Origin of the sequence: Sphingomonas cavernae (assembly GCF_003590775.1) — a bacterium.
GTDB lineage: Bacteria > Pseudomonadota > Alphaproteobacteria > Sphingomonadales > Sphingomonadaceae > Sphingobium_A > Sphingobium_A cavernae.
The window spans coordinates 1,082,140-1,193,491 of the sequence record NZ_QYUM01000002.1 but is presented as its reverse complement, the minus strand read 5'-3'; the positions used below and the strand labels follow the sequence as shown (position 1 = coordinate 1,193,491).

Sequence of the window (111,352 nt, the reverse complement as noted above, 5' to 3'; positions counted from 1 at the left end):
GAAGACCGTCGGCGTGCGCCCCTATGGCTGGCTGAGCCGCTATTTCCATACGGACAATACGCGGCGCCTGCTGATCGAGGAGGGTTTCGCCTATCATATGGACGATTATTCGGGCGACGTGCCTTTCTGGGATAAGCAGACGGTGCCCGGAAAGCCGATCGCGATCGTGCCCTATCAGCTCGATTCCAACGACATGAAGATGTGGACCGACCCTGCGATGACGCCGACGCAGTGGCTGGAATATGCGAAGAACTGCTTCGACCAGCTTTATCGCGAGGGCGAGGCGGGCAATCCGAAGATGATGTCGCTGGGCCTTCACCTCCGCATCATTGGCCGCCCGGGCCGTATCTGGGCGCTCGAGGAATTCTTCCGCCATGTGACCGCGAAGAAGGATGTGTGGATCACTACGCGCCACCAGATCGCGCAGCACCTCGCCAAGGTCGATCCGGCATGAGCGTCCGCCTCGAAAAACAGGGTGCGATCGCGCATTTGCTGATCGATCGCGCGGCCAAGCGCAACGCCTTTACGCAGGCGATGTGGGAGGCGCTGCCCGAGCTGCTCGCCGATGCGATGGCGGATGATGCGATCAAGGTCGTGATCCTGCGCTCGGCCGAGGCAGGCACCTTCTGCGCTGGCGCGGACATTGCCGAGTTCGGCGAAGGCGCGCTCGACCCCGAATGGCGCGCGAAGAATCAGGATGCGATCCGCCGCGCGCAGCACGAGCTGGCGCGCGCCGAAAAGCCGGTGATCGCGGCGATCGACGGCGATTGCGTTGGCGGCGGCTGCGGGCTTTCGATTGCATGCGACCTGCGCGTCGCGTCCCCGCGCGCGCGCTTCGGCATCACGCCGGCGAAGCTCGGCCTCGTCTATTCGCTGCACGACACCAAGCTGCTCGTCGATCTTGTGGGCCCGGCACAGGCCAAGCGCATTTTGTTCACCGCGCAACTCCTGCCCGCCGAGGAGGCGCAGCGCATCGGGCTGATCGAGATACTCGACGAGGATCCAGTTACCGCCGCCACAGCATTGGCGGGCACGATCGCGACCGCCTCGTCGCACAGTGTGCGCAACACCAAAAAGATCGTCCGCCGCATCCTCGACGGTCAGGCTGATGACAATGCCGAGACGCACGCGCTGTTCGCGTCGGCTTTCACCGGCGAGGATTTCAAGGAGGGCGTCTCGGCGTTCCTCGAAAAGCGCAAGGCTGAGTTTCGTTAGGGCAGCATCCTCCGCTCATCCTGAGGAGCCGTTGAGCGAAGTCGAAACGGCATCTCGAAGGACGCACGGTGCTTGATCCTTCGAGAGGAGGCTTCGTCAAGCTCAGCCTCTCCTCAGGATGAGCGGGTGGTTTGATGGTGTTGGAGGCACAAATGACTGACTATCTGACGCATGGCCGGATCGCGGGCGGGGTGATCTCGACCCCCGATCTCGACGCGGCGTTGGCCGATTATCACGGCTGTCTCAGCCTGAAGCTGGTCGAACAGGGGACGCTCGACGCCGATCTGGCCGCAAGCTGGGGGTGCCCCAAAAGTGCCGGCGCGCGCTTCGCGACGCTGGAGCCTGAAAGCGGTGCGCATTGCTTCATCCGGCTGGTCGAGGCACCGCTGCCCGACGACTTCAAGCCGACGCGCACCTATGGCTGGGCGGCCTATGAGCTGACCGTCAAGGACGTATTCGGCTGGCCCGACCGACTTCAGGGCAGCGGCTTCGACATTGTCGGCCCGCCCAAGGCGTTGGAAGGACTCCCCTACTTCATCCCAATGCAGGTGACGGGGCGCGGGCGCGAAATGATCTATCTGAATGAGGTGGCGGAGAACACGCCGACCTCGGACCTGCCCAAGGCGGGATCGCTCACCGATCACATCTTCATCGTGATCCTGGCCACCCCCGATCGCGAGGCGAGCCTGAAATGGTTCGAACAGGCGCTCAAGCTCGACATCTCGTCGAGCTACACGCTCGCCTATTCGATGATCAACAACGCCTTCGGGCTGGGCAGCGACTATCGCACGACGCTCACGATGGTGCAGAAAGGGCGTCTCCCGATCATCGAGGTCGACGATTATCCCGACGAGGCGACCGTACGCCAAGGCGACCCCGAGATGCTGCCGCCGGGCAACGCGATGATCACGCTCGCGGTCGACAATCTCGATGCGCTCGACGTGAGTTTCATCACGCCGCCCGTGCGCCGCGAGGGACCGGTCTATGGCGGGCGCCGTACGGCCACCGTGCGCGGGCTTGCGGACGAACTGATCGAGTTGATCGAGATCGGAGGCTGAATCCCGGCACGCCCCAGCCGTTTCGCCGATAGTTCAGGATGGCCGGGTCGTGTCGTCCGTCCTGGCCTCCAGCAGCGTGCTGTGCGTGACCTGCCCGCCCTGTGTGCGGACGATTGCCATTCGCTTGTACGGCTTCAGGCGGAAGGGCGGCTCGTCGCTGAGCGGCGGGGGATCGGCAATCAGGATAAGCGCGTCGAAGGCGCCGCGCGCATCGCGCAACTGCTGGAGGATCGCCAGCAGTTCGCGCGGGGTGGTGCGTGTGCCGCCCTCGCTTTGGGGATCCTGCGTCTCGATGATCCGGTGCAGCGCGTCCACGATGTCCAGCGTGGGATTGCCCGCTTCGGGTGACGTCGCGAGTGGCGTAGCGCGCGCCCCAGCCAGCGCAAGGAAGGGGTCGATCGCGCCGGGACCGAAGATGCGTTCGATGTTGGCGAGCGTCACCCCGTCGAGATTGGTCGTACGGTTGCGCGCATTCCTGATCGTTCCCGCGGAACAGCCGATCCGATCAGCAAATGCGCCATCGCTCAGGCCATGTTGTTGCTGGATGCGCCGGACGACGGTCGCCACCGCCTCGCGATATTCCTCGTTGGTAAGCCGTGATGCGGCGGGCGTGGGCATAAGGCACTCCGAAGGACCGGCGACTTAAGGACAATGCCCGTCACGCGCATGGCGCGCAACACTATGTGCTTTTGCGGCACGCCGCGGCCAAGACCTTACGCAATCGGCTTCCTAGATGGAAAGCCGGACAAGAGCCGGGCCGGGATGAACCTGATTTCTTGTCGCGCGGCGATGCGCCGTGCGGCCGCGATATCCGGATTGGCCGCTGACGGATGAGTTGGCCCGCTCATCGGCGCAACACGGATACGCAATGCCTATGGACTATGATCGCCGCAGTTTTCTGCTCTCGTCAATCGCGGCTGCGGGCTCAGCCCTGCTCGTTTCCTCATCGGCCTCGGCGACGGCGGAGACTTTGCTGCAGGAACCGGTGACCCCGCCATTGCCGCCCGTACCGCCGGTGAACGGCGCGTTGGCGCCCAGGGGCGTGCATCCGAACCTTTTCGCCGCCGCCAAGGGCGCGCTCGACCGGCATGTCGGCCGCGTCCAGCGCGATCGCATCGGCATCGTCGATTTCGCATCGCCGTCGTCACAGCCGCGCTTTCATCTCGTCGATCTGGGGAGCGGTGCGACAACCACGTTGCTCGTCTCGCATGGCAGCGGATCCGATCCCGGCCACAGCGGCTGGCTGGAGCGTTTTTCCAACGTGCCCGGTTCCAACGCGTCGAGCGAAGGCGCGTATCTCACCGGCGACTATTATGTTGGTAAACATGGCCGGTCGCAGCGGCTGATCGGGCTCGATCGGAGCAACGACAACGCGCTGGCGCGCGCCATCGTGGTGCACGGCGCCTGGTATGCTGAGCCGACAATGATTGGCAGGACGGGCAAGCTCGGCCGGAGCCAGGGCTGCTTCGCGGTCGGCGACAACCAGTTGCGGCAGGTTTTCGACCATCTGGGACAGGGGCGGCTGATCTATGCCGCCAAAATGACCGACCGGGTATAGGCGAATGGTGCCGGCTTCAGGCCGGCACCGTCGCGCCTCAGGGCAGCAGGACCGTCGAGCCCGTGGTCTTGCGGCCCTCGAGATCGATATGCGCCTGCGCCACATCCTCAAGCGCATAGCGCTGGCCGATGGTGACCTTCACCTTGCCCGTGCGCAGCATCTCCCACAGCCGCGCGACGCCCGCCGCGCGTTCGGCTGGCTCGGCGTAATAGTGGTAGAGCATGGGGCGCGAATTGTAGAGCGAGCCCTTCATAGCGAGCACGCCCAGATTGACGCCGCCCACGGGCGCGTCGGCATTGCCATAGTTCACGATCAGGCCGCGAATCCCGCAACTGTCGAGCGAGGATTCCCAGGTCGACATGCCGACGCCGTCGAACACGACGCGCACGCCCTTGTCGCCGGTCAGTTCGCGGACGCGCCTGGCGGTGTCCTCGCTCTGATAGAAGACGATATGATCGGCGCCCGCAGCGCGCGCCTCGGCGGCTTTCTCTTCGGTGCTGACGGTGCCGATCACCGTCGCGCCGATGGCCTTCAGCCACTGGACGAGGATCAGGCCGACGCCGCCCGCCGCGGCATGGACGAGCACGGGCCAGCCCGGCTGCACCTTCGCGCAGCGTTCGACAAGGAATTCGACAGTGCAACCCTTCAACAGCGCGGCGGCGGCGGTTTCATCGTCGATATCGTCGGGAATGTGGAAGAGCGAGGCTGCGGCGATGTTGCGTTCGCTCGCATAGGCGCCGCGCTCGGGCCCGAAATAACCGACGCGCTGGCCGGGGGCGAAATCGGTGACGCCTTCGCCCACCGCCTCGACCACGCCGACACCCTCGACGCCCAGCTCGGCGGGCAGTTCGACGGGGTAGATGCCACGGCGGTGATAGGTGTCGATGAAGTTCAGCCCCAGCACGGTGTGCCGGATGCGCACCTCGCCCGCGCGCGGGGCGGGGAGGTCGACGTCATGAAAGGCGATGACCTCGGGGCCGCCCGTGGTCTCGATTCTCGCAATGCGTGCCATTGTCAGCCCTCCTTACCAGGTCTTGCCACCGACCCAGTCGCCGGCTGCCGCGTTGAACGCGCGGACTTCGATATCCGACCAGATGTCGGCCTTGAAATAGGGATCGGCTTCCAGCAGCGCGCGTGCCTCCGCTTCGCTCTCCGCCTTCACCACGAGCAGCGAACCCGTGAAATTGCCATCCGCGTCGCGCAACGGACCGGCGACCGCAAGACGGTCGAGACCCGCCTCGATATGCGCGAGATGCTCCTTCAGTTTTTCGATGCGTGTGGCCGTGGCGCCGGGCTTGTCGCGGGTAATGATGGCATAGAGTTTGGACATGTGGGGTTCCTCGATCGTGGATGAAAAAGGGGTCAGGCGGTGATGGCGGGCGCTTCGATCAGGACGACCTGACATTCGCAGATGCCCTCACGCAGCGTGCGTGCCTCGCTATATTCGGGAGAGTTCCAGAAGGCGAGCGCGGCCTCCTTGCTGGGCCATTCCGAGATGACCACCGAACCGCCGTCACCGAAATTGCCCTCGAGAAGCTGCGCTCCCGGCGCGCGCATCCGGTACTTTCCGCCAAATTGCTCGAGCAGCGCGGCCGCCTTTGGCGCGTAGCCCGCAAGGAAGGTTTCGCGATCGGAAATGGTGGCGGTGACGATCAGATAGGCGGGCATTGAGGCTCCGGAGTTATGCGGTGTGGAGACGAAAAGAGGAACGGGCCGCGCGGTTGATGGCGCATCCCGTTCCCTCCCAATTCACGTCAGCGGCCCTCAGAAGGACTTGCTGACGGTGATCCCGAACTCCGCCTTGCGCGCGGGGGTGATGCCAAAGGCACGGGCATAGTCTCCCGTCGGCGTACGTGGCGCGGGGAAGTCGAGATAGCGCAGGATGCCGATCGGGGTCTCGTCGCCCAGCACATTCTTGCCATAGACGGTAACGCGCATCCCCTGATCGTCATGCACGCCGAACTGCAGGTTGAGCTTGGTCGAGTTGCCGCTTTCGGCAAGGTTGAGCACCTGCGCATAATAGCTGCTGCGATAGATCACGTCCGAGCCCGCGAAGAACGTCCAGTCGTTGCCGACATCGTGCTGGAAGCGCACGCCGAGCGTACCCGTGTGCTTGGAGACCAGCGGCGGACGATTGCCCGCGATCGACGCGGCCTCGCGGCAGCCGGGCAGGTCGAGATTGACCGCAGTGCCCGTCTTGCACGAGCGCCCCATCAGTTGGAGCGCCTTTTCGGCCTCCACGCCCTCGCGGATCTCGGCATCGAGGAAGCTGTAGTTGAACTGGAGCTTCAATATGTCGCCGACGAGCGGAAGCTGGCCGTCGATCTCGATGCCGCGGATGCGCGTCCGGCCGATATTCACGCTGTACGAGTCGACGATATTGCCCGCGATATAGGTGTTGGTGAGCACCTGGTTCTTATAGTCCTGCCAGAAGGCGGCGAAGTTCAGGTAATCGAAGCCGAACTTCGACGTCTTCATGCCAATCTCGTAGTTGATCAGCTCTTCCTCGTCATAGGTCGGGTCAGGCGCGCTCGCCTTGTTGAAGCCGCCCGGCGAGTTGCCCTGCGAATATTGCGCATAGAAGGACAGGTCGTTCTGCGGCTTCCAGTTGACGGTGATACGCGGCAGCGTCGCCTTGAAGGTCGCCTTGCGCGTGCCTTCGACGCCAACGATCTGGTTCGGATTGGGCCTCGTCACCGTCGCCAGATAGGCGGCGTCGAACACATCGCCGACGCGGTAGGACGGCGTGTCACTGTATACCTTGTCGATCTGGTGGCGAAGCTCGGCGCCGATCGTCACCGTGCTGCTGACGTCGAAATCGATGCCCCCGAAGAAGGCGGTGTTCTTCACGCGCTTGGTATCGTCGAGCAGCTCGGGGCCGACCTCGTTCAGCTCGAGATATTCAGTCATGCCGCGCTGTTTGTCTTCGCTGTAGAAAGCGCCAAGGCGCCAACGGAAGCGGTCGTCGCCGGGTGAAGTCAGACGGCCTTCATAGGTCTGCGTCTTGCGCCGAATGCCCGTCGTCGCCTCGAAGCTGGACTTGCGGCAATCCTGGTTGGGCAGCGCGAAGAAGGGCGGCCTGCCGCACGATGCCTGCGGCAGGAAATAGAATCCGCGATCGTCATAGGTCTGGTCGACGCCGTTGACCTCGGTCAGGTCGCTATACCCCGCCTGGAGCGACGCTTCGTAGCCCGAACCCGCGATATCCCACGAGATGTCGCCGATAAAGCGGTCGGCGTTGCGATAAAGGCCCGGCCGGACAAGGCGATCGGTATTGATGCCGAAGCTGTCCATGGGCTGGACGACGCCGCAATAATAGGGGCGGGTGGTGAGGAAGCAGTTGTTCGCGCTCGACCGCTGAAGGCCGATCGCGAAATGGCTGTCATCATCCTCCTGATGCAGCCAGCGCACCGAGGCGCTGATGTCCGCAGTCGGATCGAAGAACAGGCCGGCGGTGTATTGTCTGGTGTTCTGATCGCCAAGGCGTTCGCCCGGCACCGCCGTGTTGCGCCACTGGCCGTCGATATCGAAGAATTTGACGCCGGCCTGAAAGCCGATGCCGTCGATGATCGGACCCGAGAGTGCGGCGCTCAGTTCGCGGCGATCGAAATTGCCGATCGTGCCCGAAACGCGGCCCTCGAACTCGTCGGTCGGGCGTTTGAGCACAACGTTGATCGCGCCGCTCAGCGTGCCGCGGCCGAACACCGCCGACTGCGGCCCCTTGATGACCTCGACGCGCTCGATATTCGCGAGGTCGAGCGATGAGAAATCGCCGAGATAGGGCGCGCCATCGAGGAAAATCCCGACCTTGCCTTCGCTGAACAGGATATTGGACGCGCCGCGCATCACGGGGCGGTCACCGTCGCGACCAAAGGCTTCCTGGATCTGGAAGCCGGGGGTGAAATCGGCGAGGTCGGTGATGTCCTGCGCCATCTTGTCCTGGATCGAGGCGCCGTTGAATGCGCTGACCGCGATCGGCACGTCGAGCAGCGTTTCGGCGCGCTTGCGCGCCGTCACGACGATGGCGTCGCCGCTATCGACCTCTTCAGTGACATCGTCGGGTGCCGACTGCGCCAGGGCGGGCGCGCCCGCAAGTGTCAGTGCCGCTCCGGAAAGCAGCCAGGCGAAGCTATATGTCGAGAACCGTGAACGTCGCATTTCGGATTGTCCCTCCCCTCAGGCGCGGCCGCAGCCGCAAGGTGGCGGCGACTTTGGAAGGTTAAAAATATTTGTCCAGACAAATATTGATAATATGTCCGGACAAATATAGCAATTTCATTCGAAATCATGGGAACGTGTTGTATAAATCACGCACAATCATCTGCAAAGAATTGGCGCCAAAATATATGGCGCGTAACCCGCGCGATCCGATGTTGGCGTTTGCAGCGCATGCGCCGCCTCAATGCCCGCGCCTGGGCGCCTCGGGCGGAGCGGTCTTGCGGCGTTCGTCCGCCCATTTCATGAACACCGTCCAGGTCGTCTCGTTGGGGCGGGCATCGCCCGCGGGCGGCGCCTGGGTGTATGCGGGATAGTTCACCGCGATCTCGTCGGGCATTGGCTTTACCTATTTGGCCTCTTTACCCTGCATATGGGCGATGATGGCCTTGCGCTTCGCGGCGTCGGACTCTCCGGCAAAACCCATGCGGTTGCCCGGGACGATCTTGTTGGGGGTGGCGATGAAGGCATCGAGCGTATCGGGAGTCCAGGTGATGCCGCTGCCCTTCATCGCACTGGAATAGGAGAAGCCCGCCTGGCGGCCCGCGGTCTTGCCGATGACGTCGTGCAGATTGGGACCTGCTCGCTTCGCGCCACCCTTGTCGAAGGTATGGCAGGCGGCGCAGCGCGCGACGGCGTCTACGGGACCGGTGGCCTTTTCGCCACCGCAACCGGCGAGCGTGAGCGCTGCGAGCGCGACCGTGGAGACGGGGATGATTTTCATGGGAACGGTCCTTGGGAAAAATCTCAGGCGAAGCCGAGCACACCGGGGTTCATCAACCCCCTGGGATCGAGCGCCTGCTTGATAGTGGCGAGCAACGCCTCGGGCGCGGGCGAGAGCGCCGCGCGGAAAGGATAGGTGCGGCCGATCTGGTTGGATGCTGCGCCCAGGCTGCGGAACAACGCCACCGTCTCGTCGCGCAGGCGATCGACGAGCGCGCGCGCCGGCAGGTTGGGCGCCGGCTCTTCCAAGACCGCCAGATGCGCGGGCTCGGGCGCTGCACGATGGAGCGGATGCCAGCTATCCTGCCAGTGAAAAACAGGCTCGAAGCTGAAACAGTGATTGGCGAGCGCGGACACCAGCCGTGTGCAGGTCACGCCATGCGCGCCCATTTCTTCGGCATGTGGCGCGATCATGGCGTCGAAGGCGGCGATCAGCCTGCGCGCCTCCGAATGCGCGACCTTGCCGTTGAGCGCAGCCCAGCGTCCGCCCGTGGGGCCGAGAACGCCATTCAGATTGGCGAAAAGTTCGGCGCGCGCGACGCGCGGAATGGTGGGCGCAACAGCGCTGCCGCCCCAGCGCGCGGCGATGCGATGCACCTCATCCAGATCGGCCTCGACCGCGGCGGCGCAGCGGCCCGCAGCGGTCAGGTGCAACGAATAATAGCCTTCGGGTATGAAATCGGTGCCGCCCTTGGCGAGCGCGGCGAGGGCCTTCACCGCCTTCAATGCGCCGCCCGCCTCGCGCGCGACCGACACTGCGGTCTTCGCGATCGTCGTGGCATCGGCATGCACGGCGCCCGCGGCGCTGGGATCGAGGATATAGACTTCTTCTGCCAGATCAACGCGCGCGATCTCACACAGCGCGTCTGCGGCGGCTTCGAGCGTCGCGAAGGCGAAGCTCGCATAGCCCTGCTCGGCGGGCATGCGGATCAAGCGTAAGCTCGCTTCGGTCTTGATGCCGAACATGCCGCCGTCATGCGTAAAAAGGCCGGTGAGATCGGGGCCGAAGCCGCGGAGGATGGGCTTGCTGGGCACGGCAAGTGCGCCTTGGCCAGTGCGCAGCAAGCTGCCGTCGGCGAGCGCAACCTCGAGCCCCAGCACGATCTCGGCCGCCGAGCCGTAGCGCGCTGACCCGAAGAACAGCGCGCCCTGGCCGAGCCCGCCGCCGACGGTGGCTCCGGCGCCCGAGAAGGTGCCGATAAAGGGGAGGCGCAGCCCCTTGGGCTTCAACGCATCGTTGATCTGCTTCCAGGTGACGCCCGCCTGGACGGTGATCGTCATGTCCTCCTCGGCGATGTCGAGGATGCGGTCGAGCCCGCGCATATCAATTGCGATAGCGCGCGGCGTGGGCGACGCATAGCCGCCCGTGTAGCTCAGCCCGCCGCCGCGCGGGATGACGGCATAGCCAAGCGCAGTGGCGACCGAGACCGCCGAAGCCACGCCCGCCGCATCGCGCGGGCAGACAATGGCTGCGGGCCGTTCGCCGGTCACGTGGATGTCATGCGATGCCAGCGCCAGCGCGGCATCGTCGGTACGGACGGCATCCGCACCGAGCGCCGCGACAAGCGCCTCGATCACATCGCGGTGGCTCATGCAGGCTTCCAGATGCTGATCACCGTGATCGCCGCGATGAACACCCAGAGCAGCAACAGCACCGAGGTCGCGCGGACATAGGTGCGCTTGATGATCGCGTTTGTCTCGTCCGTCGGCCCTTCACGCGCCATTACCGCCCAGGTGCGGAAGTGCGCGATAAGCGCCAGCCTGATCCCCACCCCGCACATCATCACGCAGGCGAACAGCGCGAGCTTCCAGCGCAGCCATTCGGGCATCGGCCATGCGCCGCCGATCAAACCCATGGCGGTTCCCACCAGCGCAGCCATCAGCACATAGCGCGAGCCGCGATCGATCGCGCCAAGCGTCTTGCCGATGCCGCTGTGACGCAGCCGATGCACCAGCTCGACAAAGCCGAACCAAAGTGCGCCGAAAACGCCGAATCCGATCGCGGTAGACTCGCCGCCGGGGATATAGCCGTAGAGTGCAGCGATGGCGGGGCCGAGGCTTGCCTGCAGAACGAGCGCATAGCGGACATGCTGATCGACATGCATCACATGCTCCATCAGCCGCGACCGCTCTTCAAAGGGCATGTGGTCGCTGTAGGAGACATAGCGATAGGTGCTGTTGATCACGAATTCGGAGCCGAGCCAGTAGCCCAGCACCGCAATATGCGCGGCGAGCAGCCAGGGCGCGATCATGCGATGGCCCCCATCCGGTCATAGGCGGTCAGTTCATAGGCGGTCTGCATATAGCCGCCGACCGCCGCCTTCAGCAGCACATAGTCGCCGTCATCGGTGCACCACAGGTCATAGGGCGGATGTTCGAGCAGCAGCCCCGGAATATCGGTGAAGCGGAAATGAAGCGCGTCGAACTTGCCCGCCGCCACCTTCAGCGTCTCGCGCCCGACGAACTCGATGGCGAGGTCGATCGGGAAGAGCATCGGGCCAGTCGCCCCGCGATGGTCGGGCGAGGAGAGCAGGATATTGCAGAACACCTGCACGCCCGGCCCATGCGACAGGTCGTAGAGGCTCAACAGGAAGCCGTCATTGACCATCGCATGATTGCCGAAGGCGACAAGCGGCGCCTTGAGCTCCATGCGCTGCGAGACGCGCCCCTCGACCGTGGTCATCGCCTCACATTCGGCGATCGTGTCCGAAAAGCGGAACCAGCCCGAACCGCGGAACTCGCCGCCCACCGCGATCCGCACGAAGCTTTCCTGTGGACGGCCATCGGCACCGAGGCGCAGGTTGACATCGCGCACCACCGCGGGAGCATCGTCGATCTCGCCATGCGCCGCGATTGTCCGGCAGCCATCGGTATGGAAGTCCATGCGGAAATGCTCGCGGCCGCGCCCCTGGCCCATGCGTTCGGGCATGGTGCTGGTATAGAGGATCGTGCCGGTTACGCTGCGGGTTACGCCACTCATTTCCAGACACCCTTGTCACGCAGATAGCGCCCGGCGTCCTTGAGGTCGCCTGGCAGATAATTGTCGAAAAGATTGGGCGGGAAGCGCGGATTATAGCCGTTCAGCACGTCCATATAGAGTTGCGGATGGATCGTCGGCTGGCGGTGCCGCGCACGGAAGACACCGATCGGGATGCGCGCCATCACCAGCGTCTCGTTGGGCGATTTGGCGATCGCCATCGCCTCGCCATCGGGACCATAGATCGCGGAGCCACCGGCATTGGTGTCCTCGAAAAAGGGCGAGCCCGGCGAGATCGCGTTGTTGGCGACCGCGGTGTAGACGCCATTGTAGAGCGAGGTCGCGGCGATGTCGGTGGGGACGAAGCCCCCCGTCGCGGTGCGCAGGATCACCTCTGCACCCTTGATCGCCAGCGCGCGGAACAGTTCGGGTTCGCGCTGGACCGAACTGGTCGCGACGTTGCCGATCGGGGTCCGGATCACGGGCAGGATCGCGTCGCGCCCGTACATTTCGACGAAACGGTCGAGCACGTCGTAGATCGTCGTCGTGAACAGCTCGATCTCGCCGCCGAACACGCCCTTAATGTTGCGTGCCTTCCAGTCGCGCGCGAGGATGCTGCCGTCTGGGCCGATCACCGTGGTGATCGACAGAGCATGGCCCGGCCAGTCGGGATCGCGCGCATAGGATCCGAACACGACATAGATGCCGTATTGCTTGGCCTTTTTCGCGATCTCCTCGGTCTCGACGCCCGGGATCTCGATCGCGACCTTGAGCACGTCCTTGCGCGTCCAGCCCGCGCCGAAGCCGGTGATCGGGAATTCGTGGAAGAATATGAGGTCGGGACCTGCGCCGAACGCGAAGGCGGCGTCGATCAGGCCAATCATGTGATTGAGATTCTCGCGCCGGCTCGCTTCGACGCGCGCGAGGTCGACGGGCATCGAGCGTGCCTGCGCCACGCCCAGCGTCCAGCTTTCCTTCACCAGCGGCACGACGGGGTAGCGGCCATCGGGGTTGATGCGGACGTCGGCCTTGGAGTGCTCAGACGCTGCAGCGGTCTCGCCCGAAACGCCGAGCGCGGCGGTAAGGCCAATGCCTCCCGCCGCACCCAATAGCGACCTGCGTGAAAGCGCCGCCTCGGTCATAGCGCCGCCCTGGGGCGGTAGCTGTAATAGCTGGGATCATCGTACGCCTGCCAGTCGCGCGAGATCCGGTTCTCGTTGATCACGGTACGCTGGAAGAGGCGGCCCTTACGATACCAGTGCCAAGTGCGGTTCTTGGCCTCGCCATCCTCGGTGACGGTGATCATCTCGTAATAGCGGAAGTCGGGTTCGTGCGTCCGCGTCCAGCCGACCATGATCGTCCGGTTGGTCTCGTCATAGTTGAGCGCGCCGACGAAACCGTCGATCAGTTCGTTCCTGATCCACACGCGATCGCCCTGAAAAATGCCGTCGAAATAGCGGATTTCCTGGGTGCCGTCGGCCCAGGTGTAGATATTGGTCTGGCTCAGCTTCGCAACACCATCGGGCCCGTCGGTCAAACGGCAGACGAGCCGCGATTTGTGGCGGTCGATGATGTTGTGATCGGCGTCGAGATGGACATATTCGCCCTCCCATACACCCGCCTGGTCTGCGACGATCGGCTGTTTTTCGGTAATGATCTGCATGTGCCCTCGCTCTTGCTGCACCGATCATTGCGCAGCGGCGGGCTTATGGACCAACAACTAATTGTCTTTTTGAACAACTGATGATTGTGTATTCGGAAGTCTATGGAATCACGTCAGGTTCGCCATTTTCTGGCCGCGTACGACACCGGCACATTCGCCGCCGCCGCCGAAAGGCTGGGGCTCAGCCAGCAGGCAGTGAGCAAGAGCATCCTCCGTCTCGAGTCGCAACTGGGCGTACGCCTGTTCGAACGCGACGGGCGCCGCGTCCGCCCAACCGCCTATGCCGAACTGTTCCTGCCGCACGCGCGCACGATCGCGGCGGAGACCGATCGCTTCCGCGCCGATCTGGGCGATATGCTCGGCGGAAGACAGGGGCGCTTGCGGATTGGCGTCGGGCCGAGTGCTGCCGCCGATGTGGTGGCAAGCGCGGTGAAGGCGCTTGTCGCCGAACGCCCCAATGTGCGGTTGAGTGCGCTCGCCGGCATTTATGAGATGATGGTGAACGACCTCCTGCTCGGCAAGCTCGACGTTGTCGTGGCGGTGCGTCAGGTCGACCGGAACGATCCGCTGATCCGTGAAGAAACGCTCGGCGACATCCGCTATGTCGTGCTGGCTGGCGCGAACCACCCGCTTGCGGGGCGTGGCCGCCTGACGCTTGGCGATCTGAAGAGCGCGCGCTGGCTGGTTGGCGCCAATATCGGTGCGGTCGAACAGGCAATCGAGGCGAGCTTTCGCGCTGCACGCGTGCCGCGCCCCCGACCCGAGATTGAGACGACTTCGGTGATCTTCACGCTGGCGATGCTCGATGCGGGCATGCACCTTGCGATCCTGCCCGAGATGCTGGTCGCACGCGATTTGGAGATGGGGCGGCTCGTGCGGATCGACGTCGATGCAGGACCCTGGACGCGCCCGTTGATCGTCGCGACGCGCGTACGTGCGCCCAATCCGCCGATCGTCGACGCCTTCATGGCGAGCCTTATCGCAGCGATGCCTTAAAGTATTCAGAACCAGGCGCGCACGCCCATGACGAAGCTGGTCGCCTCCACATCGTCGCCTGCGGCCCGCGCGAAGCGTGCGGTGTCGCCGATCCTTCGGTCCCAGGAAACACCGATATAGGGCGCAAATTCGCGGGCGATCTCATAGCGCAGGCGCAGTCCCAGTTCGACGTCGCTCAGCCCTGAGCCGATGCCCGTTTCGGGCACATCCTGTGCGGCAAAATTGAGTTCGGCGCGCGGCTGAAGAATCCAGCGCTGCGTGATGCGCTGGTCATAATAGCCTTCCAGCCGGCCAAGCACGTCGCCCTTGTCCGATAGAAACAACGCGCCCTCGACCTCGAACCAATAGGGTGCAAGCCCCTCGAAGCCGATGGTCGCATAGGTGCGCGAGGGGTCGGGGCTGATGTCGTAGCGAACACCCGCCTGCAGATTGAAATAGGGGCCGATCGCACGCGCATAGAGTGCCTGGATTTCGGCATCCTCGACGCCGTCGCCAAAAGCGCCCGAGCCTTCGGTCTTCACCACCAGCCGGTTGATATCGCCGCCGAACCAGCCCTCTGCATCCCATAGAAATCCGTCACGACCCTTGTGAACCCGATACTCGGCAAGATTGAGCATCACCTGCGCGAAGGTTCCGCCGCCATGTTCCTTGCGGAGTTGCCGACGCGAGCCGGACATAGCCTCCTCACCCCAGACCGTATCGGCGTAATCGGGCTCGGGGGCCGTGGGTGCGGGGGCATCGCCGGCAGGAAGCGCGGTGCCGCCCGCGTCGTGCCCCGGCATTTTCTCGCCAGTCCGTTCCATGTCGGACATGTCATGTCCGGCATGGGAGTTGCTCGCCTGAGGCACTTGCTCGCCGGTATTGGGCATTGCGTGTCCGGCATGGGGATCGGCGGCCGGGCTGCCCTTGGTCTGTGAGGGAGGAGTCTTTTGCGCGGGAGCAGGTTTGCAATGCCCCATGGCGGCGTGCTCAGGCGGACAGTCCGTTTGCGCCTGCTGGCTGGCCTGGGCCGCGGCGGGTGCGGCGAGGGCGAGGAGCGATCCTCCGGCGAGCAGGAGGAGGGGCTTCATGCGCCGTCCCCCGTGCGCGGCCGAACCGTCACGACCTGCATCATCCCGGCATGCATGTGGTAGAGCAGATGGCAATGGAAAGCCCAGTCGCCGATCGCGTCGGTCGTGACGTCGAAGGTGACCTTGCCGCCCGGCTGCACCTGGACCGTGTGCTTTCTCGGCGCAAACTCGCCATGTCCGGTGACGAGTTCGAAGAAATGGCCGTGCAGGTGGATCGGGTGCCCCATCATCGTGTCGTTGACGAGCGTGACGCGAACGCGCTCATCCTTGATGAAGGGGATCGGCTCCTTGACCTCGCTCAGTTTTTCGCCGTCGAACGCCCACATATAGCGTTCCATATTGCCGGTGAGATGGACCTCCATCGCGCGGTCGGGCGCGCGGACGTCGGGATTGCGCGTCAGCGCCATGAGGTCGCGATAAACGAGCACCTTATGGCCAACATCGTCGAGGCCCTGCCCGGGTTCCCCCGTCCGGTCGACTGGCATTGGCGAAATCGTCTGGACGGTGGCCGTATCCTTCACGGTCGGCGCAAGCGACATGTCGCGCATCGAATGATTCATGCCACCCGAACCGTGACCCATTGCTACATGATCAACCGGCGCGGGCGTGCAATGACCCATCGCGGCATGCTCCGGCGGACAATCGGTAGCGACGGGGGTCGAACCCTTGCCATGATCCATGCCGCCCATCCCCATGTCCTTCATCGTCGCGAGCGGGCGCGGACGAAGTGGTGGAACTTCGGCGACCAGGCCTTCGCGCGGCGCAAGCGTCGCGCGCGCCATGCCTGAGCGATCGACGCTTTCGCCGACCAGCGTATAGGCGCGGTCCTCGGGTTCGACGATGACGTCATAGGTCTCCGCGACCGCCATCTGGAACTCATCGACGGCAACCGGGCGGACATTGAGCCCGTCCGCCTGGACGATCGTGAGCCTGAGACCGGGGATGCGAACGTTGAAGGTCGTCATTGCGGACGCATTGACGAAGCGCAGCCGGACGCGCTCTCCGGCGCGGAACAGCGCGGTCCAGTTATCCTTCGGCCCATGGCCATTGACGAGGAAGGTGTAGGTCGATCCCGTGACGTCGCTGACATCGGTCGGGTCCATCCGCATGCCGCCCCACATCAACCGATCCTTGAGCGGCTGATCCTTGCCTTCAACCAGTCCTCCGAGCGTCTGCTTCCGATAATTGAAATAGCCGCCCTGCAGCTTCAATTTGCGGAAGATCGCATGCGGGTGGAGCTGGCTGTGATCCGACAGGACGATCACATGTTCGCGGTCCGACGCGATGGGATCGGGACCCGCCGGATCGATGACGATCGGGCCGTAATGACCCATTTGTTCCTGAAGTCCCGAATGGCTGTGATACCAATAGGTGCCCGTCTGCTGAACCGGGAATTCGTAGACGAAGGTCGAACGCGGCTTGATGCCGGGAAAGCTGACGCCGGGCACGCCGTCCATGTGGAACGGCAGGAGCAGGCCGTGCCAATGGATCGAACTGTCCTCGTCGAGGTCGTTGGTGACCGACAGGCGAACCGTCGTGCCTTCCTTCAGGCGGATCAGCGGCGCCGGTACCGTCCCGTTGATCCCGATCGCATGGCTTTCGCGTCCGTCGATCGTCATCATCTGATGCGCGATGCGAAGCGCAATATCGGTTCCCGAGACGGTTGGCAGCGGCCTGGCAATGCCGGCGGAGACCGGTTGAGCCCAGGCGGGGAGCCAGGCCGAAAAGGCAGCGGTACCGCCAGCGAGCGCCGCGCCGCGAAAAAACGTCCGGCGATCGAGCTTGGAAATGGTCATCTTACTTTTCGAGCGCCCCTGCGACTTGCGTGTTTCCCATGAGGGTCAATACGCAAGCGGGGGCTCAATCCCTCAACAATTCTTCGAGTTTCTTGCGCGCGCGATAAAGACGGGTCTCGACGGCTTTCTCGCTGACGCCCAGCACCTGAGCGGTTTCCGCCTGCGACATCCCCTCGATCGTGCGCAGTATCAGCGGCTCCTTGAGCGATGGGGGCAGATTGGCGATCGCGCGGGTGGCACGGGCGAGTTCCATCTTGTCGGCGAGCGCGACGTCGATGGGGGCGGCAGTATCGGCAATTTGCTCCGCAGCGCTGATCGGCTGCGCAAAGGTCAGGAACCGGCGGACCAGCCGCCGCCTGGCCCAGTCATGGCATTTGTTGAGCGCGATCCGCATGATCCACGATCGGAAGGGGCGTGATCCGTCATAACGGTCGAGCGCCGCAAACGCGGCAATGAAGCTGTTCTGCGTGACGTCCAGCGCCTCATCCGCATCGCCGACGCTGCCGAGCGCCATCCGGTAAACCGAATCCCGATGGCGTCGCATCAGCTCGCCATAGGCCGCCTGCCGCCCCGCCAGCGCGAGCCTTGCCAACGCGCCGTCCGAACAATCGGCGAGGTCGGGCGTCACTGGTCCTTGGCCGTCAGCGCTTTCACCACGGCCTCGTCGAACCTGACCGCCTGGTCGGGCCTGAGCACGCCGCGCATCGCGAAGATATGCTCGAGCGTCTCCTTCTGGAGCTGCCCCATCGCCGTGTGCGAAAGATCGACAGCGGCGGCTACCCTTGGCCCATATCCATGTTCGGCTTCGATAGCTTCGGCGAGGCGCGCATTATCGGCCCGGAGCTCGCGTTCGAGCGCACGCCGTCGCAGGGCGAACTGTTTTTCGATCACGTCGATCTTTGCCTGCTGGGCGTCGTCCAGCTTCAACTGCGCGTGCAGCAGTTCGTGAAGCTCATTTTCGACGGGCCGGTCGGGAATCACGAACTCGCGGCCGACAACGACCCCAGCGAGCGCTGCGGCAAACGCGATGATCGCTATGAAAACAATATATTTGTGATTCCGGGTCATTCGGCGCCAAGCAATGTCGAGGGCGCAAGCGTTGGTGGTGCGCCAAGGGGCGAGATCGATGCTGCCCTGACCTGTGTGCCGGGCAACGCCGAACCGGCTATGCCGATGAAGAGCGCCACCACCGCCGCCATGCTGAGTCCGCGTGCGCCGGGTGTCGCCGGCACACCCGCGCGCGCCGCAAGTTCGTCAAAAACCGCGGTGTCGATCACGGCGAGCCCGGGGTGAACCGGGCTTTCGCGCAAACGCGCCAGCATGGCGTCAATGTCGGTCATGGGTCATTCTCCAGTGCATCATTTCCTATACGCAGCCGCAGGGATCCCCCCTCGCGCATATTTTGCGAATGGTTGAGAGATCAATTGCGGGGTGAGTGGGCATCCGAACCTAAGTACGCGTTCCGTAACGGAGAAACCATCGCTTGAGCGATGTAGCGCGCGTCACGACCCTGCACCCCGATCCATTCAACTATATTCTCTTGAACGGGTGCAACGCAATCATCGGAGAAGCATAGCAATAACGAAGAAAATATGACCTTGAGCGACGATTAATCATGACAACTGCAATCGACGCATATTTTCGCGCTATATATAGACAATTGCCTGAGTGCAGACGGCCCATAGGGGACTTCTGAACATACTATAATATCAATGACCGTGAACACATTCATTAAAATTTGAATGTGCATGAGCTGTGTCATTTTCAGCAAAAATATCATGCAAATAATGATCTGAGTCATCCGTGACTCAGGGCAATTTCGTTCGTCATTTATAGGGCAATTGCTCGAGAAATACATCTTCTTTTCTGTGTGAATTACGCAGGCCAATTGTAACAAATCTCGACCGGGGGGTGAATATCATGAAGCGAAGTATTTTCCTGTTTACTGTTGCGCCATTTGCGCTGCTTTCACCTGCGATGGCCCATGAGCCGTCGACCGACGCGGACACGCAGGTCGAGAGCGCGGCGACAGCCGATGCCGGCGCGGAAGCGCGCCCCGGGAACACGTCCCAGGCCGAGGTTTTCTCGACCGGCGTCGCCAAGGGTCGCGATCGTCTGGACAGCGCGACGTCGACCAGCTCACTGCGTGGCGCCGACATCCAGAAGATCGGCGCGCGCTCCGTCGCCGAGGTTCTGCGCAACATCCCCGGCATCCGGGTCGAGGCTTCGGGCGGCGACGTCAACAACAGCTTTACCATCCGCGGCCTGCCGCTCGCATCGTCCGGCTCCAAATATCTGCAGCTCCAGGAAGATGGTCTGCCGGTGCTTGAATATGGCGATCTGTTCGTCGGCGCCGATGTGTTCCTTCGTCCGGACTTCAACCTCAATGCGGTGGAGACGATTCGCGGGGGTTCCGCATCAACCTTCGCGTCCAACTCGCCGGGCGGCGTGATCAACTTCATGTCAAAGACCGGCGATGTCGAAGGCGGCGCGGTCCAGGTCAGCTCGGGTCTCGATTTTGACGAGAAGCGCCTCGACTTCGACTATGGCAGCAGAATCAGCGACACGCTGCGGTTCCACGTGGGCGGCTTCTACCGCACCGGCGAAGGCCCGCGTGAGACCGGCTATACCGCCTATAAGGGCGGTCAGTTGAAGCTGAACGTCACGAAGGAATTCGACGGCGGTTATATCCGGCTCTCGGGCAAATATCTCGACGACCGTACGCCCACCTACCTGTCGGTCCCGATGAGCGTCAGCGGCACGAACGCCGATCCGAACTACAAGGACATCGCGAATTTCGACGTGAACAGCGGCTCGCTGCTGTCGCCGCACGTTGCGAACATCGTGACGCTCGACGGCAACAACAATCTCGCGCGCAAGGATCTGCGCGATGGCATTCATGCGATCGCCAAGTCGGTCGGCCTCGAGGCCCAGTTCGATGTGGCCGGCTGGACCATCACGGAGAAGTTCCGCTACGCCGACCTCTCCGGGCAGATGACGCAGTTCCAGTACGGGCTGACCATGCCTGCCGCGGCGCTTGCCACCACATTCGGCGGCCCCGGCGCGACCCTCAGCTACGCGACCGGTCCCAATGCCGGCCAGGCGATCACCGATCTCGCTTCGCTCAACGGCAATGGTCTGCTCTCGCTGGCGGTGCTTCGCGACATGGAACTCAATTCGCTCGACGTGATGACCAATGACATTCGCGCCACGCGCCAGTGGAATATTGGCGACGGCGTGCTCACGACCACGGTCGGTTTCTACAAGTCGACCCAGGCCGTGGACGCCGACTGGCTCTTCATCTCGGGCATCTCGGACGTCCGCGGCGATGGTCAGGGCGCACTCGTCGACATCACCCGCGCCGGCGGCATTCCGATGACGCAGAATGGCATCGTCGCCTATAGCGGCACGCCCGGCAGCGCCGCCTTCCGCCGCAAATACGACGTCGAATTCGACGTCACGGCGCCCTATGGCTCGCTCAACTACATGATCGGCAAGTTTGCGATCGGCGGCAGCATCCGTTACGACATGGGCAAGGCCGAAGGCTCGCTCTTCGGCGCCGATCTCGGTGGCGGACGCGTGGGCCTGATGTCGTACGACATCAACGGCGACGGCGTGATCTCGTTGCCCGAGCGCAGCACCGCGTTCATCCCGCTTGATCGCCCGGCTCCGGTCAATTTCGATTATGAGTATCTGAGCTACTCGGCCGGCATCAACTACCGCGTCGCCGAGCCGCTCGCCGTCTTCGCGCGCTACAGCCGTGGCGGCCGCGGTGCCGCCGACCGAGTCCTGTTCACGCCGATCGTCAGCGCGACTACCGGCAAGCTGGTCGACGATCGCGCCGGCCACGACACCGTCAAGCAGGCCGAGGCGGGGGTGAAGTATCGCAAGAACAACCTCACGCTAAACCTGACCGGCTTCTGGGCCAAGACGCAGGAGATCAACCAGCAGACGGTTGTCCGGCCCGACGGTTCGCTCGTTCCGCAGATTATTGTCCGCGGATACAAGGCGATGGGCGCCGAGTTCGAAGGCAGCATCCGCCGCGGCCCGTTCAGCCTTACGGCAGGCGCGACCTACACCGACGCGGAAATCGCAAGCGACGCGCTGAATCCGGGGATCGAGGGCAATGTCCCCCGGCACCAGCCCAAGCTGATCTTCCAGGCCACGCCGCAGTTCGAGAACGAGATGTTCACCGTGGGCGCCAACTTCGTCGGCACGACCAGCAGCTTTGCGCAGGACAGTAACCAGCTCAAGATGCCGGGCTTTACCGTGGTCAACGCCTTCCTGCAGTTCCGTCCGACCGAACGGATGCAGTTGTCGCTCAACGCGAACAACCTGTTCGACGTGACAGGCCTTACGGAGGTGGCGCAGTCGACGATCCCCGCCAACGGCATCGTCTCGGTCCGCGCCATCAACGGCCGCACCATCTCGACGTCGCTGCGCTTTAACTTCTGAGTTGAACCGGACAGCCGGGCGCTCGCGTACCGGCTGTCCGGATCGGCCCATCGGGATACCAACCTGGGATGGCGAAGACAGTGAAGATGCTCAACTCCATGAAGATCCCGAGGAAACTCGGCTGGTCTTTCCTCATGATCTGCGTTTCGGCCGCGATCATGATGATCGTGTTTTTCGTGAACATCACGATGATCAGGACCTCGACCGACCAGAACAATCTCAGCCAGTCGATCCATGCTAAGGCACTGGCGCTGGAAACGGGGCTTCTCCGACAGAACAGCCAGCTTCGCGGCTTCCTGGTGACCGGCGACGCCTCATACCTCAAATCCTATGATGAAGGCCGCGACGAATATGACCGCATCTCGGCCGAGCTCGAAGAACAACTGGAGGATCCTGCGCAGCGTGCCGCGGTACGCAAATCGCGCGAGGAAACCCTCGCATGGCGCAGCAAGTGGGGCGACCGCCTGATCGACCGCGTGCAGGCCGGCCAGCGCGACGAGGCACAGGCCGAAGTGCGCGCCGCGGGCAAAGCCGTGCTGGTCAGCGCCGCCGTGCTGCCGCTACGCGATGTGCGCGATGCGCAGGTCGCGCTGATCGAAAAGAATTCCAAGCGCCAGGAAACCGCTATCCGTTCGGCGACGACCGCCCTGATCCTCGGTGGAATCGCGCTGATCGGCATTGCGATCACGCTCGCGCTGATGTTGAGCCGGATGATCGCCGGGCCCATCACCCAACTCACCAGCGTGATGGCCGACCTTGCCGCGGGCAAGAACGACATCGCGGTACCCGACACCGCTCGCGGCGACGAATTGGGCGATATGACGCGCGCGGTCCTCATCTTCCGCGATGCCGCTGTCGCCAAGCAGGCCGCCGAAGAGGCGAACGCGAAGGCGGAGGCCGACCAGAAGATGGTGGTAGAGACAGTCTCGACGCATCTCACCGAGCTCGCTGGCGGCAATCTCACCGCCGAGATAACCCGCGACTTCCCGGGCGACTATGCCGCGGTGAGGACCAACTTCAACGCTGCCTTGAACGCCCTGCGCGGGCTCATCACGTCGGTCACGCAGGCGACCGCCTCGATCCGCACCGGCTCGAGCGAGATCGCCCGGGCCTCCGAGGATCTGGCGCGTCGCACCGAGAGCAATGCCGCCAGCCTTGAGGAGACCGCAGCAGCCATCACGCAGATGGATGGCCGGCTGAAGGCCGGCGCGACGGCTGCATCGCGCACCGTCGAGCGCGCCGACCAGGCGATTTCGACCGTTGGTGGCGGCCGTGCGGTCGCTGACGAGGCGGTCCAGGCGATGGGCCGCGTCTCCGAAAGTGCCAAGGGCATCGACAGCGTTATCGAGGGGCTCGACAAGATCGCCTTCCAGACCCGCGTGCTGGCCATGAACGCCGCCGTGGAGGCGGGGCGCGCCGGCGATGCCGGCCGCGGATTCGCGGTGGTCGCCGATCTTGTCTCGGCGCTCGCCATGCGCGCCGAGGAAGAGGCCAAGCGCGCCCGCGATCAGCTCTCGCTCACCCAGGCCGACATCGGCACCGCAGTGGACGCGGTGCAGAAGGTGGACGGCGCGCTGGCCGACATCTCGAACGATGTGGGCCAGGTCCACGAGCTGCTCGCGACTATGGCCGCCGACAACCAGGCGCAATCGGCCGCGATCACCGAGGTCTCGACTGCCATCGGCACTATGGACCAGGCGACGCAGCAGAACGCCGCAATGGTCGAGGAAACCTCGGCTGCCGCTCGCAACCTCGCCGAGGAAGTCTCGGTGCTTTCCGAGCAGGCGCGCGAGTTCAACGTCGGCGACGTTCCCAGCGCCACGGCTCGGGCGGCGCCGGCACGCTTTGCTGGCACTGCCAGACCGCTGCCAGCGGCCGCCATATCTGCGCTGATACGCCCGCGCGACAGCGCGGACGGCGACTGGCAGGCGTTCTAGGCGACGGCTTTGAAAACCGCGCTGCGGGGCGGCCGGCGACGTGATCGTTCGCCGCCCCGCCAGCCGCGAAGCCGTTCCCTCACATCCCTGATTTCGCCGCAACACCTGTCTGCAGCGGCAAGGAAATTTAGAATGCACATGATCGGCCGTCGCGTATTTGACGGTGAACTTGGGCGCCAGGCCGTGGTCGCGCGTGAACTCGGCTCGCCCTTTGTCGCTGCGGTGCTCGAGGCCGCCCAGCGCCAGCTTGGCCGCGCTCCCTTGACGGCGGCGCTGATCGCACATTGGTCGGGCGACCCGTCCTCGGCGGCACTGGCCATGCGGTTAAACGCGGCGCTCCACGCGCTTGCCAGACGCGACGCGATGCCGGCGCTGAGCGCGCTCTATCAGTACCGGCACGACGATTATGACGGCGCTATCGGCGCGGCGCTGGCGGCCGAAGATGATTTCATTTCGACATGGATGCGAGATACGCCGCAGACCAACGAGGTCGGCCGCGCCGCTGCTGTCGCGGCCGCGCTCATGGTTGCCCGGCGCAAGACGGGCCTGCCGTTCGAGCTTCTCGAACTCGGTTCGAGCTGCGGGCTCAATCTCAATCTCGCGCGCTATGCCTACGACCTCGGCGGCATCGCTGCAGGCGTGGCGGACTCGCCCGTTCGTATCGCGCCGACCTGGCGCGGATCGCCGCCACGGTTAGCGCCCATCGCCGTTGCCGCGGCACGCGGAGTGGATCTCAATCCGCTCGACGCGGGCGACGATGCAACGCGCGAACGCCTGCTCTCCCACGTCTGGGCGGATCAGCCGCAGCGCGCCAGCCGGCTCGAGCAGGCGCTGGCGCTCGCCCGGCTTCACCCGCCCCGGGTCGATCAGGGCAACGCCGTCGCCTGGCTGGCGGAGAGGCTGGATGCGCCACAGCAAGCGGGCCTGTGCCGGGCAGTGTTTCACTCGATGGTCCTGCAATATCTTGCGGAAGAGGACCGCCGCACCATCGCCAACCTGATCCGCCGCGCCGGCGTGCGCGCAACCGCCCGGCGCCCGCTCGCCTGGATCAGCTTCGAATGGACTCCGACCCGAAGCGAGGTGCAGCTTTCGCTCACCTGCTGGCCCACCGGCGAGACACATTGTCTCGCGAAATGCCATGCCTATGGCGACTGGATAGACTGGAGACAGCCAGCCCCGCCTATCGCGCCAGTTCACGCGCACGAGAAGACAGTTTGAGGGCCTCGTCGATCAGGGCTGCCGCGGTTTCGTCGAGGGTTTCGGTAACCGCAATCCGGATGCAGTTTCGGGCTTCCCGACCGAGACGCATGGCGCGGGCGAGGCGCTGATCTGGCGACGTAATCATGTTCATGCATGACAAAATGCAGATCGGGGAAGAAGTTTCCCGATGGGGTCATCGCAAATGTTTGACCGCCAGCCTGAGATCGTGCCTGATATCGCCCGGGGCTCCCCCGCCACGCCGGATAGACTGATGCGCCACCCGACGCCAAATGTTCCCTACACCATCGAACGCCTTGCCTGGAGCGACGCGATTCTCGGAGAGATCGCTCTGGCTGGGGAAATCGTCACACTGAGGAGCGGCTTCGGCTCGGGACTGGCTATCCGGGCGGGAGGGCCCGCCGGACATATCTGGGCGGTCGGCGATCGCGGACCCAATCTGAAGATCGAGGTGGCCGTGAAACGCTACGGATTGCGCGCGCTGAACAAGCTGGCGAAGCTGAAGGGCGCCAAGATCATGCCGCGCGTCGACATTGGTCCAGCGCTTGCCGAGTTGCGCGTCAGCGATGGCGCCGTCGAAATCCTCCGGACGATCCGGCTTGTCTCTGACGATGATGTTCCCGTTTCCGGCCTGCCAATGCCCTCCAGCAACGATCTGCTTGCGGAGCCCGTGTTCGATCTGGCGGGAAGACCGCTTCCGGCGGATCCCAACGGGCTCGACAGTGAAGGCATCGTCGCAATGCGCGATGGCAGTTTCTGGGTGGCAGACGAGTTCGCGCCGTCGCTTGTTCGGGTTGACGCGCAGGGCAGCATCCGGCGGCGGCTGGTTCCTGCAAATTGCAGTGTCAATGGCATGAGCGCGGCGGAAAATGTTCTCCCCGCGATCGCCTCGAGGCGGCAGCTCAATCGCGGCTTTGAAGGGCTGACGCTTTCCCGCGATGAAAAATGGCTGTTTCTTGCCTTTCAGAGTCCGCTCGCCCATCCCGACGAAGCCGCGCATAAAAGGGCGCGCCATGTTCGGCTCTGGCAACTCGACGCCGCGAGCGGCGCGGTGGCGGCTCAATATCTGTATCCACTCGATCCGCCCGAGACGTTTCGACGTGACCGGGCGCGGGGCGGCTTCGCGCGCGAAGATATCAAGGTGAGCGAGATCGTGTGGATCGATGATCACGCATTGCTCGTTCTCGAGCGCGGCTCGGAGACGACAAAAATCTATCGTTGCGATTTTTCGAGCGCACTGGCTCTGCCACCCGAACATCTAGAGATCGAAACACGTCCGACCGTTGAGCAACTGAGCGCCGGTCCGGACCAATTCCCATTGCCGGTGCTCGCAAAAACACTGCTTCTGAGCAGCGACGACATGCCCGAGCTCGTCGCCGATATGGAGGGCATGGCCATAGTTTCGCCGACCGAATTGTTGCTCGTCAACGACAATGATTTCGGGGTCGAAGGGGCAGAGACGAGTTTCTGGAAGGTCACTTTCGACGCCCCAGTTCTGCAATGATCGCTTTGCCGATAGCGCGCCGCTTTGGATGCGAGGCGTTATCAGCCTTCGCTCTGCAGCCGGTCGGCCAGTTGCGCGATCTCATCGGGGTCAAGGATCCAGGTGCGCGTTTTCCTGCCTTCGCGGTGCACGGGCTTGGTCAGCAAGATGCGCGCCTGTGCCTTTGCAAAGGGCTTGAAGGCCGCAAAATGCATCGCACAGTCGCGGATCGTGCCGATAATCGGCGCCTTGCCGTCGAGATCGATGAGCGTCGCGGGTTGGTCCCAGGGGATGGGGGACATGGACTATCTCCGTTATCGGCCTCCTCCAAAACACCGGAGGGTCGGGGAATCAAGCGCGGGAGTTCGATCCGCTCGTGCGTCGGCCGCGCGTCACCGGCAACCGACGCTCTGAAGCGTGGACGCTACTTGCGGGCTTTGCGCTCGGCATAGCGCCGGTCGCGTGCGGCCTTGCGTTCGGCCTCGGTCATTTGCGTGGCGGCGACTTCCGCTTCAGCCGCAGCGCGTGCGGCCGCACGCGCTTCCTCGGCCGCAGCCTTTTTGGCCAGACGTTTCTCGGCGGCGGCGGCTTCGCGCTCGGCCGCCGCTTCCCGCCGCGCTGCCAGCACGGTTTCATCAACGGGCGGTCGCGATTTCAACTTGGTCAGCGCCTTCTGCTTTGCTTCGGCCGCCGCCGCCTGGCGTTCGCTGAACGTGGGTGCCTTGTACGATGCCATGATGTGTCGAGCTCCAATGCGATTTCGTGTCCCCATAGCACCTCTACGCGCGATGTCGCCTGCCAGAGAAGGCTAGCGGGTCTCTTCGCCCTGCTTCCAGAGATCGCGGATGTGCTGAATGACCGCGTCGCCGACAGGATTCCCGGCCAGGCCGCGGCGGATGATCCGCTCCCAATCCGCAAGCGACATCTTCGGTTCGAGCTGCCGGACCCTGATCATCAGCGCACGCGCTTCATCGTCGCTCCCAGTCCGCGCCGCGACGAAAGCCTCGCCGAGATAGCCGCTTGTCGCGCCCGGATTGATCTGCGTCGCCTGGGCATAGGCGCGCGCTGCCGCGTCCCAGTCGCCGCCGCGAACATGCGCAGCACCCCTCCAGATATAGGAAGCGAACAGCGTGTGCGATCCCGGTGCGGCCTTCAGCTCGGCATCGAAATGCGCCAGCGCGTCGTCGATCCGGTCGAGCAACAGGCAGCCGACGCCGCAGCTATAATGCGCCAGCCCGAAATTCGGGCTGAGCTGGATCGCACGCTCGGCGGGGCGGATCGCATCCTGCGGCTGGCCGATATAGTTGAAGGCCTCGGCGACATGCGCCAGCACCATCGCGCTGTCGGGTTCCAGCGCCAGCGCGCGCTCGATATGCTCCCTGATCCCGCGGATCGCATCGGCACTGTCGGGGGTGGTCCACATATAGACGGTCGCCTTGGCATCGGCGAGCATCGCATGCGCCAAGCCGTATTCGGGCGACAGCTCCACAGCGCGCTGCGCCTCGGTCATCGCCTGGACGACCGACTGGGGTGTGATCTGCCGATACGCAGCGATCGCCCGGGTGACGCATTCCCACGCGGTCAGATTAGCGGGTTTGCGAAGGACGCGTTCCATCTCCATGCGATGGACCTGCGAGTCGAGATGCGCGGCGAGGTCGAGCACGAGCTCTTCCTGAAGCGCGGCGAGCTCCGGCAAAGGGCGCTCGAATTTCTGCGTCCACAGGATTGCGCCGCTGGCTGCCTCGACCAGTTGCGCGGTCACGCGCAAGTCTTCGCCGGCGCGGCGGACATTGCCCTCCATGACGTAGCGGACGCCGAGATGGCGGGCCATGATCTCGAGATCGGGTAAGCCGCCGGTGCGGAAGCGCGCGGTCGCCGAGCTCGCGATCACCCGCAGGTTGACGCCCTGTGACAGCGCGTCGATCAGATCCTCGACCATGCCGATCGCAAAGACATCGTCCTCGGGCAGGCCGGAGCGGTTGGTGAACGGCAACACCGCCAGGCTCGGCGCCTCGCCGTGCTGATCACGGGCCGGGGCGGCAATTTGCGGTGATGTCGACGTCTGTTCGACCAGTGGAAGCAACCCGTCCGGGGCCTGTCGAGCGAGCACGCCACGGACATCGCGGACGAAGGCCTGCCACGCGGGATCGTCGACATCGCCCCGCCAGTGGCTGAGTTCGGCGGTCTGAGTCAGTTCGAACATGATTGGCCGCTCGCACGGCTCGATCATGGCGGGGACCAGTGTGCGGTTGCGGTCGGCGAGCGTCGCCTCGGCGCGGACCCAGCGCGAGCCCGTCGAGCGCGGCGACCATAGCACCACCACCGCGCGCGCGCCGCGCAGCGCCGCCTCGGTCACTTCGTCATAGGCTTCACCCGAGCGGAGCGTGACATCCCACCAGACGGAAAGCCCCTCCGCCTCGAGCGCCTCGGCATAAAGCCGGGCGGTCGCCTGGTCGTTCCGGTTGTAGGAGAGAAAGACATCGGGCAAACGGCTCTCCTCGCGCAGATGAATGCTTCAACGAACATGGCCTGACCAGCCGCGAAGCAACCCTGTGCCCGGCAGAGATGGCGCACCCGGCGCCGAAGAGTCGCATCGGGCGCTGGTCTCGCCCTTCGCATGCGATAGATTATGCCCCAACTGCTACTTCGTAACAACGCGGGCCTGCGGATCAGCGCGTGCCATGGTGTTCATGCTTGCCACAGCACCTCGCCCGGATGGATCATCATGTCGTAGGTGATCTGCACCCCCCGCACGCGCTGCTGCGGCGCAAGGCCGAAATCGCTCGCGATCGGTGAACTGTCGAGTGGTTCGAGCACCATATCGTAATCGAGCAGATGCGGCATTGCGTCGAAACGGGTCACCTGGCCCATCGCTTCGGTGATTGCCTGGTAGCATGCATTGCGGCCATCGGCGACGTCGCGAAACTGCTTGAGAAACAGTTGTGGCACGCGCTCTTCAATAAGATCGGCGATACTTTCGGCGGCAAATCCGAGCCCGGGATGCCAGCGCTCGATCGCGGGGGCGAGGTGGCTGTGCAAGGCGCGCGCCGCATCGCCGAACGAAGCGATCGAGCCCAGCGCCGGGCCGGGCGTCTCGCCGGCGGGCGTCAAGGTCAGCAGGCGGTGTCGCTGCTCCTCCGAGTCCGTGCCAAAGCTTTTGGTTGCGAACAAGTCCACGGTCAGCGTGTCGGCCGCGCGGCCCGGATCGCCGGGCAGCGCAATCCAGCCACGTTGTTTCATATAGCCGAAGATCTCTCGACCCGAGGCGATGGCAACGGGATTGTCGAGGATCAGATAGGGCATGACGAAGTCGAAATGCGTCGCGATGGTCCGCCCGTTTTCTTCGTGCACACGCACCGACGGAATCCAGAAGGTCAGTTCACGTTCGGGCGACCAGCCCATCTCCGGCACGTCGGTAAACACGCCGTGCCCGATATCGACGATCGACATCATCATCACCGGAGCGAGCGGCCGCACCTGTACCGCGCCGCCGCTGGGCTCGTCGAACAGCTTCCGGCAGCATGCCTCGAGTTTTGCAGGATCCGCCTCGAGCAGGAACGCCCACATTTTCGTGTCCTTGAGGCTGACCGGTCCGGGAAAGGTCATCAGCCCGCCATGGTCGACATATCGCGGCAACGCGCCCGCCGCGCCGCTGTCGCGCGGTGCGCCGGCAAGCACTGCCGCATCGACCCGGAGGATCGTCTCGGGCAGTCCGGAAATGGCGCGCGAGGCAAGCATCCCCGACACCGTCGTCGCTTCGAACGAGCCGAGATTTTGGCCGTTCTGGATCCAGTCTCCGGCGAGGAAAAGATTGTGGTAGGTCGAATCGGCGCTGCGCATCCGATGCTTCGACGATCCCGCTACGCTCAGCGTGTAGCGCTCGCCGGGATCGATATTTGCGCGGCTGTAGGTGCTGATCAATGTGCCCGCGCGCGGACCGCCCTTCCCGAACCGGTCCTTCCAGAACAACCCTGCATCGGAGTCGAGATAGGTCCGCGCCGCGGCGTCGACCGTGCCCTGGACCTGCGCCGGATAGCCCTGCTCGCTTGCCGGCGGAGGGAAAGGCGGGCAGGGCAGCGGGCCGCAGGCGATCTGCTCCGAAACCACGCCGCTGGCGGTCGGCCAGGCTTCGGTCTTGAGCACCTCCGAAATATCGGCCCAGCTATCGAGGTTGCTGAGATCATAGGCGCCGACCATCGCCGGATTGGTCCAGCCAAGCGTCTGCTCGTCGGCGGTCATCCAGGTCTGCAGGCTCTGCGTTGCCGTGGTCTGTAAAGCGTCGACCATCGCGCGCCACTCGGCCTTCTGCGCGATCAGTTGTTCGCAGATCGTCGGATGCGCCGCGGGCGGAATGGCGAGCACCAGCAGATCATAATCGCTGCCGGCGGTAAGTGTGAGCGGTTCGCCTGTGTCCTGCCACGGCGTCCAGCGCGATTCGAGATCGACCCTGGCCGCCTCCAGTTTCTCACCATCGACGATCTGGTCGTAGAGCGGGCGGTCTGGCCACACGCGTTGTCCCGAAGCCAGCATACGCAACGGCAGATACTCGGCTTCGTTCAGCGCCACCTGCCTGCCGATGCGGACTTCGGCGATCGCGGAGCCATCGGCTGCAGGTACGAGCTCGTCGACGCGCGCGAAAAATTCGAAGCGCACGCCGCGCGCGCGCAGCACCTCGTAAAGCGGCGCCATGATCAGGTCGCCGGTCGCGGTATTGAACTTCCAGATCAGCGAGCCCTGATAGCAGGCGGTATTCGTCAGCGAGACGAACATCGTGCCCGCCTCGACATTGCCGTCGCCCTGCCAGTCTCCGTCAGGATAGGCGAAGATCAAATCATACAGCGAGCGCACAAGCGCGGATTCAACCGCGATCTCGCCCGCGCCGTGGCTGCGCAGCCAGGCCTTGTAGTCAAGCGCATTGACGCGTTCGAGATTCGCCGCGGGATCGAGCAGCAGGCCATCGCGCAGGCCGCCGATCAGGCTCGACAATGAAAGCTCGGCCAGGATCCAGAACCGCCGCAGCTCGGTATCGCTGCCGAGTTTGCGGGCAACGCTATGGCCCATCCAGCGACGCACGGCGTCAAGCGCGCCCGCCAGTTCGGCATGATGGTGCGGCTGGTGGGTCGCGCTGTCGGGGTCAAGCGCCGTGACCAGCTCGATCGCCGTCCGCAGCACGTCGCGTCCCAGCGTCTCCGTCATCTGCTCGACCTCGCCGAGCATCTTGGCCAGCAGCCTTCGCCACCAGGAACGGTGTAGTGCTGGCCCCGGAGAAAAGGTTGGCGCATGGGTGTGCTGGCTGTGATGGTCGATCCATTCGAGGATCTGGATCATCCGCTGCCACAGGCTTGGCGCCGCATCGATGCCCGGCGTACCGGGGAACACCGTGGCGTCGATCACCCATGGCAGCCACTGCCCATCGACCTCTTCCATCAAGGTCATCGAGGCTTGCTGGGTGAAGCCGTCACGCCAGTCGGCAAAGGGCGGGTGCGCGGCCTCGCGGTAAAGCCCCTGAACCATGTGGAAGGCGTTTTCATATTGCCCCATGAACACATGCAGCCCGTGTTCCTGGATACGGTCGTGGATGTCCGCATTGCGTCCGGTGGCGCATTTTCCGCCGAGCCGCCAGCCAAGCTGATAGATGGTGACGCTGTAGCGCCCCTGCTGTTCGGGCGCGGTCAGGTTCAGCGCGGTGACAAGTCCGCCGAGGCCGCCCCCGAGGATCGCGACGCGCTGCGCGGTCACTGGCTCACCTTTCGCGAGGTGGCGCCGCCTTTGGCCGCCCTGCTCCTTCGGTTCGCGCGCGGCTTGGCGGAGCGCTTGGCTGCGGGCGCACCGTGCTGGTCATGGCGCGGCCACAGCGGCAGATCGCTGCGGTTGGCGAATATCTGGAAGCTCGCGAAGAGGAACGGAATGCCCATCGCGAAGGGCGAGATCAGGTGAATATCGTCGATTTCAGGATAGCCCAGCCAGGCATCGATGGCGGCCATGCTGCCGTACACGCCGACGGGCAGCCAGGCCATCACGCGCGAACGCGCGCCGCGCCACGGTCGATGCGGAAGACGCGTCTCGATCCAGCGGAATAGCAGGAACACGATGAATGCGGTCAGCAGCCAACCACGATAATTGAGCAACGGCACGCCGAAATGCTCGCCGCCATCGGCCCAGATCCATGCCGGATGGCCGAGATTGGTCTCGTCGAGCAGGACAGGAAGGCACCCCGCGCTGCCCGTCTCGCACGGGTGGAAACTCATGATCGGATCCATCGTCAGGTCCCAGGCGGTCATCACGAGCGCGCTCAGCGCCGCCATCCACGCGATCCATGCGGTGCCCGTCCTGACCGGAAACGGGCTGCCCTCGGCCAGCAAATTGGTCACGACATAGCTCGGGTAGAACATCATGTACCATGCGAAGGGGATCAGCGCGGGGATGCGGTCGAACAGCTTGAACCCCAGCAGGTCGGTATAGTGGTAAGGGCCGAAGATCGCGCCCGTGCTTTCGCCGACATATTCGAAGCCGAAGGAGATGGTTACGCACAGCACGAGCAGCGTGACCGCGCGGGGCCAGCCCAGCATCACCAGCGAATGAAGGAAGCAGAACAGCGCAAGCGTGGGGACGAGGATCGACCAGGGCAGGCGCTCAAGGGGAAGATTGAAGCCGCCCGTTCTGATTCCGATGTAGAACACCGTGGTTATCAGGAACAGCAGCATCAGCCAGACTGATCCCGGAACCTTCGATTGCGCCGCCTCGAGCCGTTCCATCGGCGTTTCCCCGTTTCAGGCTGGAATCGATATCTGCTTGCCTCCGAACACTGATTGCCAGCTCTCGATCTCAGCGACCACGATCGCGTCGGTTGCGTGGACCAATTCTGCAACGCACGCATAGTCCAGCGCGCTGTCGGGCGCGGACAGGAGTAACTTGATCCTGCGATGCACGGCGTCAAGTTTCTCGGCGGCTACCTCCGAAATCGCCGCGAAGCGCTCGAAATCGCCAAAGAAGCGGATGCCGGCGATGGCGCTGGCAAAGGACGGGAATATTACACCGAAGAGCGTGAAGTATTTGGAGGCGTGAGCCAGCAACCCCGATTCGATATGGCCCAGCGAGGTCGCAAGCTTGAGCGCAAGATAGGCGACAACCGAGATCACGGCGAGGAGGAACAGCACCCCCGACAACAGATCGAGCCGGTGGTGGACGCGTTTCAGCCGGTGCGCCTTGTCGAAATGATAGTCGCGCTGCGAAGCAACATGTTCGGCCAGCGGGCCTTCCAGCGCCTGACGCAGATAGGCGGGCGTCATCGCCACTCGCGGCAGGCCGATCTCGCGTATCGCCTGCCGCGCGTACCATTCGGGCCAGGACGTTGTCGTACCGCGCGGCCAGCGTCCAGGGGGACGCGTGACGCCGAGCAGGATCAGCAACGGGCTGTGTCTCAGATATTCTGCAACACGCCGCGTCTCGAACCACCGGCCGTGCCAGCGTCGGCGCTGCCCGACAAAGGTGATGATCAGGATGCCCGCAACGAGCAACAGTTCAAGCAACGCGAACGGCCATTTCCCCTCGGTGCTGAAGAATGGCAGATAGATAATGCCGCCAACCACGGCCAGGCTCGACAGCAGAAAGCTGACCATCATCCCCCCGCGATAGGCGTCGGACAATCGCGACGAGACCCCATCGGCCCATGCGAAGCGGCGCAGCACCGCGCGATCGATCGCGCCAGCGAGCATCGGATCGCCCTGCGGCAGCGCGCTGACCTCGGCCAGCAGCGCCGCACCGCTACCGCTGCCGATCGCTTCGGGCGGCTCATAGCGTTGGCGGATCGAGCGGAACGGCGACAATTTTGCGTCGTCGCCGAACAGCGCTTCGACCCGCCGATAGCCGTGCGCCAGCGGATTGCTGCGCGCGTGCCAGCGTTCCTGCGTCAGCGTGGCAAGCCCGCGGTCGCCCGCCGGCCGGGGCTGGGGCGCTTCGCCATCGGGGTCTAGCGCGGTGTGGACGAGCGCAACGAGCGCCGCGTCGCGCCCGTCAGCGGCTTCTTCGTTGGTCAGGGTGGCCAGCGATTCGGGCGCGTGGAGGATCCGCCACGCCTCGGGCTCGGCGGGGTCGATCCAGAGCACGGGCGCACCGCGGTCGAGCGCGGCGACCATCGTGTGGCCCGTCCCGCCGACATGCGCCGTGGTGATGCCGTCCCACAGCGCGATGACAATGTCGGATTGTTCGACCAGCGCGATTCCCGCGAGCGCGACGCGCTGCGACGTTTCGGCGTTGAACAGTCGCGCCAGCTCGGCGGCGTCGGGCGATTCGCACCGCGCCAGGAACAGCGCGGCGATATGCGTATCGCGTTCGGCCAGCTCGAACAGCCGCGCCTTATCACAGAGCGCCTCGATCGCCGCCGCACGCCCGGCGGTCGGGCCATCGGCGACGAGCCCGCCCGCCAGCAGCGCCCTTGCGGCGGCGTAAGAGACGGGCGCGGAATTGATCGCCGTATTGAGCTGGCGGCCGAACGGCAGCGGGCATGACAGTTCCCAGCCATGGTCAAGCGCGAGCCGCGCAGCAAGCTGATCGGTGCCATCGGCAAGAAGACAATGCAATCGGGTGGGCGCGGTCGGAGGCGCGCCGGGGATCGCCGGTGCGGTGGCGACACCATCCGAGATACGGGCGAGAATGGCGCCGAAGCACGCCTCTATCCGTGCGTGGTTAGCGGCAACGCCGGGATGCGATGCGCGGTGGCCAGTGACGCCGATGCACAGCCGGCGCGTGGGCGTCGGCGGCGCTTCGGAGGTCATTGGTCTTCCCCGGCCATGCATCCCCCTCGTTCGTGGCATGCCGAACGACCGTGCTTCCGCCCGGCCCGCCCGCGATTATGCGACCTTGGTCGGCAGAGATAAGTTCCTTCAGGGACGCGGCTGTCAAGCGATCATCGGATGCAGCCCGATTCATCGGGCGCTTGCCGGGCGCATCACGGCGCAGCCATGTTTGGCAATATCGGGCAGCGGCCGATCTGGCGGCCCTCCGGCAATTCCTCAGCGGAATGCCCCATTTTGCCAAAGCGATGACGCAAGAAACGAGCGTTATTCATGTGCTCGCGTGCTCCCGCATTCCTTGCAGCACCACACGACGGTTGCTCCGATCAGCCTCAAATCGGGCAAGTTCGCGGTCACTTCGCAAGATTGCCGAGATGATTCGCTGGCGGCCTTCCCTCCAGTCCGCAACGGCCTCTTCGCTCCCGCGCAGCAGTCGCCCCGCCTTGGTTACCCCGACGCGCAGCGTGACCACGGTCAGCAGCTTGAACAACGGCCAGTCGACCATTCTGAATAGCAGGTCCTGAAAGTCGCTTTCAAAGCGGCCGCAATCGCTGGCCGTGTTGCAGTTTTCAAGACGTCGGGAAAGCTGTTCCAGTTCAGCCCTGAGCGCTGCGTCCGCACAATCAGCCGCAGCCGGGACGAGTTCGTTGAACAGCAATGACGTGATGTTCACCGCTTCCTCGAATGACGTGGGGTTGGACCGGAGATATGCCGCGATCGAGCGCTCCAGCGCAGCAGCGTCGGGCCGTCTTCCATAATAACCCCCTCCTGGTCCGCGACGTGCTTCAAGGAGGCCTTCGTGCTCCAGCACCCTGGCCGCTTGCTGAATCGTGACAATGCCGACATCCAACGCCTTCGCCAGGTCCTGGAGCGCGCCGACGAGGCTGTCCGGCTCCGCGGCAAAGACCAGATCGCGCAGGCGATCCGCCGTGGTTGCGACAAGGTTCCGCCGCTGTGTCCCGTTAGCCGTCATTCTCCCTCTCCCTCAACTCGAACCTGCAATTCCTAGCATAGATATATCGGGTAGCTTTGCATATGTCCTTTGTTATCGGGATTGACTCCCCATAAATATGCACATTATTCTGTTCAGGAGTTAAAGAGAGATTCGGGCCAGCGCCGCGACGAACGTGCCCGACAGCAGAGGATGCGGATGGCAATGACGTTTCAGCAGCCAGTTTTGGATACGCTGCCGCGTTATCCGATCATCATTGGCGATTCGCTCGAGGAGGCAGGCAGCGGCGAGGCCCTTGCCCACATCTATCCCGGCACAGCCACTGTCACGCGCGAGCTGCGCATGGCCAGCCCCGCCGACGTCGATCGCGCCGTCGCAGCCGCACAGGCTGCTTTTCCGGCATGGCGCGCCATGCCTGGCGACAAGCGCCGCGACCTGATGCTCAAGCTCGCCGCCGTCATGGAGGCACAGGCGCAGGAGATGGCGCCCGTCCTGACGGCCGAGAACGGCGCGATCATGCTCGCCGGCGCCCACATGTCCTACGACGCCGCGCAAAAGTTCCGCTATTTCGGCGGCTGGGCCGACAAGATCGAAGGCCGCACCGTCGCCACCTGGGGTGGCCCGGCGCATGATTATGTGTCCTATGAGCCATACGGCGTCATCGGCGCAATCGTGCCCTGGAATGGCCCTCTGTTCGCCGCGACCATGGTGCTGGCCCCCGCGCTTGCGGCAGGCAACTGCATCGTCATCAAGGCGCCCGACCTCGCGCCTTACAGCGTGATGCGCCTTGTCGAACTGATCCGGCAGGCCGGCTTCCCGCCGGGCGTGGTCAACCTCGTCACCGGGGGCGCCGATGTCGGCAAGGCGATGGTGGCCCATCCCGGCATCAACAAGATCGAATTCATCGGCAGCGGAGCGACGGCGAAGAAGATCCTCGCCAACGCCGCGCAGACCCTCAAGCCCGTTGGCCTTGAACTCGGCGGCAAGTCCGCTGTGCTTGTCTTTGCCGACGCTGACCTCCAGGCAGCCGCCAAGCGCGGCCTTTCCGGCGCGGTCAGCGCCAACGGCCAGGGCTGCGTAAACGGCACCCGCCTCCTCGTCGAACGCGCAATCTACGAACCCTACCTCCAGATGCTCGCCGCGATGGCCGGACACATCAAGGTCGGCGATCCCTTTGCGATGGACACCATCATGGGACCGGTGATCTCCGAAGCTTCGCTCGGCCGCATCTCGGGCATTGTCGATCGCGGCGTCGCCGCCGGCGGCCGCCTGCTAACCGGCGGCGGACGGCTTGGTGGCGAGCATGGCGACGGCTATTTTCTGCCAATCACCGTCCTCGCGGATGTCGATCCCGCCAGCGAGATCGCGCGCAACGAGGTCTTCGGCCCGGTTCTCGTCGTAACACCCGTCGACAGCGAGGAAGAGGCGGTCGCGCTGGCCAATGACAGCGATTACGGGCTTGGCGCATATATCCACACCACCAACCTCGCCCGCGCCCACCGTGTCGCCGGGCAGTTGCAGGCCGGGCAGGTACAGGTGAACGGCTCAGGCGAAGCGATGACCCCCTGCGTCCCCTTCGGCGGCATGAAGCATTCGGGTCACGGCCGACTTGGAGGCGTCGAGGGCCTTCGCGAATTCCAGCAGGTCAAGAACGTCTGGGTCAATCTCCAGCCCTGATCCGCACAACCGGAAACACCGAGCGTCGACACCCGCGGAGAATTTGACGATGACCCTGCTCAGCCCTGCCGACCGTATCGCACGTGGCAACGCTATCGCCGCGGAGGTTACCGGCGTCGCCCTGCCGACACCGGCAACACCCTATGAGGAAAGCTGGCGCGATTTCATCTTCGCAGAGGTGTGGTCCCGTCCCGGGCTGGACCGGCGCGCACGGTTTCTCATCGCCATGGCCGGCGCGGCTCTGGCCAACGGTTCCGCCGACCACATTGACCGCTACGTGCGCGGTGCGCTGACAAGCGGTGAACTCAGCCTTGTCGAGCTGCGCGAGGCGGCCTTGCACCTGGCTGTCTATGGCGGCTGGACGAAGGGCGCCGAGCTCGAGGCCGCGGTTACCCGCGTGGCCGCAGCCCTCGGCCTGACGGCCGCCGAATGCCCGCCGATCCAGGCGGGAGCATGGGATCCTCAGGTGCGCAGCGAGGAAGGCGCGCAGGAATTCATCAACGTCATGACCTTTCCCGGCGCCCCGCCGGCCTCGCCCTATCTCGAAGCGATCCCAAACTTCGTTTTCGGCGAGATGTGGTGTCGCCCGGGGCTGGACCAGCGGGCCCGACGCTGGATCACGCTGGTGGGCGTGTGCGAATCCGGCGCAGAAGTCCCGATCAAGACCCATGTTCATGCCGCGATGGCGAGCGGCAACTGCCAGCCCGACGAGATGCAGGAATTCGTCCTGCAATATGGCACGCAGGCCGGCTGGCCCAAAGCATCGGTAGTTCAGGGCGCGGTCTTCGAAATGACGAAGAAGATCGCAGCCGGATTGCCGTGGAACGGTTGAAGGGGTTGAAATTATGACAACAGACATGACCGGCAAGGTCGCACTGGTAACCGGTGCCGCCTCTGGCCTTGGCCGGGCGACGGCGCTCAAGCTGGCTGGTGCCGGTGCGAACCTGTGCCTGGTCGATCTCAATGAAGCCGGCCTTGTCGAGACCGCGGCGCTGCTGGACGAGCGGGGGGTCGAAGTTCTGATCCATCTTGCCGACCTGTCCGAAGCGACGGCGTGTTCAGAAGCCGTCGAGGCAACAGCAACGCGGTTCGGGCGGCTGGATGCGCTGTGCAACGTGGCCGGCCTGATCTACCTCGCCAATACGCCGCAAATGCCGCTCGAACAGTTCCAGCGAACCCTTGATGTGAACCTGGCGGCACCATTCCTGCTCTCGCAAGCCGCGATACCCCATCTGCTGGAAAGCCATGGCGCGATCGTCAACGTCGCCTCCTCGGCCGCGTTCATCGGTGAGGCCTACGCCGCTGCCTATTGCGCCAGCAAATGGGGCCTGTTGGGCATGACCAAGGCCATGGCGATGGAATTCGTCAAGCAGCCGATCCGTATCAACGCGGTAGCTCCAGGCGGCATGGTGACGAACATCGCGACCAATTTCCGTCCTCCGGAAAACTGCGACTTCGAGCTGATCAAGCGGTTCTCCGGCCTGCGAGGCACCGTGGAAGTCGACGACGTCGCGGACATGATCCTGCTGCTGGCCTCCGACGCCGGCCGCGGGTTCCACGGCGCGTGCGTCAATATCGACGCCGGCATCACGGCAGGGTGATTTCATGACCGACATGCCGGGCGCCGCCCCATCCAACACCATCAGGGTCGGCTTCATCGGCCTGGGCAGCCAGGGCGGCCCGATGGCCGAACGGATTCTCGCCGTTGGCCATCCGCTCACCGTGTGGGCCAGGCGCGCCGAAGTGCTCGAACCCTTCGTCGTACAGGGTGCGATTGCTGCCGGATCCATTGCTGAACTGGGCGGAGCCTGTGACGTAATCGGCGTTTGTGTCATTGATGACGCCGGCGTTTTGGCCGTGTGCGACGAGCTGGTTCCGGCCATGCGCCCGGGCAGCCTGCTGGCGATCCACTCCACCATCCTGCCCGAAAGCTGCGAGGCGCTGGCCGCGCGTTGCGCTGCGGGCGGGATCCATTTCCTCGATGCGCCGGTAAGCGGTGGCGGACAGGCCGCGGCCGCCGGCACGCTGACCGTGATGTGCGGCGGCGGCGCCGACGCCTTTGCCCGGGCGAAGCCGGTGTTCGAAAGCTTTGCCGGCACCGTGGTCCATCTCGGTCCGGCAGGCTCGGGCCAACGCGCGAAAATCGTCAACAATGCGCTGATGGCCGCCAATATGGGCCTGGCGCATGCGGCGCTGGCCGCGGGTGAGGCTCTGGGGATCGAGCGCAAGGCGCTGGCGGAACTGATCAAGGTGAGCAGCGGACGCAGTTTCGGTTTCGAGGTCTATGCGCGTCTGCCCAGTCCGCAGGCTTTCGCGCACGGCGCGCCGCTGCTGGTCAAGGATGTGAAGCTGTTAGGAGCGGTATTGCTGGGCCACGCCGGCGTGGCAACGCTGCGCGATGCAGCCTCCGGCTTCCTTGCGGCCGCTACCGGGCAGGATATCTGAGGAGCATATAGAATGGCATTTTCAATCGACCAGTTTCGCCTTGACGGCAAAGTCGCGATCGTGACTGGCGCCGGCGGGCGCGGCAACTCTATCGGTCGGGCCTATGCCTTTGGCCTTGCCAAGGCGGGTGCCGCCGTCGTCGTTGCCGATATCAACGAGGCGGGCGCGAAAGCTGTCGCCGATGAGATTGCGGCCACCGGGGCAAAAGCCATCGGGGTGCGCGTGGATATTACCGATCCGGCCTCGGCCAAGGAGATGGTCGCGGCCGCAAAGGACGAATTCGGCGGCGTCGATATCCTCGTCAACAATGCCGCGCTGATGGCCGAGCTGGGGCATCAGAGCATTGCCGACGTCCCGCTCGAAGACTGGAACCGCACGCTCAACGTCAACCTCACCGGTGCCCTGATATGCTGCCAGGCCGCGATTCCCGCCATGCGCGAGCGCGGCGGCGGGCGGATCGTCAATCAGACCTCGGGCGGCGCGTTCCCGGCGATTGGCATCTACGGCATCGGCAAGCTGGCGCTGGTCGGCCTGACGACCACGCTGGCCAAGGCCTTGGGCAAGGAAGGCATCACCGCCAACGCCATCGCCCCGGGCAACGTCACTTCGGATGCGGGCAAGCAGTTGGTGCCTGACGATTCCCCCTTCCTACAGTTCCTCAAGATGACGGTCGCCAGCCGCCCGCAAGGCGAGCCGGACGAACTGGTCGGCGCCCTGCTCCTGCTGTGCTCCGAAGCCGGCGCCTGGATTACCGGCCAGACGCTGCACATCGATGGCGGCTGGGTCCTGCGTCCCTGATGGGCTGAGGCGTCCCGCCCGTCGAGGAAACGATCAAGTTTCTACGATTTGAATAGCTTTCGATGGAGGCGCGCAGCGCTCCCACTTCAACCAATCAGGATCTAGATGTCCGCGCGCCGAGCCTTCCATTCGGCGGCGCTTTGCGCCCAGCAGTCGACACGCTCGGATTCGAAGGGCGCAGGGAGTGCGGTTGGGCCGCGATTGACCGCGCCCAGACGCGCGGCGAGCCGGATCGAGGCGGCGTTGTCGGGATTGATGGTGTGGATCACTTCATCCCAGCCGAACTGATCGAAGGCGAAGTCGATGCTCGCGATCGCCGCCTTGCGTGCATAACCCTTACCCGCAAATTCGCGCGCGACGCCCCAGCCGACCTCGGTGCCCGGCCAGCCCTCGGGCTGCCACGGGCCGACGCGCCCGACCCAGCGCCCGCTTGCGCGTTCGATCAGCGAGAACATCGCGAAACCGTTGATGTGCCAGGCGCCCGCCATCGCGCAGATACCCCGCCATGCGGCCGCGCGCGTCTGCACGCCGCCAAGGAAGCGCATCGTCTCCGGATCGGCGTGGAAAGCGACCCAGTCCTCGAAATCCTCGCGCGCGGGAGGGCGAAGCACCAGATGCTCGGTAACCAGCATGGGACCGCCCAAGGTCATGACAAATCCCCTGAAATGCCCGGAAACAGGGTCCTAGCATCAGTGGCCGCGCGGCGGCAAGCGGGGGACACCCCCGTGGACGCTTTACCGGTGCGGTACCGACGCCTAGCCTTGCCCCCTGACACGGGAGAAAGCGCATGAGCGGTATCACCCCCTATCTCACCATCGCCGATGGCCGCGCCAGGGACGCCGTCGCCTTCTATCAGGACGCCTTCGGCGCGGAGCTGGTCGAGACGCATGACGCCGATGACGGCAAGCGACTGATGCACGCGCATCTGCGGCTCAATGGCGGCGAGCTGATGCTGTCCGACGACTTTCCGGAATTTCACGGCGGACAAAGCAGCGCGGCACCCGGCGGGGCGCGGCTGCATCTGTCGGTCGACGATGCCGATGCGGTGTGGAATCGCGCGGTCGCCGTGGGCGCCGAGGTCACCATGCCGCTCGCCGACGACCAGTTCTGGGGCGATCGCTACGGCCATATCCGCGACCCGTTCGGTCAGAGCTGGTCGATCGGGGCGCCGATACGCAAGGGGTAGATATCGCTTGTCGTCACGGCGCAACGCGCTGAATCCTGCGCCTGCCAGTGCTCCGGGCTTGACCCGGAGCCCATGCCGAAAACGCCAATGCGCCCGGACGAATGGGCTCCTGCTTTCGCAGGAGCACTGATGGAGATTGAGCGGATTCCGCCTTCAGAACCGGCTGCGCAGCTCGAGCATCGCGATCGCGGCCTTGGCCGCCTCGCCGCCCTTGTCCTTTTCCTGCCGCCTGGCGCGGGCAAGCGCCTGCACTTCGTTCTCGACGGTCAGGATGCCGTTGCCGATCGGAATGCCGTCGAGCGTGAGCGCCATGATGCCGCGCGCGCTCTCGTTGGAGACCACCTCGAAATGATAGGTCTCGCCGCGGATGACGATGCCGATCGCGACATAGCCGTCATAGCGCCCGCTTTCGGCCGCCAGCGCGATCGCGGCGGGGATTTCGAGCGCGCCGGGAACGGTGATCGTTTCGTGCGCATGGCCCGCGTCCTCCAGCGCAGTCCGCGCGCCATCGAGCAGCATATCGTTGAGATGGTCGTAGAAGCGTGCTTCCACGATCAGGAATTTCGCCATGTTCAAGCCCTTCCGCAATCGATCGGGCGTTCCCCAACGATGGAAAGGCCATAGCCGTCAAGCCCGACAAGCGTGTGGTGGCTGTTGGTGAGCAGCACCATGTCCTGCACGCCCAATTCGGTCAGGATCTGCGCGCCGACGCCATAGTCGCGCAGTTCCTCGGGATCGAAATCATGCACGCCAGCCTTGCCCTGGATCGCGGTGGTGAAGAAATCGGCGCGACGCTTGTTGATGACAACGACGACGCCCGCGCCCTCCTCGCCGATCAGCTCCATCGAGCGCTGGAGCAGGCGGCCGCGCTCGTCATCCTCGGCGAACAGGTCGCCAAAGGGCGAGAGCACGTGCATCCGGACGAGCGTCGGCTTGTCGTGATCGATCCGACCCTTGACCAGCGCGACCTGCTCGGTGCCGGTCGCCCTGTTGTGAAAGCTGAGCGCGCTCCATTCGCCGCCCCAGCGGCTTTCGAACTTCGCCTCGGCCTTCTTCTCGACGAGATGGTCGTGCTGCCGGCGATAGGCGATGAGGTCGCGGATCGTGCCGATCTTGAGCCCGTGCTCCTGCGCGAATTCGACGAGATCGTCCATCCGCGCCATCGTGCCGTCGTCCTTCATGATCTCGCAGATCACGCCCGAAGGATTGAGTCCGGCGAGGCGCGACACGTCGACCGCAGCTTCGGTATGGCCGGCGCGCACGAGCACACCGCCTTCGCGCGCGACGAGCGGGAAGACATGGCCCGGCGTCACGATGTGTTCGGCGCCCTTCGAGGAATCGATCGCCACCGCCACGGTGCGCGCGCGGTCCGCCGCGGAGATGCCCGTGGTCACGCCGTCGCGCGCCTCGATCGAGACGGTGAAGGCGGTTTCGTGCCGCGTGCCGTTGCTGCGGCTCATCAGATCGAGGCCGAGCTGGTCGACGCGTTCCTTGGTGAGCGACAGGCAAATGAGCCCGCGCCCATGCTTGGCCATGAAATTGATCGCATCGGGTGTCGCCATCTGCGCGGGGATGATCAGATCACCCTCATTCTCGCGGTCCTCGTCGTCGACAAGGATGAACATGCGGCCGTTGCGCGCTTCGTCGATGATGTCTTCGATCGGGACCAGAGCCGGAGTCGCTTCGCGCTGGATCAGATATCTTTCCAGTTTCTTGAGCGTCTCGGCGGTCGGATTCCACTCCGAGTCGTCGAGGCTGCGCAGCGAGTTGGCGTGAAGTCCGGCGGCGCGCGCGAGGCCGGAGCGGGAAATGGCGCCTTCGGCGACAAGGTCGCGAACGCGCTCGATCAGGAGAGTGCTCATATCCCGGCATTATCACACTGAAATGTGATATGCCAGAATAGAAATCACATCAGCCTGTATGGCTTTCCATGACAGCGCGCATCCGGCCGAGGTAACGCGCCAGCACGTCGATCTCGATGTTGAGCGCGCGACCGATCGCCAGCGCGTCGAAGGTGGTGACCCCGGCGGTGTGCGGGATGATATTGACGCCGAACTCGACGCCATCGGCGGTATCGGTGACGCTGTTGACAGTCAGCGAGATGCCGTCGAGCGTGATCGAGCCCTTGGGCGCGAGATAGGGCGCCAGATCGCGCGGCGCGGCGATGGTGACGCGGTGCGAATCGCCCTCGTCGACAAGCGCGACGATGCGCCCGACCCCGTCGACATGGCCCGTGACGATATGGCCGCCGAGCTCGTCGCCGATCCTGAGCGCGCGTTCGAGATTGAGGCGATTGCCCTGACCCCATTGTCCCTCGGCGGTGCGCGAGACGGTCTCGCCCGAAATATCGACTGCGAACCAGCCCGGCCCCTTGTCGACGACGGTGAGGCAGACGCCCGAACAGGCGATCGAAGCGCCAAGATCGACGGTGGCCGTGTCATAGCCCGTCGCGATCACCGCGCGCAGATCGCCGCGCCGTTCGATGTTCGTGATCGTGCCGATATCGGTGATGATTCCCGTGAACATGCCTGCCTCATAGATCGCGCTTACAATGATATCCGCTCATCCTGAGGAGAGGCTGAGCTTGGCGAAGCCACGTCTCGAAGGATCCTTCGAGATGCCGTTTCGGCTTCGCTCAACGGCTCCTCAGGATGAGCGGCCTGCGGTCGATACTCCGTTCTCCCGAACGCGCTCGTAGACTTCGAGCCGGTCGCTGCCAAGCATGCGCGTGTCGGCGAGGCGCCAGCGGCCATGTGCATCGTCGAGCCGTTCGAGCCCGATATCGCCGAGCGCCGCCTTGCCATGGCCGATCAGGATCGGCGCGCGGTAGAGCAGCAGCCGGTCAACGAGATCGTCGGCGACAAATGCTGAGGCGGTGGTGGCCCCACCTTCCACGAACAGATGGTCGACATCCTCAAGTGTGCCAATGGCATGTGGATCGCGCACGCCCTCCCAGCCCTGCGGCGGATCGCCACGCGTGAGCAGCGCGCGGCGCGGACTGCGTGCCTCAAGCCCGGCAAGCCGCACATCGAGTCGCGGCTGATCGGTTTCGAAGGTGCCGCGCCCGACGAGGATCATTTCGTGGCGCGATCGCTCCAGATGCGTATGCGCGCGTGCGGCATCGCCGGTGATCCAGCGGCTTGCGCCGCTGACCAGCGCTATGCAGCCGTCGAGCGAGGTTGCGAGCTTGAGCGTCACATGCGGACGCCTCAAGGCGCGGCGCGTGAGGAATCCCGCCATGGCGCGGCGTGCGGCGTCCGCGCCCATGCCCGTCTCGACCGCGATGCCCGCGGCGCGCAATGCGGCGAAGCCGGCGCCGTTGGTGCGCGGATCGGGATCGCCGGTCGCGGCAACCACGCGCGCGACGCCAGCCGCAATCAGCGATTGCGAACATGCCGGCCCGCGCTGACTCGGGTGCGCGCAGGGTTCGAGCGTGACATAGGCGGTTGCCCCACGGGCGGCGTCACCGGCCTGTTCGAGCGCCATCGCCTCGGCATGGGGACGCCCGCCCGGTTGAGTCCAGCCGCGTCCGATCACGACGCCATGGTTGACGATCACGCAGCCGACATTGGGATTGGGTGCGGTCTGGCCGCGGCCGCGCCCGGCGAGCGCAAGTGCGGCGGCCATGAAGCGCGTGTCCCGGCTCAAAGCCCGAGATCGTCCATCTTCTTGTCGAGCCTCTGGAAGCTCTTCATCCGCTCCTGCCGCCTCTTTTCAAGCTCGGCCTGGAGGACCTTTTTCTTTTCCATGTCGATCTTCTGCTGCGCACGGATCTGTTCGAGGCTGCGATCGAGCGGCCAGCTTTCGACATATTGCACGTCGCGCTTCCACGGCTTTTCGAATCGCGAATCGACGTAGAAACCCGCGATCAGCAGCGTGGTAATCATGATCGACAGGAAGCCGAAAATCAGCTCATGCTTCTGGCGCATCGCGAGAAATCCGCGCAGATCGCGGAGCGCGCGCCAAGGAGAAACGGGCCGGGGGAAGATTGCCATGGCGCGCAAGATAGTCGTTTGGGCCATGCGATTCCACCCCCGGCGGGTTCGGGCGGTCAGCCCGTGATCTCGAAGCGCACCGTCATCTCGCGCCAGCCCTCGACCGGAACGCCGTCGCGCGTGGCCGGCGTGAAGCGCCATTTCCTGAGCGCCTGGCTGACGGTGACCTCGTAGAACGCGTCGTCTGCGGCCTCGACGCGCTCGACCTGCTTCACGCGTCCGTCGGCGCCGACGAGGACGCGGACGACGACGACGCCCTCCTCGCCCAGCCGCTGCTTGCCCGGGGGATAGGGCGGCTGGAAGGCATTGAGATATTTGCGAGCGATCTGCGGACCGACAAAGATGGGATTGTGCGGAGGATCCTGGACGACGGTGCCCGGGCCGATAGTGCCGGGGAGCGGCGGAGTGTCACCCAAAGGCTTTTCGACGATGAATCCGCTGTCCTTCGGTGGAAAGACGAGGGTGGTCGGCGTGATCTGGCTTGCGGGCGCCGGTTTGGGCTCGACCTTTTGCTTGATCGGCTCGGGTGGGATTGGCTCTGGATCAGGGACCTCGATCGGATCGATCAGCCGGATATATTTGATGCCCTCGGGAATGATCTCCGGACTGCTGAAGAGCAGCGCACCGATGATCGCGCCGTTGATCGCCATGGCCGCGCCGAGACTGCTCGGGCTGCGGGTTTTCTGGTCGAGATAGCCTCCTGCGCTGTGCATGACGTCCCTCCTCTCGTGCGGCGCCACGGTCGGCACCGCGTGAAGATTATGTTACATCATAACACGATTCGCGCAAGGCCATTTCCTGAGGACAATGACGATCATTCCCGGGAGTCGCGTTTCGCCCCGTCGAGCGTGCGCTGATGGAGATCGCGTTCAGCCTCGTCGACCGCCTTCTGGGCCGCGGTACGACCGAATTTTGCGCGATTCGCCTCGGCCTGCTGCGTGGCGTCGGCGCGCGCCTTGGCCTTGCGCGCCTGCCGTAGGTTGACGATCTCCGCCATGCTCAGGCGGCCGCCGCGAGCCGCGCCAGCGCGCGATCCCTGCCGATCAGCGGAAGCAGTGCGGCCATGTCGGGGCCGTGATCGCGGCCGGTAAGCGCGCGGCGCAGCGGCAGAAACAGCGGCTTGCCCTTGCGTCCCGTTGTTTCCTTGAGCGCACCGGTGAGCGCATGCCAGGGATCGGCCGACCAGTCGATCTGCGCCGCGGCCCTGGCGGCCTCGACAAGATAGGTGCGGTCCTCATCGCCGATATCCGACGCAGCAATGGGCCCCTCGACCACCGCCCACCAATCGGCCGCCTGCACTACCGTTTCGAGATTGGGCCGGACGGCAACCCATGCGGCTTCGTCCATACCAGCAGGCAGGCGATCAGCCACCACGGCATAGTCTAGCTGGTGGACGATGCGCGCGTTGAGTTGCGCCAGCTCTGCCTCGTCGAAACGTGCGGGCGCGCGACCGAAATGCGCAAAGTCGAAGCTGTCGATCAGCGGCTGCGGATCGGTGACCGCCTCGACGGGATCGCTGGTGCCGATGCGCGCAAGCTTGGCGATCAGCGTGACGGGCTCGATACCCACTTCGCGGAAATGGTCGACGCCCAGCGAACCCAGGCGCTTGGAAAGCTTGCCCTCGCTGCCCGTCAGCAACGCTTCATGCGCGAACTGGGGGGCTTCGGCGCCGAGCGCGGCGAACATCTGGAGCTGGGCTGCAGTGTTGGAAACATGATCTTCGCCGCGCACGACATGCGTGATGCCCATCTCGACATCGTCGATCGCCGAGGGGAGCATGTAGAGCCAGCTTCCATCGGCGCGACGGATCACGGGATCCGAAAGCAGCTTGGGATCGAAGCGCTGTTCGCCGCGGATGAGGTCCTGCCAGACGATCAGCGTGTCGTGATCGAGCCTGAAGCGCCAGTGCGGCTGGCGGCCCTCGGCGTCGAACGCGGTCCGCTCGGCATCACTCAGCTTCAGCGCGCCCCGGTCATAGACGGGCGGCAGGCCGCGGCCGAGCAGCACCTTACGCTTGAGGTCGAGTTCCTGTGCAGTCTCGTAGGCCGGATAGACGCGACCCGCGGCTTTCAGCACCGCAAACCTTTCCTCATAGAGCGCGAAGCGTTCGGACTGGCGCGCCTCGCCGTCCCAACCTAGCCCCAACCATGCGAGGTCGTCGCGGATCGCGGTAACATTCGCTTCGGCCGAACGCTCGGCATCGGTATCGTCGATCCTGAGCAGGAAGCGCCCGCCATGCTTCTTCGCCCACATCCAGTTATGGAGCGCGGTGCGGATATTCCCGACGTGGAGACGGCCGGTGGGCGAAGGGGCAAAACGGGTGGTGACGGTCATAGAGTTGCCTTTAGTGTCATTCCCGCGAAAGCGGGAATCCAGAGTCGCCCGCGCGGATATTCGACATCGTCTGGATTCCCGCTTTCGCGGGAATGACAGAGAAATAATTCAGGACGTCCTGAATGCATTGGTGATGGGGTAGCGGCGGTCGCGGCCGAAATTGCGCTTGCCGAGCTTGACGCCCGGTGGCGCCTGACGGCGTTTATATTCGGCGATGTAGAGCAGCCGCTCAATGCGCGCGACGGTGGCATGGTCGAAGCCACGTGCGACGACATCATCGACCGACAGTTCCTCTTCGACAAGCCCGTGCAGGATCGCATCGAGTTCCTCATAAGGCGGCAGGCTGTCCGAATCCTTCTGATCGGGACGCAGTTCGGCCGAAGGCGGCTTGGTGATGATCCGCTCGGGGATAACCGGGCCGTCGGGTCCGAGGCCGTGATCGGGGCGGTTGGCGTTGCGCCAGCGCGAGATCTCGAAGACCGTCGTCTTGTACGCGTCCTTGAGCGGATTATAGCCGCCCGCCATGTCGCCATAGATGGTGGCATAGCCGACCGACATCTCGCTCTTGTTGCCCGTCGTCAGCAGCATGTGGCCGAACTTGTTGGAGAGCGCCATCAGCGTGACGCCGCGGATGCGCGACTGGATATTCTCCTCGGTGATGTCGACATTACGGTCGGCGAAGCTGTCCGACAGCATCGTATCAAACGCCTCGACCGCAGGCGCGATCGGGATGGTGTCAAGCCTGCAGCCGATCATCGCCGCGCACTGCGCGGCGTCGTCGAGGCTTTCCTGGCTCGTGAAGCGGCTCGGTAGCATCACGCACCAGACGCGCTCGGGCCCCAGCGCATCGGCGGCGATCGCGGCGCAGATCGCCGAATCGATCCCGCCTGAAAGCCCGAGCACGACGCCGGGGAAGCGGTTGGTGTTCACGTAATCGCGCAGGCCGACGACCATCGCGTGATAGACGTCGACGGGATACGGATCGAGCGCATGAAGTTCGCCGGGCGCGCAGCGCCAGCCGCTTTCGCCGCGCTCCCAGACGGTGTCGACCAGCGTCTCCTCCCAGTCGGGAAGCTGGTGCGCGAGTGCGCCATCGGCATTGAGCACGAATGAGGCGCCGTCGAAGACGATCTCGTCCTGCCCTCCGACACGGTTCAGGAAGACGAGCGGCAGGCCGGTTTCACGCACACGCGCGGCGGCGATGCCGTTCGCGCGTAGATCGTCCTTGTCGATCTCATAGGGGCTGCCATGCGGCGCGATCAGCAGCTCGGCGCCCTTCTGCACGAGGTTCGCGCAAACCGTCGCAAACCAGATATCCTCGCAGATCGGCAGGCCCAGCGTCACGCCGCGAAAGACAATCGGATCGGGAAGAGGGGCGGGCTCGAACAGCCGCTTTTCGTCGAAGGTGCCGTAATTGGGCAGTTCGTGCTTGCGCGTGACCCCGACGATTTCACCGCCGTCGAGCAGCACGAGCGCGTTGTAGAGCTTGCCCTCCGCAAGCAGCACGGTGCCCACGAGCATCGCGGGGCCGCCATCGGCGGTCGCACGCGCCAGCCGCGCCAGCTCAACGCGCGCACGCTCGATCACCGCTGGCTTGAGGACCAGATCCTCGGGGGGATAGCCGATGAGCTGGAGCTCGGGATAGACGATGAGGTCGGCGCGCGTCGCCTTGCGCCATTCGAGCATGGCATCGGCATTGCCCGCGATGTCGCCGACGCGCTGCGAAAGCTGCGCCAGCGCGATGGTGAGCCGGTCGGTCATGGCATGTGCATTAGGGAGCGCCGGGCCGAGCGGCAATGCCCCCTTTCATGATTGCACTTCGATGACTAAAGGGGCGGGCAATCGGGAAACGGCGCGGGACCACCAGACATGAAACTTCTCACCGGCAATTCGAACCTGCCGCTCGCCAAGGCGATCGCCGCATATCTGGAGATCCCCCTCACCGACGCGAGCGTTCGCCGCTTTGCCGACGAGGAAGTTTTCGTTGAAATTCATGAGAATGTCCGCGGCGAGGACGTGTTCGTGCTGCAGTCGACCGCCTATCCGGCGAACGACAATCTGATGGAGCTGCTGATCTGCATCGACGCGCTCAAGCGCGCATCGGCCAAGCGGATCACCGCAGTGCTCCCCTATTTCGGCTATGCCCGCCAGGACCGGAAGCCCGGCCCGCGCACCCCGATCTCGGCCAAGCTCGTCGCCAATTTGATCACCACCGCGGGCGCCGACCGCGTGCTCTCGGTCGACCTGCACGCCGGCCAGATCCAGGGCTTTTTCGATATCCCGACCGACAATCTCTATGCCGCGCCAGTGATGTCGGCGGACATCCAGGCGCGTTTCGGCGGGCGCAACATCATGGTCGTCTCGCCCGACGTGGGCGGCGTGGTGCGCGCACGCGCGCTCGCCAAGCGACTCGACAACGCCCCGCTCGCCATCGTCGACAAGCGCCGCGAGCGCGCGGGCGAATCGGAGGTGATGAACATCATCGGCGATGTCGAGGGCCGCTTCTGCATCCTGATCGACGACATCGTCGATTCGGCGGGTACGCTGTGCAACGCCGCCGCCGCGCTCAAGGCCGCGGGCGCCGAGGATGTCGTCGCATACTGTACCCACGGCGTGCTTTCGGGCGGCGCGGTCGCGCGTGTCGAGGGGTCGGAGCTCGCCGAGCTCGTCATCTCCGACTCGATCGGCAGCCATGAGATCATCAAGGACGCGAAGAAGATCCGCCACCTGACGATCGCCCCGCTCCTCGCCGAAGCGATCCGCCGCATCGCCGACGAAAGCTCGGTCTCGAGCCTGTTCGACTGATCGCATCGCCAGTACATCCTGCAAGACCCGCGCCGGCGACGGTGCGGGTCTTTTTCGTTTCAGGCTTGTGTCGTCTCGTGTAACCTGTTTAATAGGTTACATGAGCAATGCATATGGGTTTGAGTTTATTGCGGGAAGCGTTTCGCTGTCCTTTGTCGATACGAAGGGCGGGCGCGGCGGCGTTGCGATCGAACGGCTCGACGGGCCGGACGCGCTGGCCGCATGGCTGTTGCTGGCGGGGCTGGCCACGCCCGATGCTGCACGCCCCGGCATTGATCATGTGGCGCGCGCGCAGACGCTGCGTGAGGCGATCTATCGCACGGTACGGGTAGCGATGACGACGGATACGCCGTCGAGCGCCGATATCGCGACGATCAACCGTGCCGCGATCCAGCCGCCACTGCGGCCTCAACTGGGCGTATTGGGCGTGCAGTATGTCGCCCCGGCCCCCGTCGATGCGGCGCTGTCGGTGATCGCGGCGGATGCGATCGCGGTGCTCGGCCAGGCAGAGCGACTGCGCGAATGCAGCGAATGCCGGATGCTGTTTCTCGACACGTCGCGCCCCGGCAGGCGGCGCTGGTGCTCGTCATCGGCGGGATGCGGCAATCGCGCCAAGGTGCGCAACCACCGTGCACGCGCCAGAACTTCAGTGGGAGGGTAGAATGACCGACAGGCGTGTTGTGTTCGATTTCGAAGTTGATTTCTCGAACGGCGGCGGGGTTCAGGGGCAGGATTTCCGGCTGGACATCGATGGCGACGATATCGCGGACGATGCGCTTGCCGCGCATATCATCGCCGATCTCCGGCTGCTCATGGTCGGTTCGGTCCGCATCCTCAACAAGCAGATCATCGAGGAGCGCCACAAACGTCCGCCCGCGGCGGCAGCGGATGAGGCACCAGCGAGCGGGCGGATGATCGATCTCAGCCATGTGATCGAACATGGCATGGTCACGTATAAAGGGCTGCCCGCGCCGCTGATCTGCGATTTTCTGTCTCGCGAGGCGTCGCGTGAACTCTATGCACCGGGCACGGAATTTCAGATCGGCCAGATCACTTTGTGCTCGAACACCGGCACTTATATGGACACACCCTTTCACCGCTATGCCGATGGCGCGGATCTGTCCTGCCTCCCGCTCGAGCCGATCTCAAACGTGCCGGGAATCGTCGTGCGCGTGACGGGGATGGAGGCGCGCGCGATCGACTGGACGCATTTCGCGGCGAGTCCGGTCAAGGGCCGCGCGGTGCTCGTTCATACTGGATGGGACCGTAACTGGCGCACCGACGCCTATTTCGAAGGCCATCCCTATCTGACCGGCGCCGCCGCCGAATATCTGCGCGATCAGGGCGCAGTGCTGGTGGGCATCGATTCGTTCAATATCGACGATGTTTCGGGTGGCGAGCGCTCCGTGCATTCAACCCTGCTCGGCGCGGGTATTCAGATTGTCGAGCATATGACGGGGTTGGATCAGTTGCCCGGCGACGGCTTCCGCTTCTTCGCGGTGCCGCCCAAGGTGAAGGGCATGGGCACCTTCCCCGTGCGGGCGCATGCGATCATCGATGCGACAGGCACGTAGCTTGGGATGTCGGGTTACGACCCGTTGCAGACGTAGCTACTCCCCGCCCTGAAGGGAGGGGCTGGGGTGGGTAGGCGCGCTTAGCGCGCCTCGCTATTCTGCCTGGATGCGTCGTATCCCGGCCCATATGACCGCCAATGCCCGTGCGTTGCGCAACGGCCAGACGCTTGCGGAGCGACTGCTGTGGCACCGCCTGTCAGGCTATCGCCCACGATTTACACGGCAGTTGGTGGTCGGGCCTTACATCCTCGATATCGCATGCCGGACAGCGAACCTGGCGATCGAGCTCGATGGCAGCCAGCATGTCGAGGCGGCCGGTTATGATGCCGACCGCACCGCCTTTCTGGAGCAGCATGGTTGGGTCGTGCTGCGCTTCTGGAATGGCGAGGTGCTTGAGAACCCTGAGGGCGTTGTCGAGGCGATCGTCAACAAGTTCGCAGAGTGTGTTGTGGCGACCCGTTGAACCCACCACCCATAGCGGACGCCTTCGTACGATCGTGTCCAACTATTCCGCCCAGGGATCGTAGTTGCCGAAGCTCCACGCATAGCCCTCGGTGTCGAACGCCGAATAGACGCGGCCGTCATAGTCTTGATCGGCGGGGTCGAGGATGATCCTCGCACCCGCGGCGCGCGCGGTGGTGGCGTGGCCGTCGACATCGTCGATCACGACATAGATGGACTGGGTGTTGCCGCCCGCGTCCTGCGGGTGGAGGATATTGGCCTTCTTCATATAGTCACTGTCGCGCGCAAAGCTGCTCAGCATCACCATCTGGCCGTCGCGCACGAGCTGGGCGTGGTGGATGAAGTCGGGGTCCTTGTCGTCGGCATAGACCGCGTGACGACCGAAGCCGAAGGCATCGCACAGAAACGCGATCGCGGCGGGGGCGTCCTTGTAGGACAGGCACGGGATAAGGGCGGGTCTGACGGGCATTTTCGGTCTCCGACTGTTGAGATCGCAAAGCTAGCCGCGCGCCGCCGACCGATCTTGCACGATTGTAACCTCAGGCGCTCAGTCGTCGCGGACGCCGCCCTGCCCGGGGATCAGGCGCGCGCGCAGCTCGCCCGGGGTCATGTCGCTGAAGGCGCGCACGTCGCGCGCCATGTGCGGCTGGTCGTGATAGCCCGCCTCGACCGCGAGCCCCGCAAGGCTGTCGTCGGGCCGCGCCCGAAGCGCGTTCCAGAAGCGCTCGAAGCGCGCGAGCCGGCGATATGTGTCGGGGCTGATCCCCGTTTCGGCCTTGAAGCGGTGCGCGAGATGCTTGCGGCTCCAGCCGATTTCATCGGCCACCGCCGCGACGCCACGCGCCTCGTCACGCGCGAGCTGCTTGCGCGCCCAGAGCACCGCATGGTCGAACGGGCGCGCTTCGTAGAGCCGGCGCATCAGGAAATCGTCGAGGATCGCGAAGCGCGCCTCGTGCGAGGGCGTGTCGTTGAGGCGGGCGCCGACGTCTTTCGCCGCGCTTCCGATCAGATCGTCGATCCGCGCGACGCAATTCGCGATCTCGGCCGCGGGTACGCCGGTCACCGCGGCGAGGCTTTCGAGCGGCAGGAAGACATGGACACCCGCCTGTGAACCACAGGCGCGTGAGATCGAGGTCGCATCGGCGATACCGCCCGCAAAGCCCTCTCCAGCGCCCAGAACGATGGCGCGCCCGTCCGCACCGACGATCTCGAGCGGATCGCCGAGGTTGAAGATGAGCACGCCTTCGGTGGCGGCAAGCTCGCGCCGCGCGGTGAAGGAGGTCGTCCGCTCGAAATAGCTCGCATAGCCGGCGACCGCGCCTGCCAGCCTCGCTTCGGGCGGCGCTTCGACCATTTCCCACATGTCGACGCCGTCGTCATGTCGGCGCACCGTGCCGGGTCGGCGATTTTCCATGCGCCTTGTCTAGCCGCTTGTTCACGCATGCGCTACCGCACGCGCCATGACCCGTCCCGACACCGACATCACACTTGTAGGCCGCCTGGCCGAAGCCGCCGGCGACGCGATCCGCCCCTTTTTCCGCGCGCGCTACGAGATCGAGACCAAGGCCGACGCCTCCCCGGTGACGCAGGCCGATCGCGCCGCCGAAGCCGCGATCCGCGCGATCCTCGACAAGGCTCTGCCCACCGACGCGATCATCGGCGAGGAATATGGCGAGAAGACGGGGACGAGCGGGCGTACCTGGGTGATCGACCCGATCGACGGTACGCGCGCCTTCATCGCAGGGCGCCCGATCTTCGGCACGCTGATCGCGCTGCTTCAGGACGGCTGGCCGGTAATGGGCGTGATCGACCAGCCGATCACGCGTGAACGCTGGATCGGCTATGCCGGGCGGCCCACCGAGTTCAACGGCAGCCCGGTCTCTACGCGCAACTGCCCCGCGCTCGACAAGGCGATCCTCGCGACCACGGGGCCGCAGTATTTCCCGGGCTGTTCGGGCGAGCATTTCTCCTGGCTGGCGCGCCAGTGTGGCGACACGATCTTCGGGGGGGATTGCTATAATTATGGCGGCGTCGCTTCGGGGCATATCGACATCGTGGTCGAAGCCGGACTGAAACTGCACGACTTCGCGGCGCTCATCCCCGTGGTCGAGGGCGCGGGCGGGCGGATGTGCAACTGGTCGGGCGATCCGCTCGACGCCGACAGCAAGGGCGATGTCATCGCCGCGGGCGACCCGGCGCGGATCGACGACATCATCGAGGCGCTAGCCACCGCCGATCACGCGCATTGATACGTCCTCCCCAAGCTCGCTTGGGGAAAGGGGACCATGCGAAGCATGGTGGAGGGGCAGGGCTCAGCACAAAACCCTCCACCGCCCTCCGAGCAAGCTTGGGAAGGATCTTTAGAGCATCGTGCGTCATATCTGATCCATTTTCGTGCTCCGGGCTTGACCCGGAGCCCATGCCGGAAACGGCTGTACGCTTGGGAAAATGGGCTCCTGCGTTCGCAGGAGCACCGAACCCCATTAAACGCAGGATACTCTAGAAGATGCCGAGGAACTTCTTGCGCTGCTTCTTCTCGGCCTTTTTCGTGAGCTTGCCGCTTTCTTCCTTGCTCGTGGTGCCGCGGCCGACATCGTCGCGCGCCGCACCGCCACGGGTTCGCTGAGACAAGGCGCGCGCACCCGTCAGCACCGGTCCGCAATCAGCCGCCTTGGCGTCACCCACATCGACAAAGGCGATGACCGCCGCGAGCGGACTGGCCAGCGCGGCCAGACCCAGCCCAACACCCGCCCGACCGACCAGTTCGGGAGTGATCACGTCGAGTTTCGGCTGCGCGAAATAGCCGCCAACACCCACCGGCGACTGGCCCGAGAACAGGCTGAACTTCTTGCCGTCCGCACGCACCGCCATATCGATCGACTCGTTCTTGAAGCTGAACCCGCCACGCCCGAGGATGACGTTCTTGCGCGTGTCGATCAGGATCGGGTCGGCGGCGGCGACGCCATCACGCACGGTGAAGCCAATCAGCCCGCAGTTGATCTGCACGGGTTCCTTGAGCTTCTTTTCGAACATCTTGGTGACGAAGGTGCCGATATCGAGTTCGGAAAGCTGGACGTTGCGTGTCCACAGCGTGCCGCGCGGCATGATGATCGCGATGCGGCCGTCCGACGAGGCGAGCGACTTGTGGATCGAATCGCCCTCGCCCGTCATCGCGACGCGCGCCTTGAGCATCCCCGTCGTCCCCGACTGCTCGACCCCGAAGCGCGCGAGAAGCTGGCCCATCGGCGTGGGTGCGAGGCGGATGTCGTAGCGCGTGCGTACGGGCGTGCCGCGCGCGTTGATCGCGATGTCCGAATCGAGATGTCCGCCCGCGATGTCGAAGCTGAAGGGCGATAGCGTCAGCAGGCTGCGGTCGAGGTCGAGCGTCAACGCGATGTTGGAGACGGGGAAGCTCTCGGCGCGAACGCGGCGCACGCTCCATTTGACGTCGGCGTCGAAGCGGCTGATCGCGTCGATCCTGAGCCGGGCATCGGGCAGTACGCGCGGACGGCCCGCCACCGCCTTCACCGCGCCAGCATTGCCGCGCGCCTCGAGCCGATCGGGATCGTAGCCGATAAAGGGGCCCGCGTCGACGATGTCGAGCACGCGCGTCTGGAGATCGGCGTCGATCTTGAGCCGCGCCTCAGGGCGCGAAATCGTCATGAGCCCGGCGATGTCGCTTTCGCCAAACACACCCTTCAGCCGCGTGAAGCGCCATGAATCGCTCTGTTTGGTGAGGTTCGACGTGATCCGATAGGCGCGCGTGTCGGGGACGGCGACGCCCAGGAAATCGAAGAGCAGACTGATATTGGGCCCGCGCACACCCATTTTGAGGTCGGCGCCCTCGATCTCGGTCGCGCCGGGAAGCGTGCCCGACACGGTCATGGAGGTCGGCCCCGATCGGGCTGCGAGGCGAAGCTGGTTGCGCCCGCCCTCTATCGTCTCATTGGGCGACATCAGATTACCCGAGAGCGTGAAAGGCCGATCGCGCATCGCACCGCCGCCGGTGAAGCGGATATCGTTCTGGAAGCGAGTGTCGGCGGCGCGGACGGTTTCGATGCGGATATCCGCGCTCAACTGCATCGGTGGGTCGCGATAATGGATCTCGGTACCGCGTACGATCGCCTGACGGATGATCGGAATGTCGAGCGCCTCGGCGGGCTTGTCGGGATCGCCGAAGGTCCAGCTATTGCGCTTGCCCGGCTTGTCCCATTCGAGGTTGACGTCACCCTCGACGAGCGCGAGCCAGTTGATCCGGTCCTTGCCGAACAACAGCGTCCAGGTGGCGATGTTGGTGTCGATCACCCGCGATTCGAAGAAGTTGCGCGTGGTCGCCCAATCGGGGTTCGCGATGGTCAGTCCCTCGGCATAGAATTTGACATTGAAGGGATTGAAATAGAGCTGAAAATCGCCCGCGACATCGAGCTTGCGCTCCATCTGGGCGCTGACGAAGCGCTCGAAAGGGCCTTTGAGGAAGCGGCCCTTGGTAATGTACAGGACCAGCCAGGCGAGGAAGATCGCGGCAAGGATTCCGCCGATAGTGTAGAACATGATTCGCAACGGATCGGCACGGCGTCGCGGTATCGGGGACGCTTCGGTCGGCGGAAACCGTTCATGGCTCAGATCAGCGGCCATCAAATGTCAAACCCTTGACGAAAGCCGCTGTTCCAATTCTGCGCCCGACGGTTGCATTGATGCGCCTTGTCGGGTAAAGGCGCCGCTTTCCGCGATTCATCCCGAGTATCCGGGGGGACTGCCCGGCCGTCAGGCATGCCGAGGCCGTCCGCAATCGTCGAGTTACAAGGAGACGAAAATGCCCAAACTGAAGACCAAGAGCGGGGTCAAGAAGCGTTTCAAGATCACCGCCACCGGCAAGGTGAAGCACGGCGTTGCCGGCAAGCGTCACCGTCTGTCGAGCCACAATGCCAAGTACATCCGCCAGAACCGCGGCACCGAAGTGCTTTCGGACTCCGATTGGGGTCACGTGAAGCTCTGGGCGCCCTACGGCCTGAAATAAGGAGTACTGACACATGGCACGCGTCAAACGTGGTGTAACCACCAAGGCTAAGCATAAGAGGATTCTGGATCAGGCGAAGGGCTTTTACGGCCGTCGCAAGAACACGATCCGCATCGCGCGTCAGGCGGTCGAAAAGGCCGGCCAGTACGCCTATCGCGACCGCAAGGTTAAGAAGCGGACCTTCCGTGGTCTGTGGATCCAGCGTATCAACGCGGGCGTCCGCGCTGAAGGCCTGACCTATTCGCAGTTCATGCACGGGCTGAAGCTCGCTGGCATCGAGCTCGACCGCAAGGTCCTCGCCGACATCGCGATGCACGAGGGCGAAGCGTTTAGCGCCATCGTCGCTCAGGCGAAGGCGGCTCTGCCCCAGGCCGCCTGAAACGGCCTGTAGCGAAAAGCGACACAGGGGCGCGGGTGGCACAAGCCATCCGCGCCCTTTGCTTTTTATGTCCCGTCATTCCCGCGAAGGCGGGAATCCAGGAACACGGGATGAAGGCGTTGGCGGAGGAAACGGCATTCATGCATTCTTGCGCGTGCGGGAATGAGGGGAACGGGGGATGGGAAGGGAACGGGAGCCATGCGTGTATATGCTCGCCGGCCGCAGGCATGGCACGCTCTACACTGGTGTGACCTCGAACCTTGGCGCACGCCTCCATCAACATCGCAACGGCTTGATCCCGGGCTTCACTCACGACTACGACGTAGCGCGACTGGTCTGGTTAGAGCGGCATGAAACCATGGAAACGGCGATCGCGCGCGAAAAGCGGATCAAGAAATGGGAACGGCAATGGAAGATCAATATGATCGAAGCGGAGAATCCGAATTGGGACGACCTCGCCCTCGATCTTGGTTTTCCGCCTCTTCCTGCTTGATTAGGTGTTCATGGATTCCCGCCTGCGCGGGAATGACGGGTGAAAAATGACGGAATTGAAGCAACTCGAAGCCGAGCTGATGACGGCGATCGCGGAGGCGGACACGCCCGAGAAGATCGAAGACGTGCGCGTGAAGGCGCTGGGCAAGCAGGGCGCGATCACCGCGCTGCTGAAGTCGCTGGGCGGCATGAGCCCCGAAGAGCGCCAGAGCGAGGGGCCGAAGATCCACGGCCTGCGCGAGGGCGTCACCAGCGCGATCGCCGAACGCAAGACGGGGCTGGAACGCGCGGTGCTCGACGCGAAGCTCGCCGCCGAGACGCTCGACATGACGCTGCCGGCGCCTGCCTTCCCGCAGGGGTCGGTGCATCCGGTCAGCCAGGTCATGGACGAGCTTGCCGAAATCTTCGCCGACATGGGCTTCTCGGTCGCGACGGGGCCTGAGATCGAGGACGACTGGCACAATTTCACCGCGCTCAATATCCCGGAGACGCATCCGGCGCGCGCGATGCACGACACCTTCTACTTCCCTGACAAGCGCGACGGGAAGGACATGCTGCTCCGCACGCACACTTCCCCCGTCCAGATCCGCACCATGACGTCGCAGGAACCGCCAATCCGCATCATCGCGCCGGGCCGCGTCTATCGTTCGGATTCGGATGCGACGCATACGCCGATGTTCCACCAGATCGAGGGTCTGGTGATCGACAAGGGCATCCATCTCGGCCACCTCAAATGGACGCTCGAGACCTTTCTCAAGGCGTTTTTCGAGCGCGACGACATCGTGCTGCGGCTGCGCCCGAGCTATTTCCCCTTCACCGAGCCTTCGGTGGAGATCGATGTCGGCTATTCGATCGAAAAGGGCCGCCGCGTCATCGGTGGATCGGAAGGCTGGATGGAAGTGCTCGGCAGCGGCATGGTCCACCGGCGCGTGATCGAGGCGTGCGGGCTCGATCCCGATGAGTGGCAGGGCTTCGCCTTCGGCACCGGCGTCGACCGGCTCGCGATGCTGAAATACGGCATGGACGATCTGCGCGCCTTCTTCGACGGCGATCTGCGCTGGCTCAAACATTATGGTTTTTCGGCACTCGACGTGCCCACGCTGTCGGGGGGAGTCGGCGCATGAAGTTCACGCTGAACTGGCTCAAGGAGCATCTCGACACCGACGCGACGCTCGATCAGGTGCTGGGTACGCTCAACGCGATCGGCCTCGAGGTCGAGGGCGTCGAGAACGCCGCCGAGAAGCTTGCGCCATTCACCATCGCCAGGGTGCTGACCGCCGAGCGCCATCCGCAGGCGGACAAGCTGCAGGTGCTTGTCGTCGACGCGGGCAACGGCCCGCTCCAGGTCGTCTGCGGCGCACCCAATGCGCGCACTGGCCTCGTCGGCGTGTTCGGTGCGCCGGGCGCCTATGTGCCCGGGCTCGACGTCACGTTGAAGGTTGCGGCGATCCGCGGGGTCGAATCGAACGGCATGATGTGCTCGGTCCGCGAGCTTCAACTGGGCGAGGAGCATGACGGCATCATCGAGCTGCCCGCCGACGCCCCCGTGGGCGCGAACTACGCGGCATGGGCGGGGCTCGACGATCCGGTGGTCGACGTGTCGATCACGCCCAACCGGCAGGACTGCATGGGCGTGCGCGGCATCGCGCGCGATCTGGCGGCGGCGGGCCTCGGCACGCTCAAGCCGTTGAAGGTCGAGCCCGTGAAGGGCGAGGACGCGGGTCCCGATGTGCGGACCGATGATCCGGAAGGCTGCCCCGCATTTTTCGGCCAGTCGGTCTCGGGCGTCGTCAACGGCACCAGCCCCGACTGGATGCAGCGCCGCCTGAAGGCGATCGGGCAGAAGCCGATCTCCACGCTCGTCGACATCACCAATTATGTGATGATCGATCTGGGCCGCCCGCTGCACGTTTATGACCGGACGAAGCTCAAGGGCCCGCTCGTCGCGCGGCGCGCGAAAGATGGCGAGAGCGTGCTGGCGCTCAACGGCAAGACATACACGCTCGACGCCGGCATGACCGTGATCGCCGATGACGCGCATGTGCATGACATCGGCGGCATCATGGGCGGCGAGGACTCGGGCGTGGAGTTCGACACGACCGATGTGTTGATCGAATGCGCCTATTTCACACCCGAGCATATCGCGCGGACGGGACAGAAGCTGGGCCTCACCAGCGATGCACGCAGCCGCTTCGAGCGCGGCGTGGACCCCGCATTCCTTGAAGACGGGATCGCGATCGCGACACGGCTCGTGACCGAGCTGTGCGGCGGCACGCCGAGCGACGTCACGCGCGCGGGCACACCCCCAGTCACGATGGCGAGCCATGCCTATTCGGCCGAGCTGACCGAGAAGCTGGCCGGTGTCTCGGTGCCCGCCGAGAAGCAAAAGGCGATCCTCGAACGCCTCGGCTTCGCGGTTTCGGGCAGCAACGAATGGCAGGTAACCCCGCCGACATGGCGGCGCGACGTCATCGGCAGCGCCGATCTGGTCGAGGAAGTCGTCCGCATCGTCGGGCTCGATCATGTGCCCTCGACCCCGCTGCCGCGTGCGCCCGGGGTTGCGAAGCCGACCGCGACCCCCGAACAACTCGTCGAGCGCCGCGTGCGCCGGACCGCGGCGGCGCGCGGGCTCAACGAGGCGGTGACGTGGAGCTTCCTCTCAGAGAAGGAGGCCGCGGCGTTCGGCGGCGGCGACTGGACGCTGGCCAATCCGATCTCCGAGGACATGAAGGTCATGCGGCCCTCGCTGCTGCCGGGGCTGCTGGCGGCTGCATCGCGCAACCAGGCGCGGGGCGCTGAGACGATCCGGCTGTTCGAGCTGGGCCGGCGCTATTTCGCCGACGGCGAGCGCCTGACACTGGGCGTCGTGCTCGCGGGCGACAGGACCCCGCGCAACTGGAAGACCGGCAAGGCCCAAGACTTCGACGCGTTCGACGCCAAGGCCGACGTGCTCGCGCTGCTGGCCGCGGCGGGCGCGCCCGTCGAGAACCTCCAGATCTTCGGCGAGGCGGGCGACCATTTCCATCCCGGCCAGTCGGCGACGCTCAGGCTCGGCCCCAAGACGGTGCTGGCCGCGTTCGGCACGCTGCATCCGCTGACCGCCAGGGCCTTCGACCTCGAAGGCACCGTGATCGCGGCCGAGATCTATCTCGACGCGATTCCGGCGAAGCGCGCCGCGGGCCGGATGCGGACCGCCTATGCGCCGCCCGCGCTGCAGGCGGTGACGCGCGATTTCGCCTTCCTCGTGCCCCAGGACACGCCGGCGGACAGCCTCGTCCGCGCGGTGAAGGGCGCAGACAAGCAAGCGATCGTGACGGCAAGGCTGTTTGACGTCTTTTCCGGACAAGGCGTTGAGGAAGGGCACAAATCGCTCGCGGTCGAGGTGGTCCTGCAACCGTCGGAGAAGAGCTTCACCGACGAGGAGCTGGGCGCGATCTCCGACAAGATCGTGAAGGCGGCCGAAAAGGCCGGCGCGAGGCTGCGTGGCTGAGAAGGGCGCGGTCTCGATCAGCTCGGGCGACCTGACGGCGCGCATCGCGCCGCTCGGGGCCGAGCTGTTGAGTCTGACCGACGCTGAGGGCCGCGAGCTGATGAGCGATGGCGACCCGGCTTTCTGGTCGGGCCGCGCGCCGATCCTTTTCCCGATCGTCGGGCGGCTGCGCGACGATCAGTATCGGCTGGGTGACAGGAGCTATGGCCTGCCCCAGCATGGTTTTGCGCGCAGACTGGACTTCACGGTCACCGCGCAGGATCCCGACGCGGTGCGCTTCCGGCTGGTCGACACGCCCGAGACGCAGGCCGTCTATCCCTTTGCCTTCGTTCTCGACATGGCCTTCCACCTGGACGGGCCGCGCCTGACCATGATCGCGACGATAGGAAATCCGGGAAGCGCGCCGATGCCCGCAAGCTTCGGATTCCACCCCGCCTTTGCCTGGCCGCTGCCCTATGGCGCACCGCGTGAGGACCACGGCATCACCTTTGCCGAGGACGAGCCCGCGGCATTGCGCGCGATCGTTCCGGGAGGACTGATCGGGCAGGAGACGATCCCCAGCCCCGTCAAGGATCGCACGCTGATGCTCGACGACGCGCTGTTCGCCAATGACGCGCTGATCTGGGACCGCCTCAAGAGCCGCGCGCTGCGCTATGGCGCGTCGACGGGCCCCGCGATCGACATCGCCTTTCCCGACACCGAATGGCTCGGCGTCTGGACCAAGCCCGGAGCGCGCTTCGTCTGCATCGAACCCTGGGCGGGCATGGCCGATCCCGAGGGGTTCGACGGCGATTTCACCGAGAAACCCGGCGTGTTCATCATCGCGCCGGGCGAGAGCTGTTCGTTCCGCATGATCGTGACGCTCAAGGAAAACTAACCTCCCCAAAAATCCGCTCATCCTGAGTAGGGACCGAGCGGAGCCGAGGGCCCGTATCGAAGGACGCACCGTGCCGATCCTTCGAGACGAGGCTTCGCCAAGCTCAGCCTCTCCTCAGGATGAGCGGATAAGCTGGAATGAAAAAGATATGACCACCAACCGACCCGACCGCCGCACCTTCGCGATCATTTCGCACCCCGACGCAGGCAAGACCACGCTCACCGAAAAACTGCTGCTGTTCGGCGGTGCGATCCACCTCGCCGGCGAGGTCAAGGCGCGCGGACAGAACCGGCGCGCGCGTTCGGACTGGATGAAGATCGAGCAACAGCGCGGCATCTCGGTCACCAGCTCGGTGATGACCTTCGAGCGCGACGGGATCACCTTTAACCTGCTCGACACGCCGGGCCACGAGGACTTTTCCGAAGACACCTATCGCACGCTGACCGCAGTCGATTCGGCGGTGATGGTGATCGACGCCGCCAAGGGCATCGAGCCGCAGACGCGCAAATTGTTCGAGGTCTGCCGGCTGCGCTCGGTGCCGATCATCACCTTCGTCAACAAGGTCGATCGCGAGGGCCGCGAATGCTTCGCGCTGCTCGACGAGATCGCCGACATGCTCGCGCTGGACGTCTGCCCGATGAGCTGGCCCGTCGGCATGGGCGGCCAGTTCGAGGGTGTCTATGACCTCCACGCCAACGTCCTGCGCCAGCCCACGGGCGACAGCCGCATGTTCGAGGGCAAGCTGACGCAGTTCACGGGACTCGACGACCCCAGGCTTGCCGAGGCGGTTTCGGCCGAAGGTCTGGCAAGGCTGCACGAGGAAGCCGAGCTTGCGCTCCACGGCTATGCCGCGTTCGATGTCGAGGCCTATCGCCATGGCGACCTGACCCCGGTGTTCTTCGGGTCGGCACTCAAGGAATTCGGCGTCGCCGAGCTGATCGCGGCGCTTGGGCGTTATGCGCCACCGCCGCGGCCACAGCCCGCCGAACCGGCCGCCATCTCGCCCGATCACGACAATGTCACGGGCTTCATCTTCAAGGTGCAGGCGAACATGGACCCGCAGCACCGCGACCGCATCGCCTTCATGCGGCTGTGCTCAGGCAAGTTCCGTCGCGGCATGAAGCTGACGCCCACGGGGCACGGCAAGCCGATCGCGGTGCATTCGCCGATCCTGTTTTTCGCGCAGGACCGCGAGCTCGCCGAGGAAGCCTGGCCCGGCGACATCATCGGCATTCCCAACCACGGCACGTTGCGGGTGGGGGATACGCTGACCGAAGGGGAGAGCATCCGCTTCACAGGCCTGCCCAATTTCGCGCCCGAAATCCTGCGCCGCGTGGTGCTGGTCGACCCGACCAAGACCAAGCAGCTCCGCAAGGCGCTGGACGACATGGCCGAGGAGGGCGTCACCCAGGTCTTCTACCCCGAGATCGGCAGCAACTGGATCATCGGCGTGGTCGGGCAGCTCCAGCTCGACGTGCTGCTGAGCCGACTCGATGCCGAGTACAAGGTTGCCGCAAAGCTCGAGCCGAGCCCCTGGGATACGGCGCGGTGGATCTCGGGCGATGAGGCGGCGATGAAGGCCTTTGCCAACATCAACCAGTCGGCGCTCGCCAAGGACCGCGACGGCAACCTCGTCTTCATGGCGAAGAGCGCGTGGGAAGTCGGCTATGTCCAGGACCGCAATCCCGACATCAGGTTCAACGCTACGCGGGAACGGTAGGCGGCGCTATTTGGCCGGCACGATATAGGGCTGGCCCAGCGCGACGAAGGCATCGACAAAGGCATCCACCGCCGCCTGTGCCTCGTCGCGCTTGCCGGTGGGGAATTCGACGCGCCCGCGCAAATCCCAATAGCCGCGATCGAAGGTCCACAAACCGACGCCGATGCGGCGCTCCCCATCGCGCGCGTTGTAAATGCCCAGATAGCCGTCAGCGCCCTTGCCTGAGCGCTGATAGGTGCCCTCGGAGAGCGTCGTGACATCGGTGAGCCCGTTGAGCGCCATCGGCTTGGCGATGATGAAATGCTCCTTTGGGCTCGTCCCTTCGACATGGACCACTGCAATCCTGAGCGTGAGAGGCTCGCCATCGGCGAGCGCGTGGCGATAGGCAACGCCGATATAGTCGCCGCCGGGATCGAGCGCCGCCTCGCCGCTCCGCTCGAAGCCCGCCAGGGTCCGCGGAAACCGCGTGCCGCTCGCGCTATGGACGAGCGTCGAGCCATCGGTGGCCGTGATGAAGGCCGGCTCCGCAAAAAGTGGCGACGGCAGGGCGCTTGCGAGCAGCAGCGAAACCAGAGCGAGTGACGGCAGGCGGCGCATCAGAATCTCCTGATCCAGCCGCGGCGGCCGATCCGGCACACCCGCGGCCATGGTTTCCCACCCGGAATTCGGTGTACCAGAAGAAACTGGCAGCACAAACAAGGGTGTAACCGGTGGAGGGGCTATTCGACCCAATCGTTTCGCAGCGGTTTCGCCGCAAGCCACATGAAGAGCGCCGCGAGCAGGTAGAAGCCGAGCGAAACCAGCATGGCGTAACGCAGCGCCTCGTTGCCATATTGCCGCGCCAGCGCGTCGGAGAGCGCGCCGAGAAAGAAGGTGCCGCCGCCGATGCCAATGAGGTTGTTGATGAGCAGGAAGCTCGCCGATGCGGTCGCGCGCATATGCGCGGGTACAAGATGCTGGACCGCGGAGATGACGGGGCCCAGCCAGACATAGGCAAGCGCCTGCGGCACGAGGAAGAGCAGGAAGGCCGCGGTCGCCGATTTCGAGAGGATGCCGGCGGCGAAGAGCGGGACGGCGAGCACAAAGGCGATCGCTGGCAGGCGCGCATAGACCGCCCTGTCACCGCGCCCCAGCCGGTCGCCCAGAAAGCCGCCCGCAAGCACGCCGACAACGCCCCCCATGAGCAGGATCGCGCCATAGAATTGCGAGGTCTGGACGAGATCGAGGCCAAAGCTGCGGCGCATCAGCGAAGGCAGCCAGAAGGCGAGGCCATAGCCGAGCATAGAACTCGCCGAGGCGCCGAAAGCGAGCAGCCAGAAGCTTTTCTTTGCGGCAAGGATGGAAAAGACGCGGGCGACGGGAGTTGTCTCGGACGACTTCTGCTCCGTCGGACGCACGGGCTCGCGCACCACGAGGCGGAAGATCGGGGCGACGACGATCCCCGCAAGCCCGACCGCGATGAAGGCGGTGCGCCAGTCGATGCTCGCGGCGATATAGCCGCCGAAGAGCACCCCCGCCGCTGAGCCCAGCGGAATGCCCAGCGAGTATATCGACAACGCCCGCGCGCGTTCTTGGCTGGGAAAATAGTCAGCGATGACGGCATAGGAGGGTGCAACGCCCCCCGCCTCACCGACACCGACGCCCAGCCGCGCGAAGAAAAGCTGCCCGAAGCTGCTCGCGAACCCGCACAGCGCAGTGAAGCCGCTCCACACCGCCAGCGAAACGGTGATGACCCAGGTCCGGCTTGTCCGGTCGGCGAGCCAGGCAAGCGGCACCGCGAGCGTCGAATAGAGCAACGCGAAGGCGATCCCGCCAAGCAGCCCGAGCTGCTTGTCGGACAGCGCCAGATCGTCCTTGATCGGCCCCGCGAGGATGCCGAGGATCTGCCGGTCGATAAAGTTGAAAGTGTAGACGAGGAGCAGCATGCCGAGCACGACCGCGCGGTAGCCGCGGCTGGCGGTGGTCGTACCCGGCATGGCTGTCCCTCTGGTCAGAAGCGGTATTCGGCGGTGAGGGTCGCGGTGCGCGGCGGGCCGTAATAGCCGATGATCGAGTTGCCGAAGAGCGCGCCGGGGAAGTTGTAACCGCCCACGCGGTAACGCGTGTCGAACAGGTTGCGCAGGTGGACGCCGAGCTTGAAGCGCTCATCCGCGGTGGTCCAGCTCGCCGAAGTATCGACCAGCGCATAGCCGTCCTGATCGAGGATCGGGTTGGGAATCTCGAACATATTATAGTCGCTGCGCATCGAGATCGACGGCGTCACTTCAACGCGACCCCCCGCCAGATCGCCTGACCAGGTGGCTGACACATTGGCATTCCACTTGGGCGTGTTTTGAAAGACGCGCTGATCGGCAACGTCGACGGGCGTGGTGCCGCCGCCGATGAAGGTCAGGAACTCCTTGTAGTCGGCATGGGTGTAGCCGAGCGAGGCGCTGACCGAGAAGCTGGGCGTGGGAACGATTCGCGCCTCGAGCTCGAGGCCGTAAATCTCGCCCTTGCCCGCATTGTCGACGAAGCTGGCGATGCCGCCGGTCACGACATTGGGCACCTGGATCGTGACCTGCTGGTCCTTATAATCCGAATAATAGCCCGCGATGTTGAGGAACAGCGTGCGATCAAGGAACGCGCCCTTCATGCCCACTTCATAGGCATCGACCGTTTCGGGCGCATAGCCGTCGACGGTAGTCGGCGTGAAGATCGCGTCGCCGCGCATGTCGAAGCCGCCCGACTTGAAGCCCTTGCCATAGGAGGCATAGAGGTTGAGGTCTTCGGTCGGCTCATAGCTGAGGCTCACGCGCGGGGTGAACTCGTCGAAGCTGCGGCTGTTGGTGTAATCGGTGCGGATCAGCCCCGGGATCGCCGCCGAATTGCCGAATTCGGGGCTGCGGATGCCCGTATAGTTGCGGCGGAAGACGGTGCCGGTCTTGTCGTCCTTCGTATAGCGCAGGCCGGCCGAGATCTTGAGCTGCTCGGTGATATCGAAATTGACATCGGCGAACGCAGCATAGCTCTTGGTCTTGACGGTTCCCGAGGTGAGCGTCGTGGTGTTGAGCGCCCCGAGCACGGTGTCGAACGCACCGCTCGCGCGCGCATCGAGATAATAGAGCCCGAACACGCCCTGCAGACGGTCACCTTCATAGAGGAGCTGAAGCTCCTGAGTGAACTGGCTATCGTCATAGCGTGCGGGGATGTCGAGCACGGGCCCGGGCGTGTTGTCGAAGTCGATCAGCGTTTCGGTATGGCCGTCACGATAGGCCGAGATCGTCTTGAAGGTGAGCGTGTCGTTGATCGCGATCGAGCCGGTGAGCGAGATGCCCTGCGTCTCCACCTTGTTGTCATCGCCGATGCCCGCGCGCGTGTCATAGACGCTGTCGGTCGGCGCGAAGGCGGGCAGGCCAAGATTGCCGACGAGGCGTGTGCCGTGCCGCGGATTCGACTTGTCGACGGTCTTGTCGGCGGCGAGGCGGAAGAAGACGTCCTCGGAGGGCGCAAACTCGGCCGAGATTCGGCCCGCGATGACGTCCTTGTCATATTGGTCGACGCCAGTGGTGAGGTTGCGGCCATAACCGTCGCGCCAGTAGCGCGCGATCGCACCGCCGATCGAGAAATTATCGCCCAGCGGCACCGTCACCTGACCGATCAGGTCGATCTGGTCGTAGGAGCCATAGGCGGCGCGCACCTTGCCCTCGAACTCATTGCCCAGGCGCTTGGTGACATATTTGATCGCGCCGCCGATCGTGTTGCGGCCATAGAGCGTGCCCTGCGGACCACGCAGGATCTCGACGCGCTCGACGTCGAAAATGTCGAGCACGGCGCCCTGCGGACGCGCGACATAGACGTCGTCGACATAGAGGCCGACGCCGGGCTCGAAACCCCAAAGCGGATCCTGCTGACCGACGCCGCGAATGAAGGCGATCAGCGTCGAGTTGGATCCGCGCGCGATCTGGAGCGTAAGATTGGGGGTCTTGTCCTGCAGCGAGGTGATGTCGATCGCGCCCTGATTCTGCAGTGCGTCGCCCGACAGCGCCGAGACCGAGATCGGCACGTCGATCAGGTTTTCATCACGGCGGCGGGCCGTAACGATGATCTCGCCGCTCTCAGCCTCCTCGGCAGCAGGCGCAGCATCTGCGTCCTGGGCAAAGGCGGACTGCGTCGAGAGCGCGGACAACGCGACGCCCATCGAGAAAATGACGCGGGCAGACAGACGAGTGCGGGACATTATGGCATTCCTCCCCAATGCTGATGACTCAACCTCTGACGGGTTGTGCCGGTACGTACCAAGCGTATAATGAAACATGAACCGACTTTCAACTTCGGTGATGCGGGGGAGGAAAAAATGGCGGGCAAGCGTGGCGAAGGTGCAACAGCGCCGGCCAACAATCCGACCAGTGAAGCAAAGACGCCGCGCACCGAACGCGGGCGCCGGACGCTGCGCGCGATCCTCGACGCCGCCGCGGCCGAGTTCGGCGAAAAGGGATTTCACGACGGATCGATCAGCCACATCACGCAGCGCGCGGGCGTCGCCCTCGGCAGTTTCTACACCTATTTCGATTCGAAGGAGGAGGTGTTCCGCGCGCTCGTCCGCGACATGTCAGCACAGGTGCGCGATCATGTCGCGCCGCATGTCCAAGCCGCTCCCGACGGTATCGCAGCAGAGCGGGTCGGGCTCGAGAGCTTCCTGGAGTTCGTGCGCGATCACAAGGAGATCTACCGGATCATCGACGAATCAGAGTTCGTCGATCAGGAAAGCTACCGCGCGCATTATGAGAACTCGGTCGAGCGCATCCGCGCGCGGCTCGAGACGGGGGCGAGGCGCGGCGAGGTCCGCGCCGATGTTGGCGAGATCCACGCCTGGGCGGTGATGGGCATGAACGTGTTCCTGGGCCTGCGCTACGGCGTCTGGGGCAAGGACAAAACGCCCGACGAAGTCGCCGCGGTGGCCAATGAACTGCTAAGAAAGGGCCTCGCGCCCGACTGATCGGGCCTAAAGCGCCCTAGCGGTTGAGCAAAAACACTGCGTGCTCGGCGCGGAAATTGGCGGCCGCCGCGGTGGTCAGCTTGTCGCCGTTCAGGAACCACGCCCCTTCGACGGTAATGCCGCGTTCCTTCACGAGCGCGCGGAAATCGTCGACCGTGACATGGTGAATATTGGGGGTTTCGTACCACGCCACGGGCAAAAGTCGCGTCACGGGCATCCGGCCGCCCCAGAGCAGCGACAGCCGCACGCGCCAGTGCGCGAAATTGGGGAAAGATACGAAAGCACGGCCGCCGATGCGCAGCAGATGCTCGAGCACGCGGTCGGGGCGATGCGTCGTTTGGAGCGTCTGGCTGAGAATCGCATAGTCGAAGCTGCGATCGGGATAGTCCGCAAGGTCGGTATCGGCGTCGCCCTGGATCACCGACAGACCGCGCGCGACCGCCGCCGACACATTCTCGGGATCGAGCTCAAGCCCGCGCGCGTCGACATCGCGGTGATCGCGCAACTCGGCCATCAGCGCGCCATCGCCGCAGCCGACATCCAGCACGCGGCTGCCGGGCGCAACATTGCGCGCGATGATCGCGAGGTCGGGGCGAAGGCTGTTCACGCCCCGGTCGCCCCGTACACATCCGGGAAATGCCGCATCATCAGCTTGGACGGGTCGGCCACGGCCTCCCAGCCCAGCGACGCGTAAAGCCCATGCGCGTCGTTCGTTGCGAGCATCCAGCGCCGCAGCCCTTGCAATTCTGGATGCTGCTGGAGGTGTTCGACCATAGCGTGAGCGAGCCCGCGCCCCTGATGCGCCTCGAGAACATAGACATCGGCGAGATAGGCAAAGGTCGCGCGATCGGTGACGACTCGTGCGAAGCCGACTTGCGCGCCGTCGCGGAAGACGCCGACGCACAGCGAGTTCGCGATTGCGCGCGTCACTGTTTCGCGCGGGATCCCTGGCGACCAGTAGCTGCGTGCGAGATAGGCGTGGATCGCATCGACTTGCATCGTCGCAGCATCGTCCGAAAGCACATATCCGTCGGGCAGCATCACCGCGCCTCCCCCGCGCGCAGGAATCCGTCGATTATCCGGTTCATTTCAGGCGCTTCAAGAAGGAAGGCGTCATGACCGAACGGGCTCTTCAACTCGACAAAGCTGACGGGTGCCCCCGCGGCGTTGAGCGCGTGAACGATGGCGCGCGATTCCGCCGTCGGATAAAGCCAGTCGGTGTCAAAGCTCAACAGGCAGAAACGGGCGCGCGTGGCCTTGAAGGCGTTGGCGAGCGTGCCGCCATGCTCCTCGGCAAGATCGAAATAATCCATCGCGCGCGTGATGTAGAGATAGGAGTTGGCGTCGAAGCGGTCGGTGAAGCTCAGCCCCTGATGGCGCAGATAACTCTCGATCTGGAAATCGGCGTCGAAGCCGAAGCTCTTGGCATCACGCGCCTGAAGACGGCGACCGAATTTCTCGGTCAACCCGGCTTCGGACAGATAGGTGATGTGCGCCGCCATCCGCGCAACCGCGAGCCCGGCGGCAGGGGGAGCCCCGTCCGCATAATAGGCGCCGCCGCGCCAGTTGGGATCGGCCATGATCGCCTGGCGCCCGACTTCGTGAAAGGCGATGTTCTGCGCGGAATGTCGTGCGGTCGATGCGATCACGACGACCGCGCCGACACGTTCAGGGAAGGTCGCGGGCCAGCTCAGCGTCTGCATCCCGCCCATCGAGCCGCCGACCACCGCGAACAATCGTTCGATGCCGAGATGGTCGAGCAACATCGCCTGCGCGCGCACCATGTCGCGGATCGTGATGACGGGAAAGCGCATCGCATAGGGGCTGCCCGTCACAGGATCGATCGTGCCAGGGCCCGATGAACCCATGCAGCTCCCCAGCACATTGGCGCATATAATGAAGTGGCGCGCGGGATCGACGGGAAGCCCCGCCCCCACCAGCCGCGTCCACCAGCCCGATTTGCCCGTCATCGGGTGCGTCGAGGCAACATGCTGATCGCCCGTCAGCGCGTGGCAGATCAGTATCGCATTGGATCGATCGGCATTGAGCGTACCATAGGTTTCATAGGCGATTTCCACGGGCGCGAGCGCGCCGCCGCCGTCAAGCTTCAACGGCCCGGGCAGAATGACATGGCGCGCTAGGCCGAAACGCTGATCGTCGCTCATCGCCAAGCGGGCTAGGGCGGCGCGGCGCGCCTTGTCAACCAAGCGCGTTGAAGGTTCGGACGAGTTCCACATTGAGTCGAATCGCGGGACATCCTGATTGTCGCGATTTCCGAGCCGCCGGGTGCTTCCACCCAGCTCGAAATCGCTCTAAGGCGCACGCCGATGACAGAGCCTACGAAAAGCCCCCGTCCCAAGGACTGGATCATGGGCATTGCGCCCTATGTGCCCGGCCGTTCCACCGCGGGCGCGGGGCGCAAGGTCGTCAAGCTCTCGTCCAACGAGAATCCGTTGGGGACCAGCCCGAAAGCCGAAGCCGCGTTCGAAACGGGGCGCGGCAGCCTGTCGCGCTATCCCGACCCGGGAGCCACGGCATTGCGCGAGGCGATCGCCGCCAAATACGGGCTCGATCCCGCGCGCGTGATCTATGGCACGGGATCGGATGAGATTCTGCACCTGGCCGCGGGCGCCTTTGCGGGCGTGGGCGACGAAGTGCTTTATGTCCGTTACGGCTTTGCCGTCTACGAAATCGCGACACGGCGCGTCGGCGCGACGCCCGTCATAGCCCCCGACGCCGACTATGCGACCGATGTCGATGCGCTGCTCGCCGCCGTGACGCCAGCCACGCGCGTGGTTTTCGTCGCCAATCCCAACAATCCGACGGGGACTTATACTCCTGCCGCAGAGATCGCGCGGCTGCATGCGGCACTGCCCGCGCATGTGCTGCTCGTGCTCGACCAGGCCTATGCCGAATATCTCGCGGCGGACGAGGACGATGGCGGCCTCGCGCTCGCCAGGACCGCGCCGAATGTGCTCGTCACGCGGACCTTCTCCAAAATTTACGGGCTCGCCGCCGAGCGCATTGGCTGGGGCTATGGGCCCGCTGATGTCATCGAAGCGCTGCACCGCATCCGCGCGCCCTTCAATGTGACGTCGGCCGGGCAGAGCGCCGCGATCGCCGCGCTTGGCGACGAGGACTTTGTTGCGCACAGCCGCGCGCACAATGGCGAGTGGCGCGACTGGTTCCGCCAGGAGATCGAGGCGATGGGTAACAAGGGGCTGCGCGCGATCCCGTCAAAGGCCAATTTCGTGCTCGTCACCTTTGCAGGCGCGCTCAGCGCGGAAGCTGCCTATGAAGGCCTGATGGCCGAGGGTTACATCACACGCTGGCTGCCGGGGCAGGGGTTGAGCGAGGGACTGCGCGTCACGATCGGCACCGAGCAGGAGACGCGTGGGCTTATGGCGGTGCTCCGCGGCCTCGTCGAGGCGGCGGGCTGATGCTGCCCTTTCAGCGCATCTCGATCATCGGTCTGGGCCTGATCGGATCGTCGGTCGCGCGCGCGGTCCGTGCGCATATGCCGACCGTGCGGCTGACCGGCCATGATGGCGACGCCGATGTGCGCGAGCGCGCGCGCAAGCTCGACCTGTGCGACGATGTCACCGACACCGCGGGTGCCGCGGTGACCGATGCCGAGTTGGTGATCCTGTGCGTCCCCGTCGGCGCGATGGGCGAGGTCGCCGCCGAAATTGCTGAAGATCTGCCGCCGGGCGCGATCGTCAGCGATGTTGGTTCGTGCAAGGCCAGCGTGGCGGCGGCACTGGGAGCTGCGCTTCCCAACGCGATCGTCATACCCGCACACCCGGTCGCGGGCACCGAACGCAGCGGCCCCGAGGCAGGCTTTGCCACGCTGTTCCACAAGCGCTTCTGCATTGTCACACCGCCGCAGGGTGCCGACGAGACCGCAGTCATTCGCGTCGAGGAATTCTGGCGCGCGCTAGGCGCTGATGTCGAGCGGATGGACGCCGAGCATCATGACCTGGTGCTTGCGATCACCAGCCACTTGCCCCACCTGATCGCCTATACCATCGTCGGCACCGCCTCGGATCTCGAGCAGGTCACGCAGTCCGAGGTGATCAAATATTCTGCGGGCGGCTTTCGCGACTTCACGCGGATCGCCGCGTCGGACCCGACGATGTGGCGCGATGTCTTCCTGTCCAACAAGGACGCGGTGCTCGAGATGCTTCAGCGCTTCTCCGAGGACCTGACCGCGCTCCAGCGCGCGATCCGCTGGGGCGATGGCGATGCATTGTTCGACCTGTTCACGCGCACGCGCACGATCCGGCGCAGCATCATCGAGCAGGGGCAGGACGACGCCAGTCCCGATTTCGGCCGCACGCACGAGTAGACACGGATCAGTCGTTCAGCCGGTTGATCTCTGCATGGACCAGCGCCTCGACGACATTGCGATCGAGCCCGGGCTGGATGACTTCGCCGAAACGAAAGGTGATCGTGCCCGGGCGCTTGAGAAAACTGGCGCGCGGCCAGACGCGGCCGCTGTCGAGCGCGACGGGAACCACGGGCAGCCCAATCTGGCGATAGAGACCGGCAAAGCCCGAGCGCAGCGGCGGTCTTGTTCCGTGCGGCACGCGCGTGCCTTCGGGAAAGATCACGAGCGAACGGCCCTCCGCCGCCGCAGCGCGCGCAGCGCGGACGAGCTTGCGCAGCGCGCTCGCGCCGCCCTCGCGATCGATAGGGATCGCGCCGTGCAGCTCCGCAACGCGGCCCCAGAGCGGCATGTCGATCAACTCCTGCTTCGCGAGGACCGCTGGATCACGGAAGAGCACGAGCGTCTCGACGGTTTCGTACATCGATTCGTGCTTCATCGCGTAAAGCACGGGATAGTCGGGAATGATGCCCTCGATCCGGCTGCGGATGCCGAGGATACTGGCGGCGCACCAGCGATGAAACTGCGCCCAGCCGCGCGCCACGCGGCGCAGAGGCGCTGCGCCGATGAGAGAGACGGCGAGCGCCGAAAGCACATAAAACAGGCTGCCCGGATAAAAGACGAGTGCGAAGAGCAGTGAGCGCAACAGCGTCATCACAACCCCACCAGTCCGGCGACGCGGCTAAGCAAATATTTGTGATACTCCTTGAAGAGCATCGCGAAGCCGGGATCGCTCTTCACCGCATCGCCGACGATGCGGACATTGCCATCGACCGCGCGTGCGAGCTCGTGGCGCGCACGGCGCATGTGCCAGTCAGTGGTGACGAGCCGGACGCTGCGATAGTCGTGCTCCTTGAGCCAGGCGGCGGTCTCCTGCGCATTGGAACGGGTATCGACCGCCTCGCGGCCGAGATCAACGCAGCAATCGAACAGCGCCATCGGCGCCCGCTGCGCAAGCGCGAGCTCGTGCGGCCTGACGTCACGATAGACGCCCGAGACGAACATGCGTTTGGCCCGTTTCTGCTGAAGCACCGAAAGCCCCCGCTCGATGCGGCCGGGGCCGCCGGTGAGCACGACGATCGCGTCGGTGGTCTGGCCGTCCATGGGCCGCGGCAACCAGATGACGAAGGCTGCAAAACCCAGCGCCCAGAGCAGCGGAACGATCGACAGGATACGCTTGATCACAACATCTTCCGCAAGGTCTTGAGCACCGTGATCCGTGCGGCAAGCGTAGCGAGCAGCGCGCCTGCGAACGGCAGCGACACTATAATCGCCCAATCGATCCAGGAAAGCCCGACCGATCCGAGCAGTTCGGAACCGATCGCGGCGATATGCGACCCCAGCAGCAGCAGCACGGCGATCGCCGACAACAGCCCGACGAACCCGCCGAATAACGCATCGAGCGCGATACGGCGCTGGAAGAGTCGCGCGATCTGGACATCGGTTGCGCCCATCAGATGCAGCACGTCGATCGTCGCTCGGTGCGTGTTGAGCGCGGCGCGCGCCGCCAGAACCACCGCGCTGGCTGTCGCGGCGGCCATCAGGATGACGAGAACGGCCGCGAGCCACTTGAGCGAGGCGATCAGCCCTGCGAGCGGCGCGAGCCAGCGCGCGTGACGGTCGATCCTGGCGGCCGGCGCGACCGCGCGCACAGCCTGCTCAGCGGCCCGGATGCCCGCGATCGAACCATCGGCGAGGCTGACGTCGATCAGCGCCGGGATCGGAAGATCCTGCCCCGACAGCCCCTCGCCGCCGAGCCACGGCTCAAGCAGCCCCGCAATTTCCTGATCGGTAAAGCGCTTGACCGCCACCACGCCCGGCGCGCGCGCCAGTGCGCGCTCGACGATCTCTGCGCGCACCTTGCGCGTATCGGGATTGGCCTCGACGATCTGGACCGTCAGCCGCCCCGCAAGATCGTCGCCCAGCCCGCGCGCCGCAGCGCTCAAACCAAGACCCGCGGCCGCTGCGAGCGCGGTCAGGAACATCATGATCGCGATCACCCATGGCATTGGCCCCGCGAAGCGTCCTTCGGGCAGCAACCGCCGATCGGCGACCGAGGGCGCCCAGCCGAAACTCACAACGCCCCGCCTTCGCCCAGCGGCGGATAGCGCAGCGCACCCGTCGGATCGGAGAGCCGCCCGCGATCGAGCCGCATGAGGTTGGCGTTGGGAATCCGGCTCAGAAGATGGATGTCATGCGTGGCGACGACGATGGTCGTGCCCAGCTTGTTCAGGCCCTCGAAGAGCAGGAGCAGCCGCTCGGCCATGTCGGGATCGACGTTGCCGGTGGGTTCGTCGGCGACAAGCACGTCGGGACGGCCGATTACCGCGCGCGCAATCGCCACGCGCTGCTGCTCGCCGCCCGAAAGCGTGGCGGGACGCGCGCTCGCGCGGTCGGAAAGCCCGACCCAGGCGAGCATCTCGCTCACCGGTGCCTCGATGTCGCGCTCCTCATGCCCCATCACGCGCAGCGGCAGCGCGACATTGTCATAGGCCGACAGGTGCGGCACCAGCCGGAAATCCTGAAAAACCACACCGATCCGGCGGCGCAGCACGGGCAGCCGGTCGCGCGGGAGCGTCACGACGTCATCGCCGAACAGCCGGATCAACCCGCGGCTCGGGCGCTGCGCAAGATAAAGCAGCTTCAGAAGCGAGGTCTTGCCCGCGCCCGAGGGGCCGGTAAGAACGTAAAATGCGCCGCGCGCCAGCGTGAAGCTGACATCGGACAGCGTCTCCGCGCCCGTGCCATAGCGCAGCCCGACATTCTCGAACTGGACGATGTTGTTCATCGCGCCCCGCTGCTGCTCCCCAAAGCCTTGCCTGAAGGCTCACCAATTAGTTGGAGCAGATCCCGTGCTCTTGCCCCGGCCCTCGCCATCGCACAGAGCCGCGCGCCGCGTAAAGCGCGTTGTTGACGCCAAATCCGAACCGGCGCGCCAACATGCTTGCAAGTTGATTCGCGAGTGTGTTTACACTGCCGGACGAGAAGCAGCGCAAATAACGGATTTCCCGAGACCAGATGATCCTGACCTGCCCCGAATGCCGGACGCGATATCTGGTCCCCGACACCGCGATCGGGGCGGCGGGACGCACGGTGCGTTGCGCATCGTGCAAACATAGCTGGTTCGAAGCATCTGCCGTTGCCGCCGTGACGGCACAGGCCGTCGCGCCACCGCCGCCAGCCGAACCTGCGCCCCGGCCCGTTATAGAAACGCCACCACCTCCACCACCGGCGCCCGAGCCGATGGTTGCGGCGGCACCCCCGTCGAGCTTTGTCGAGCCATCGGCGGCCGAACCCGTCGATGCGGATTATGACCCCTATGCGCATGCGCCCCCCTTCCGCCCGCGCCGCAACCCCGCGCGGCGCTGGACGATCGCGGCGGCCGGGGCTGCGCTGGTGATGGTCGCGGCCCTGGGCGCGATCCAGTATTTCGGCACGCCCGGTCTCGCGGCCTGGCTGGGCCTCCAGCCCGAGCAGGTCGACGTGCCGCTCAAGATCGACATCGCACGCAAGCCCGAGCGCTATACCCAGCCGAGCGGGAACGAGCTGTTCACGGTATCGGGCCGGATCATCAATCCGACCGACAAGGCGCAGTCGGTGCCAGACATCCTCGCCGAACTGCGCGATTCCTCGGGCCGCGTCGTCTATGGCTGGCGGATCATCCCGCCGGTGCGCAAGCTGCCGCCGCAGGGTGCGGCCGAATTCGACAGCGCCGAGATGGACGTGCCGAAGAGCGCCAAGGAGCTGAATCTGAGTTTTTCGGGCGCGGCGCTCAATTAGCCATTGCCGGTAACGCCCCGCGTCACGCCGCCAAACGCGCAAAAAATCGGGCTTTCGCACGTGAAACGTCTCTGCTTTCACGCTTTCGCGCGCTTGGGGCTTCCCAAGCGGGTTTGGCTTTGCTAGAGGCACGCGCCTTACCAGCCGCCGGTCGATCCGGCGGACAAGATTCAGTGCGGTCGTGGCGGAACTGGTAGACGCGCAACGTTGAGGTCGTTGTGGGCGAAAGCCCGTGGAAGTTCGAGTCTTCTCGACCGCACCAACTTTCCTGAAGTCCTTCGTGATCGAAGTCGTCCCAGACGACTTCATCGAAGCGCCTCGGCGCTTCGTGACGCGCTCGCTTCAGCGGCGATGGTGCCGAGCGCGACGCTCGGGCGCGCCTCACCCACGACGACGCTCAGCCCCAGCGCCGCGCGCAACCGCGCTGCATCCGCCGAAATCTGTGCGATGCGGATGGCATATCGGCCATAGGGGACGCCCTCGAACAGGAAATAGCCGTCAAACTCGGTGCGCGTGACGCGGAGCACTCGACCCTCGTCATCGACCAGCTCGAGATCGACACCCTCGATAGCGCCGCCGCCGCCGCGCACCAGCGTGCCGTGGATCTCTCCCGCGCTGGAGAGCGGCAGTTCGATAGCAATCGCGATGCCGGGGCGCGGGGTAACCACCACGCCGGGGCTCGCGGGCTGTACGAGGGGATCGGGCAGCGAGGCCGCGTCTATCCCGATCAGCACGGGACGAAAGGGTACGAGCCCGTCGATCACCGTGCTGCCCTGCGAATCGGTCAGCCGTTCTACCGCGATCTGACCGGCCGCGAGCTGCACCTCGCGCTCCAGCGGTTCACTCCGCTGACGCACCCCGTCATTGTTGCTGTCGCGCCAGACGCGCGCAAAAACCTGTCCATGGCTTGCGAGCTTGGTTGCGGACATCCGTATCCCACGGCCGCGCGGATCGGGGCCGAACGCAAAGGCGAGATTGAACCCCGCCGCGACCGAACCGTCGCTCGCGCCCTCGACCGAGGCGGTCACCGCGAAACGATCGAAGCGGCGGCTATAGCCGAAGCCCAGCCGCGCACGGTCATAGCTGCGATCATAACCGAGTTCGGCGCGCCAGTCGGCGCGCTCGCCCGCCGCCCATTCGCCAACCACGGTCGCGGTTTCGAGGCCGGCGCCCCTGGACAGACGAAAGCGCGTCTCGCCCCGAAGACGGACGCGCCCGAGCCGTGCATTGGCGAGCAGCGAGGCTTCGATCCGGGCCGGAGGATCGGGCCCTGTCGGGACCATGTCGGCGCGATAGTCGAGCTGTCCGGTCAGCACGAGACCGCTGACATTGGCCGATGCGCGCGCGGCGAGCTCGAGCGTGTCTATGCTGCGCGCACGCGTCTCGTATCGTGCCTCGAGATGGACTGGGAGAATAGTTCGCCCGACATTGAGGCTGTGATCGAGCGCAATGCCGTGCCAGCCCGTCACGCCAGGCTCGATTCGGTCCGATCGATAGTCATGCGCCAGCACCGATTCGACGGTGAGATAGCTGCGGCCAAACTGGCCGAGCATCTGTGCGCGCAGCGCGTAGCCGCCTGTGTCCTCATAGGCGCCCGAGACTTCAACGAGCGCCGGTCCGATCGCACGACGTACGAATGCTTCAGCGTAATTATGGCGAACATCCTCAAGAACGAGGCTGTGGAGCTGCGCGCCCGTCGAGGTATAGGTATCGATCCCGCGTTCGAGCCCAACACTGCCGCGCCAGCCGCGGTTGCGCGGATCGCGATAGTCCTTGAGCATGATCAGATCGGTATTCGCCTCGTTGATCCCCGCCCAGTACCAGGTCTCGCGCGGGGGAATGCTGTCGACGCCCACCGCGACCAGCCGCTCCTCGCGACGCACCTGTCCCTGTGGGCCATAGAGCACGACCTCGAAGCGGTTCTGTCCGTAGAGCAGCGGCACGCTCAGAAAGGCGTAGCGGCCGTCGGCCCGGTCATTGGCAAAGGCGAGGAGCTGGCCATTGCGGTACAGCTCGGCATCCCAGCCCATGGGAAGCTCACCGTGAAAATCGGTCCGATCGAAGCTGTCGGGACGGTCGATGGGGCGATTGGTGACCACCGCACCGCGCCCCACCGCACTCTGCGCAACCAGCGGCGTCGACAGTCCAGCGACGTCGCCCAGCGCGAAATGCGTCGCTCCAAGCGCGCCGAGCAGCCCTCCGTCGGGATCGGTACGATAGGCGCGCAGCCTCAGATTGGCGGGGACGCCGTTCTGGTCCGAAGCCAGCCGTGCATCGAACGACGCCTTGCCGACCTCGCCCGCAACATAGAGCTCATAAGTCGCATCGAAACGGCTGCCGGTACGCTTGTCCTCGATGGCGGCAAGTGTCGCGACGACATCGACCGAGGGTGTTCGCCATAACCGGAAGGGCGCGTCGGCCTTCGGCATAGCCTTGAGATCAAATCCACGCTGTGGCGGGATAGCGGCCGCGCGCGCACGGCGCTCGGCGGCAAGCTCGACGGGCAGTCTGGCGGTCGATTTGACGAGCAACAGGGCATTGCCGAGATCGGGGATGAATTCGACGCCAATCCAGCGCGACAGCGGTTTGACCGCTATGCACCAGCCATCGGGGACGTCGCGGATCGCCGCTTCATCGAGCTTTTCGACATTTGCGCCGATCTGCACGGAATTCTGTGCGCGATCGACGGTAATCTGGTTGCGCTCGTCGAAAGCCCAGCCCGAAGCGCGGCGCGCGGGCTTGTCGAGGCGCATGGGAAGATCGAGCGCAAGGATGACATCAGCCAGATCGACGCAGACGCCCTCGGGCGTGCGATAACCGCGGACACCGTCGCCCAGGCTTAGCCGCCCAAGGCGCAGGTCGAGCAGCAGCGCATCATCGTCATTGGGCGCCCATGCCGCCTGCGCATATGCCGACGGGGTCAGCAGCGCCGCACAGATTGCGGCACCCCAGGCGGCAAGCCGCTTGAACAAGGAGGGCGGATACGAACGCATGGCGCGCTCGGGCGCGGGGCGCGTTTAGCGCAGTTCCACGCGCGCTTCTGTGATCAGTCGCCCGCCCGATTCACTATCCTCGAAATATTGGATGGTGGCGGACCCGCGCAGTTCGGTGCCCTCTGGCAGCGGCAGCGTGACCGCGCGCTCGTTGCGCTCGGGATAGACCGCAATGCCGCGCGCAACCACCACGGGCTTGTCGATCCCGGGCTTGAGCACACGCACCTCGCCATAAACCGAGCGGGTGCCACTCCGCGCCAGCGTGAAGACAAGTGCGGCGCGACCCTCCGCCGTCGTCAGATGCGCGTCTGAAATCGCGGCGGTTGCGGCCAGCGCACCGCGGCGCACGATGATCGGGATGGTAACGCCGTAGATAGGGGTAATCGCGATCGAGAGGCCGTTGCCCGGCGGCGCCTGCTCGGTGACCGGGGTGGCCTCGGGTATCGCGCGGAACAGCATGTGCGCGCGATATTCACCGTCTGGCAACGCTTGGGGCGCACGCACTCCGATGCGGATCGCCTGGGGCTGGTTGGGCGGCAACGTGATCCGGCGGGGCGCATAGGAGATCATCTGGAGCGCCGCCGCCTCTGCGACATTGGCGCTTTCGGGCGCGATGTCTTCGAGCGAGCCATCCGACTTCATGCGACGCAGCTCGAGCGAGATCCGGTAGGTGGCGGGCGCGGATCCGATATTGTTGAGGATCACCTCTGTGCCGCGCGGTCCATCGAGAACGACGCGCGTCGGCGCGACGAGCAGGTCGCCCGCGGCGATGGCTGCGGACGGGCCGCCCATGAAGAGCATGAAAGCGGAAAACGCCGCGACAATGCGCGACGAGCGGCATGAAGCCGTGAACATGTCTGGTCTCCGGTCATTTTGCCGCTGCTCCCCAGCACCGGCATCCCCGTCAGACAGATTGACCGAACATGGTTTATTTTTTGCTAATCATGACGCCATGACGCACGTAAAGGGCCCGCCGACACCATTGCCGGCGAGCCCTGTGCGCGGGAGGCGGTCAACCGCCTCCGCTAGTCCAATCGTTCAGCCGAGCGGCTTACTGGTAGTTCACCGTGACGTTGAACTGGCCCGAATAGCTGCCCGCGGCGACGCTGCTCGGCACGGTGAGCACGCCTCCAACGGTGAAACCGTCGGTACCGTCAAGGACCAGCGTGCTGATGCTTGGGCTGAGCGTCGCGGTCATGCTGCCCGCGCCGCCGGTGAGCGTCACGCTGGGCGCCGAAGAAATCAGGACGGTTTCACCCGACGCGCCCGAAATGCTAAAGCCCGCCGCGCTGGTCGTCCCCGAGCAGGTGAGCGCGGCAGCACAGGTGCGGACGCCAGTGGACGCGATCGTAACGGTGCCGCTGGATGCGCCCGGCACGATCGCACCGAAATCGAGATCCTGGCCCGCGACCTTCGCGACGCTGACCTGGGTGATGATGCGTGCCTTGGCGTCGGCATTGGCGGTGGCGGCATGCGCGCTGTTCGCGCCAAAGCTGGCGGCGATAAGCATCGAGCCGCACAATGCGGCCTTGGCGAGCTGAATCTTCATATGTCTGGTCCCCATCGAATTAGCTTTCGGGCCAATTCCCCACGGCCCGCATCCCCTGCTCTAGACGATCAAGGTTCAGGAAGTTGCTACGGTTATGGTTAACAAGAGCTTTGGGGATGGACTATTCGTAGTCCGCGACGATCGCGATGCGTCCGCGGAAATTGCCCGTCGCGCGGCCATCGACCGAAAGTCGCCCGCCAAAGGCGAAGCGCAGGCGACCGTCGGGACCGAGCCGCGGCGTCGGAGGCAGATCGGTTACGATCTCGCTCAACTCGGCAGTCCCGCCTTCCGGTGTAACCAGCCGCACGCGATTGGGCAGACTGATGCGCACGCTGCGGCCTGGCTCGCCCGTAAGGCGCACCGTGCCGCTGAGTCCGAGCCCGCCGAGATCGACCAGTCCCCCGCTCACGCGACGCTGACCGCTCGTGGCATCGACCTCGACCATGCCGCCCGCCGCCGACATAATCGCGACGCGGCTGAAATCGATCCCCGTTTCGACATCTATGGTGAGCGGGCGCGCGGGTTCCGCGGTGCTGCGCGCATCCGCGGGCGCGCAGAGCTGGCACTGCGCGCGGGCGACCGGCGGCGTGGCTGCGGCAAGCAGCAACGCGAGCGCAGCGCCGGGGCTGGCATATGTCCAGCAATGCTTCATAAAGCGGCATGTACGATATGACCGTTCAACATATCGTTAACCACGTCTTCGCGCGAAAACGCCGCCCGATCGGACGTGGATGAGGAGAGCGATCCGTTTGCTGATCGATGCCGCCCCGCCCGCCGCCTGCGTCAACGCGATCGCCACCGCCGTGCCGGGCCGCGATATCCACCAGGCTTTCGTCGACTGGGCAGAGCCGCGGCTGCCGCCGCGCGAGCGCAAGCTGTTCCGCCGGATGGTCGAACGATCGGACATCGCGCATCGCTGGTCGGTTCATGCGCGCTCGCCCGTCGGCGCCGGCGGCTTCTACGAAAATGGCGCACAGCCCACCACATCGTCGCGAATGCAGCTCTATGCGGAGGCTGCGCCCGCGCTCGCGCTCGACGCGATTTCAAGACTCGATTTCGATCCCGCGACGATATCGCACCTCATCGTCGCGTCTTGCACGGGCTTCGTTGCGCCCGGCGTCGACCAGATCATCGCCGCGCGGATCGGGCTTTCTCCCTCGGTCGAGCGGCTGCTGATCGGATTCATGGGCTGCTATGCCGCGGTCACCGCGCTTCGCAGCGCGCGCCACATCGTTCGCTCCGACCGCCGAGCGCGGGTGCTCGTCGTCACGGTGGAGCTTTCGACGCTGCATCTTGCCGCCGAAGACCGGATCGAGCCGCTGCTCGCGATGCTGCAGTTCGGCGATGGCGCCTCCGCGGCGCTTGTGAGTGCCGATCCTCGCGGCTTTGTGCTCGGCGACGGCTTTGCCCAGACGCTTCCCGATTCGGCCCAACTGATCGGATGGACGATCGGCGATCAAGGCTTCCTGATGCATCTGTCGGGTGAGGTGCCGGGCCGAATCGGCGCCGCGCTGGGCGATCCGGATATGCGCGCGGCGCTCACCGGGGGCACGGGCGTGGAGACGGTCGCGCATTGGGCGGTACATGCCGGGGGGCGCTCGATTCTCGATGCGGTCGAACACGGGCTGGGGCTCGCGCCGCACAGCCTTGAGGATTCGCGCGCGGTGCTGCGCGCGTGCGGCAACATGTCTTCGGCAACGCTGATGTTCGTGCTGGCGCGCATGCTCGAACACGGCATTACGGGCCCCGGCGTCGCGCTCGCCTTCGGCCCTGGCCTCGCCGCCGAGGGATTGCGCTTCGGGCCCGTCGCATGAGGAGCCTCGCGACTCGCGCGCTCGAGGACGAGCTGATGGACGCCCCCGATCTCGCGCCTGGCACCTATACTGCAGTGCTCGGCGATCTTGCGCAGGTGAACAGCCTGACGCTGGCGCGACGCCCGACGCTCGCCTTTCTCGAACGCGCGCTGACGGGACGGCGAAGCTTCAAGCTGCTCGACGTCGGCTTTGGCGACGGCGACATGCTGCGAAGCATTGCGCGCTGGGCGAATCGGCGCGATCTGACGGCGGATCTCGTCGGTATCGACCTCAATCCGCACAGCGCGCCCTCGGCGCGCGCGCATACGCCGCCCGACATGCGGATCGACTGGCGCACGGGCGACTATGCCGATCTGGCGGGGGGGGGATTCGACATCATCGTGTCCAGCCTCGTCGCGCACCATATGACGCATGGCCAGCTCGTGGCGTTTCTGCGTTTCATGACGCGCGAAGCGCGCATCGGATGGCTGGTCAACGACCTTCATCGCCACCGTCTTGCCGCGCTCGGCTTCCCGGCGCTCGCCGCGCTGATGCGCTGGCATCCCATCGTGCGCCACGACGGCGCGCTGTCGATCGCGCGCGCCTATCGCCCGCACGAATGGCCCCCGATCCTTCACGAGGCGGGAATCGCACCCGACGCCGCGCGCGTCTTTCGCGCCTTTCCCTTCAGGCTATGCGCAGAACAAATACGCTGATTCTGGGCGGCGGGCCCGCGGGCGCTGCGGCCGCGATCACGCTCGCGCGGCACGGCGCGGCTCCGCTACTCATCGAGCGCGCCCGGGAGACAGGCGACGCGCTGTGCGGCGGCTTTCTGAGCTGGCGCTCTATCGACAGGCTCGAAACGCTTGGCGTGTCGCGCGACGCTCTTGGAGGCCATGCGATCGAACGGGTGCGGATTTTCGCGGGGACCAAGCGGGGCGAAGTCCCCCTACCGGGGAGGGCAGTGGGCGTGTCGCGGCGCAAACTCGATACGCTGCTGCTCGCGCGCGCCGTGGCGCAGGGTGCGTGCGTCGAGCGCGGCGTGGCAGCACGACGCGCCGAGCGGGGACGCGCCATTCTGGCCGACAGCGCTGTGATCGCTTGCGAAACCCTGTTTCTCGCCACCGGCAAGCACGATTGCCGCGGTCTCGCGCGTCCGCATGGCCATGGCGACCCGATGCTAGGGCTCAGGATCAGGCTGCCGGCATCGCCGGCGCTGACCAAGATGCTGGGCGCTGCGATCGAGCTCCATCTGTTTCGCGGCGGCTATGCCGGGCTGCTGCTGCAGGAGGACGGGTCGGGCAATCTGTGCATGGCGGTCGGGAAAGCGCGGCTGGCCGAGGCGGGCGGCGACCCGCGCAGGCTGCTTGCCGAGCTGGGCGATGAGTCGCGCGCGCTGAGCGAACGGCTCGCGCTCGGCGATATCGCTGGTTCCATCGACGCGATCGGCGCGGTGCCCTATGGCTGGCGCGTGCGGACCAGCGAGGCGGGACTGTTCCGGCTGGGCGATCAGGCTGCGGTGATTCCATCGCTGGCGGGCGAGGGGATGGGTATCGCGCTGGCAAGCGGCGTCATGGCGGCACGATATCATCTGGCGGGGGGTCGTGGGGCCGCCAAGGCCTTTCAGGCTGCGCTGGCACAACGGACTCGCATTCCCATGATGTCCGCTGGCGCGTTGGGGGCGCTGGCAGCAACGCGCCGTGGCAGGCTCGCTGCCCCAAGGCTGCTCGCCGCCTTCCCGACGCTCGGCGCAGCAATCGCGCAACTTACCCGGATCGCGCTTTGAACCATTGACCGAATCGCCGCCTGAGCACAGATTTCGGATATGGACCGGCTCGATCTTTCCGAAGAAGAATGGCGCAAGCGCCTGACCCCCGAACAATATCATGTGCTGCGCGAAGCAGGGACCGAACGCGCCTTCACGGGAATCTACACCGACAACAAGGTATCGGGCCTCTATCGCTGCGCCGGCTGCGGCGCCGAACTGTTCCGGTCCGACGAGAAATATGATTCGGGCTCGGGCTGGCCGAGCTTCATCGCGCCTGCGAGCATCGATGCGGTCACCGAACATGCCGACGCCAGCCATGGGATGCGTCGCGTCGAGGTGCGTTGCGCGCGCTGTGACGGGCATTTGGGGCACCTCTTTCCCGACGGGCCCGGCCCGGCGGGTCTGCGGTATTGCATGAACAGCACGGCGCTCGATTTCGACGCGCGCGTCGACGCCGATTGACGCGCTGCCAAGTCCTGCTTGGCACACGCTGCGATTGATCGTACATCATCGCCCGACCAATGGCCGCTGCATCCTCCAAAAAATCACCACGCTCCACCAAACGAGTCCTGTTCAGGATCGTGAAGGTCGGGTTTTTCGTCGGCATTGCCGCGCTGATCGCGCTCGTCGTTGCGGTCGCCATCGCCATGTCGAGCATCCCGAGCTTCGGCGAACTGAAGCGCGATCCCAATGGCCAGATGATCCAGGTGCGCGCGGCCGACGGCTCGATCCTCGTCTCGCTCGGGCCGAGCTATGGGGAGTGGCTCGACTATGAGGAGATCCCGAAGCCGATGATCGATGCGATGGTGGCGGTCGAGGACCGGCGCTTTCGCTACCATCCCGGGGTCGATCCCATCGGCATCGTGCGTGGCCAGTGGCGCGCGTTTCAAAATCGCGGCACGGGCCGGCGCACCGAAGGCGGCTCGACGATCACGCAGCAGCTCGCGCGCAACGTCTTCCTGAACAACAGCTACACGGTCAGCCGCAAGTTTCGCGAGATGATCCTCGCGCTCGCAATGGAGCGCAAATTCTCCAAGGACGAGATACTCGAACTCTATCTCAACAAGGTCTATTTCGGCGGCGGCGCCTATGGCATCGACGCCGCCAGCCGCAAATTCTTCGGCCATGACGCCAGGACGCTCTCATTGGCCGAGGCCGCGGTCATCGCGGGCCTGGTCAAGGCCCCCTCCCGCTATTCGCCCACCGCAGACGCAGAGGCCGCGATCAGCCGCGCGGGCGTCGTGCTCGAAGTGATGAAAGATGCCGGCGCGATCACCGCGGCCGAGGCGGCTGCGGCCGATCCGTCGACGGTCAAGCTTGCGCCCGAGCCGCGCCAGAACAGCGTCCGCTATTTCACCGACTGGGCGCTGCCGCAGCTCGAGACGCTGATCGACGAAACTGAGCGCCCGATCGATGTGTGGACAACGCTCGATCCCGGAATGCAGCGCGCTGCCGATGCGTCGATCCGCGCCAACACCCCGAGCGGACTGCAGGGCGCGCTGGTATCGCTGGACCGCGACGGCGCCGTCCGCGCGATGGTCGGAGGCAAGGATTATGTCTCCTCGATCTACAACCGCGCGACGCAGGCGCAGCGCCAGCCGGGATCGGCATTCAAACTGTTCGTCTATCTCGCCGCGCTCGAGGCGGGGCACACCCCGAACGACACGGTGGTCGACGAGCCGATCAGCATTGCCGGCTGGAGCCCGCGCAACAGTTCGCGCCGCTATTCGGGCGAAATGACGATCCGTACGGCCTTCACCTATTCGGTCAACACGGTGGCCGCAAAGCTCGGTCAGGAGGTGGGCTTTTCCTCGGTCGCAGACATGGCGCGGCGCTTTGGCATCACCACCCCGCTGACCGCGCACCCGTCGATCGTGCTTGGAACGGGCGACGTTCGACTGATCGACATGACGCGCGCCTATGCGGCGGTTGCGCGCAAGGGCGTAGCGGTCACGCCTTATGGCGTCACCAAGGTAACGACCGAGAATGGCGAGTTGCTGTACCAGCACCAGACCGACGAATCGCGCGTGCTGGTGGCGCCGTGGGTCGCCGCGCAGATGACCGATCTGCTTCAGACCGCGGTCAATGCCGGCACCGGCAAGGCGGCGCAGATCGGACGCCCCGTCGCGGGCAAGACGGGTACCACCAGCTCCAACAAGGATGGTTGGTTCCTCGGCTTTTCGAGCGGACTGACCACGGGTGTCTGGATGGGGCGCGACGACGCCAGGTCGGTGGGATCGCTTCAGGGCGGCGCGGCTCCCGCGCGCGCTTTTGCGAGCTTCATGAAGGTTGCAACCGCACGCCGACCCGTCGAGAATTTCGAGACCGAGGTGACGTTGCCCGAATGGCAGCTCGAGCCCGATGAGGAAGCCTATTATGGCGAGCCCGATCCGGGCATGTTCGTCGACGAGAACGGCAATCCGGTCGCGCCGCCCGAAGAAGGGCTGGCCCCCGACGAGCCCGGCGCGGAGCCGCAGGGTGAGGACGTCACCGCGCCGCCGAGACTCGACCAGCAATGGCTCGACGATGTGCTTGGACGCGAGCAGCGTCCGCAACGTCAGCCCGCTCCGCGCCCGCAGGACGGCGCGCGCCAACCCGTCGCCCCGCCACAGGGTCAACGGACGCAACCCACACCGCGACCTCAGGAGCCTTCGCGGCCAACCCAGTGAAGCGCACTCCCGTGGGCGCGCAACCAGGCGCGCGCCACGTCGGGATCGCCGCCATAAAGCCTTGCCGCGAGCGCGTGGAAGGCGGGGCTGTGGTCCATATGGACCCGGTGCGCCACCTCGTGCGCCACGGTCGAACGGCGAACGAAGACGGGCGCCATGATCAGCCGCCAGCTATAGCGGATATCGCCGTTGGCCGCGCAACTGCCCCAGCGCGCACGGGGATCCCCCACACCGACCCGACCCACGGTCACGCCCGCATGCGCCGCAATCTCACGCGTCTCGCGCTCCAGCGTCGCCAACGCTTCCCGTTTCGCCCAGCCGATCAGGCGTGATGCCACCGCGTCACGTGGGCCGCCGAAGACCAGTCGCCCGGGCTCGCGGCGTACTGTACGCGGCAACCCCTGCCGCCAGTCGACGATAAGATCCTCGCCCTCGAACGGGAAGGTGCCGCCGGGGCAAATCGGGCGCGCCTGCGGAATGTTGGCGAGCGCCGAGTCCACCCAGCGCCGCTGGCCGTCGGCCCATTCCAGCGCCGCGCCAAGCGCGGCGCGCCACGGAAGCGAGAGCGTTACCGCGCCGTTGCGCGGATCGACGCTGAGGCGCATGCGGCGCGCCTGTCGGCTGCGTCGAACGATAAGAGGACGCTCACTCCCCTCCGGCCCAAAGCTCAGATCAGAGCGGCCGGTCGACAATATGGAGCTCCAGCTCGCCGGCTTCGGTTTCGGAGACGGTCCAGCCGCGCACCGAGATCCCCGCCTTGTGGACGCTTTCGGGATCGCCCGTAATCAGCGGATGCCATTCGGGAAGCGGCTTGCCTTCGTCGAGCAGGCGATAGGCGCAGGTGTCGGGAAGCCAGTCGATCTCGCGCAATCGCGCGGGCGTGAGCCTGACACACTCGGGAACGAAGGCGCGGCGATGCTTGTAGTTGGTGCATTGTCCGCTGTGCCGGTCGAGAAGCTTGCACGCCACATTGGTGGGGTGAAGTTCGCCCGTTTCTTCGTCTTCGAGCTTGTGGATGCAGCATTTGCCGCAGCCGTCGCAGAGGCTTTCCCACTCCGCGCGGCTCATCGCGTCGAGCGTCTTGCTTTCCCAGAAAGGCTTGTTCACCTGACCCATTGTGCGAGCACCGCCGCAATTTCCTGCGGCGTTCCATCCTGCGGCACCAGCGCGATCGGCTTGCCGTCAGGTCCCATCAGATAGGTCTGGCGGCTGTGATCGACAAGATAGTCGCTCGCCTTGGGATCGCCCGCCTTACGATAATAGACCGCATAATCCTTGGCGACCGCGGCAATCGCTTGCGGACTGCCGGTAAGCCCGATCAGCCGCGGGTGGAAATTGCCGACGAACTGCTTGAGCACCTCGGGCGTGTCCCGCTCGGGATCGACGCTGATGAAGATCGGCTGCAGCCGGCCGGCCGCCTGCGGATTTGTCTTTTCGAAGGTCTTGAGCCCCTGCATCAGTTTCTGCACGTCGACCGGACAGACATCGGGGCAATAGGCATAGCCGAAATACATCAGCCGGTATTTGCCCGCAAAATCGCTGTCTTTGACCGATTTTCCGTCCTGATCGACAAGGTTGAAGGGCCCGCCGATCCTTGCGCCGGCGAGCGGCGCTTCGCCGGGCGGGGTGGCTGCGGGCTGCGATCCGCAGGCTGCGAGCAGCAGGAGCGGTGCAAGGCAAGGCGCGAGGGCGCGAAGAATTTCGTTCATGGCAGCGCCAGCCATGCTTTGCTATGCGCTCGAGTGCAAGACAACAGGGATCCAAACGCGATGCAATTTCCGAAACGTGCTGCCGCAAAGACGCTCCTGCCCGCGCTCGCCGCCGCGCTGATGCTGCCGGGAATCGCGCATGCGCAGTTTTCGGACAGCTACAGCTTCCTCAAGGCGGTGCGCGACGCCAACGCCGCCAAGGCGCATGAGTTTCTCAACGAACCAGGCTCTACCATTGTCGACACCAAGGACCGAGCGACGGGTGAAACGGCGTTGCATATCGTGACACAAAGGCGCGATCTGGGCTGGGTGGCGCTGATGCTGAGCAAGGGCGCAAAGACCGACGTGACCGACAGGCAGGGCAATACCCCGCTGATGATCGCGGCGCAGCTCGGATTCGTCGAGGGCGCGCAACTGTTGATCGGCCGCAGGGCGCGTGTCGACGCCCCCAATGCGCAGGGCGAGACTCCGCTGATCCGCGCAGTCCAGAACCGCGACGTCCGGATGACCCGGCTTCTGCTGGAGGCAGGAGCCAATCCCGATCGCACCGACACACTCGCGGGCATGTCAGCGCGCGATTACGCCAAGCGTGATCCCCGCGCCTCGGTCGTACTCAAGCTGATCGAGGACCGGGGCAAGGCCAAGCCAACCAATGTTATGGGGCCGTAGACCTTGAATAGAGCCTGATTCACGCTCTCGGCGGAAGCGCGTCGCGCTTCCACCTCAATCGATCAGGCTCTGACGGGTCAGCCCCCTTCCGGAATCACGAGATCGGGATCAAGCGTTCCCAATAGCCGCGCCGCCGCGCGGCGCGCGAATCTCAGCGTCTCGGCCTTGCGACGCGCGCCTGCCAGCGCCGTCGAGCGGGCCTCGCGCAGGATCGCGCCCGCATAGCGATCGGCGACAATCACGCCGGTACGCTCGGGCTGGAAAAATTCGGTATCAAGCGGCGATGCGTCGAACCCGGGCGGCACCGCCCAGAAGAAGCGGTCGCAATAGTCGAGATATTCGGGCCATTTCATATCACCCAAAAGGTCGCCGCGGGCGACCTTGATCTCGACGATCGTCACGCGCCCTGACGAATCCAACGCCATGAGATCGGCGCGGCGTCCATTGCCCAGCGGCACCTCGGCCAGCGCGACCATATCGTGCTGAAGGAACAGCCGCGCGACGCCACGGCATATATCGATGGCGGTTACAGGCGAGATCGGTATGCGGTCCATCGCCCCGATATAGAACGAATAAGGAACAAATGAAAAGGGGCGCGGCATCCGGTGCCACGCCCCTTTTCAATTCATGAGTCGACGATCAGCGATAGAAGACGTGGTTGCCGATCGTGGCGACGCGCTTCAGCTTCCAGCGCGGCGAAACGCGCGTTGCATGGAAGAAGAGCGCATCGGAAGCGGACGTTTCCCATGCCTCGTCCATCGCGACGCGCGCGACCGCAACGGCTTCGTGCCAGTCGCGGCTGTCACGGTTGATCGCAGGCATCCGCCCGCCGCGGACGAAGGAAAACTGGCTCGGCTGATAGACGACACCGCAGATCGAGCCGGGGAAACGGCCCGATTCAGAGCGATTGATGATCACCTCGGCCACGGCGTGCTGGCCTTCGAGCGATTCGCTCTTGGATTCGAAATAGATTGCGCCGGCAAGGCATTCTTCGTCGCGATTCAGCGCGGTTTCGGTGTCGACATTGTCGACAAGGTCGCGCAGCGAGGCGAATTTCCTGCTCGGTTCGACAGCCTCGGGCGCGGATTTCTCCGCAGCGTCGGTCAGGGCCGGAACCTGCGCCGTTGAAGGCGCGCTGATGATAGCGGGATCGGAGATCGTGATCTCCGAAGTCGTCGGCACGGATACATCCGCTGCCGAAGCGATGGACGGCGCAGCTTCAACCGCCGCCGCAAAAACGCAAAATGCCACAGCCGCGAAAGACGCGGCGCGTAGGGTTGGACTCATTTACTCAGATCAAATTGCGGTTGGCTGATCGAAACACAGGATGCCAGATACTGCGGCATCCCTGATCGCCCCCCGACTGCGCTGCCGTGTTCCCCCTCTTTTCCTGGAAATCGGCCTGACGCGTTGGTGCTGGATGCCATTTGTTATTGCAGCGCAGCAGTGTCAACCGTGTCAGATCGTTTCAGCGGCGAACCGTTCGGCCTGTGCGATATCCAGTTCGACAATCCACAAATCGGGATCGCGCGCACGACGCCGATCCAGATAGTCCTGAAATTTCTGGGATTCCTCGCCTGCCTCGGGTCCGCACGCGGTCCATACATAGCCGCCGTCGAAATCGAGCGTGCGTTCGAGCAGCTTTTCGACACGTCCCTTTTCGGCACAGGCGATCAAAATCGCACCGCCTCCGCGGTCGCCGCGCGCAAGCACCATGGCGTGCCCGCCCGCGCCCTCGACGCGGCGAATCAGCGCGGACACCATCAGGTCGCTCGAAAGCCGCGAACTCACTCGGTGGTTGTGCCGGCATAGCCGGGCAACGAGGCGAGCGGGATGCGCGACCGCATGAATGTGCCCGTGCCGCGGGCGACTTCCTCGCCCTCCGCGTCGATCAGCCGCGCATCGGCGACATAGACGCGGCGCTTGCCGCTGATCCAGCGCCCCTCGGCGACGATCGGGCCCGATTTGATCGGCCGCGTGAAGAGCAGGTTGAATGCGGTGGTCAGCAGGAAATAGTCGGTGACCAGACTGTTCGCCGCATAAAAGGCTGCGTCGTCGAGCATCTTGAAATAGGCGGTGCCATGAACGGCGCCCGCTGCGTGATAATATTGTTCGCCCACGGCGAAGCGGATCCGCGCCGTCCCTGCATCGGGAATCTCGAGCGACGAGGCGAACAGCCCGTTGATCGGCGCGCTGCGATAGAGCGATTCCAGCGCGCGGAAATGGGCGGCCTCGCCCGAAATCGCCTCGCCTGCTTCGGCCTCAGGCCGCATCACGCGCTTCGGCGGTGGCGAGCAGCGCGTAGAGCGCATCCTGCGAACCCGCGCCGCGCAGCTTGGCCAGGAAAGGCCGATCCCGAAGCGCGCGGCTGACGCGCGCGAGCGCCTTCAGGTGCTCGGCGCCCGCATCGGGGGGCGAAAGCAGCATGAAGACGATATCGACGGGCATATCGTCGATCGCCTGGAAGTCTATGGGTTCGACGAGCCGCGCGAACACGCCGACAACCCGTTCCAGCCCCTCGATCTTGCCATGGGGAATCGCGACGCCGCCGCCGAATCCGGTCGAGCCAAGCCGTTCGCGCTCGCCCAGCCGCTCGATTACGAGCCGCGATTCGATACCCGTTTCGCGTTCGGCGATCGTAGCGAGCTGTTGGAAAAGGGCTTTCTTTGCCGTGACCGGCAGCCCGGCAACAATCGCGTCGGGCGTAAGGATATCACTGAAATCGCTCATATAAAAACCCGCTACGGCGGAATTTGGTCCGCCGTAGACCCCTTATAGATCCGTCTGTTAAGGCCCCGCTCGAACCATCTCAGGAAGCAGCGCGCTGCGGCTCTACCCAGCCGATGGTGCCATCATCGCGGCGGTAGACCATATTATAAGCGCCCGTGCCACTGTTTTTGAAAAGCAGCGCGTTGGTGTTTCGCAGGTCGAGCATCATCACGGCATCTGAAACGCTGGCGTCGGGCACGTCGACACGCGTCTCCGCGATGATCAGCGGATTCTCGGCAATATCCTCTTCACCCTCGACGGCATCGAAGACGGTGTAGCCGGCATCGCCATTGAGCGTCATCAGGTCCGCGTTCGCCGCGGCCTGCTGCATGACGGCGCGATCCTTGAGACGGCGCTTGTAGCGGCGAAGCTGGGTTTCGATACGATCGGCGGCGCCTTCAAAGGCCGGGTGGGCATCCTGGCCGGTGGCCGAGCCCTTCAAAATTACGCCCTGCATGACATGCGCGACGATGTCGCAGCGAAAACCATAGTCATGCGGCCCCTTGCCGAAGGTGACCTGCGCTGACAGCGCGCGCGAGAAATACTTGTCCGCAACGGCGTTCAGTCGTTCCGAAACATGCGCCTTGAGCGCATCGCCGGTGTCGACCTGATGTCCGGAAACACGGATGTCCATCGCTATTTCTCCATTGCTGTACGCTCCGCATCTGGGATGCGGCACCCCTGGCGTCAACCGGCAGCCAGCCCCTCGGACCAGAGTGGATCGGTGAGTCGGTTGATGAAGTCGGTGTGGCGTCGAATCTCCTCCTCGCTGGCGGCATGTGGCCGCGCGGGCCGCGCGACTCGCGCCACCATGATCGTCGTACGCGACTCGACGCTGACCGTGACGCTTTCCTCGGCAGCGAGCATCAGCCCGATCTGGCGTCCACCCGTCAGCTCGACATAGAGCTGCGAGAGAAGCTGCGCGTCGAGCAATGCGCCATGGAGCACGCGGTGACTGCGGTCGATTCCGTAGCGCGTGCACAGCGCATCAAGGCTGTGTTTGGCGCCCGGGTGCCGGGTGCGCGCTATCGCAAGCGTGTCGATCATGCGCGTGGGCAGCACGATCGGCCGACCGCACTGGCCAAGTTCATGGTTTAGAAAGGAAAAGTCGAATTGCGCATTGTGCGCAACGAGCGGGCTGTCCTCGAGGAATTCGAGCAAGCCCTCAACTTGATCGGCAAAAAGCGGCTTGTCCGACAGAAAGGCGTCGGACAGGCCGTGCACCGCCTGCGCCTCGCTCGGCATGCTTCGCTCTGGATTGAAATAGGCATGGAAGACGCGGCCCGTTTCGACCCGGTTGATCAATTCCACACACCCGATCTCGACAAGCCTGTCGCCATTCTGGGCGCTTAATCCGGTCGTTTCCGTGTCGAATATAATCTCGCGCATTTCGCGGACTAGTATCGGCGCAGTTGTGCGCGGAGGCAAGTGACCAGATGGCGAATCTGCGCACGCGTCTCATGCTTTTGAACGCCCGTGTCGACGATGACGTCGGCGCGCTGCCGCTTGACGTGATCGGGGGTCTGCAATTTGTCGATCCGGCGGAATTTCTCCAAGGTCATGCCGGGCCGCGCGAGCACCCGACGGCGCTGCATCCAGCCCGGCGCGGAGGCCACCACGATAAGGTCAACCAGGCCGGCCCCACCCTTTTCGAAGAGCAGCGGAATGTCGAGCACCACCATCGGCCGCGCGCGATTGCGCCGCAGAAACGCGCGACGTTCCTCCGCCACTGCGGGGTGGACGATCCTCTCAAGCGCGGCGAGCGCCGCCGGATTGCCGAACACGGCCTGGCCAATCGCCGCGCGGTCGATCCCGCCGGGTCCGGTACTTCCCGGGAACAGCGCCTCGATGGACTCCAGCAGGCGCCCGCCGGGGCCCTGCAGTCCGTGAACCGCAGCATCGGCATCGAACACCGGAACGCCCTCGGCCGCAAACATTCTGGCCACCGCGGATTTGCCCATGCCGATCGAACCGGTGAGCCCTATCACCATCATCTGAGCAGCAACGCCCGCAATTCGTCGTCGTGCTGGCGGGGCGGCTCTGCGTCAAAGAACAACTCAAAGGCCACCGCGGCCTGGCCGACGAGCATCTCGAGCCCGTCTATCGTCTCCAGCCCCTGATCCTCGGCGGCAGCGAGCAGCCCCGTTTGAAGCGGTGAATAGACGATATCATAGACCACGCAGTCGTCGCGCTGCGCCGAAAGATCGGGTTCGAAGGGCGGCGCACCCACCATGCCCAATGTGCTCGCGTTGACGATGAGCGCGGCGGGGGGCAGCGGTGCATCAAGCCCCACAACGTTGCCCTTTAGTCCGAACTTGGCGAGCAGTGCGGCGGCAGGCAGCGGTCTGCGGTTCATGACCGTGACGTTGCCCACCGCGCAACGCGAAAGCGCGAACAGCACCGCGCGTGCGGCGCCGCCCGCACCGATCACCACGACCTTCTTGTCGATCAGATCGAGATCCGAGATCGGCCCGAAGAATCCCGCCGCATCGGTGTTGGTGCCAATCAGCGTCCCATCGGGCTCGCGAATGATCGTGTTCATCGCGCCGATGCTGTCGCCGACTCTGCCGCGATCGGTGACGAACTCGAGCACCGCCTGCTTGTGCGGCGCGGTGACATTGCAGCCGCGCCAGTTGGCATCGTCCTTGCGGCTGGCGAAAAAATCGGCGAGCCCTTCGGTGGTAACGTGCGTCTTGTGATACTCGCCGTCGAGGCCGAGCTTTTCGAGCCAGAATCCGTGGATGATCGGCGATTTGGATTGCGCAACGGGATCGCCGATCACCTCGGCATAAGGCAGGGTCATGACGTCAGCAGTCCTCGCGTCCTCAGATAATCGAGCAACGGCAATAGCGGCAGTCCCAATATCGTGAAATGGCTGCCCTCGATCCGCGAGAAGAGCTGGCCGCCGCGTCCTTCGACGCGGTAACAGCCGACCGACCCCGCGATCGAGGCGAATTCCGCATCGAGATATTCGTCGATAAAGGCATCCGACAACGGCCGCACCGTCAGCCTGGCCCGGTCGACATGGCGCCACACCGCGCGGCCATTCTCTGCGATCACCGCCGCGCTGTAGAGACTGTGCGTCCGGCCCGAGAGCTGACCAAGCTGCTCGGCGGCGGTCGCTCGGTCGGCCGCCTTGTCAAGCATCGTGCCGTCATCCAGCGCGAGCGTCTGATCGCTGCCGAGAACCAGCGCGCCCGGAATCCGCTGCGACAGCCTGAGCGCCTTGAGCTCAGCGAGCGCATCCGCAAGATCGCGCGCACTCAGACCCTGCGCGCGCAAGCTCGCCTTTGCGCTTTCTTCATCGACCCCCGGCGTCATGGCGTCGAATGTGACACCCGCGGCTTCGAGCATCGCGCGACGCGTGCTGCTCTGCGAAGCAAGGATGAGATTCATATAGCCGGAGTCCCCGCATTACGTTCGTTGACCAGGTTGATGATCGCGGCGGCCGTCTCCTCGATCGAACGGCGCGTGACGTCGATCACGGGCCAGCCATTGTCGGCGAAAATCCGCCGCGCAAAGGCGACTTCGCGCGTCACCGCCTCCTGATCGACATAATCGGTCTCGGGCGCCTGATTGAGCGAGAGGAGGCGGTTGCGGCGCACCTGGATCAGCCGGTCCGCGCTGGTGGTGAGCCCGACGACGAGGGGATGCCTGAGCGAATAGAGCTGCGGCGGGGGCGGCGATTCGACGACGATCGGGATATTGGCGGTCTTGTAGCCGCGATTGGCGAGATAGATCGAGGTCGGCGTCTTGGAACAGCGCGACACGCCGGCGAGCACGATATCGGCTTCCTCCCAGTTATCCGGATTAACGCCATCGTCATGCGCGATGGTGAATTGGATCGCGTCGACACGCGCGAAATAGGCCGCGTCCAGCGTGTGTTGTCGTCCCGGACGCGCCTTGGCTTCCTGTCCAAGCAGGTTGGAAAGCGCGTCGGTGACGGGATCAAGCGCCGCGACCATCGGAAGCCCCAATGCGCGACAGCGTCCCTCGAGCTTGCGTCGGATATCGTGATTGACGAGCGTGAACAGCACCAGTCCGGGATTTTGTGCGATGTCGATCAGAATTCGGTCAAGATGTCCCTCGGAGCGCACCATCGGCCAGAAATGCTTGATCGTCTCCACTCCATCATACTGGGCAAGCGCCGCTTTTGCGATGTTTTCAAGCGTTTCGCCCGTGGAATCGGACAAGAGATGAAGGTGGAGCCGGGTCATGCGCGCATCTTTGTGGATAAGTTCGGGATTTTTCCAGCAAAAGCCGCGTCACCATCGTCAGGGGATGATTCCTCCCCGCTCGCCGCGATTCCGTCCACAGCCTTTCCCCAATTGTCCATGATTCACATAAGCCCTGTGGATAATGGGGATCACGGATTCGAATCCCGACGAGTCCTTGGTGCTTCGAGAGTCAAGCTGTTGGCAAAACCGGCAAGCAAGGATAAGCCCCGCTATCCGACCCACCATCAACTACCACATTCCTTCTTCGAAGGACTCTCTTGGAAGGTAGAGGGGACCCGTCCTGTCCGATTCCGCGTCTGAATTTCGTCCGCTCCTCGCCGTACTCCGCGGCGAGCGCCAAGCCGTGCCCCCTGTCTGGCTCATGCGCCAGGCTGGCCGCTACCTGCCCGAATATCGTGCGCTCAGGGCGGAGAAGGGCGGATTCCTGGAGCTCGTCAACGATAGCGAGGCAGCCGCGGAGATTACGCTCCAGCCGATCCGCCGCTTTGGTTTCGATGGCGCGATCCTGTTCTCGGACATTCTCGTGATTCCGCACGCGCTGGGTCAGGATCTGCGCTTTGAGGCCGGAGAAGGCCCGCGACTCTCGCCACCGCTCGTCGATCACGCGCTGGCCGCGTTGCAGCGCGCGCCCGAGCGGCTTACGCCCGTTTATGAGACTGTGCGCCGCGTCCGAGCCGATCTTCCCGCCCGGACGACCTTTCTCGGTTTTGCGGGCAGCCCGTGGACCGTTGCGACCTATATGGTGGCGGGGCAGGGCAGCCGCGAGCAGGGTGAGACGCGGCGCTATGCCTATCGCGATCCCGCAGCCTTCGAGGCGATCATCGACGCGATCGTCGAGTCCACGATCGACTATCTGTCGGGACAGATCGTGGCCGGAGTCGATGCGGTGCAGCTTTTCGACAGTTGGTCGGGAAGTCTTTCGCCCGCGCAGTTCGAACGCTGGGTTATCGCGCCCACCATCCGGATCGTGGCTGCACTCAAGGCTCGCCATCCCGAAACCCCCGTGATCGGCTTTCCGAAGGGCGCGGGCGGCAAGCTCATCGCCTATGCACGCGAAACGGGAATCGACGCGATTGGTCTGGACGAGACGGTTGATCCCGTATGGGCGGGCACCTATCTACCTGAAACCATGCCGGTTCAGGGGAATCTCGATCCGCTCGCTCTGATCGCGGGTGGCGACGCGCTCGAAGACGCCGTCAGCCGCATCCTTGGCAGTTTCGGCGATCGACCGCATATCTTCAATCTGGGCCATGGCATCCTGCCCGACACGCCGATCGCGCATGTTGAGCAATTGCTGACGCTGGTTCGAGGCGGCGCCTGATGGAAGGATTTCTGGGGGCGACCTGGCTTTGGGTGAAGGCGGCGCACATCATCTTCGTCATCTTCTGGATGGCGGGCATGTTCATGTTGCCGCGCTTCTTCATCTATCACCAGCAGACGACGCCCGGATCGGCCGAGGACAAGGCATGGATCGAGCGCGAGACGCGGTTGCGCCGCATTATCCTCACCCCTTCGATGTCAGTCGTGTGGCTTCTGGGGCTCGTGCTGGCGGTCAACACGGGCGCGTTTTCACAGGGTTGGTTCCACGCCAAGCTGCTCCTCGTGCTTGCGCTTAGCGGTTATCATGGCTGGATGGTGGGCTATGCCAGGAAACTCGCGCGCGGCGAGCGCAGGCTTTCGGACAAGGCGCTCAGGCTCGCCAATGAGGTACCCGGGGTCGCCACCGCCGCAATCGTCATCCTGGCGGTTGTCAGACCCTTCTAAATCACGCGGTTGTGCGGCGAATCTGCGTAAACGACCCGGTTGACTTGGGGCATGGCGCCGCTTAACGCCTGTTCTTCCATCTTTTGCCGTCCGTGCAAGAGCCTGCATCCAGTATCGCTTTTCCGCCGTTACGGACTGCCCGCCAACGTCAAGACTCCATCCGGAATCCTATATGCATCTGAAAGAACTCAAGAAAAAATCGCCCGCCGAACTGGTCGAGATGGCCGAAGAGCTGGGCGTCGAGGGGGCGTCGACTCTGCGCAAGCAGGATCTGCTCTTCGCGATCCTCAAGGTGGAAGCGGAAAACGGCACCCAGATCATGGGCATGGGCACGATCGAGGTGCTGCAGGACGGCTTCGGCTTCCTGCGCAGCCCCGAGGCAAACTATCTCGCCGGCCCCGACGACATCTACGTCTCGCCCAATCAGGTCCGCAAATTCGGCCTGCGCACCGGCGACACGGTCGAGGGCGAGATTCGCGGTCCCAAGGACGGCGAACGCTATTTTGCGCTGACCAAGCTCGTCTCGGTCAATTTCGACGACCCCGAGGCAGTGCGCCACCGCGTCAATTTCGACAATCTGACACCACTCTATCCCGAGCAGAAGCTGACGCTTGATACGCTCGACCCTACGGTCAAGGACAAGTCAGCGCGCGTGATCGATATCGTTGCACCTCAGGGCAAGGGCCAGCGCGCGCTGATCGTGGCGCCACCGCGCGTCGGCAAGACCGTGTTGTTGCAGAACATTGCCAAGGCAATCACCGACAACCACCCCGAAGTCTTCCTGATCGTGCTGCTCATCGACGAGCGTCCTGAGGAAGTGACCGACATGCAGCGCTCGGTGAACGGCGAGGTGATCTCCTCGACCTTCGACGAACCCGCGCAGCGGCACGTCCAGGTCGCAGAAATGGTGATCGAAAAGGCCAAACGCCTTGTCGAACACAAGAAGGATGTCGTCATCCTGCTCGATTCGATCACGCGCCTCGGTCGTGCCTACAACACCGTTGTTCCTTCGTCTGGCAAGGTGCTGACGGGCGGTGTCGACGCCAATGCGCTCCAGCGCCCCAAGCGCTTCTTCGGCGCGGCGCGCAACATCGAGGAGGGCGGCTCGCTCTCGATCATCGCCACCGCGCTGATCGACACGGGCAGCCGCATGGACGAGGTCATCTTCGAAGAGTTCAAGGGCACGGGTAACTCCGAAATCGTGCTCGACCGCAAGGTCGCTGACAAGCGCGTTTTCCCCGCGCTCGACGTCGGCAAGTCGGGCACGCGCAAGGAAGAACTGCTGGTCGAGAAGAGCAAGCTTTCGAAGATGTGGGTGCTCCGCCGCATCCTCATGCAGATGGGCACCATCGACGCGATGGAGTTCCTGCTCGACAAGATGAAGGATTCGAAGACCAACGAGGACTTCTTCGAATCGATGAACCAGTAAGCCGGCCGGGACGTTCGGGGTACCATGTTCGAAATTCTCGCTCTTTCCGCGGCCGCTGCGGCTTCGCTTGGATCGCCGGCGGACATCTGGGCGAGCATCGTCCATGATTTCTCCAATATCGGATCGCCAGCGGCGCTGGCTGCCTTCACGCAGGTTTTGCTGATCGACATCGTGCTCGCCGGCGACAATGCGATCGTGGTCGGCGCACTCGCGGCGGGATTGCCGCCACAGCAACGTCAGCGCGTCATCATGATCGGCATCCTCGCCGCACTGGTGTTGCGCATCGGCTTTGCGTTGGTCGTGAGCTGGCTGCTCGGCATCATCGGCCTGATCTTCGCAGGCGGCCTGCTGCTGCTCTGGGTGGCCTGGAAGATGTATCGCGAACTTCATCCCGCGAACGGTAGCCCGGGATCGCCTGAGGTGCACGGTGACGAACATAGCGGCATCCGTCCCGCCAAGAGCTTTGCGGGCGCCGCCTGGGCGGTCGCGCTTGCCGACGTGTCGATGAGCCTCGACAATGTGCTCGCGGTGGCGGGCGCTGCGCGCGCGCATCCCGGCATCCTCATCATCGGCCTGATTTTGTCGGTCGCGCTGATGGGCGTGGCGGCGAATCTCATCGCCAAATATATCGAGCGCTATCGCTGGATCGCTTATGTCGGCCTGGTCGTGATCGTCTATGTCGCGGGCAAGATGATCTATGACGGGCTCGTCGACCCGAATGTCGGGGTGCTCAAGCTCTTTGGTGCATAAGCCTCAGGGCAGCAGGATCGTAGACCCCGTAGTACGCCGCGCCTCGAGCGCGCGGTGTGCCTCGGCGGCATCAGCAAGCGCGAAACGCTGACCGATCTCTACCTTCACTGCCCCGCTTGAGAGCATCGCGAACAGGCGCTGAGCGCCTTCCTTGCGCTCCTGTGGATTGGCGACGAAATCGCCGAGCGTGGGCCGGGTCAGCATGAGCGATCCCCGGCGGCTGAGCTCGAGCGGCGCAATCGGTGGCACTGGCCCGCTGGCATTGCCATAGGTCACCATGACGCCTCGCCGCGCGAGCGAATCAAGCGAGGCCTGCCAGCTATCCTTGCCGACACCATCGAGCGCCGCGGCGACGCCCACACCGCCGGTCAGCGCGAGAACTTCGGCAGCGAGTGTCTCGAAGGGAGTGAACAAGGCATGCGCCGCACCCAGTGCGTGCACGCGCTTGGCCTTTTCCGGGCTTCCCGCGTGTCCGATCACAACCGCGCCAATGGCCTTCAGCCATTGTACCGCGATGCTGCCCACGCCGCCCGCGGCGGCATGGACCAGCACTGCCTGGCCCGCCGCCACGCGTGCGCATTTCTCGATGAGCATCCAGGCGGTCAGTCCCTTGAGCATCGTCGCGGCAGCGAGCGCATCATCGACGTCATCGGGCAGCGCGAACAGCGCGTCTGCACGCGCGATCGCATGCGTGGCATAGGTTCCACCGGGCACGAAGAGACAGGCGACGCGGTCGCCTGCTGCCCAGCCTGAGACATCGGAGCCCAGCGCGTCGATAACGCCCGCGGCTTCGGAACCCAGCCCGCTCGGATAGGAACGCGGATAGAGACCCGATCGATGATAGACATCGATATAGTTCAGGCCGATCGCGGTGGTACGAATGCGGACTTCGCCGGCACCGGGTTCGGGAAGCTTGTCCAGCGCCTCGCGCTCGATCGCCTCAGGCCCGCCGGGCGCGGGGACGATCAGCCGAAAGGCCGCGCTCACCCCAGATTCTCGGCAAAGAAGGTGGCGGTACGATTGTCGGCGAGCTGTGCGCCCTCTTCATGTCTGCGATTGCCCGTCTGCGTCGCAAAGCCGTGATCGAGCCCTGGATAATCGAACAGCGTCACCTTGGGATGATCATCAAGCCCTTCATGCATGCGCTTCTGCGCCGCAGGATCGACGAAATGGTCGGCGGTCGGGATATGGAGCAGCACCGGGTGCGCGATCGCGTGCTTCTCGCCGAGCAATCCGTCGATGCCCACGCCATAATAGCCGACCGAGGCGTCGATATCGGTGCGCGTGGCGGTCATGAAGGCGAGCCTGCCGCCGAGGCAATAGCCCGTGCAGCCCACCTTCTTGCCCTCTGATTTCTGGCGTGCCCAGCGAATTGTCGCTTCGATATCCTCGATCCCCTTGTCCTGATCGAACTTGCCGAGCAGATCGATTGCTTCCTGGAACTCAGCGGCAATATCGGGGTCAAGCGCGATACCAGGGCGCAGCCGCCAGAACAGATCGGGCGCGACCGCCAGATACCCTGCCTTGGCCCATTCGTCGCACTTGGCGCGAATTCCCGGATTTACGCCAAAGATCTCCTGAATGACGATGATTGCCGCGCGCGGTGCGCCCTCGGGCTCGGCAACATAGGTCGAGAATTGTCCATCGTGGTGAAGCGTCTCGATCGAGATCATGTTGCCCATGGGTGCGCCTTTCTGTTTTTCAGCGTTGTTCGTGTGTGAGGAGCCACTGTTTGGTCCTGGGACCCTGACCGCCGCTATACGCGCCTAGCTGCCCCTGAGCGGCCAATACGCGGTGGCACGGGATGACGATGGGAAAGGGATTGCGCGCGCAGGCCTGTCCCACCGCGCGCGGCGCCGAGCCAAGCTGGCGGGCGAGCGCGCCGTAGCTCAGCGTCTCGCCAAAGGGGATTGCCGCGATACCATCGCGCAGTGCTTGTCCACGGGTGGTAGCGGCGGGTGCGAGCGGCAGATCGAAATGAAGCAACCGTGCCGCGAAATAGGCGTGCAACTGCACGGCGGCCTCGCGCAACGCGGCGGCCGGCGATTCGACCTGGCGAATCGCCGGATCGGTTTCGATCGTGATGCTCGTGATCGCGGCGTCGTCGCCGCATATCGTCACAATGCCAATCGGCGTTGCGATCCGGGCAGGGTCGGGCGCATAAGTCATCCCCGAAGCGTAGCAGGGGGCCGCGCGGCTGCTCAAGCGGAGAAGCGCCATGAAGATCAATGTCGAAGTCGATTGCACGCCTGAAGAAGCGCGCCGCTTTCTGGGACTTCCCGATTTCACGCCGGTGCATGAGAAATATGTCGCCAACATTTTGGAATCAATGGACAAAGGCTTAAGTCCGGAGCTTCTGGAAACTATGTTTAAAAGCTGGGCACCGATGGGAGAAGCCGGCCTCGGCATGTGGAAACAGATGTTCGATCAAGTAAGCGGCGCAAGGAAATAGGTGCCAGGCTTCCGATGACCGATACGATTTATGCGCTGTCGAGCGGGCAATCGCCCGCGGCGGTCGCGATCATCCGGATCAGCGGACCCGCCGCCGCATCGACGTTGAAGGCGCTCGCGGGCCGTGTTCCGAAGTCGCGCCGCGCGACTTTGCAGCGGCTGACCGATCCAGCATCGGGTGATGTGCTCGATCATGCGCTGACTCTCTGGTTCGACGGACCGGCGACCGCGACTGGCGAGGATCTGGCGGAACTTCATCTGCATGGGGGCCGCGCGGTGGTTGCGCGCGTGTTGAGGACGCTTGCGGCGTTGCCCGGACTCAAACCCGCCGAACCGGGCGCCTTTACCCGCCGCGCGTTCGAGAATGGCCGGATAGATCTTGCCGAGGCCGAAGGGCTTGCGGACCTGCTGTTCGCCGAGACCGAGCTTCAGCGGTTGAGCGCGATCGCGATGGCCGAAGGCGGACTGAGTACGCAGGTCGTGATGTGGCAGGACAAACTGCTCGGTCTTTCGGCGCGTACCGAGGCGCTGCTCGACTTTTCGGATGAAGACGATGTGGACGAGGATGCCGGCGCGGCAACCGCACTATCCGCCGAGATCGCCGCAATGGCGGCCGAGGTTCGCGCGTTCCTTGCGCGTCCCTCGGGTGAACGACTGCGCGACGGGATTCGCGTCGCGCTCGCTGGTCCGCCCAATGTGGGCAAGTCGACATTGCTCAATGCGCTTGCCGGGCGCGAGGCCGCAATCGTGTCGCCGCGTGCGGGAACGACGCGCGACGTGATCGAGGTTCCGCTGGCGCTCGCCGGACGTCCCTATGTGTTCGTCGATACCGCGGGTCTCCATGCGGGGAGCGGGGACGAGATCGAAGCGATCGGGATGGAACGCGCGCGGCGGGTGATCGCGAAGAGCGATATCATCCTGTGGCTTGACGAGCAGAGCGCGAGCCCTGCTCCGGAGCGGACGATAACGGTCCATGCGCGTGCGGATGTGGCGGGGCGGGAAGTGGCGCCGTCTTCGGCCGATCTCGCGGTGTCTGCGGCAACGGGAGAGGGGATGGATCGCCTCGTGGGAATGCTCACGGCGCGCGCCGATGCGCTGCTGCCAAGACCGGGTGAGCTTGCGCTCAATACGCGCCAGCGCGATCTGCTCGCGGACTGTGTCGAATCGCTCGTCGGGGATGCCGACCTGCTGATCACCGCAGAAAATCTTCGGCGCGCACGGGGTGCACTCGACCGACTTACGGGGCGGGCGGGGACCGAGGATATGCTCGACGCGCTGTTTGGGCGCTTTTGCATCGGTAAATGACCCCTGTTTCACGTGGAACATTTTGACTTGGGGCGTCGTCTCCCATAGGCGTTTCGCGCTATGGCGCGGACATTCGACATCATCGTCGTGGGTGGCGGACATGCGGGTTGCGAAGCTGCGGCCGCCGCCGCACGCATGGGCGCGTCGACCGCGCTCGTCACCTTTTCGCGCGAAACGGTGGGGGCGATGTCGTGCAATCCCGCGATCGGCGGTCTCGGCAAGGGGCATCTCGTCCGCGAGGTCGATGCGTTTGACGGACTCATCGCGCGTGCGGCCGATCACGCGGCGATCCATTATCGCATGCTCAATCTGAGCAAGGGCGCAGCGGTGCAGGGCCCGCGCGTCCAGGCCGATCGCCGCCGCTACAAGGCAGCCATCCACGCGTTGCTCGATGCGCAGGCCAATCTCGAGATCGTCGAAGGCGAAGCAGCAGCCCTTGTCTTTGCAGAGGGCAATGCCCACCGCGTCGCTGGACTTGAACTCGCTACGGGAGAAAGGCTACACGCGGCGGCGGTCGTGCTCGCAACGGGTACTTTCCTCAAGGGACGAATGTTCTGCGGCCCCGACATCACGACAGGCGGGCGCGTCGGCGAGGCGGCGGCGCAGCGCCTTGGCGACCAGCTTCGTGCGCTTGAACTGCCGATGGCGCGATTGAAGACGGGGACGCCGCCGCGGCTTGATGGGCGCACAATTGACTGGGGTGCACTTGAGGAGCAGCCCTCGGACGATCTCGGCTGGACAATGTCGCCGCTAGGGCCGGGGCGGGTGGCGCCGCAGCTCTTCTGCGGGATCACCCGTACCAATGCGCGGACCCACGAGATCATCCGCGGCGCACTTGACCGCTCACCGCTTTACACCGGCGCGATCGACGCGCTGGGGCCGCGCTACTGCCCGTCGATCGAGGACAAGGTCGTACGCTTCGGTGACCGGGACGGTCATCAGGTCTTTCTGGAACCCGAAGGGCTCGACGATCATCTCGTCTATCCCAACGGGATTTCTACGTCGCTGCCCGAGGACGCGCAGATTGCGCTGGTGCGCAGTATGAAGGGGCTTGAGCGGGCCGAGATTGCGCAGCGCGGCTATGCCGTTGAATATGACCATATTGACCCGCGCGCGCTGGACTCCACGCTATCTATCCGTGGAGTTGAAGGGCTCTACTGCGCGGGGCAGATCAACGGCACCACGGGGTATGAGGAAGCGGCGGCGCAGGGGCTGGTCGCAGGAATCAACGCTGCGGCATTCGCGTGCGGCAGCGCTCCGATGATCCTTGGTCGGGCGTCGAGCTATATCGGTGTCATGATCGACGATCTGGTCCTGCAGGGCATCACCGAGCCATATCGGATGCTTACGGCGCGCGCGGAGTATCGTCTCCGGCTGCGCGCGGACAATGGCGCGACGCGGCTGACGCCGGTGGCGCTGGCAATGGGCTGTGTTGGGGATGAACGCCGCGCCTGGTTCGAAGCGCGCGAACAAACGCGTGCTGAAGTATCTGGCAAGCTGGCGACACTGGTCACGGCTGCGACGCTGGCGGCCTCGGACATATCGGTGGCGCTCGATGGGGGGCGACGATCGCTGTTCGACTGGATGCGCTTTCCGGGTATAGGCCGCGCCGAGATCGCGCGCGTGTCGGACGCGTTCAATGACGTCGCCGATGACCTCGCGGACGAGATCGCGGAAGACGCGCGCTATGCGCCCTATCTGGCGCGGCAAGAGGCGGAGGTCCGCGAACTCCGCGCCAATGAATCGGTGCGGATCGATCCCAGCCTGGATTATCGCGCAATCGCCGGGCTTTCCAACGAGATGAAGGAACGGCTGGAAGCGGCGCGGCCTGAGACGCTCGCGGCTGCGTCGCGCATTCGCGGGATCACGCCCGCTGCGCTTTCGGCGATATTGGTGCAGACCAGGCGCCGCGCGGCATGACCGAGGACGAGGCGCGGGCCTGGCTCCAATCGGAAATCGGTGTTTCACGTGAAACAATGGAGCGGATCGAGCGCTTCATTGGCTTTCTGTTCGACGAGAGCGAAAGGCAGAATCTGATCGCCGCGTCGACGCGCGGCCATGTCTGGGCGCGACATATCGTCGATTCGGCACAGCTTCTGCCATTGGCGAAGGACGCTGGGGTGGGGGCCTGGATCGACCTCGGATCGGGCGCAGGGTTTCCCGGCCTCATCATAGCGGCGCTGACCGAACGGCCGATGATGCTTGTTGAATCGCGGCGCAAGCGGGTCGAGTTTTTGAAGCAGGCTGTCGAGCTGCTGGGCGTCGCCGCGCATGTGTCGGTGTTGGGCGTGCGCGTGGAGACGGTGCCTGTTCAACAGGCCGCGGTCATCAGTGCCCGCGCTTTCGCACCGCTTGACCGACTTTTTACCTTGGGCGCGAGATTTTCCCGTTCCGGGACGCTATGGTTGCTCCCCAAGGGACGGAATGCGCAAAGCGAACTGGAAGCGGCGCGCGACACGTGGCAAGGTGTGTTTCACGTGAAACAGAGCGTCACCGACGCTGACTCGTCGATCATCGTCGCGCAGGGCGTAAAGCGGGGGAAATCATGATCCGAATAGCGGTTGCCAACCAGAAGGGCGGGGTGGGGAAGACCACCACCGCGATCAATCTCGCGACCGCGCTTGCGGCAACCGGCTGGAAGGTGCTGCTGATCGACCTCGACCCGCAAGGCAATGCCTCGACGGGGCTTGGCGTCCATCAATCCGAGCGCGCGCGTTCGAGCTACGAGCTGCTCACGGGCGATTGCACGCTCGACGAAGCGGTCATCGCGACCAAGGTGCCGCGGCTCGACCTGATCGCGGCGACGGTCGACCTGTCGGGCGCCGAAATCGAGCTCGTCGAATATGAAGAACGCACGCACCGGCTCGACAAGGCGCTGAACGGCGCGTCGGAGCGCTGGGACATCTGCCTGATCGACTGTCCGCCCTCGCTCGGGCTGCTCACGATCAATGCCATGGTCGGCGCGCGCTCCTTGCTCGTCCCGCTCCAGTGCGAATTCTTCGCGCTTGAGGGGCTGAGCCAGCTTCTCAACACCGTCGAACGCATCCGCGCGCGCTTCAATCCCGAGCTGTCGATCCTTGGCGTCGCGTTGACTATGTACGATCGCCGCAACAACCTGACCGAACAGGTCGCGGAGGACGTCCGCGCGTGCCTCGGCAATGTCGTGTTCGACACCGTCATCCCGCGCAATGTCAGGCTGTCCGAAGCGCCGAGCTATGGCGTGCCCGCCTTGATCTACGATATCCGTTGCGCGGGCTCGGAAGCGTATATGGGGCTTGCGCGCGAACTGATCGGGCGGCTGCCGCTCAAGGCCAAGGCGGTGGCGGCATGAGCGACGTCGTCGATATGGGCGCGCCGCGCAAACGGCATCACGGGCTCGGCCGCGGCCTGAGCGCACTTCTGGGCGAAGTTTCACGCGAAGAGCCCGTCGCGGCGGCAGCATCGCGCGCGGGCGGGGTGCAGATGGTCGCGGTGGCCGACATGAAGCCGCACCCCGATCAGCCGCGCCAGCATTTCGACGAGGGCGCGCTCGCCGAACTCGCTGAATCGATCGCCAAGCGCGGGCTGATCCAGCCCATCGTCGTACGACCGCTTGGCGGCGGCTACCAGATCGTCGCGGGCGAACGCCGCTGGCGTGCTGCGCAAAAAGCGAGAATCCACGAAGTTCCTGTTATCATTCGCGATTTCAGCGATTCCGAGACGCTGGAAATCGCGCTGATCGAGAATATTCAGCGCGAGGATCTCAACGCGATCGAAGAGGCCGAGGCGTACAAGAAGCTCGCGACCGAATTCGGACACAGCCAGGAGGCGCTGGGGCGGCTCGTCAACAAGTCGCGCAGCCATGTCGCCAACATGCTGCGCCTGCTCGACCTGCCCGGCGCGGTTCGACAGTTTGTCGCCGAGGACAAGATCAGCATGGGCCATGCGCGCGCGCTGATCACCGCGACCGATCCCGAGGCACTGGCCAACGAAGTCGTCCGGCGCGACTTGTCTGTGCGCGAGACCGAGGCGCTCGCGCGCGCGGCGAAGCCGGCCAAGACCGCCGCCGAAGCGCCGATCGAATATAAGGGCAGCCGCGACAACGCTGATATCGAGGCGCTGGAACGCCAGCTCGGCGATTTGCTGGGCCTGAAGGTCCGCATCAACCACGGCGTGAAGAGTGGCACGCTGACGCTCGCCTATAACTCGCTCGATCAGCTCGACATGATCTGCCAGCGGCTGAGTGGCGAGCGGATCTAGGCATCAGAGTGTCCACTATTGGACGAGGTGGCCGCCGTTTTTCAGGTAAAAGAACAATAGTAATACGCGTCAATCAATGGACTACATTCGACAACGTCCCCGCTGAATAGCCCTGTGATGTTCGTCGGCGCGTAAAACTGGCCGGAAGCGTCCCATCCTCGTGCCAACTCGACCTTACCTGTCGGGTCGAATACGATTCCGGACCAATTATCTAGAAACCCTGGGTTTGTCACGAAGGCCACGCGCACTGGTGGGCCGTTGTCCCTAAGGACCGGGATGATGCCTTGATCGTCGTAAACGCCACCGGGATCATCGATGCCGGCGGGCTGGCGCTGCGCTTCCGCCACGGTGCGGTCTAGCCAGCCGCGTCCGAGGATCATTATGCCCCATATGTAAGTCTTGTTGCCCGCCCATAGCGTGGGCAGGATGAGAGCGGTGGACACGGACAATATCGCGGGGACACCACAAGCGACTAAGATCGCTCGGCGCCAATCGGGCCATAGGCTGTACGCCTTTCTTAACGCTATGATGAAAAGCGCCATCGCTGCCCAGGCGAAGAGTAGGAGGGCCGGCAACATAAGAATTTGAAGAGTTGATCCAAAGTTTCCTGGGATCAACGATGTAACGAAAGTGAGCGCTAGCAGGGCTGCGCCCAAAAAGGCGGATTTCTTGAACAAGTCCTTCATTTGGCCTCCGCCAACTGCCCAGAGTAGTTCCAATCTGGGCGGTGCCCAAATCTCTCCTTCAGCATCC

116 protein-coding genes and 1 tRNA gene (1 of these 117 cut by a window edge) are annotated in these 111,352 nt (G+C 64.6%); 48 read left to right on the top strand and 69 right to left on the bottom strand.

Annotated elements, in window-relative coordinates; translation table 11 throughout:
* The 3 genes from D3876_RS05870 to D3876_RS05860 form a co-directional block, all read left to right on the top strand.
* On the top strand, positions 1-454 hold the 3' portion of the coding sequence (locus D3876_RS05870; protein WP_238475262.1) for a polysaccharide deacetylase family protein. It extends 431 nt beyond the left edge of the window; 454 of the gene's 885 nt are visible here — the last part of the coding sequence; its start codon lies off the left edge, out of view; the stop codon is at positions 452-454.
* On the top strand, positions 451-1,215 hold the full coding sequence (locus D3876_RS05865; protein ID WP_119760279.1) for an enoyl-CoA hydratase/isomerase family protein: 765 nt from the start codon (positions 451-453) through the stop codon (positions 1,213-1,215). Before D3876_RS05870 ends, D3876_RS05865 begins: the two co-directional genes overlap by 4 nt.
* A 152-nt stretch (positions 1,216-1,367) precedes the next feature.
* Positions 1,368-2,273, top strand: coding sequence for a VOC family protein (locus D3876_RS05860; RefSeq protein WP_119760277.1), 906 nt, complete (start codon positions 1,368-1,370; stop codon positions 2,271-2,273).
* A 33-nt stretch (positions 2,274-2,306) separates the two neighbouring features.
* On the opposite strand, the gene D3876_RS05855 is transcribed toward D3876_RS05860, so the two are convergent.
* Positions 2,307-2,891, bottom strand: coding sequence for an XRE family transcriptional regulator (locus D3876_RS05855; protein ID WP_119760276.1), 585 nt, complete (start codon positions 2,889-2,891; stop codon positions 2,307-2,309).
* A gap of 256 nt (positions 2,892-3,147) precedes the next feature.
* On the opposite strand from D3876_RS05855, the gene D3876_RS05850 reads away from it, so the two are divergent.
* Entirely contained in the window at positions 3,148-3,831 is a 684-nt protein-coding gene (locus tag D3876_RS05850) for a murein L,D-transpeptidase catalytic domain family protein (protein WP_119760274.1), read from the top strand.
* Between the two features lie 37 nt (positions 3,832-3,868).
* Here the strand turns inward: D3876_RS05850 and D3876_RS05845 are convergent, their stop codons facing one another.
* The 11 genes from D3876_RS05845 to D3876_RS05800 all read right to left on the bottom strand — a co-directional run bounded on the left by D3876_RS05845 (position 3,869) and on the right by D3876_RS05800 (position 13,409).
* Positions 3,869-4,843, bottom strand: a complete 975-nt coding sequence (locus D3876_RS05845) for a quinone oxidoreductase family protein (protein ID WP_119760273.1) — start codon at positions 4,841-4,843, stop codon at positions 3,869-3,871.
* 12 nt (positions 4,844-4,855) lie between these two features.
* Positions 4,856-5,161: a YciI family protein gene (locus D3876_RS05840; RefSeq protein WP_119760271.1), complete on the bottom strand. Its 306-nt coding sequence runs from the start codon at positions 5,159-5,161 to the stop codon at positions 4,856-4,858.
* Between the two features lie 32 nt (positions 5,162-5,193).
* The gene (locus tag D3876_RS05835) at positions 5,194-5,499 is read right to left on the bottom strand and encodes a DUF1330 domain-containing protein (RefSeq protein ID WP_119760270.1); all 306 of its coding nucleotides are present in this window, start codon (positions 5,497-5,499) and stop codon (positions 5,194-5,196) included.
* Between the two features lie 96 nt (positions 5,500-5,595).
* Positions 5,596-7,989, bottom strand: a complete 2,394-nt coding sequence (locus D3876_RS05830; protein WP_119760268.1) for a TonB-dependent receptor — start codon at positions 7,987-7,989, stop codon at positions 5,596-5,598.
* A gap of 241 nt (positions 7,990-8,230) precedes the next feature.
* Positions 8,231-8,386: a hypothetical protein gene (locus D3876_RS20390; protein WP_182911885.1), complete on the bottom strand. Its 156-nt coding sequence runs from the start codon at positions 8,384-8,386 to the stop codon at positions 8,231-8,233.
* 9 nt (positions 8,387-8,395) lie between these two features.
* Entirely contained in the window at positions 8,396-8,770 is a 375-nt protein-coding gene (locus tag D3876_RS05825) for a c-type cytochrome (RefSeq protein WP_119760267.1), read from the bottom strand.
* Positions 8,771-8,793: 23 nt separating this feature from the next.
* Entirely contained in the window at positions 8,794-10,362 is a 1,569-nt protein-coding gene (locus D3876_RS05820) for an FAD-binding oxidoreductase (RefSeq protein WP_119760265.1), read from the bottom strand.
* Positions 10,359-11,021 carry a hypothetical protein gene (locus D3876_RS05815; RefSeq protein WP_119760263.1) on the bottom strand — a complete coding sequence of 221 codons (663 nt, stop codon included), beginning with the start codon at positions 11,019-11,021 and terminating at the stop codon, positions 10,359-10,361. Before D3876_RS05815 ends, D3876_RS05820 begins: the two co-directional genes overlap by 4 nt.
* Positions 11,018-11,749, bottom strand: a complete 732-nt coding sequence (locus D3876_RS05810) for a DUF3108 domain-containing protein (RefSeq protein WP_119760262.1) — start codon at positions 11,747-11,749, stop codon at positions 11,018-11,020. Before D3876_RS05810 ends, D3876_RS05815 begins: the two co-directional genes overlap by 4 nt.
* Positions 11,746-12,888 carry a nitrilase-related carbon-nitrogen hydrolase gene (locus D3876_RS05805; protein ID WP_119760260.1) on the bottom strand — a complete coding sequence of 381 codons (1,143 nt, stop codon included), beginning with the start codon at positions 12,886-12,888 and terminating at the stop codon, positions 11,746-11,748. The genes D3876_RS05810 and D3876_RS05805 overlap by 4 nt, the downstream gene beginning before the upstream one ends.
* On the bottom strand, positions 12,885-13,409 hold the full coding sequence (locus D3876_RS05800) for a DUF3598 domain-containing protein (protein ID WP_119760258.1): 525 nt from the start codon (positions 13,407-13,409) through the stop codon (positions 12,885-12,887). The genes D3876_RS05805 and D3876_RS05800 overlap by 4 nt, the downstream gene beginning before the upstream one ends.
* A 102-nt stretch (positions 13,410-13,511) precedes the next feature.
* Between D3876_RS05800 and D3876_RS05795 the strand changes: the two genes are divergently transcribed.
* Positions 13,512-14,405, top strand: coding sequence for a LysR family transcriptional regulator (locus D3876_RS05795; RefSeq protein ID WP_119760257.1), 894 nt, complete (start codon positions 13,512-13,514; stop codon positions 14,403-14,405).
* 5 nt (positions 14,406-14,410) lie between these two features.
* On the opposite strand, the gene D3876_RS05790 is transcribed toward D3876_RS05795, so the two are convergent.
* From D3876_RS05790 to D3876_RS05770, 5 genes are all read right to left on the bottom strand, one after another.
* The gene (locus D3876_RS05790) at positions 14,411-15,475 is read right to left on the bottom strand and encodes a copper resistance protein B (RefSeq protein WP_119760255.1); all 1,065 of its coding nucleotides are present in this window, start codon (positions 15,473-15,475) and stop codon (positions 14,411-14,413) included.
* Positions 15,472-17,271, bottom strand: a complete 1,800-nt coding sequence (locus D3876_RS05785; RefSeq protein WP_119760253.1) for a copper resistance system multicopper oxidase — start codon at positions 17,269-17,271, stop codon at positions 15,472-15,474. The genes D3876_RS05790 and D3876_RS05785 overlap by 4 nt, the downstream gene beginning before the upstream one ends.
* Before the next feature lie 64 nt (positions 17,272-17,335).
* Positions 17,336-17,899 (bottom strand): RNA polymerase sigma factor, encoded by a 564-nt coding sequence (locus D3876_RS05780; protein WP_119760251.1) that lies wholly within the window; start codon positions 17,897-17,899, stop codon positions 17,336-17,338.
* Positions 17,896-18,339 (bottom strand): periplasmic heavy metal sensor, encoded by a 444-nt coding sequence (locus D3876_RS05775; RefSeq protein ID WP_119760249.1) that lies wholly within the window; start codon positions 18,337-18,339, stop codon positions 17,896-17,898. The genes D3876_RS05780 and D3876_RS05775 overlap by 4 nt, the downstream gene beginning before the upstream one ends.
* Positions 18,336-18,611 (bottom strand): hypothetical protein, encoded by a 276-nt coding sequence (locus D3876_RS05770; protein WP_119760247.1) that lies wholly within the window; start codon positions 18,609-18,611, stop codon positions 18,336-18,338. The genes D3876_RS05775 and D3876_RS05770 overlap by 4 nt, the downstream gene beginning before the upstream one ends.
* 580 nt (positions 18,612-19,191) lie before the next feature.
* On the opposite strand from D3876_RS05770, the gene D3876_RS05765 reads away from it, so the two are divergent.
* The 4 genes from D3876_RS05765 to D3876_RS05750 all read left to right on the top strand — a co-directional run bounded on the left by D3876_RS05765 (position 19,192) and on the right by D3876_RS05750 (position 26,385).
* A complete protein-coding gene (locus D3876_RS05765; RefSeq protein WP_119760245.1) occupies positions 19,192-21,726 on the top strand; it encodes a TonB-dependent receptor domain-containing protein in 2,535 nt (844 codons plus the stop codon).
* A gap of 68 nt (positions 21,727-21,794) precedes the next feature.
* Positions 21,795-23,663, top strand: a complete 1,869-nt coding sequence (locus D3876_RS05760; RefSeq protein ID WP_238475261.1) for a methyl-accepting chemotaxis protein — start codon at positions 21,795-21,797, stop codon at positions 23,661-23,663.
* A gap of 132 nt (positions 23,664-23,795) precedes the next feature.
* Positions 23,796-24,881: a DUF2332 domain-containing protein gene (locus tag D3876_RS05755; protein WP_238475260.1), complete on the top strand. Its 1,086-nt coding sequence runs from the start codon at positions 23,796-23,798 to the stop codon at positions 24,879-24,881.
* Between the two features lie 253 nt (positions 24,882-25,134).
* Positions 25,135-26,385 (top strand): esterase-like activity of phytase family protein, encoded by a 1,251-nt coding sequence (locus D3876_RS05750; RefSeq protein ID WP_182911884.1) that lies wholly within the window; start codon positions 25,135-25,137, stop codon positions 26,383-26,385.
* Between the two features lie 41 nt (positions 26,386-26,426).
* On the opposite strand, the gene D3876_RS05745 is transcribed toward D3876_RS05750, so the two are convergent.
* The 7 genes from D3876_RS05745 to D3876_RS05715 form a co-directional block, all read right to left on the bottom strand.
* Positions 26,427-26,666, bottom strand: a complete 240-nt coding sequence (locus D3876_RS05745; RefSeq protein ID WP_119760242.1) for a hypothetical protein — start codon at positions 26,664-26,666, stop codon at positions 26,427-26,429.
* Between the two features lie 122 nt (positions 26,667-26,788).
* On the bottom strand, positions 26,789-27,100 hold the full coding sequence (locus D3876_RS05740) for a DUF6481 family protein (RefSeq protein WP_119760240.1): 312 nt from the start codon (positions 27,098-27,100) through the stop codon (positions 26,789-26,791).
* A 72-nt stretch (positions 27,101-27,172) separates the two neighbouring features.
* On the bottom strand, positions 27,173-28,852 hold the full coding sequence (locus D3876_RS05735) for a TIR domain-containing protein (RefSeq protein WP_182911883.1): 1,680 nt from the start codon (positions 28,850-28,852) through the stop codon (positions 27,173-27,175).
* Between the two features lie 200 nt (positions 28,853-29,052).
* A complete protein-coding gene (locus D3876_RS05730; RefSeq protein ID WP_119760236.1) occupies positions 29,053-32,103 on the bottom strand; it encodes an NAD(P)-binding protein in 3,051 nt (1,016 codons plus the stop codon).
* Positions 32,100-33,119 (bottom strand): carotenoid biosynthesis protein, encoded by a 1,020-nt coding sequence (locus D3876_RS05725; protein ID WP_119760235.1) that lies wholly within the window; start codon positions 33,117-33,119, stop codon positions 32,100-32,102. The genes D3876_RS05730 and D3876_RS05725 overlap by 4 nt, the downstream gene beginning before the upstream one ends.
* Positions 33,120-33,134: 15 nt before the next feature.
* The gene (locus D3876_RS05720; protein ID WP_238475259.1) at positions 33,135-35,138 is read right to left on the bottom strand and encodes a hypothetical protein; all 2,004 of its coding nucleotides are present in this window, start codon (positions 35,136-35,138) and stop codon (positions 33,135-33,137) included.
* Positions 35,139-35,427: 289 nt separating this feature from the next.
* Positions 35,428-36,129 (bottom strand): helix-turn-helix domain-containing protein, encoded by a 702-nt coding sequence (locus D3876_RS05715; RefSeq protein WP_119760231.1) that lies wholly within the window; start codon positions 36,127-36,129, stop codon positions 35,428-35,430.
* A gap of 183 nt (positions 36,130-36,312) precedes the next feature.
* Between D3876_RS05715 and D3876_RS05710 the strand changes: the two genes are divergently transcribed.
* From D3876_RS05710 to D3876_RS05690, 5 genes are read left to right on the top strand one after another with little or no spacing between them, the layout of a single operon-like run.
* The gene (locus D3876_RS05710) at positions 36,313-37,785 is read left to right on the top strand and encodes an aldehyde dehydrogenase family protein (RefSeq protein ID WP_119761089.1); all 1,473 of its coding nucleotides are present in this window, start codon (positions 36,313-36,315) and stop codon (positions 37,783-37,785) included.
* Positions 37,786-37,834: 49 nt separating this feature from the next.
* Positions 37,835-38,617, top strand: coding sequence for a carboxymuconolactone decarboxylase family protein (locus D3876_RS05705; RefSeq protein ID WP_119760229.1), 783 nt, complete (start codon positions 37,835-37,837; stop codon positions 38,615-38,617).
* A gap of 25 nt (positions 38,618-38,642) precedes the next feature.
* Complete coding sequence (locus D3876_RS05700) at positions 38,643-39,386, top strand: SDR family NAD(P)-dependent oxidoreductase (protein WP_238475258.1); 744 nt, start codon at positions 38,643-38,645, stop codon at positions 39,384-39,386.
* A gap of 4 nt (positions 39,387-39,390) precedes the next feature.
* Positions 39,391-40,230 carry an NAD(P)-dependent oxidoreductase gene (locus D3876_RS05695; RefSeq protein WP_238475257.1) on the top strand — a complete coding sequence of 280 codons (840 nt, stop codon included), beginning with the start codon at positions 39,391-39,393 and terminating at the stop codon, positions 40,228-40,230.
* 12 nt (positions 40,231-40,242) lie between these two features.
* On the top strand, positions 40,243-41,028 hold the full coding sequence (locus D3876_RS05690; RefSeq protein ID WP_119760226.1) for an SDR family oxidoreductase: 786 nt from the start codon (positions 40,243-40,245) through the stop codon (positions 41,026-41,028).
* Positions 41,029-41,129: 101 nt separating this feature from the next.
* On the opposite strand, the gene D3876_RS05685 is transcribed toward D3876_RS05690, so the two are convergent.
* Positions 41,130-41,678, bottom strand: a complete 549-nt coding sequence (locus D3876_RS05685) for a GNAT family N-acetyltransferase (RefSeq protein WP_119760224.1) — start codon at positions 41,676-41,678, stop codon at positions 41,130-41,132.
* Between the two features lie 137 nt (positions 41,679-41,815).
* On the opposite strand from D3876_RS05685, the gene D3876_RS05680 reads away from it, so the two are divergent.
* Positions 41,816-42,214, top strand: a complete 399-nt coding sequence (locus D3876_RS05680) for a VOC family protein (RefSeq protein ID WP_119760223.1) — start codon at positions 41,816-41,818, stop codon at positions 42,212-42,214.
* Positions 42,215-42,367: 153 nt separating this feature from the next.
* Here the strand turns inward: D3876_RS05680 and ribH are convergent, their stop codons facing one another.
* From ribH to D3876_RS05635, 9 genes are all read right to left on the bottom strand, one after another.
* Positions 42,368-42,784, bottom strand: a complete 417-nt coding sequence (gene ribH, locus D3876_RS05675; protein WP_119760220.1) for a 6,7-dimethyl-8-ribityllumazine synthase — start codon at positions 42,782-42,784, stop codon at positions 42,368-42,370.
* A 2-nt stretch (positions 42,785-42,786) separates the two neighbouring features.
* A complete protein-coding gene (ribB, locus tag D3876_RS05670) occupies positions 42,787-44,076 on the bottom strand; it encodes a 3,4-dihydroxy-2-butanone-4-phosphate synthase (RefSeq protein WP_119760218.1) in 1,290 nt (429 codons plus the stop codon).
* Between the two features lie 49 nt (positions 44,077-44,125).
* Positions 44,126-44,740, bottom strand: a complete 615-nt coding sequence (locus D3876_RS05665) for a riboflavin synthase (RefSeq protein WP_119760217.1) — start codon at positions 44,738-44,740, stop codon at positions 44,126-44,128.
* A gap of 120 nt (positions 44,741-44,860) precedes the next feature.
* Positions 44,861-45,862: a bifunctional diaminohydroxyphosphoribosylaminopyrimidine deaminase/5-amino-6-(5-phosphoribosylamino)uracil reductase RibD gene (gene ribD, locus D3876_RS05660; protein ID WP_274378958.1), complete on the bottom strand. Its 1,002-nt coding sequence runs from the start codon at positions 45,860-45,862 to the stop codon at positions 44,861-44,863.
* Positions 45,859-46,236 (bottom strand): hypothetical protein, encoded by a 378-nt coding sequence (locus tag D3876_RS05655; protein ID WP_238475256.1) that lies wholly within the window; start codon positions 46,234-46,236, stop codon positions 45,859-45,861. Before D3876_RS05655 ends, ribD begins: the two co-directional genes overlap by 4 nt.
* A 29-nt stretch (positions 46,237-46,265) precedes the next feature.
* Positions 46,266-46,922 carry a TonB family protein gene (locus tag D3876_RS05650; protein WP_238475255.1) on the bottom strand — a complete coding sequence of 219 codons (657 nt, stop codon included), beginning with the start codon at positions 46,920-46,922 and terminating at the stop codon, positions 46,266-46,268.
* Between the two features lie 101 nt (positions 46,923-47,023).
* Complete coding sequence (locus D3876_RS05645; protein WP_119760212.1) at positions 47,024-47,206, bottom strand: DUF4169 family protein; 183 nt, start codon at positions 47,204-47,206, stop codon at positions 47,024-47,026.
* Between the two features lie 2 nt (positions 47,207-47,208).
* A complete protein-coding gene (gltX, locus tag D3876_RS05640; RefSeq protein ID WP_119760210.1) occupies positions 47,209-48,543 on the bottom strand; it encodes a glutamate--tRNA ligase in 1,335 nt (444 codons plus the stop codon).
* Between the two features lie 108 nt (positions 48,544-48,651).
* Positions 48,652-50,304: an NAD+ synthase gene (locus D3876_RS05635; protein WP_119760208.1), complete on the bottom strand. Its 1,653-nt coding sequence runs from the start codon at positions 50,302-50,304 to the stop codon at positions 48,652-48,654.
* 108 nt (positions 50,305-50,412) lie between these two features.
* Here D3876_RS05635 and D3876_RS05630 point away from each other — a divergent pair, with 108 nt between their 5' ends.
* The 4 genes from D3876_RS05630 to D3876_RS05615 all read left to right on the top strand — a co-directional run bounded on the left by D3876_RS05630 (position 50,413) and on the right by D3876_RS05615 (position 53,385).
* Entirely contained in the window at positions 50,413-51,348 is a 936-nt protein-coding gene (locus tag D3876_RS05630; RefSeq protein WP_119760206.1) for a ribose-phosphate pyrophosphokinase, read from the top strand.
* A 100-nt stretch (positions 51,349-51,448) separates the two neighbouring features.
* Positions 51,449-52,009, top strand: coding sequence for a CGNR zinc finger domain-containing protein (locus D3876_RS05625; RefSeq protein WP_119760205.1), 561 nt, complete (start codon positions 51,449-51,451; stop codon positions 52,007-52,009).
* A gap of 1 nt (position 52,010) precedes the next feature.
* The gene (locus D3876_RS05620) at positions 52,011-52,922 is read left to right on the top strand and encodes a cyclase family protein (protein ID WP_119760203.1); all 912 of its coding nucleotides are present in this window, start codon (positions 52,011-52,013) and stop codon (positions 52,920-52,922) included.
* 127 nt (positions 52,923-53,049) lie between these two features.
* Positions 53,050-53,385 carry an endonuclease domain-containing protein gene (locus tag D3876_RS05615; protein WP_420801937.1) on the top strand — a complete coding sequence of 112 codons (336 nt, stop codon included), beginning with the start codon at positions 53,050-53,052 and terminating at the stop codon, positions 53,383-53,385.
* A 42-nt stretch (positions 53,386-53,427) separates the two neighbouring features.
* Here the strand turns inward: D3876_RS05615 and D3876_RS05610 are convergent, their stop codons facing one another.
* Positions 53,428-53,853 (bottom strand): VOC family protein, encoded by a 426-nt coding sequence (locus tag D3876_RS05610; RefSeq protein WP_119760200.1) that lies wholly within the window; start codon positions 53,851-53,853, stop codon positions 53,428-53,430.
* A 78-nt stretch (positions 53,854-53,931) separates the two neighbouring features.
* On the bottom strand, positions 53,932-54,798 hold the full coding sequence (locus D3876_RS05605; protein ID WP_119760198.1) for an AraC family transcriptional regulator: 867 nt from the start codon (positions 54,796-54,798) through the stop codon (positions 53,932-53,934).
* A gap of 46 nt (positions 54,799-54,844) precedes the next feature.
* On the opposite strand from D3876_RS05605, the gene hisN reads away from it, so the two are divergent.
* Positions 54,845-55,633 carry a histidinol-phosphatase gene (gene hisN, locus D3876_RS05600; protein ID WP_119760196.1) on the top strand — a complete coding sequence of 263 codons (789 nt, stop codon included), beginning with the start codon at positions 54,845-54,847 and terminating at the stop codon, positions 55,631-55,633.
* Between the two features lie 250 nt (positions 55,634-55,883).
* Here hisN and D3876_RS05595 read toward each other — a convergent pair whose 3' ends face one another.
* Complete coding sequence (locus D3876_RS05595) at positions 55,884-58,019, bottom strand: AsmA family protein (RefSeq protein ID WP_119760195.1); 2,136 nt, start codon at positions 58,017-58,019, stop codon at positions 55,884-55,886.
* 178 nt (positions 58,020-58,197) lie between these two features.
* Between D3876_RS05595 and rpmI the strand changes: the two genes are divergently transcribed.
* From rpmI to D3876_RS05560, 7 genes are all read left to right on the top strand, one after another.
* Positions 58,198-58,401 carry a 50S ribosomal protein L35 gene (gene rpmI, locus D3876_RS05590; protein ID WP_119760193.1) on the top strand — a complete coding sequence of 68 codons (204 nt, stop codon included), beginning with the start codon at positions 58,198-58,200 and terminating at the stop codon, positions 58,399-58,401.
* Between the two features lie 13 nt (positions 58,402-58,414).
* Positions 58,415-58,780, top strand: a complete 366-nt coding sequence (gene rplT, locus D3876_RS05585) for a 50S ribosomal protein L20 (protein WP_119760192.1) — start codon at positions 58,415-58,417, stop codon at positions 58,778-58,780.
* A gap of 178 nt (positions 58,781-58,958) precedes the next feature.
* Positions 58,959-59,273 (top strand): GIY-YIG nuclease family protein, encoded by a 315-nt coding sequence (locus D3876_RS05580; RefSeq protein ID WP_119760190.1) that lies wholly within the window; start codon positions 58,959-58,961, stop codon positions 59,271-59,273.
* 46 nt (positions 59,274-59,319) lie between these two features.
* The gene (gene pheS / locus D3876_RS05575) at positions 59,320-60,396 is read left to right on the top strand and encodes a phenylalanine--tRNA ligase subunit alpha (protein ID WP_119760189.1); all 1,077 of its coding nucleotides are present in this window, start codon (positions 59,320-59,322) and stop codon (positions 60,394-60,396) included.
* Positions 60,393-62,762 (top strand): phenylalanine--tRNA ligase subunit beta, encoded by a 2,370-nt coding sequence (pheT, locus tag D3876_RS05570; protein ID WP_119760187.1) that lies wholly within the window; start codon positions 60,393-60,395, stop codon positions 62,760-62,762. Before pheS ends, pheT begins: the two co-directional genes overlap by 4 nt.
* Positions 62,755-63,639 carry an aldose 1-epimerase family protein gene (locus D3876_RS05565; RefSeq protein ID WP_119760185.1) on the top strand — a complete coding sequence of 295 codons (885 nt, stop codon included), beginning with the start codon at positions 62,755-62,757 and terminating at the stop codon, positions 63,637-63,639. The genes pheT and D3876_RS05565 overlap by 8 nt, the downstream gene beginning before the upstream one ends.
* 148 nt (positions 63,640-63,787) lie before the next feature.
* Positions 63,788-65,359: a peptide chain release factor 3 gene (locus D3876_RS05560; protein ID WP_119760184.1), complete on the top strand. Its 1,572-nt coding sequence runs from the start codon at positions 63,788-63,790 to the stop codon at positions 65,357-65,359.
* Between the two features lie 6 nt (positions 65,360-65,365).
* Here the strand turns inward: D3876_RS05560 and D3876_RS05555 are convergent, their stop codons facing one another.
* From D3876_RS05555 to D3876_RS05545, 3 genes are all read right to left on the bottom strand, one after another.
* Positions 65,366-65,956 carry a hypothetical protein gene (locus tag D3876_RS05555; protein ID WP_119761084.1) on the bottom strand — a complete coding sequence of 197 codons (591 nt, stop codon included), beginning with the start codon at positions 65,954-65,956 and terminating at the stop codon, positions 65,366-65,368.
* 122 nt (positions 65,957-66,078) lie between these two features.
* Entirely contained in the window at positions 66,079-67,335 is a 1,257-nt protein-coding gene (locus tag D3876_RS05550; protein ID WP_119760182.1) for a spinster family MFS transporter, read from the bottom strand.
* A 14-nt stretch (positions 67,336-67,349) separates the two neighbouring features.
* Positions 67,350-69,578: a TonB-dependent receptor gene (locus D3876_RS05545; protein WP_119760181.1), complete on the bottom strand. Its 2,229-nt coding sequence runs from the start codon at positions 69,576-69,578 to the stop codon at positions 67,350-67,352.
* Positions 69,579-69,695: 117 nt separating this feature from the next.
* Here D3876_RS05545 and D3876_RS05540 point away from each other — a divergent pair, with 117 nt between their 5' ends.
* On the top strand, positions 69,696-70,337 hold the full coding sequence (locus D3876_RS05540; RefSeq protein ID WP_119761082.1) for a TetR/AcrR family transcriptional regulator: 642 nt from the start codon (positions 69,696-69,698) through the stop codon (positions 70,335-70,337).
* A gap of 16 nt (positions 70,338-70,353) precedes the next feature.
* Here the strand turns inward: D3876_RS05540 and metW are convergent, their stop codons facing one another.
* Genes metW through metX form a run of 3 tightly spaced genes read right to left on the bottom strand, consistent with a single transcriptional unit; the run spans position 70,354 to position 72,502 of the window.
* Positions 70,354-70,944 carry a methionine biosynthesis protein MetW gene (gene metW, locus D3876_RS05535; RefSeq protein ID WP_119760179.1) on the bottom strand — a complete coding sequence of 197 codons (591 nt, stop codon included), beginning with the start codon at positions 70,942-70,944 and terminating at the stop codon, positions 70,354-70,356.
* Positions 70,941-71,378 carry a GNAT family N-acetyltransferase gene (locus tag D3876_RS05530; protein ID WP_119760177.1) on the bottom strand — a complete coding sequence of 146 codons (438 nt, stop codon included), beginning with the start codon at positions 71,376-71,378 and terminating at the stop codon, positions 70,941-70,943. Before D3876_RS05530 ends, metW begins: the two co-directional genes overlap by 4 nt.
* Positions 71,378-72,502, bottom strand: a complete 1,125-nt coding sequence (metX, locus tag D3876_RS05525) for a homoserine O-acetyltransferase MetX (protein WP_119761080.1) — start codon at positions 72,500-72,502, stop codon at positions 71,378-71,380. Before metX ends, D3876_RS05530 begins: the two co-directional genes overlap by 1 nt.
* Before the next feature lie 162 nt (positions 72,503-72,664).
* Here metX and hisC point away from each other — a divergent pair, with 162 nt between their 5' ends.
* Positions 72,665-73,777 carry a histidinol-phosphate transaminase gene (gene hisC / locus D3876_RS05520; protein WP_119760175.1) on the top strand — a complete coding sequence of 371 codons (1,113 nt, stop codon included), beginning with the start codon at positions 72,665-72,667 and terminating at the stop codon, positions 73,775-73,777.
* Entirely contained in the window at positions 73,777-74,685 is a 909-nt protein-coding gene (locus D3876_RS05515) for a prephenate/arogenate dehydrogenase family protein (protein WP_119760174.1), read from the top strand. Before hisC ends, D3876_RS05515 begins: the two co-directional genes overlap by 1 nt.
* A gap of 7 nt (positions 74,686-74,692) precedes the next feature.
* Here D3876_RS05515 and D3876_RS05510 read toward each other — a convergent pair whose 3' ends face one another.
* From D3876_RS05510 to ftsE, 4 genes are read right to left on the bottom strand one after another with little or no spacing between them, the layout of a single operon-like run.
* Complete coding sequence (locus D3876_RS05510) at positions 74,693-75,382, bottom strand: lysophospholipid acyltransferase family protein (protein WP_119760172.1); 690 nt, start codon at positions 75,380-75,382, stop codon at positions 74,693-74,695.
* Positions 75,379-75,909, bottom strand: a complete 531-nt coding sequence (locus D3876_RS05505; protein ID WP_119760171.1) for a YdcF family protein — start codon at positions 75,907-75,909, stop codon at positions 75,379-75,381. The genes D3876_RS05510 and D3876_RS05505 overlap by 4 nt, the downstream gene beginning before the upstream one ends.
* Positions 75,906-76,802: a cell division protein FtsX gene (locus tag D3876_RS05500; RefSeq protein ID WP_119760169.1), complete on the bottom strand. Its 897-nt coding sequence runs from the start codon at positions 76,800-76,802 to the stop codon at positions 75,906-75,908. The genes D3876_RS05505 and D3876_RS05500 overlap by 4 nt, the downstream gene beginning before the upstream one ends.
* The gene (gene ftsE, locus D3876_RS05495; RefSeq protein ID WP_119760168.1) at positions 76,799-77,512 is read right to left on the bottom strand and encodes a cell division ATP-binding protein FtsE; all 714 of its coding nucleotides are present in this window, start codon (positions 77,510-77,512) and stop codon (positions 76,799-76,801) included. Before ftsE ends, D3876_RS05500 begins: the two co-directional genes overlap by 4 nt.
* 230 nt (positions 77,513-77,742) lie before the next feature.
* On the opposite strand from ftsE, the gene D3876_RS05490 reads away from it, so the two are divergent.
* Both D3876_RS05490 and D3876_RS05485 read left to right on the top strand, forming a co-directional pair.
* Positions 77,743-78,504: an MJ0042-type zinc finger domain-containing protein gene (locus D3876_RS05490; protein ID WP_119760166.1), complete on the top strand. Its 762-nt coding sequence runs from the start codon at positions 77,743-77,745 to the stop codon at positions 78,502-78,504.
* Between the two features lie 175 nt (positions 78,505-78,679).
* Positions 78,680-78,766 (top strand) — tRNA-Leu (locus D3876_RS05485).
* Between the two features lie 43 nt (positions 78,767-78,809).
* Here D3876_RS05485 and D3876_RS05480 read toward each other — a convergent pair.
* The 4 genes from D3876_RS05480 to D3876_RS05465 all read right to left on the bottom strand — a co-directional run bounded on the left by D3876_RS05480 (position 78,810) and on the right by D3876_RS05465 (position 83,698).
* Positions 78,810-81,497, bottom strand: coding sequence for an MSCRAMM family protein (locus D3876_RS05480; RefSeq protein ID WP_147417592.1), 2,688 nt, complete (start codon positions 81,495-81,497; stop codon positions 78,810-78,812).
* Positions 81,498-81,521: 24 nt separating this feature from the next.
* Positions 81,522-82,352, bottom strand: coding sequence for a fimbrial biogenesis chaperone (locus D3876_RS05475; protein ID WP_238475254.1), 831 nt, complete (start codon positions 82,350-82,352; stop codon positions 81,522-81,524).
* Between the two features lie 196 nt (positions 82,353-82,548).
* A complete protein-coding gene (locus tag D3876_RS05470) occupies positions 82,549-83,046 on the bottom strand; it encodes a DUF4402 domain-containing protein (RefSeq protein ID WP_182911882.1) in 498 nt (165 codons plus the stop codon).
* Between the two features lie 121 nt (positions 83,047-83,167).
* The gene (locus D3876_RS05465; protein WP_119760161.1) at positions 83,168-83,698 is read right to left on the bottom strand and encodes a DUF4402 domain-containing protein; all 531 of its coding nucleotides are present in this window, start codon (positions 83,696-83,698) and stop codon (positions 83,168-83,170) included.
* Positions 83,699-83,795: 97 nt separating this feature from the next.
* Here D3876_RS05465 and D3876_RS05460 point away from each other — a divergent pair, with 97 nt between their 5' ends.
* From D3876_RS05460 to D3876_RS05440, 5 genes are read left to right on the top strand one after another with little or no spacing between them, the layout of a single operon-like run.
* Positions 83,796-84,860: a type III polyketide synthase gene (locus tag D3876_RS05460; RefSeq protein ID WP_238475253.1), complete on the top strand. Its 1,065-nt coding sequence runs from the start codon at positions 83,796-83,798 to the stop codon at positions 84,858-84,860.
* Positions 84,857-85,555, top strand: coding sequence for a methyltransferase domain-containing protein (locus D3876_RS05455; protein WP_119760158.1), 699 nt, complete (start codon positions 84,857-84,859; stop codon positions 85,553-85,555). Before D3876_RS05460 ends, D3876_RS05455 begins: the two co-directional genes overlap by 4 nt.
* Positions 85,534-86,625 (top strand): NAD(P)/FAD-dependent oxidoreductase, encoded by a 1,092-nt coding sequence (locus D3876_RS05450; protein ID WP_119760156.1) that lies wholly within the window; start codon positions 85,534-85,536, stop codon positions 86,623-86,625. The genes D3876_RS05455 and D3876_RS05450 overlap by 22 nt, the downstream gene beginning before the upstream one ends.
* A 39-nt stretch (positions 86,626-86,664) precedes the next feature.
* Entirely contained in the window at positions 86,665-87,069 is a 405-nt protein-coding gene (gene msrB, locus D3876_RS05445) for a peptide-methionine (R)-S-oxide reductase MsrB (RefSeq protein ID WP_119760155.1), read from the top strand.
* A 59-nt stretch (positions 87,070-87,128) separates the two neighbouring features.
* The gene (locus tag D3876_RS05440; RefSeq protein WP_119760153.1) at positions 87,129-89,276 is read left to right on the top strand and encodes a transglycosylase domain-containing protein; all 2,148 of its coding nucleotides are present in this window, start codon (positions 87,129-87,131) and stop codon (positions 89,274-89,276) included.
* Here D3876_RS05440 and D3876_RS05435 read toward each other — a convergent pair.
* The 3 genes from D3876_RS05435 to D3876_RS05425 form a co-directional block, all read right to left on the bottom strand.
* Positions 89,249-89,881: a M48 family metallopeptidase gene (locus D3876_RS05435; protein ID WP_119760152.1), complete on the bottom strand. Its 633-nt coding sequence runs from the start codon at positions 89,879-89,881 to the stop codon at positions 89,249-89,251. The two genes, D3876_RS05440 and D3876_RS05435, sit on opposite strands and share 28 nt — an antisense overlap.
* A 67-nt stretch (positions 89,882-89,948) precedes the next feature.
* Entirely contained in the window at positions 89,949-90,392 is a 444-nt protein-coding gene (locus D3876_RS05430; protein WP_119760150.1) for a YcgN family cysteine cluster protein, read from the bottom strand.
* Entirely contained in the window at positions 90,380-91,000 is a 621-nt protein-coding gene (locus D3876_RS05425; RefSeq protein ID WP_119760149.1) for an SCO family protein, read from the bottom strand. The genes D3876_RS05430 and D3876_RS05425 overlap by 13 nt, the downstream gene beginning before the upstream one ends.
* Positions 91,001-91,045: 45 nt before the next feature.
* Here D3876_RS05425 and D3876_RS05420 point away from each other — a divergent pair, with 45 nt between their 5' ends.
* On the top strand, positions 91,046-91,654 hold the full coding sequence (locus D3876_RS05420; protein WP_119760147.1) for an ankyrin repeat domain-containing protein: 609 nt from the start codon (positions 91,046-91,048) through the stop codon (positions 91,652-91,654).
* Between the two features lie 77 nt (positions 91,655-91,731).
* Here D3876_RS05420 and D3876_RS05415 read toward each other — a convergent pair whose 3' ends face one another.
* The 11 genes from D3876_RS05415 to D3876_RS05365 form a co-directional block, all read right to left on the bottom strand.
* Positions 91,732-92,208 carry an MmcB family DNA repair protein gene (locus D3876_RS05415; protein WP_119761077.1) on the bottom strand — a complete coding sequence of 159 codons (477 nt, stop codon included), beginning with the start codon at positions 92,206-92,208 and terminating at the stop codon, positions 91,732-91,734.
* An 85-nt stretch (positions 92,209-92,293) separates the two neighbouring features.
* Entirely contained in the window at positions 92,294-92,836 is a 543-nt protein-coding gene (locus tag D3876_RS05410; protein ID WP_238475252.1) for a cell wall hydrolase, read from the bottom strand.
* Positions 92,837-93,112: 276 nt separating this feature from the next.
* Positions 93,113-93,445, bottom strand: coding sequence for a DUF1491 family protein (locus D3876_RS05405; RefSeq protein ID WP_420801936.1), 333 nt, complete (start codon positions 93,443-93,445; stop codon positions 93,113-93,115).
* On the bottom strand, positions 93,442-93,927 hold the full coding sequence (locus D3876_RS05400; protein ID WP_238475251.1) for a PaaI family thioesterase: 486 nt from the start codon (positions 93,925-93,927) through the stop codon (positions 93,442-93,444). The genes D3876_RS05405 and D3876_RS05400 overlap by 4 nt, the downstream gene beginning before the upstream one ends.
* Entirely contained in the window at positions 93,917-94,384 is a 468-nt protein-coding gene (locus tag D3876_RS05395) for a PTS sugar transporter subunit IIA (protein ID WP_119760142.1), read from the bottom strand. Before D3876_RS05395 ends, D3876_RS05400 begins: the two co-directional genes overlap by 11 nt.
* 79 nt (positions 94,385-94,463) lie before the next feature.
* Positions 94,464-95,057: a ribosome hibernation-promoting factor, HPF/YfiA family gene (hpf, locus tag D3876_RS05390; RefSeq protein ID WP_119760141.1), complete on the bottom strand. Its 594-nt coding sequence runs from the start codon at positions 95,055-95,057 to the stop codon at positions 94,464-94,466.
* A gap of 53 nt (positions 95,058-95,110) precedes the next feature.
* Complete coding sequence (dnaQ, locus tag D3876_RS05385) at positions 95,111-95,812, bottom strand: DNA polymerase III subunit epsilon (RefSeq protein ID WP_119760139.1); 702 nt, start codon at positions 95,810-95,812, stop codon at positions 95,111-95,113.
* A gap of 8 nt (positions 95,813-95,820) precedes the next feature.
* Positions 95,821-96,417 (bottom strand): dephospho-CoA kinase, encoded by a 597-nt coding sequence (gene coaE / locus D3876_RS05380; RefSeq protein ID WP_119760138.1) that lies wholly within the window; start codon positions 96,415-96,417, stop codon positions 95,821-95,823.
* Positions 96,414-97,226: a shikimate dehydrogenase family protein gene (locus tag D3876_RS05375; protein WP_119760136.1), complete on the bottom strand. Its 813-nt coding sequence runs from the start codon at positions 97,224-97,226 to the stop codon at positions 96,414-96,416. Before D3876_RS05375 ends, coaE begins: the two co-directional genes overlap by 4 nt.
* Positions 97,223-97,819: a Maf family protein gene (locus D3876_RS05370; RefSeq protein WP_119760134.1), complete on the bottom strand. Its 597-nt coding sequence runs from the start codon at positions 97,817-97,819 to the stop codon at positions 97,223-97,225. The genes D3876_RS05375 and D3876_RS05370 overlap by 4 nt, the downstream gene beginning before the upstream one ends.
* Complete coding sequence (locus tag D3876_RS05365; protein ID WP_119760133.1) at positions 97,816-98,640, bottom strand: pyruvate, water dikinase regulatory protein; 825 nt, start codon at positions 98,638-98,640, stop codon at positions 97,816-97,818. The genes D3876_RS05370 and D3876_RS05365 overlap by 4 nt, the downstream gene beginning before the upstream one ends.
* A gap of 301 nt (positions 98,641-98,941) precedes the next feature.
* On the opposite strand from D3876_RS05365, the gene hemE reads away from it, so the two are divergent.
* From hemE to D3876_RS05345, 4 genes are all read left to right on the top strand, one after another.
* Positions 98,942-99,982, top strand: coding sequence for a uroporphyrinogen decarboxylase (hemE, locus tag D3876_RS05360; RefSeq protein ID WP_119760131.1), 1,041 nt, complete (start codon positions 98,942-98,944; stop codon positions 99,980-99,982).
* Entirely contained in the window at positions 99,982-100,425 is a 444-nt protein-coding gene (locus D3876_RS05355) for a CopD family protein (protein ID WP_119760129.1), read from the top strand. Before hemE ends, D3876_RS05355 begins: the two co-directional genes overlap by 1 nt.
* A 172-nt stretch (positions 100,426-100,597) precedes the next feature.
* Positions 100,598-101,854 carry a transcription termination factor Rho gene (rho, locus tag D3876_RS05350; protein ID WP_119760128.1) on the top strand — a complete coding sequence of 419 codons (1,257 nt, stop codon included), beginning with the start codon at positions 100,598-100,600 and terminating at the stop codon, positions 101,852-101,854.
* Between the two features lie 24 nt (positions 101,855-101,878).
* Positions 101,879-102,604 carry a TerC family protein gene (locus D3876_RS05345; protein ID WP_119760126.1) on the top strand — a complete coding sequence of 242 codons (726 nt, stop codon included), beginning with the start codon at positions 101,879-101,881 and terminating at the stop codon, positions 102,602-102,604.
* A gap of 3 nt (positions 102,605-102,607) precedes the next feature.
* Here D3876_RS05345 and D3876_RS05340 read toward each other — a convergent pair whose 3' ends face one another.
* From D3876_RS05340 to D3876_RS05330, 3 genes are read right to left on the bottom strand one after another with little or no spacing between them, the layout of a single operon-like run.
* Positions 102,608-103,591: a quinone oxidoreductase family protein gene (locus D3876_RS05340; RefSeq protein WP_119760125.1), complete on the bottom strand. Its 984-nt coding sequence runs from the start codon at positions 103,589-103,591 to the stop codon at positions 102,608-102,610.
* Positions 103,588-104,286, bottom strand: coding sequence for a dienelactone hydrolase family protein (locus D3876_RS05335; RefSeq protein ID WP_119760123.1), 699 nt, complete (start codon positions 104,284-104,286; stop codon positions 103,588-103,590). The genes D3876_RS05340 and D3876_RS05335 overlap by 4 nt, the downstream gene beginning before the upstream one ends.
* A gap of 19 nt (positions 104,287-104,305) precedes the next feature.
* On the bottom strand, positions 104,306-104,773 hold the full coding sequence (locus D3876_RS05330) for a methylated-DNA--[protein]-cysteine S-methyltransferase (RefSeq protein WP_119761074.1): 468 nt from the start codon (positions 104,771-104,773) through the stop codon (positions 104,306-104,308).
* 49 nt (positions 104,774-104,822) lie between these two features.
* Between D3876_RS05330 and D3876_RS05325 the strand changes: the two genes are divergently transcribed.
* Genes D3876_RS05325 through D3876_RS05300 form a run of 6 tightly spaced genes read left to right on the top strand, consistent with a single transcriptional unit; the run spans position 104,823 to position 110,599 of the window.
* On the top strand, positions 104,823-105,056 hold the full coding sequence (locus tag D3876_RS05325; RefSeq protein WP_119760122.1) for a DUF6489 family protein: 234 nt from the start codon (positions 104,823-104,825) through the stop codon (positions 105,054-105,056).
* Positions 105,057-105,070: 14 nt separating this feature from the next.
* Positions 105,071-106,360, top strand: a complete 1,290-nt coding sequence (gene mnmE, locus D3876_RS05320; RefSeq protein WP_119760120.1) for a tRNA uridine-5-carboxymethylaminomethyl(34) synthesis GTPase MnmE — start codon at positions 105,071-105,073, stop codon at positions 106,358-106,360.
* 60 nt (positions 106,361-106,420) lie between these two features.
* Entirely contained in the window at positions 106,421-108,280 is a 1,860-nt protein-coding gene (gene mnmG / locus D3876_RS05315; protein WP_119760118.1) for a tRNA uridine-5-carboxymethylaminomethyl(34) synthesis enzyme MnmG, read from the top strand.
* The gene (gene rsmG, locus D3876_RS05310; RefSeq protein WP_119760117.1) at positions 108,277-108,909 is read left to right on the top strand and encodes a 16S rRNA (guanine(527)-N(7))-methyltransferase RsmG; all 633 of its coding nucleotides are present in this window, start codon (positions 108,277-108,279) and stop codon (positions 108,907-108,909) included. Before mnmG ends, rsmG begins: the two co-directional genes overlap by 4 nt.
* Positions 108,906-109,691: a ParA family protein gene (locus D3876_RS05305; protein ID WP_119760115.1), complete on the top strand. Its 786-nt coding sequence runs from the start codon at positions 108,906-108,908 to the stop codon at positions 109,689-109,691. The genes rsmG and D3876_RS05305 overlap by 4 nt, the downstream gene beginning before the upstream one ends.
* Positions 109,688-110,599, top strand: coding sequence for a ParB/RepB/Spo0J family partition protein (locus D3876_RS05300; RefSeq protein ID WP_119760114.1), 912 nt, complete (start codon positions 109,688-109,690; stop codon positions 110,597-110,599). Before D3876_RS05305 ends, D3876_RS05300 begins: the two co-directional genes overlap by 4 nt.
* 41 nt (positions 110,600-110,640) lie before the next feature.
* On the opposite strand, the gene D3876_RS05295 is transcribed toward D3876_RS05300, so the two are convergent.
* Positions 110,641-111,285 carry a hypothetical protein gene (locus D3876_RS05295; RefSeq protein ID WP_119760112.1) on the bottom strand — a complete coding sequence of 215 codons (645 nt, stop codon included), beginning with the start codon at positions 111,283-111,285 and terminating at the stop codon, positions 110,641-110,643.
* Between the last annotated feature and the right edge of the window lie 67 nt (positions 111,286-111,352).

Excerpts from the sequence above, each read along its gene's own strand:
- D3876_RS05865 (WP_119760279.1), top strand. The coding sequence starts at position 451 with ATGAGCGTCCGCCTCGAAAAACAGGGTGCGATCGCGCATTTGCTGATC.
- D3876_RS05860 (WP_119760277.1), top strand. The coding sequence starts at position 1,368 with ATGACTGACTATCTGACGCATGGCCGGATCGCGGGCGGGGTGATCTCG.
- D3876_RS05855 (WP_119760276.1), bottom strand. The coding sequence starts at position 2,891 with ATGCCCACGCCCGCCGCATCACGGCTTACCAACGAGGAATATCGCGAG.
- D3876_RS05850 (WP_119760274.1), top strand. The coding sequence starts at position 3,148 with ATGGACTATGATCGCCGCAGTTTTCTGCTCTCGTCAATCGCGGCTGCG.
- D3876_RS05845 (WP_119760273.1), bottom strand. The coding sequence starts at position 4,843 with ATGGCACGCATTGCGAGAATCGAGACCACGGGCGGCCCCGAGGTCATC.
- D3876_RS05840 (WP_119760271.1), bottom strand. The coding sequence starts at position 5,161 with ATGTCCAAACTCTATGCCATCATTACCCGCGACAAGCCCGGCGCCACG.
- D3876_RS05835 (WP_119760270.1), bottom strand. The coding sequence starts at position 5,499 with ATGCCCGCCTATCTGATCGTCACCGCCACCATTTCCGATCGCGAAACC.
- D3876_RS05830 (WP_119760268.1), bottom strand. The coding sequence starts at position 7,989 with ATGCGACGTTCACGGTTCTCGACATATAGCTTCGCCTGGCTGCTTTCC.
- D3876_RS20390 (WP_182911885.1), bottom strand. The coding sequence starts at position 8,386 with ATGCCCGACGAGATCGCGGTGAACTATCCCGCATACACCCAGGCGCCG.
- D3876_RS05825 (WP_119760267.1), bottom strand. The coding sequence starts at position 8,770 with ATGAAAATCATCCCCGTCTCCACGGTCGCGCTCGCAGCGCTCACGCTC.
- D3876_RS05820 (WP_119760265.1), bottom strand. The coding sequence starts at position 10,362 with ATGAGCCACCGCGATGTGATCGAGGCGCTTGTCGCGGCGCTCGGTGCG.
- D3876_RS05815 (WP_119760263.1), bottom strand. The coding sequence starts at position 11,021 with ATGATCGCGCCCTGGCTGCTCGCCGCGCATATTGCGGTGCTGGGCTAC.
- D3876_RS05810 (WP_119760262.1), bottom strand. The coding sequence starts at position 11,749 with ATGAGTGGCGTAACCCGCAGCGTAACCGGCACGATCCTCTATACCAGC.
- D3876_RS05805 (WP_119760260.1), bottom strand. The coding sequence starts at position 12,888 with ATGACCGAGGCGGCGCTTTCACGCAGGTCGCTATTGGGTGCGGCGGGA.
- D3876_RS05800 (WP_119760258.1), bottom strand. The coding sequence starts at position 13,409 with ATGCAGATCATTACCGAAAAACAGCCGATCGTCGCAGACCAGGCGGGT.
- D3876_RS05795 (WP_119760257.1), top strand. The coding sequence starts at position 13,512 with ATGGAATCACGTCAGGTTCGCCATTTTCTGGCCGCGTACGACACCGGC.
- D3876_RS05790 (WP_119760255.1), bottom strand. The coding sequence starts at position 15,475 with ATGAAGCCCCTCCTCCTGCTCGCCGGAGGATCGCTCCTCGCCCTCGCC.
- D3876_RS05785 (WP_119760253.1), bottom strand. The coding sequence starts at position 17,271 with ATGACCATTTCCAAGCTCGATCGCCGGACGTTTTTTCGCGGCGCGGCG.
- D3876_RS05775 (WP_119760249.1), bottom strand. The coding sequence starts at position 18,339 with ATGACCCGGAATCACAAATATATTGTTTTCATAGCGATCATCGCGTTT.
- D3876_RS05770 (WP_119760247.1), bottom strand. The coding sequence starts at position 18,611 with ATGACCGACATTGACGCCATGCTGGCGCGTTTGCGCGAAAGCCCGGTT.
- D3876_RS05765 (WP_119760245.1), top strand. The coding sequence starts at position 19,192 with ATGAAGCGAAGTATTTTCCTGTTTACTGTTGCGCCATTTGCGCTGCTT.
- D3876_RS05760 (WP_238475261.1), top strand. The coding sequence starts at position 21,795 with ATGGCGAAGACAGTGAAGATGCTCAACTCCATGAAGATCCCGAGGAAA.
- D3876_RS05755 (WP_238475260.1), top strand. The coding sequence starts at position 23,796 with ATGCACATGATCGGCCGTCGCGTATTTGACGGTGAACTTGGGCGCCAG.
- D3876_RS05750 (WP_182911884.1), top strand. The coding sequence starts at position 25,135 with ATGCGCCACCCGACGCCAAATGTTCCCTACACCATCGAACGCCTTGCC.
- D3876_RS05745 (WP_119760242.1), bottom strand. The coding sequence starts at position 26,666 with ATGTCCCCCATCCCCTGGGACCAACCCGCGACGCTCATCGATCTCGAC.
- D3876_RS05740 (WP_119760240.1), bottom strand. The coding sequence starts at position 27,100 with ATGGCATCGTACAAGGCACCCACGTTCAGCGAACGCCAGGCGGCGGCG.
- D3876_RS05725 (WP_119760235.1), bottom strand. The coding sequence starts at position 33,119 with ATGGAACGGCTCGAGGCGGCGCAATCGAAGGTTCCGGGATCAGTCTGG.
- D3876_RS05720 (WP_238475259.1), bottom strand. The coding sequence starts at position 35,138 with ATGACCTCCGAAGCGCCGCCGACGCCCACGCGCCGGCTGTGCATCGGC.
- D3876_RS05715 (WP_119760231.1), bottom strand. The coding sequence starts at position 36,129 with ATGACGGCTAACGGGACACAGCGGCGGAACCTTGTCGCAACCACGGCG.
- D3876_RS05710 (WP_119761089.1), top strand. The coding sequence starts at position 36,313 with ATGACGTTTCAGCAGCCAGTTTTGGATACGCTGCCGCGTTATCCGATC.
- D3876_RS05705 (WP_119760229.1), top strand. The coding sequence starts at position 37,835 with ATGACCCTGCTCAGCCCTGCCGACCGTATCGCACGTGGCAACGCTATC.
- D3876_RS05700 (WP_238475258.1), top strand. The coding sequence starts at position 38,643 with ATGACCGGCAAGGTCGCACTGGTAACCGGTGCCGCCTCTGGCCTTGGC.
- D3876_RS05695 (WP_238475257.1), top strand. The coding sequence starts at position 39,391 with ATGACCGACATGCCGGGCGCCGCCCCATCCAACACCATCAGGGTCGGC.
- D3876_RS05690 (WP_119760226.1), top strand. The coding sequence starts at position 40,243 with ATGGCATTTTCAATCGACCAGTTTCGCCTTGACGGCAAAGTCGCGATC.
- D3876_RS05685 (WP_119760224.1), bottom strand. The coding sequence starts at position 41,678 with ATGACCTTGGGCGGTCCCATGCTGGTTACCGAGCATCTGGTGCTTCGC.
- D3876_RS05680 (WP_119760223.1), top strand. The coding sequence starts at position 41,816 with ATGAGCGGTATCACCCCCTATCTCACCATCGCCGATGGCCGCGCCAGG.
- ribH (WP_119760220.1), bottom strand. The coding sequence starts at position 42,784 with ATGGCGAAATTCCTGATCGTGGAAGCACGCTTCTACGACCATCTCAAC.
- ribB (WP_119760218.1), bottom strand. The coding sequence starts at position 44,076 with ATGAGCACTCTCCTGATCGAGCGCGTTCGCGACCTTGTCGCCGAAGGC.
- D3876_RS05665 (WP_119760217.1), bottom strand. The coding sequence starts at position 44,740 with ATGTTCACGGGAATCATCACCGATATCGGCACGATCACGAACATCGAA.
- D3876_RS05655 (WP_238475256.1), bottom strand. The coding sequence starts at position 46,236 with ATGGCCCAAACGACTATCTTGCGCGCCATGGCAATCTTCCCCCGGCCC.
- D3876_RS05650 (WP_238475255.1), bottom strand. The coding sequence starts at position 46,922 with ATGCACAGCGCAGGAGGCTATCTCGACCAGAAAACCCGCAGCCCGAGC.
- D3876_RS05645 (WP_119760212.1), bottom strand. The coding sequence starts at position 47,206 with ATGGCGGAGATCGTCAACCTACGGCAGGCGCGCAAGGCCAAGGCGCGC.
- gltX (WP_119760210.1), bottom strand. The coding sequence starts at position 48,543 with ATGACCGTCACCACCCGTTTTGCCCCTTCGCCCACCGGCCGTCTCCAC.
- D3876_RS05635 (WP_119760208.1), bottom strand. The coding sequence starts at position 50,304 with ATGACCGACCGGCTCACCATCGCGCTGGCGCAGCTTTCGCAGCGCGTC.
- D3876_RS05630 (WP_119760206.1), top strand. The coding sequence starts at position 50,413 with ATGAAACTTCTCACCGGCAATTCGAACCTGCCGCTCGCCAAGGCGATC.
- D3876_RS05625 (WP_119760205.1), top strand. The coding sequence starts at position 51,449 with ATGAGCAATGCATATGGGTTTGAGTTTATTGCGGGAAGCGTTTCGCTG.
- D3876_RS05620 (WP_119760203.1), top strand. The coding sequence starts at position 52,011 with ATGACCGACAGGCGTGTTGTGTTCGATTTCGAAGTTGATTTCTCGAAC.
- D3876_RS05615 (WP_420801937.1), top strand. The coding sequence starts at position 53,050 with ATGACCGCCAATGCCCGTGCGTTGCGCAACGGCCAGACGCTTGCGGAG.
- D3876_RS05610 (WP_119760200.1), bottom strand. The coding sequence starts at position 53,853 with ATGCCCGTCAGACCCGCCCTTATCCCGTGCCTGTCCTACAAGGACGCC.
- D3876_RS05605 (WP_119760198.1), bottom strand. The coding sequence starts at position 54,798 with ATGGAAAATCGCCGACCCGGCACGGTGCGCCGACATGACGACGGCGTC.
- hisN (WP_119760196.1), top strand. The coding sequence starts at position 54,845 with ATGACCCGTCCCGACACCGACATCACACTTGTAGGCCGCCTGGCCGAA.
- D3876_RS05595 (WP_119760195.1), bottom strand. The coding sequence starts at position 58,019 with ATGGCCGCTGATCTGAGCCATGAACGGTTTCCGCCGACCGAAGCGTCC.
- rpmI (WP_119760193.1), top strand. The coding sequence starts at position 58,198 with ATGCCCAAACTGAAGACCAAGAGCGGGGTCAAGAAGCGTTTCAAGATC.
- rplT (WP_119760192.1), top strand. The coding sequence starts at position 58,415 with ATGGCACGCGTCAAACGTGGTGTAACCACCAAGGCTAAGCATAAGAGG.
- D3876_RS05580 (WP_119760190.1), top strand. The coding sequence starts at position 58,959 with ATGGGAAGGGAACGGGAGCCATGCGTGTATATGCTCGCCGGCCGCAGG.
- pheS (WP_119760189.1), top strand. The coding sequence starts at position 59,320 with ATGACGGAATTGAAGCAACTCGAAGCCGAGCTGATGACGGCGATCGCG.
- pheT (WP_119760187.1), top strand. The coding sequence starts at position 60,393 with ATGAAGTTCACGCTGAACTGGCTCAAGGAGCATCTCGACACCGACGCG.
- D3876_RS05560 (WP_119760184.1), top strand. The coding sequence starts at position 63,788 with ATGACCACCAACCGACCCGACCGCCGCACCTTCGCGATCATTTCGCAC.
- D3876_RS05555 (WP_119761084.1), bottom strand. The coding sequence starts at position 65,956 with ATGCGCCGCCTGCCGTCACTCGCTCTGGTTTCGCTGCTGCTCGCAAGC.
- D3876_RS05550 (WP_119760182.1), bottom strand. The coding sequence starts at position 67,335 with ATGCCGGGTACGACCACCGCCAGCCGCGGCTACCGCGCGGTCGTGCTC.
- D3876_RS05545 (WP_119760181.1), bottom strand. The coding sequence starts at position 69,578 with ATGTCCCGCACTCGTCTGTCTGCCCGCGTCATTTTCTCGATGGGCGTC.
- D3876_RS05540 (WP_119761082.1), top strand. The coding sequence starts at position 69,696 with ATGGCGGGCAAGCGTGGCGAAGGTGCAACAGCGCCGGCCAACAATCCG.
- D3876_RS05530 (WP_119760177.1), bottom strand. The coding sequence starts at position 71,378 with ATGCTGCCCGACGGATATGTGCTTTCGGACGATGCTGCGACGATGCAA.
- metX (WP_119761080.1), bottom strand. The coding sequence starts at position 72,502 with ATGAGCGACGATCAGCGTTTCGGCCTAGCGCGCCATGTCATTCTGCCC.
- hisC (WP_119760175.1), top strand. The coding sequence starts at position 72,665 with ATGACAGAGCCTACGAAAAGCCCCCGTCCCAAGGACTGGATCATGGGC.
- D3876_RS05515 (WP_119760174.1), top strand. The coding sequence starts at position 73,777 with ATGCTGCCCTTTCAGCGCATCTCGATCATCGGTCTGGGCCTGATCGGA.
- ftsE (WP_119760168.1), bottom strand. The coding sequence starts at position 77,512 with ATGAACAACATCGTCCAGTTCGAGAATGTCGGGCTGCGCTATGGCACG.
- D3876_RS05490 (WP_119760166.1), top strand. The coding sequence starts at position 77,743 with ATGATCCTGACCTGCCCCGAATGCCGGACGCGATATCTGGTCCCCGAC.
- D3876_RS05480 (WP_147417592.1), bottom strand. The coding sequence starts at position 81,497 with ATGCGTTCGTATCCGCCCTCCTTGTTCAAGCGGCTTGCCGCCTGGGGT.
- D3876_RS05475 (WP_238475254.1), bottom strand. The coding sequence starts at position 82,352 with ATGTTCACGGCTTCATGCCGCTCGTCGCGCATTGTCGCGGCGTTTTCC.
- D3876_RS05470 (WP_182911882.1), bottom strand. The coding sequence starts at position 83,046 with ATGAAGATTCAGCTCGCCAAGGCCGCATTGTGCGGCTCGATGCTTATC.
- D3876_RS05465 (WP_119760161.1), bottom strand. The coding sequence starts at position 83,698 with ATGAAGCATTGCTGGACATATGCCAGCCCCGGCGCTGCGCTCGCGTTG.
- D3876_RS05455 (WP_119760158.1), top strand. The coding sequence starts at position 84,857 with ATGAGGAGCCTCGCGACTCGCGCGCTCGAGGACGAGCTGATGGACGCC.
- D3876_RS05450 (WP_119760156.1), top strand. The coding sequence starts at position 85,534 with ATGCGCAGAACAAATACGCTGATTCTGGGCGGCGGGCCCGCGGGCGCT.
- msrB (WP_119760155.1), top strand. The coding sequence starts at position 86,665 with ATGGACCGGCTCGATCTTTCCGAAGAAGAATGGCGCAAGCGCCTGACC.
- D3876_RS05440 (WP_119760153.1), top strand. The coding sequence starts at position 87,129 with ATGGCCGCTGCATCCTCCAAAAAATCACCACGCTCCACCAAACGAGTC.
- D3876_RS05435 (WP_119760152.1), bottom strand. The coding sequence starts at position 89,881 with ATGCGCCTCAGCGTCGATCCGCGCAACGGCGCGGTAACGCTCTCGCTT.
- D3876_RS05430 (WP_119760150.1), bottom strand. The coding sequence starts at position 90,392 with ATGGGTCAGGTGAACAAGCCTTTCTGGGAAAGCAAGACGCTCGACGCG.
- D3876_RS05425 (WP_119760149.1), bottom strand. The coding sequence starts at position 91,000 with ATGGCTGGCGCTGCCATGAACGAAATTCTTCGCGCCCTCGCGCCTTGC.
- D3876_RS05420 (WP_119760147.1), top strand. The coding sequence starts at position 91,046 with ATGCAATTTCCGAAACGTGCTGCCGCAAAGACGCTCCTGCCCGCGCTC.
- D3876_RS05415 (WP_119761077.1), bottom strand. The coding sequence starts at position 92,208 with ATGGACCGCATACCGATCTCGCCTGTAACCGCCATCGATATATGCCGT.
- D3876_RS05400 (WP_238475251.1), bottom strand. The coding sequence starts at position 93,927 with ATGCGGCCTGAGGCCGAAGCAGGCGAGGCGATTTCGGGCGAGGCCGCC.
- D3876_RS05395 (WP_119760142.1), bottom strand. The coding sequence starts at position 94,384 with ATGAGCGATTTCAGTGATATCCTTACGCCCGACGCGATTGTTGCCGGG.
- hpf (WP_119760141.1), bottom strand. The coding sequence starts at position 95,057 with ATGGACATCCGTGTTTCCGGACATCAGGTCGACACCGGCGATGCGCTC.
- dnaQ (WP_119760139.1), bottom strand. The coding sequence starts at position 95,812 with ATGCGCGAGATTATATTCGACACGGAAACGACCGGATTAAGCGCCCAG.
- coaE (WP_119760138.1), bottom strand. The coding sequence starts at position 96,417 with ATGATGGTGATAGGGCTCACCGGTTCGATCGGCATGGGCAAATCCGCG.
- D3876_RS05375 (WP_119760136.1), bottom strand. The coding sequence starts at position 97,226 with ATGACCCTGCCTTATGCCGAGGTGATCGGCGATCCCGTTGCGCAATCC.
- D3876_RS05370 (WP_119760134.1), bottom strand. The coding sequence starts at position 97,819 with ATGAATCTCATCCTTGCTTCGCAGAGCAGCACGCGTCGCGCGATGCTC.
- D3876_RS05365 (WP_119760133.1), bottom strand. The coding sequence starts at position 98,640 with ATGACCCGGCTCCACCTTCATCTCTTGTCCGATTCCACGGGCGAAACG.
- D3876_RS05355 (WP_119760129.1), top strand. The coding sequence starts at position 99,982 with ATGGAAGGATTTCTGGGGGCGACCTGGCTTTGGGTGAAGGCGGCGCAC.
- rho (WP_119760128.1), top strand. The coding sequence starts at position 100,598 with ATGCATCTGAAAGAACTCAAGAAAAAATCGCCCGCCGAACTGGTCGAG.
- D3876_RS05345 (WP_119760126.1), top strand. The coding sequence starts at position 101,879 with ATGTTCGAAATTCTCGCTCTTTCCGCGGCCGCTGCGGCTTCGCTTGGA.
- D3876_RS05335 (WP_119760123.1), bottom strand. The coding sequence starts at position 104,286 with ATGGGCAACATGATCTCGATCGAGACGCTTCACCACGATGGACAATTC.
- D3876_RS05330 (WP_119761074.1), bottom strand. The coding sequence starts at position 104,773 with ATGACTTATGCGCCCGACCCTGCCCGGATCGCAACGCCGATTGGCATT.
- D3876_RS05325 (WP_119760122.1), top strand. The coding sequence starts at position 104,823 with ATGAAGATCAATGTCGAAGTCGATTGCACGCCTGAAGAAGCGCGCCGC.
- mnmE (WP_119760120.1), top strand. The coding sequence starts at position 105,071 with ATGACCGATACGATTTATGCGCTGTCGAGCGGGCAATCGCCCGCGGCG.
- mnmG (WP_119760118.1), top strand. The coding sequence starts at position 106,421 with ATGGCGCGGACATTCGACATCATCGTCGTGGGTGGCGGACATGCGGGT.
- rsmG (WP_119760117.1), top strand. The coding sequence starts at position 108,277 with ATGACCGAGGACGAGGCGCGGGCCTGGCTCCAATCGGAAATCGGTGTT.
- D3876_RS05305 (WP_119760115.1), top strand. The coding sequence starts at position 108,906 with ATGATCCGAATAGCGGTTGCCAACCAGAAGGGCGGGGTGGGGAAGACC.
- D3876_RS05300 (WP_119760114.1), top strand. The coding sequence starts at position 109,688 with ATGAGCGACGTCGTCGATATGGGCGCGCCGCGCAAACGGCATCACGGG.
- D3876_RS05295 (WP_119760112.1), bottom strand. The coding sequence starts at position 111,285 with ATGAAGGACTTGTTCAAGAAATCCGCCTTTTTGGGCGCAGCCCTGCTA.